114 protein-coding genes and 1 pseudogene (2 of these 115 cut by a window edge) are annotated in these 113632 nt (G+C 57.9%); 54 read left to right on the forward strand and 61 right to left on the reverse strand.

Annotation, left to right across the window (positions count from 1 at the left end):
- The 8 genes from ACZ0A4_RS14810 to ppnP form a co-directional block, all read left to right on the forward strand.
- Window positions 1-119, forward strand: the 3' portion of a protein-coding gene (locus ACZ0A4_RS14810) for an acyclic terpene utilization AtuA family protein (protein WP_463575359.1). Its footprint begins 1666 nt before the window's first position; only the last 119 of its 1785 coding nucleotides appear in the window; the start codon falls outside the window, past its left edge; its stop codon occupies window positions 117-119.
- 12 nt (window positions 120-131) lie between these two features.
- The gene (locus tag ACZ0A4_RS14815) at window positions 132-1001 is read left to right on the forward strand and encodes an SDR family oxidoreductase (RefSeq protein WP_463575360.1); all 870 of its coding nucleotides are present in this window, start codon (window positions 132-134) and stop codon (window positions 999-1001) included.
- A gap of 3 nt (window positions 1002-1004) precedes the next feature.
- The gene (atuC, locus tag ACZ0A4_RS14820; protein WP_463575362.1) at window positions 1005-2621 is read left to right on the forward strand and encodes a geranyl-CoA carboxylase subunit beta; all 1617 of its coding nucleotides are present in this window, start codon (window positions 1005-1007) and stop codon (window positions 2619-2621) included.
- A 30-nt stretch (window positions 2622-2651) separates the two neighbouring features.
- Window positions 2652-3809, forward strand: a complete 1158-nt coding sequence (gene atuD / locus ACZ0A4_RS14825) for a citronellyl-CoA dehydrogenase (RefSeq protein ID WP_064120215.1) — start codon at window positions 2652-2654, stop codon at window positions 3807-3809.
- Complete coding sequence (locus tag ACZ0A4_RS14830) at window positions 3806-4603, forward strand: enoyl-CoA hydratase/isomerase family protein (protein ID WP_463575364.1); 798 nt, start codon at window positions 3806-3808, stop codon at window positions 4601-4603. The genes atuD and ACZ0A4_RS14830 overlap by 4 nt, the downstream gene beginning before the upstream one ends.
- Before the next feature lie 109 nt (window positions 4604-4712).
- On the forward strand, window positions 4713-6674 hold the full coding sequence (locus tag ACZ0A4_RS14835; protein ID WP_463575365.1) for an acetyl/propionyl/methylcrotonyl-CoA carboxylase subunit alpha: 1962 nt from the start codon (window positions 4713-4715) through the stop codon (window positions 6672-6674).
- Between the two features lie 70 nt (window positions 6675-6744).
- On the forward strand, window positions 6745-7287 hold the full coding sequence (locus tag ACZ0A4_RS14840) for a 3'-5' exonuclease (RefSeq protein WP_463575366.1): 543 nt from the start codon (window positions 6745-6747) through the stop codon (window positions 7285-7287).
- Window positions 7288-7392: 105 nt separating this feature from the next.
- The gene (gene ppnP, locus ACZ0A4_RS14845) at window positions 7393-7677 is read left to right on the forward strand and encodes a pyrimidine/purine nucleoside phosphorylase (RefSeq protein WP_007940055.1); all 285 of its coding nucleotides are present in this window, start codon (window positions 7393-7395) and stop codon (window positions 7675-7677) included.
- 70 nt (window positions 7678-7747) lie between these two features.
- Here the strand turns inward: ppnP and ACZ0A4_RS14850 are convergent, their stop codons facing one another.
- Both ACZ0A4_RS14850 and ACZ0A4_RS14855 read right to left on the reverse strand, forming a co-directional pair.
- Entirely contained in the window at window positions 7748-8554 is an 807-nt protein-coding gene (locus ACZ0A4_RS14850) for an MOSC domain-containing protein (protein WP_463575368.1), read from the reverse strand.
- A gap of 167 nt (window positions 8555-8721) precedes the next feature.
- Window positions 8722-9657 carry a chemotaxis protein CheV gene (locus ACZ0A4_RS14855; RefSeq protein WP_038364198.1) on the reverse strand — a complete coding sequence of 312 codons (936 nt, stop codon included), beginning with the start codon at window positions 9655-9657 and terminating at the stop codon, window positions 8722-8724.
- A 454-nt stretch (window positions 9658-10111) separates the two neighbouring features.
- Here ACZ0A4_RS14855 and ACZ0A4_RS14860 point away from each other — a divergent pair, with 454 nt between their 5' ends.
- From ACZ0A4_RS14860 to ACZ0A4_RS14870, 3 genes are all read left to right on the forward strand, one after another.
- Window positions 10112-10570, forward strand: a complete 459-nt coding sequence (locus tag ACZ0A4_RS14860) for a hypothetical protein (protein ID WP_463575369.1) — start codon at window positions 10112-10114, stop codon at window positions 10568-10570.
- Between the two features lie 485 nt (window positions 10571-11055).
- Window positions 11056-11949, forward strand: coding sequence for a sensor histidine kinase (locus tag ACZ0A4_RS14865; protein ID WP_463577557.1), 894 nt, complete (start codon window positions 11056-11058; stop codon window positions 11947-11949).
- Window positions 11946-12605 (forward strand): response regulator, encoded by a 660-nt coding sequence (locus tag ACZ0A4_RS14870; RefSeq protein WP_007949957.1) that lies wholly within the window; start codon window positions 11946-11948, stop codon window positions 12603-12605. Before ACZ0A4_RS14865 ends, ACZ0A4_RS14870 begins: the two co-directional genes overlap by 4 nt.
- On the opposite strand, the gene yegS is transcribed toward ACZ0A4_RS14870, so the two are convergent.
- Window positions 12589-13506 carry a lipid kinase YegS gene (yegS, locus tag ACZ0A4_RS14875; protein WP_463575370.1) on the reverse strand — a complete coding sequence of 306 codons (918 nt, stop codon included), beginning with the start codon at window positions 13504-13506 and terminating at the stop codon, window positions 12589-12591. The two genes, ACZ0A4_RS14870 and yegS, sit on opposite strands and share 17 nt — an antisense overlap.
- A 312-nt stretch (window positions 13507-13818) precedes the next feature.
- On the opposite strand from yegS, the gene ACZ0A4_RS14880 reads away from it, so the two are divergent.
- On the forward strand, window positions 13819-14127 hold the full coding sequence (locus ACZ0A4_RS14880; protein ID WP_463575371.1) for a hypothetical protein: 309 nt from the start codon (window positions 13819-13821) through the stop codon (window positions 14125-14127).
- A gap of 55 nt (window positions 14128-14182) precedes the next feature.
- Here the strand turns inward: ACZ0A4_RS14880 and ACZ0A4_RS14885 are convergent, their stop codons facing one another.
- A complete protein-coding gene (locus tag ACZ0A4_RS14885; RefSeq protein ID WP_463575372.1) occupies window positions 14183-15409 on the reverse strand; it encodes a molybdopterin molybdotransferase MoeA in 1227 nt (408 codons plus the stop codon).
- Complete coding sequence (gene moaB / locus ACZ0A4_RS14890) at window positions 15393-15932, reverse strand: molybdenum cofactor biosynthesis protein B (protein ID WP_141127385.1); 540 nt, start codon at window positions 15930-15932, stop codon at window positions 15393-15395. The genes ACZ0A4_RS14885 and moaB overlap by 17 nt, the downstream gene beginning before the upstream one ends.
- An 81-nt stretch (window positions 15933-16013) precedes the next feature.
- Here moaB and mobA point away from each other — a divergent pair, with 81 nt between their 5' ends.
- Together mobA and ACZ0A4_RS14900 are read left to right on the forward strand one after the other, a co-directional pair.
- Window positions 16014-16616 (forward strand): molybdenum cofactor guanylyltransferase MobA, encoded by a 603-nt coding sequence (gene mobA, locus ACZ0A4_RS14895; RefSeq protein WP_463575373.1) that lies wholly within the window; start codon window positions 16014-16016, stop codon window positions 16614-16616.
- A gap of 78 nt (window positions 16617-16694) precedes the next feature.
- Window positions 16695-16916 carry a YgdI/YgdR family lipoprotein gene (locus ACZ0A4_RS14900; RefSeq protein WP_007908660.1) on the forward strand — a complete coding sequence of 74 codons (222 nt, stop codon included), beginning with the start codon at window positions 16695-16697 and terminating at the stop codon, window positions 16914-16916.
- 79 nt (window positions 16917-16995) lie between these two features.
- Here the strand turns inward: ACZ0A4_RS14900 and ACZ0A4_RS14905 are convergent, their stop codons facing one another.
- From ACZ0A4_RS14905 to ACZ0A4_RS14915, 3 genes are all read right to left on the reverse strand, one after another.
- Entirely contained in the window at window positions 16996-17886 is an 891-nt protein-coding gene (locus tag ACZ0A4_RS14905) for a pseudouridine synthase (protein ID WP_463575375.1), read from the reverse strand.
- A gap of 70 nt (window positions 17887-17956) precedes the next feature.
- Window positions 17957-18274 (reverse strand): transcriptional regulator, encoded by a 318-nt coding sequence (locus ACZ0A4_RS14910; protein ID WP_007908658.1) that lies wholly within the window; start codon window positions 18272-18274, stop codon window positions 17957-17959.
- A gap of 112 nt (window positions 18275-18386) precedes the next feature.
- Entirely contained in the window at window positions 18387-18623 is a 237-nt protein-coding gene (locus ACZ0A4_RS14915) for a glutaredoxin family protein (RefSeq protein ID WP_007955734.1), read from the reverse strand.
- A gap of 207 nt (window positions 18624-18830) precedes the next feature.
- Here ACZ0A4_RS14915 and ACZ0A4_RS14920 point away from each other — a divergent pair, with 207 nt between their 5' ends.
- On the forward strand, window positions 18831-20543 hold the full coding sequence (locus tag ACZ0A4_RS14920; RefSeq protein WP_463575377.1) for a cation:proton antiporter: 1713 nt from the start codon (window positions 18831-18833) through the stop codon (window positions 20541-20543).
- Here ACZ0A4_RS14920 and ACZ0A4_RS14925 read toward each other — a convergent pair.
- Window positions 20540-21748, reverse strand: coding sequence for an ammonium transporter (locus tag ACZ0A4_RS14925; RefSeq protein ID WP_463575378.1), 1209 nt, complete (start codon window positions 21746-21748; stop codon window positions 20540-20542). The two genes, ACZ0A4_RS14920 and ACZ0A4_RS14925, sit on opposite strands and share 4 nt — an antisense overlap.
- A gap of 305 nt (window positions 21749-22053) precedes the next feature.
- Here ACZ0A4_RS14925 and ACZ0A4_RS14930 point away from each other — a divergent pair, with 305 nt between their 5' ends.
- The 8 genes from ACZ0A4_RS14930 to ACZ0A4_RS14965 all read left to right on the forward strand — a co-directional run bounded on the left by ACZ0A4_RS14930 (window position 22054) and on the right by ACZ0A4_RS14965 (window position 33422).
- On the forward strand, window positions 22054-22368 hold the full coding sequence (locus tag ACZ0A4_RS14930; protein ID WP_025113166.1) for an ElaB/YgaM/YqjD family protein: 315 nt from the start codon (window positions 22054-22056) through the stop codon (window positions 22366-22368).
- Window positions 22369-22370: 2 nt separating this feature from the next.
- Window positions 22371-22757, forward strand: a complete 387-nt coding sequence (locus ACZ0A4_RS14935; protein WP_007908652.1) for a phage holin family protein — start codon at window positions 22371-22373, stop codon at window positions 22755-22757.
- On the forward strand, window positions 22754-23092 hold the full coding sequence (locus ACZ0A4_RS14940; protein WP_141127379.1) for a hypothetical protein: 339 nt from the start codon (window positions 22754-22756) through the stop codon (window positions 23090-23092). The genes ACZ0A4_RS14935 and ACZ0A4_RS14940 overlap by 4 nt, the downstream gene beginning before the upstream one ends.
- 123 nt (window positions 23093-23215) lie before the next feature.
- Window positions 23216-24379, forward strand: a complete 1164-nt coding sequence (locus ACZ0A4_RS14945; protein ID WP_463575379.1) for an EAL domain-containing protein — start codon at window positions 23216-23218, stop codon at window positions 24377-24379.
- A gap of 75 nt (window positions 24380-24454) precedes the next feature.
- Window positions 24455-25783, forward strand: coding sequence for a deoxyguanosinetriphosphate triphosphohydrolase (locus tag ACZ0A4_RS14950; protein ID WP_141127377.1), 1329 nt, complete (start codon window positions 24455-24457; stop codon window positions 25781-25783).
- A gap of 366 nt (window positions 25784-26149) precedes the next feature.
- The gene (locus ACZ0A4_RS14955) at window positions 26150-26776 is read left to right on the forward strand and encodes a response regulator (protein ID WP_463575380.1); all 627 of its coding nucleotides are present in this window, start codon (window positions 26150-26152) and stop codon (window positions 26774-26776) included.
- An 8-nt stretch (window positions 26777-26784) separates the two neighbouring features.
- Complete coding sequence (locus ACZ0A4_RS14960) at window positions 26785-30429, forward strand: transporter substrate-binding domain-containing protein (protein WP_463575381.1); 3645 nt, start codon at window positions 26785-26787, stop codon at window positions 30427-30429.
- 47 nt (window positions 30430-30476) lie between these two features.
- Window positions 30477-33422 carry an HD domain-containing phosphohydrolase gene (locus tag ACZ0A4_RS14965; RefSeq protein ID WP_463575382.1) on the forward strand — a complete coding sequence of 982 codons (2946 nt, stop codon included), beginning with the start codon at window positions 30477-30479 and terminating at the stop codon, window positions 33420-33422.
- Here the strand turns inward: ACZ0A4_RS14965 and ACZ0A4_RS14970 are convergent, their stop codons facing one another.
- The gene (locus ACZ0A4_RS14970; RefSeq protein ID WP_141127374.1) at window positions 33423-33905 is read right to left on the reverse strand and encodes a GAF domain-containing protein; all 483 of its coding nucleotides are present in this window, start codon (window positions 33903-33905) and stop codon (window positions 33423-33425) included. It lies immediately after the preceding gene.
- Window positions 33902-34792, reverse strand: coding sequence for an ATP-binding protein (locus tag ACZ0A4_RS14975; protein WP_007908631.1), 891 nt, complete (start codon window positions 34790-34792; stop codon window positions 33902-33904). Before ACZ0A4_RS14975 ends, ACZ0A4_RS14970 begins: the two co-directional genes overlap by 4 nt.
- A gap of 167 nt (window positions 34793-34959) precedes the next feature.
- On the opposite strand from ACZ0A4_RS14975, the gene ACZ0A4_RS14980 reads away from it, so the two are divergent.
- Entirely contained in the window at window positions 34960-37281 is a 2322-nt protein-coding gene (locus ACZ0A4_RS14980; protein WP_463575384.1) for a hybrid sensor histidine kinase/response regulator, read from the forward strand.
- Here ACZ0A4_RS14980 and ACZ0A4_RS14985 read toward each other — a convergent pair.
- The 3 genes from ACZ0A4_RS14985 to msrB all read right to left on the reverse strand — a co-directional run bounded on the left by ACZ0A4_RS14985 (window position 37265) and on the right by msrB (window position 38713).
- The gene (locus ACZ0A4_RS14985; protein ID WP_463575385.1) at window positions 37265-37726 is read right to left on the reverse strand and encodes a MarR family winged helix-turn-helix transcriptional regulator; all 462 of its coding nucleotides are present in this window, start codon (window positions 37724-37726) and stop codon (window positions 37265-37267) included. The genes ACZ0A4_RS14980 and ACZ0A4_RS14985 overlap by 17 nt on opposite strands.
- Window positions 37723-38208, reverse strand: a complete 486-nt coding sequence (locus ACZ0A4_RS14990) for a glutathione peroxidase (RefSeq protein WP_463575386.1) — start codon at window positions 38206-38208, stop codon at window positions 37723-37725. The genes ACZ0A4_RS14985 and ACZ0A4_RS14990 overlap by 4 nt, the downstream gene beginning before the upstream one ends.
- A gap of 109 nt (window positions 38209-38317) precedes the next feature.
- Window positions 38318-38713 carry a peptide-methionine (R)-S-oxide reductase MsrB gene (gene msrB / locus ACZ0A4_RS14995; protein WP_463575387.1) on the reverse strand — a complete coding sequence of 132 codons (396 nt, stop codon included), beginning with the start codon at window positions 38711-38713 and terminating at the stop codon, window positions 38318-38320.
- 224 nt (window positions 38714-38937) lie between these two features.
- On the opposite strand from msrB, the gene ACZ0A4_RS15000 reads away from it, so the two are divergent.
- Both ACZ0A4_RS15000 and htpX read left to right on the forward strand, forming a co-directional pair.
- A complete protein-coding gene (locus ACZ0A4_RS15000; protein WP_007908620.1) occupies window positions 38938-40149 on the forward strand; it encodes a pyridoxal phosphate-dependent aminotransferase in 1212 nt (403 codons plus the stop codon).
- Window positions 40150-40452: 303 nt separating this feature from the next.
- The gene (gene htpX, locus ACZ0A4_RS15005) at window positions 40453-41340 is read left to right on the forward strand and encodes a protease HtpX (protein ID WP_007908619.1); all 888 of its coding nucleotides are present in this window, start codon (window positions 40453-40455) and stop codon (window positions 41338-41340) included.
- A gap of 201 nt (window positions 41341-41541) precedes the next feature.
- On the opposite strand, the gene ACZ0A4_RS15010 is transcribed toward htpX, so the two are convergent.
- On the reverse strand, window positions 41542-42189 hold the full coding sequence (locus tag ACZ0A4_RS15010; protein ID WP_463575388.1) for a thiopurine S-methyltransferase: 648 nt from the start codon (window positions 42187-42189) through the stop codon (window positions 41542-41544).
- 103 nt (window positions 42190-42292) lie between these two features.
- Here ACZ0A4_RS15010 and ACZ0A4_RS15015 point away from each other — a divergent pair, with 103 nt between their 5' ends.
- Complete coding sequence (locus ACZ0A4_RS15015; protein WP_463575389.1) at window positions 42293-43060, forward strand: DODA-type extradiol aromatic ring-opening family dioxygenase; 768 nt, start codon at window positions 42293-42295, stop codon at window positions 43058-43060.
- A 106-nt stretch (window positions 43061-43166) separates the two neighbouring features.
- Here the strand turns inward: ACZ0A4_RS15015 and ACZ0A4_RS15020 are convergent, their stop codons facing one another.
- On the reverse strand, window positions 43167-44840 hold the full coding sequence (locus ACZ0A4_RS15020; RefSeq protein WP_122597121.1) for a DEAD/DEAH box helicase: 1674 nt from the start codon (window positions 44838-44840) through the stop codon (window positions 43167-43169).
- A gap of 423 nt (window positions 44841-45263) precedes the next feature.
- Between ACZ0A4_RS15020 and ACZ0A4_RS15025 the strand changes: the two genes are divergently transcribed.
- Complete coding sequence (locus tag ACZ0A4_RS15025) at window positions 45264-46055, forward strand: crotonase/enoyl-CoA hydratase family protein (RefSeq protein WP_463575390.1); 792 nt, start codon at window positions 45264-45266, stop codon at window positions 46053-46055.
- A gap of 130 nt (window positions 46056-46185) precedes the next feature.
- Here ACZ0A4_RS15025 and ACZ0A4_RS15030 read toward each other — a convergent pair whose 3' ends face one another.
- Complete coding sequence (locus ACZ0A4_RS15030; RefSeq protein WP_463575391.1) at window positions 46186-46941, reverse strand: spermidine synthase; 756 nt, start codon at window positions 46939-46941, stop codon at window positions 46186-46188.
- A 151-nt stretch (window positions 46942-47092) separates the two neighbouring features.
- On the opposite strand from ACZ0A4_RS15030, the pseudogene ACZ0A4_RS15035 reads away from it, so the two are divergent.
- A pseudogene (locus tag ACZ0A4_RS15035) lies at window positions 47093-48440 on the forward strand (class II 3-deoxy-7-phosphoheptulonate synthase).
- Window positions 48441-48572: 132 nt separating this feature from the next.
- On the opposite strand, the gene ACZ0A4_RS15040 reads toward ACZ0A4_RS15035, so the two are convergent.
- Together ACZ0A4_RS15040 and ACZ0A4_RS15045 are read right to left on the reverse strand one after the other, a co-directional pair.
- On the reverse strand, window positions 48573-49799 hold the full coding sequence (locus ACZ0A4_RS15040) for a winged helix-turn-helix domain-containing protein (RefSeq protein WP_463575392.1): 1227 nt from the start codon (window positions 49797-49799) through the stop codon (window positions 48573-48575).
- 80 nt (window positions 49800-49879) lie between these two features.
- Entirely contained in the window at window positions 49880-50101 is a 222-nt protein-coding gene (locus ACZ0A4_RS15045; RefSeq protein ID WP_007908607.1) for a DUF1127 domain-containing protein, read from the reverse strand.
- A 96-nt stretch (window positions 50102-50197) separates the two neighbouring features.
- Between ACZ0A4_RS15045 and ACZ0A4_RS15050 the strand changes: the two genes are divergently transcribed.
- A complete protein-coding gene (locus tag ACZ0A4_RS15050) occupies window positions 50198-51052 on the forward strand; it encodes a LysR substrate-binding domain-containing protein (RefSeq protein ID WP_007908606.1) in 855 nt (284 codons plus the stop codon).
- On the opposite strand, the gene ACZ0A4_RS15055 is transcribed toward ACZ0A4_RS15050, so the two are convergent.
- Window positions 51042-51791, reverse strand: a complete 750-nt coding sequence (locus tag ACZ0A4_RS15055) for a sulfite exporter TauE/SafE family protein (RefSeq protein ID WP_463575393.1) — start codon at window positions 51789-51791, stop codon at window positions 51042-51044. The genes ACZ0A4_RS15050 and ACZ0A4_RS15055 overlap by 11 nt on opposite strands.
- 110 nt (window positions 51792-51901) lie before the next feature.
- On the opposite strand from ACZ0A4_RS15055, the gene ACZ0A4_RS15060 reads away from it, so the two are divergent.
- The 3 genes from ACZ0A4_RS15060 (at window position 51902) to ACZ0A4_RS15070 (ending at window position 54133) form a co-directional block, all read left to right on the forward strand.
- Window positions 51902-52858, forward strand: coding sequence for a LysR family transcriptional regulator (locus ACZ0A4_RS15060; RefSeq protein ID WP_463575394.1), 957 nt, complete (start codon window positions 51902-51904; stop codon window positions 52856-52858).
- A 73-nt stretch (window positions 52859-52931) separates the two neighbouring features.
- Complete coding sequence (locus ACZ0A4_RS15065; RefSeq protein WP_463575395.1) at window positions 52932-53387, forward strand: MarR family winged helix-turn-helix transcriptional regulator; 456 nt, start codon at window positions 52932-52934, stop codon at window positions 53385-53387.
- Between the two features lie 326 nt (window positions 53388-53713).
- Window positions 53714-54133: an organic hydroperoxide resistance protein gene (locus ACZ0A4_RS15070; protein WP_052964019.1), complete on the forward strand. Its 420-nt coding sequence runs from the start codon at window positions 53714-53716 to the stop codon at window positions 54131-54133.
- 190 nt (window positions 54134-54323) lie between these two features.
- Here the strand turns inward: ACZ0A4_RS15070 and ACZ0A4_RS15075 are convergent, their stop codons facing one another.
- A complete protein-coding gene (locus ACZ0A4_RS15075) occupies window positions 54324-54893 on the reverse strand; it encodes an elongation factor P (RefSeq protein ID WP_007908599.1) in 570 nt (189 codons plus the stop codon).
- 48 nt (window positions 54894-54941) lie between these two features.
- Window positions 54942-56084, reverse strand: coding sequence for an elongation factor P maturation arginine rhamnosyltransferase EarP (gene earP, locus ACZ0A4_RS15080; protein ID WP_463575396.1), 1143 nt, complete (start codon window positions 56082-56084; stop codon window positions 54942-54944).
- Between the two features lie 124 nt (window positions 56085-56208).
- Between earP and ACZ0A4_RS15085 the strand changes: the two genes are divergently transcribed.
- Together ACZ0A4_RS15085 and ACZ0A4_RS15090 are read left to right on the forward strand one after the other, a co-directional pair.
- Window positions 56209-56616: a hypothetical protein gene (locus tag ACZ0A4_RS15085; RefSeq protein WP_463575397.1), complete on the forward strand. Its 408-nt coding sequence runs from the start codon at window positions 56209-56211 to the stop codon at window positions 56614-56616.
- A gap of 2 nt (window positions 56617-56618) precedes the next feature.
- Entirely contained in the window at window positions 56619-57101 is a 483-nt protein-coding gene (locus ACZ0A4_RS15090) for a GreA/GreB family elongation factor (protein WP_463575398.1), read from the forward strand.
- A 9-nt stretch (window positions 57102-57110) separates the two neighbouring features.
- On the opposite strand, the gene cysB is transcribed toward ACZ0A4_RS15090, so the two are convergent.
- From cysB to ACZ0A4_RS15115, 5 genes are all read right to left on the reverse strand, one after another.
- Window positions 57111-58085 carry an HTH-type transcriptional regulator CysB gene (cysB, locus tag ACZ0A4_RS15095; RefSeq protein ID WP_008079948.1) on the reverse strand — a complete coding sequence of 325 codons (975 nt, stop codon included), beginning with the start codon at window positions 58083-58085 and terminating at the stop codon, window positions 57111-57113.
- Between the two features lie 113 nt (window positions 58086-58198).
- Window positions 58199-58702 carry a universal stress protein gene (locus tag ACZ0A4_RS15100; RefSeq protein WP_016985500.1) on the reverse strand — a complete coding sequence of 168 codons (504 nt, stop codon included), beginning with the start codon at window positions 58700-58702 and terminating at the stop codon, window positions 58199-58201.
- A 97-nt stretch (window positions 58703-58799) separates the two neighbouring features.
- Complete coding sequence (locus ACZ0A4_RS15105) at window positions 58800-59705, reverse strand: 5'-nucleotidase (protein WP_064120257.1); 906 nt, start codon at window positions 59703-59705, stop codon at window positions 58800-58802.
- Between the two features lie 22 nt (window positions 59706-59727).
- A complete protein-coding gene (locus tag ACZ0A4_RS15110) occupies window positions 59728-60684 on the reverse strand; it encodes a putative 2-dehydropantoate 2-reductase (RefSeq protein ID WP_463575399.1) in 957 nt (318 codons plus the stop codon).
- Window positions 60681-61067 (reverse strand): thioredoxin family protein, encoded by a 387-nt coding sequence (locus ACZ0A4_RS15115; RefSeq protein WP_463575400.1) that lies wholly within the window; start codon window positions 61065-61067, stop codon window positions 60681-60683. The genes ACZ0A4_RS15110 and ACZ0A4_RS15115 overlap by 4 nt, the downstream gene beginning before the upstream one ends.
- Here ACZ0A4_RS15115 and ACZ0A4_RS15120 point away from each other — a divergent pair.
- Together ACZ0A4_RS15120 and ACZ0A4_RS15125 are read left to right on the forward strand one after the other, a co-directional pair.
- The gene (locus ACZ0A4_RS15120) at window positions 61066-61509 is read left to right on the forward strand and encodes a PilZ domain-containing protein (RefSeq protein ID WP_141127103.1); all 444 of its coding nucleotides are present in this window, start codon (window positions 61066-61068) and stop codon (window positions 61507-61509) included. The two genes, ACZ0A4_RS15115 and ACZ0A4_RS15120, sit on opposite strands and share 2 nt — an antisense overlap.
- Before the next feature lie 143 nt (window positions 61510-61652).
- Entirely contained in the window at window positions 61653-62729 is a 1077-nt protein-coding gene (locus ACZ0A4_RS15125) for a 3-deoxy-7-phosphoheptulonate synthase (protein ID WP_007908583.1), read from the forward strand.
- Between the two features lie 60 nt (window positions 62730-62789).
- Here ACZ0A4_RS15125 and ACZ0A4_RS15130 read toward each other — a convergent pair whose 3' ends face one another.
- The gene (locus tag ACZ0A4_RS15130; protein ID WP_003226804.1) at window positions 62790-63071 is read right to left on the reverse strand and encodes a GNAT family N-acetyltransferase; all 282 of its coding nucleotides are present in this window, start codon (window positions 63069-63071) and stop codon (window positions 62790-62792) included.
- Window positions 63072-63710: 639 nt separating this feature from the next.
- On the opposite strand from ACZ0A4_RS15130, the gene oprI reads away from it, so the two are divergent.
- Entirely contained in the window at window positions 63711-63962 is a 252-nt protein-coding gene (gene oprI / locus ACZ0A4_RS15135) for an outer membrane lipoprotei OprI (protein ID WP_003199355.1), read from the forward strand.
- 126 nt (window positions 63963-64088) lie between these two features.
- Here oprI and ACZ0A4_RS15140 read toward each other — a convergent pair whose 3' ends face one another.
- From ACZ0A4_RS15140 to ACZ0A4_RS15150, 3 genes are all read right to left on the reverse strand, one after another.
- The gene (locus tag ACZ0A4_RS15140) at window positions 64089-65060 is read right to left on the reverse strand and encodes a L,D-transpeptidase family protein (protein ID WP_463575401.1); all 972 of its coding nucleotides are present in this window, start codon (window positions 65058-65060) and stop codon (window positions 64089-64091) included.
- A 136-nt stretch (window positions 65061-65196) separates the two neighbouring features.
- On the reverse strand, window positions 65197-65490 hold the full coding sequence (locus ACZ0A4_RS15145) for a hypothetical protein (protein WP_007908575.1): 294 nt from the start codon (window positions 65488-65490) through the stop codon (window positions 65197-65199).
- A 57-nt stretch (window positions 65491-65547) separates the two neighbouring features.
- Complete coding sequence (locus ACZ0A4_RS15150) at window positions 65548-66153, reverse strand: arylesterase (protein ID WP_034155253.1); 606 nt, start codon at window positions 66151-66153, stop codon at window positions 65548-65550.
- Window positions 66154-66163: 10 nt separating this feature from the next.
- Between ACZ0A4_RS15150 and ACZ0A4_RS15155 the strand changes: the two genes are divergently transcribed.
- The 3 genes from ACZ0A4_RS15155 to greB are packed head-to-tail and all read left to right on the forward strand — an operon-like array spanning window position 66164 to window position 69883.
- Complete coding sequence (locus tag ACZ0A4_RS15155; RefSeq protein ID WP_007908572.1) at window positions 66164-66847, forward strand: ABC transporter ATP-binding protein; 684 nt, start codon at window positions 66164-66166, stop codon at window positions 66845-66847.
- Entirely contained in the window at window positions 66847-69351 is a 2505-nt protein-coding gene (locus tag ACZ0A4_RS15160; protein ID WP_463575402.1) for an ABC transporter permease, read from the forward strand. Before ACZ0A4_RS15155 ends, ACZ0A4_RS15160 begins: the two co-directional genes overlap by 1 nt.
- A gap of 34 nt (window positions 69352-69385) precedes the next feature.
- A complete protein-coding gene (gene greB / locus ACZ0A4_RS15165; RefSeq protein ID WP_016985509.1) occupies window positions 69386-69883 on the forward strand; it encodes a transcription elongation factor GreB in 498 nt (165 codons plus the stop codon).
- A gap of 6 nt (window positions 69884-69889) precedes the next feature.
- Here greB and ACZ0A4_RS15170 read toward each other — a convergent pair whose 3' ends face one another.
- From ACZ0A4_RS15170 to ACZ0A4_RS15180, 3 genes are all read right to left on the reverse strand, one after another.
- On the reverse strand, window positions 69890-70198 hold the full coding sequence (locus tag ACZ0A4_RS15170) for a hypothetical protein (RefSeq protein WP_077573983.1): 309 nt from the start codon (window positions 70196-70198) through the stop codon (window positions 69890-69892).
- 249 nt (window positions 70199-70447) lie between these two features.
- A complete protein-coding gene (locus ACZ0A4_RS15175) occupies window positions 70448-70882 on the reverse strand; it encodes a DoxX family protein (RefSeq protein ID WP_397481580.1) in 435 nt (144 codons plus the stop codon).
- Between the two features lie 112 nt (window positions 70883-70994).
- Window positions 70995-72416, reverse strand: coding sequence for an MltF family protein (locus tag ACZ0A4_RS15180; protein ID WP_463575403.1), 1422 nt, complete (start codon window positions 72414-72416; stop codon window positions 70995-70997).
- A 236-nt stretch (window positions 72417-72652) separates the two neighbouring features.
- Here ACZ0A4_RS15180 and ACZ0A4_RS15185 point away from each other — a divergent pair, with 236 nt between their 5' ends.
- From ACZ0A4_RS15185 to ACZ0A4_RS15195, 3 genes are all read left to right on the forward strand, one after another.
- A complete protein-coding gene (locus ACZ0A4_RS15185) occupies window positions 72653-73459 on the forward strand; it encodes a TatD family hydrolase (protein ID WP_463575404.1) in 807 nt (268 codons plus the stop codon).
- A gap of 124 nt (window positions 73460-73583) precedes the next feature.
- Complete coding sequence (locus tag ACZ0A4_RS15190; RefSeq protein WP_463575405.1) at window positions 73584-75065, forward strand: methyl-accepting chemotaxis protein; 1482 nt, start codon at window positions 73584-73586, stop codon at window positions 75063-75065.
- A gap of 213 nt (window positions 75066-75278) precedes the next feature.
- Window positions 75279-75644, forward strand: coding sequence for a DUF962 domain-containing protein (locus ACZ0A4_RS15195; RefSeq protein ID WP_007908547.1), 366 nt, complete (start codon window positions 75279-75281; stop codon window positions 75642-75644).
- Between the two features lies 1 nt (window position 75645).
- Here ACZ0A4_RS15195 and ACZ0A4_RS15200 read toward each other — a convergent pair whose 3' ends face one another.
- The 3 genes from ACZ0A4_RS15200 to ACZ0A4_RS15210 form a co-directional block, all read right to left on the reverse strand.
- Window positions 75646-76440, reverse strand: coding sequence for an acyl-CoA thioesterase (locus tag ACZ0A4_RS15200; RefSeq protein ID WP_463575406.1), 795 nt, complete (start codon window positions 76438-76440; stop codon window positions 75646-75648).
- A gap of 237 nt (window positions 76441-76677) precedes the next feature.
- Window positions 76678-77442 (reverse strand): CHAD domain-containing protein, encoded by a 765-nt coding sequence (locus ACZ0A4_RS15205; RefSeq protein ID WP_463575407.1) that lies wholly within the window; start codon window positions 77440-77442, stop codon window positions 76678-76680.
- Between the two features lie 79 nt (window positions 77443-77521).
- A complete protein-coding gene (locus ACZ0A4_RS15210; protein WP_007908543.1) occupies window positions 77522-77800 on the reverse strand; it encodes a hypothetical protein in 279 nt (92 codons plus the stop codon).
- 216 nt (window positions 77801-78016) lie between these two features.
- Here ACZ0A4_RS15210 and ACZ0A4_RS15215 point away from each other — a divergent pair, with 216 nt between their 5' ends.
- On the forward strand, window positions 78017-79054 hold the full coding sequence (locus ACZ0A4_RS15215; protein WP_463575408.1) for a patatin-like phospholipase family protein: 1038 nt from the start codon (window positions 78017-78019) through the stop codon (window positions 79052-79054).
- A 123-nt stretch (window positions 79055-79177) separates the two neighbouring features.
- Here ACZ0A4_RS15215 and ACZ0A4_RS15220 read toward each other — a convergent pair whose 3' ends face one another.
- From ACZ0A4_RS15220 to kdpF, 6 genes are all read right to left on the reverse strand, one after another.
- Entirely contained in the window at window positions 79178-79876 is a 699-nt protein-coding gene (locus ACZ0A4_RS15220; RefSeq protein ID WP_463575409.1) for a response regulator, read from the reverse strand.
- A 48-nt stretch (window positions 79877-79924) separates the two neighbouring features.
- Window positions 79925-82576, reverse strand: a complete 2652-nt coding sequence (locus ACZ0A4_RS15225) for a DUF4118 domain-containing protein (RefSeq protein WP_463575410.1) — start codon at window positions 82574-82576, stop codon at window positions 79925-79927.
- Window positions 82577-82706: 130 nt separating this feature from the next.
- Window positions 82707-83252, reverse strand: coding sequence for a potassium-transporting ATPase subunit KdpC (gene kdpC / locus ACZ0A4_RS15230; RefSeq protein ID WP_463575411.1), 546 nt, complete (start codon window positions 83250-83252; stop codon window positions 82707-82709).
- A 344-nt stretch (window positions 83253-83596) separates the two neighbouring features.
- Window positions 83597-85654, reverse strand: a complete 2058-nt coding sequence (gene kdpB, locus ACZ0A4_RS15235; RefSeq protein WP_463575412.1) for a potassium-transporting ATPase subunit KdpB — start codon at window positions 85652-85654, stop codon at window positions 83597-83599.
- Between the two features lie 10 nt (window positions 85655-85664).
- Window positions 85665-87359, reverse strand: coding sequence for a potassium-transporting ATPase subunit KdpA (kdpA, locus tag ACZ0A4_RS15240; RefSeq protein WP_463575413.1), 1695 nt, complete (start codon window positions 87357-87359; stop codon window positions 85665-85667).
- Window positions 87360-87367: 8 nt separating this feature from the next.
- A complete protein-coding gene (kdpF, locus tag ACZ0A4_RS15245) occupies window positions 87368-87457 on the reverse strand; it encodes a K(+)-transporting ATPase subunit F (RefSeq protein WP_007899818.1) in 90 nt (29 codons plus the stop codon).
- Window positions 87458-87856: 399 nt separating this feature from the next.
- On the opposite strand from kdpF, the gene eat reads away from it, so the two are divergent.
- The 3 genes from eat (at window position 87857) to ACZ0A4_RS15260 (ending at window position 90211) form a co-directional block, all read left to right on the forward strand.
- Window positions 87857-89221 carry an ethanolamine permease gene (gene eat, locus ACZ0A4_RS15250; protein WP_007908507.1) on the forward strand — a complete coding sequence of 455 codons (1365 nt, stop codon included), beginning with the start codon at window positions 87857-87859 and terminating at the stop codon, window positions 89219-89221.
- Between the two features lie 130 nt (window positions 89222-89351).
- Window positions 89352-89519, forward strand: coding sequence for a DUF2897 family protein (locus tag ACZ0A4_RS15255; RefSeq protein ID WP_007908505.1), 168 nt, complete (start codon window positions 89352-89354; stop codon window positions 89517-89519).
- 137 nt (window positions 89520-89656) lie between these two features.
- The gene (locus ACZ0A4_RS15260; protein WP_463575414.1) at window positions 89657-90211 is read left to right on the forward strand and encodes a TetR/AcrR family transcriptional regulator; all 555 of its coding nucleotides are present in this window, start codon (window positions 89657-89659) and stop codon (window positions 90209-90211) included.
- On the opposite strand, the gene fabF is transcribed toward ACZ0A4_RS15260, so the two are convergent.
- The 5 genes from fabF to ACZ0A4_RS15285 all read right to left on the reverse strand — a co-directional run bounded on the left by fabF (window position 90208) and on the right by ACZ0A4_RS15285 (window position 96083).
- Entirely contained in the window at window positions 90208-91482 is a 1275-nt protein-coding gene (fabF, locus tag ACZ0A4_RS15265; RefSeq protein ID WP_463575415.1) for a beta-ketoacyl-ACP synthase II, read from the reverse strand. The genes ACZ0A4_RS15260 and fabF overlap by 4 nt on opposite strands.
- Window positions 91483-91504: 22 nt before the next feature.
- Window positions 91505-92308, reverse strand: a complete 804-nt coding sequence (locus tag ACZ0A4_RS15270; RefSeq protein WP_463575416.1) for an SDR family NAD(P)-dependent oxidoreductase — start codon at window positions 92306-92308, stop codon at window positions 91505-91507.
- Between the two features lie 217 nt (window positions 92309-92525).
- The gene (locus tag ACZ0A4_RS15275; protein ID WP_463575417.1) at window positions 92526-92861 is read right to left on the reverse strand and encodes a ComEA family DNA-binding protein; all 336 of its coding nucleotides are present in this window, start codon (window positions 92859-92861) and stop codon (window positions 92526-92528) included.
- 110 nt (window positions 92862-92971) lie between these two features.
- The gene (locus tag ACZ0A4_RS15280; RefSeq protein ID WP_463575419.1) at window positions 92972-94966 is read right to left on the reverse strand and encodes a polysaccharide biosynthesis protein; all 1995 of its coding nucleotides are present in this window, start codon (window positions 94964-94966) and stop codon (window positions 92972-92974) included.
- 88 nt (window positions 94967-95054) lie between these two features.
- The gene (locus ACZ0A4_RS15285; protein WP_463577559.1) at window positions 95055-96083 is read right to left on the reverse strand and encodes an MraY family glycosyltransferase; all 1029 of its coding nucleotides are present in this window, start codon (window positions 96081-96083) and stop codon (window positions 95055-95057) included.
- Between the two features lie 704 nt (window positions 96084-96787).
- Here ACZ0A4_RS15285 and ACZ0A4_RS15290 point away from each other — a divergent pair.
- Genes ACZ0A4_RS15290 through ACZ0A4_RS15315 form a run of 6 tightly spaced genes read left to right on the forward strand, consistent with a single transcriptional unit; the run spans window position 96788 to window position 101997 of the window.
- Window positions 96788-97567, forward strand: a complete 780-nt coding sequence (locus tag ACZ0A4_RS15290; RefSeq protein WP_463575420.1) for an ABC transporter permease — start codon at window positions 96788-96790, stop codon at window positions 97565-97567.
- A 5-nt stretch (window positions 97568-97572) separates the two neighbouring features.
- Complete coding sequence (locus ACZ0A4_RS15295; RefSeq protein WP_463575421.1) at window positions 97573-98316, forward strand: ABC transporter ATP-binding protein; 744 nt, start codon at window positions 97573-97575, stop codon at window positions 98314-98316.
- 4 nt (window positions 98317-98320) lie between these two features.
- A complete protein-coding gene (locus ACZ0A4_RS15300; protein WP_463575423.1) occupies window positions 98321-99457 on the forward strand; it encodes a DegT/DnrJ/EryC1/StrS family aminotransferase in 1137 nt (378 codons plus the stop codon).
- Between the two features lie 2 nt (window positions 99458-99459).
- Entirely contained in the window at window positions 99460-100281 is an 822-nt protein-coding gene (locus tag ACZ0A4_RS15305) for an NAD-dependent epimerase/dehydratase family protein (protein WP_463575424.1), read from the forward strand.
- Window positions 100282-100288: 7 nt separating this feature from the next.
- Window positions 100289-101269 (forward strand): ATP-grasp domain-containing protein, encoded by a 981-nt coding sequence (locus tag ACZ0A4_RS15310; protein ID WP_463575426.1) that lies wholly within the window; start codon window positions 100289-100291, stop codon window positions 101267-101269.
- A gap of 41 nt (window positions 101270-101310) precedes the next feature.
- Complete coding sequence (locus ACZ0A4_RS15315) at window positions 101311-101997, forward strand: metallophosphoesterase family protein (protein WP_463575427.1); 687 nt, start codon at window positions 101311-101313, stop codon at window positions 101995-101997.
- A 198-nt stretch (window positions 101998-102195) separates the two neighbouring features.
- Here the strand turns inward: ACZ0A4_RS15315 and ACZ0A4_RS15320 are convergent, their stop codons facing one another.
- The 13 genes from ACZ0A4_RS15320 to rpsA all read right to left on the reverse strand — a co-directional run.
- On the reverse strand, window positions 102196-103047 hold the full coding sequence (locus tag ACZ0A4_RS15320) for a class I SAM-dependent methyltransferase (RefSeq protein ID WP_463575428.1): 852 nt from the start codon (window positions 103045-103047) through the stop codon (window positions 102196-102198).
- 122 nt (window positions 103048-103169) lie between these two features.
- Complete coding sequence (locus ACZ0A4_RS15325) at window positions 103170-104090, reverse strand: glycosyltransferase family 2 protein (protein WP_463575429.1); 921 nt, start codon at window positions 104088-104090, stop codon at window positions 103170-103172.
- A gap of 59 nt (window positions 104091-104149) precedes the next feature.
- Window positions 104150-105430: a glycosyltransferase gene (locus ACZ0A4_RS15330; RefSeq protein WP_463575430.1), complete on the reverse strand. Its 1281-nt coding sequence runs from the start codon at window positions 105428-105430 to the stop codon at window positions 104150-104152.
- A gap of 71 nt (window positions 105431-105501) precedes the next feature.
- Complete coding sequence (locus ACZ0A4_RS15335; protein ID WP_463575431.1) at window positions 105502-106755, reverse strand: glycosyltransferase family protein; 1254 nt, start codon at window positions 106753-106755, stop codon at window positions 105502-105504.
- A 142-nt stretch (window positions 106756-106897) separates the two neighbouring features.
- Window positions 106898-107869, reverse strand: a complete 972-nt coding sequence (locus ACZ0A4_RS15340) for a UDP-glucose 4-epimerase family protein (RefSeq protein ID WP_463577561.1) — start codon at window positions 107867-107869, stop codon at window positions 106898-106900.
- Between the two features lie 5 nt (window positions 107870-107874).
- Window positions 107875-108795: a glycosyltransferase gene (locus tag ACZ0A4_RS15345; protein ID WP_463575432.1), complete on the reverse strand. Its 921-nt coding sequence runs from the start codon at window positions 108793-108795 to the stop codon at window positions 107875-107877.
- Window positions 108796-108849: 54 nt separating this feature from the next.
- A complete protein-coding gene (gene rfbA / locus ACZ0A4_RS15350; protein ID WP_463575434.1) occupies window positions 108850-109740 on the reverse strand; it encodes a glucose-1-phosphate thymidylyltransferase RfbA in 891 nt (296 codons plus the stop codon).
- Complete coding sequence (rfbD, locus tag ACZ0A4_RS15355; RefSeq protein WP_463575436.1) at window positions 109737-110630, reverse strand: dTDP-4-dehydrorhamnose reductase; 894 nt, start codon at window positions 110628-110630, stop codon at window positions 109737-109739. The genes rfbA and rfbD overlap by 4 nt, the downstream gene beginning before the upstream one ends.
- Window positions 110627-111703 (reverse strand): dTDP-glucose 4,6-dehydratase, encoded by a 1077-nt coding sequence (rfbB, locus tag ACZ0A4_RS15360; RefSeq protein WP_463575438.1) that lies wholly within the window; start codon window positions 111701-111703, stop codon window positions 110627-110629. The genes rfbD and rfbB overlap by 4 nt, the downstream gene beginning before the upstream one ends.
- 224 nt (window positions 111704-111927) lie before the next feature.
- The gene (locus ACZ0A4_RS15365) at window positions 111928-112167 is read right to left on the reverse strand and encodes a lipopolysaccharide assembly protein LapA domain-containing protein (protein ID WP_463575439.1); all 240 of its coding nucleotides are present in this window, start codon (window positions 112165-112167) and stop codon (window positions 111928-111930) included.
- 27 nt (window positions 112168-112194) lie between these two features.
- Window positions 112195-112491: an integration host factor subunit beta gene (gene ihfB / locus ACZ0A4_RS15370; protein WP_003189779.1), complete on the reverse strand. Its 297-nt coding sequence runs from the start codon at window positions 112489-112491 to the stop codon at window positions 112195-112197.
- 152 nt (window positions 112492-112643) lie between these two features.
- On the reverse strand, window positions 112644-112922 hold the full coding sequence (locus ACZ0A4_RS15375; protein WP_141127064.1) for a hypothetical protein: 279 nt from the start codon (window positions 112920-112922) through the stop codon (window positions 112644-112646).
- 205 nt (window positions 112923-113127) lie between these two features.
- Window positions 113128-113632, reverse strand: the 3' end of a protein-coding gene (gene rpsA / locus ACZ0A4_RS15380) for a 30S ribosomal protein S1 (RefSeq protein WP_463575440.1). The gene runs 1184 nt beyond the window's last position; 505 of the gene's 1689 nt are visible here — the last part of the coding sequence; its start codon lies beyond the right edge, outside the window; its stop codon occupies window positions 113128-113130.

A 113632-nucleotide genomic window follows, 5' to 3' on the forward strand; every position in this document is an offset into this window, starting at 1 on the left:
CTCTCGGCGGTGGTGGCGTGGCCAGTCTGCGCATCGATCCGCAAGGCAAAGCCTTCGCCCAGCAACTGTTGGAAATCCAGATCCCGGTGCCGCAGAGCATCGCCGAACAGCTCGACTAGAGGATTGTTTGCATGGCTTACGCGTCGATTTTCCACGCCGATCTGTTCAACGGCCAGACCATCATTGTCACCGGCGGCGGCAGCGGCATCGGTCGCTGCACCGCGCATGAACTGGCAGCGCTCGGCGCCAACGTGGTGCTGGTCGGGCGCAAACCGGAAAAGCTGGAAAAGGTCGCCGCGGAAATTGCCGAGGACGGTGGCCGCGCACACTGGAAGGCCTGCGATATCCGTGATGAAGAAGCGGTGAAACAACTGGTCAAGGTGCTGATCGCCGAGCACGGGCCGATTCATGGTCTGGTCAACAATGCCGGCGGCCAGTACCCGTCGCCATTGGCTTCGATCAATCAGAAAGGTTTCGAAACCGTACTGCGCACCAATCTGGTCGGCGGATTTCTGATGGCGCGGGAAGTGTTCAATCAGTCGATGAGCAAACACGGCGGCAACATCGTCAACATGCTCGCCGACATGTGGGGCGGCATGCCCGGCATGGGCCACTCGGGCGCGGCGCGATCGGGTATGGACAACTTCACCAAAACTGCTGCGTTCGAATGGGGTTATGCCGGCGTGCGAGTCAACGCGGTGGCGCCGGGCTGGATTGCCTCCAGCGGCATGGACACCTACGAAGGCGCGTTCAAAGCGGTGATTCCGACCCTGCGTGAACATGTGCCGCTCAAGCGCATCGGCACCGAGTCGGAAGTCAGCGCCGCGATCGTGTTTCTGCTCAGCCCGGCGGCGGCATTCATCAGCGGCAGCACCTTGAAAATCGATGGTGCGGCCAGCCTCGGCAGCCGTGCATGGCCACTGCACAAGGCCACTCACAGCGAGTCGTTCAACGGTTTTCACCGGGCGTACCTTCCCGATGTCCTCAAGGACAAGGAATAAGCCATGCCGCAGATCCAGTCCCAACTCGACCCGCACAGCGAAGCGTTTGCCCGCAACCGTGCAGCGATGCTCACGGCCATCGAGCAAGTCCAGCAGCTCGAACAGAACCTGCTGAACAAAGCCGCTGACGCCAAGCCAAAATTCGACAAGCGTGGGCAATTGCTGCCGCGCGAACGCCTGAACCTGTTGCTCGATCCCGGTGCACCGTTTCTCGAACTGGCCAGCCTCGCCGGCTACAAGTTGCATGACGACAAGGACGGTAGCTCGGCCGGTGGTGGACTGATTGCCGGTATCGGCTATGTCTGCGGCATCCGCGCGATGGTCGTGGCGAACAACAGCGCAATCAAGGGCGGCACCATTTCGCCCAGCGGTCTGAAAAAATCCCTGCGCCTGCAACAGATTGCTCAGGAAAACAAACTGCCGGTGATCACCCTCGCCGAAAGCGGCGGCGCCAATCTCAATTACGCCGCCGAGATTTTCGTCGAAGGCGCACGCAGTTTTGCCAACCAGGCGCGGATGTCAGCCATGGGTTTGCCGCAGATCACCGTGGTGCACGGCTCGGCCACGGCGGGCGGCGCTTATCAGCCGGGGCTGTCGGATTATGTGGTGGTGGTGCGCGGCAAAGCCAAGCTGTTTCTCGCCGGTCCCCCGCTGCTGAAAGCGGCCACCGGTGAAGTCGCCACCGACGAAGAACTGGGCGGTGCCGAGATGCACGCGCAGGTCGCCGGGACGGCTGAATACCTCGCGGAAAACGATGCCGACGGCGTGCGCCAAGTGCGTGAAATCCTCCATATGCTGCCGTGGAACGAGCAACTGCCGTGGTTGCCGGAGCCGCAGTACAAAGAGCCGCTCTACCCGATCGACGAGTTGCTCGGGCTGATCCCCGACGATCCGAAAAAGCCTTATGACGTGCGAGAAATCATCGCGCGCATTGCCGATGAATCCTGTTTCGTCGAATTCAAAGGCGAGTTCGATCAGCAGACCATTTGCGGCCAATTGAAGATTCAGGGCCGCGCCTGCGGGTTCATCGGCAACAACGGCCCGATCACCCCGAACGGCGCAAGCAAAGCGGCGCAGTTCCTCCAGTTGTGCGATCAGAGCCAGACCCCGCTGCTATTTTTCCACAACACCACCGGTTTTATGGTCGGCACCGAATCGGAACAGCAAGGCGTGATCAAACACGGCTCGAAACTGATTCAAGCGGTGGCCAATGCGCGGGTGCCGAAACTGACCATTGTGGTCGGCGGTTCGTACGGCGCCGGCAACTATGCGATGTGCGGCCGCGGTCTCGATCCGCGCTTCATCTTCGCCTGGCCGAACAGCCGCACGGCGGTGATGGGCGGTGCGCAGGCCGGCAAGGTCTTGCGCATCGTTACCGAAGCCAAACAGCTCAAGGACGGCATGACGCCAGACCCGAAAATGCTCGACATGCTCGAACAGGTCACCGCGCAGAAACTCGACAGCCAGTCCACCGCGCTTTATGGCAGCGCCAACCTGTGGGACGACGGGCTGATCGATCCGCGCGACACGCGCACCCTGCTCGGCTATTTGCTGGACATCTGCCACGAAGCCGACATTCGCACGCTGCAACCCAACAGCTTCGGCGTCAGCCGGTTCTGACCGCCACGGACCCTACGGAGAACAATAACAATGATCTTCACCCCGGAACACGAAGCCCTGCGCCGTACCGTCCGCCAATTCGTCGAGCACGAAATCAATCCGCACGTCGATGAATGGGAAAAGGCCGGACGCTTCCCGATCCACGAGATTTTCCGCAAGGCTGGCGACCTCGGTTTGCTGGGCATTTCCAAACCGGAAAAATTCGGCGGCATGGGCCTCGATTACAGCTATTCGATTGTCGCCGCCGAAGAATTCGGCACCATTCATTGCGGCGGCATTCCGATGTCGATCGGCGTGCAAACCGACATGTGTACGCCCGCGCTCGCCCGCTTCGGCTCCGATGAACTGCGCGAAGAGTTCCTGAGACCGGCGATCAGCGGTGAGCAGGTCGGTTGCATCGGCGTTTCCGAAGTCGGCGCCGGATCTGATGTGGCCGGCCTGAAAACCACCGCGCGCAAGGACGGCGACGACTACGTGATCAACGGCAGCAAGATGTGGATCACCAACTCGCCGAGTGCCGACTTCATCTGCCTGCTGGCTAACACCTCGGACGACAAACCGCACATCAACAAGTCGCTGATCATGGTGCCGATGAACACGCCGGGGATCAGCCTCAGCTCGCACCTGGACAAGCTCGGCATGCGCAGTTCGGAAACCGCGCAAGTGTTTTTCGACAACGTGCGCGTGCCCCAGCGCAATCGCATCGGCCACGAAGGCGCCGGGTTCATGATGCAGATGCTGCAGTTTCAGGAGGAACGCCTGTTCGGCGCAGCGAACATGATCAAAGGCCTGGAGTACTGCGTCGACAGCACTATCGAGTACTGCAAGGAGCGCAAGACCTTCGGCAATGCGCTGATCGACAATCAGGTGATCCACTTTCGCCTCGCCGAGTTGCAGACTGAAATCGAATGCCTGCGCGCATTGGTTTACCAGGCCACCGAGCAATACGTGAAAGGTCAGGATGTGACACGCCTGGCGTCGATGGCCAAGCTCAAGGCCGGGCGCCTCGGCCGCGAAGTCAGCGACAGCTGCCTGCAATATTGGGGCGGCATGGGCTTCATGTGGGACAACCCGGTAGCCCGTGCCTATCGAGATGTGCGGCTGGTCTCGATTGGCGGTGGCGCCGACGAAATCATGCTGGGGATTATCTGCAAACTGATGGGCATTCTGCCGGGGAAAAAGAAATGAGCAGCCTGCCGGAATGCCAGACGCTGTTGCTGGAACGGCATGGCGGCGTGCTGCACATCACCCTCAATCGGCCGGACAGCCGTAATGCGATGAGTCTGCAAATGGTCAGCGAGTTGCGCGCGGTGCTGACGGCCGTGCGCGAAGACCGCACTGTGCGGGCTCTGGTGCTCAGCGGTGCCAACGGGCATTTCTGTGCCGGCGGCGATATCAAGGATATGGCCAGCGCGCGCGCTCAGGGCGCTGATGCTTACCGTGATATGAATCGCGCCTTCGGGGCTCTGCTGGAAGAAGCGCAGCACGCACCGCAAGTGCTGATCACGGTGCTGCAAGGCGCGGTGCTCGGCGGTGGTTTCGGACTGGCGTGTGTCAGTGATATCGCCATTACCGATCATCAGGCGCAATTCGGCCTGCCGGAAACCAGCCTCGGCTTGCTGCCGGCGCAGATCGCGCCGTTTGTGGTGCAACGCATCGGTCTGACCGAAACCCGCCGATTGGCGCTGACGGCTGCGCGTTTCGATGGGCATCAGGCGCGGCGTCTGGGGTTGGTGCATTTTGTCGAGCAGGATGCACAAGCGCTGGCCGAGCGGCTCGACGAGGTGTTGCAGCATGTGCTGTGTTGCGCGCCGGAGGCGAATGCCATGACCAAGAAATTGCTGCTGGCGAGTGCCGGGCAGCCTTCGAGTGAATTGCTGGATGAGGCGGCGCAGTGGTTTAGCGATGCCGCGGCGGGAGAAGAAGGGATCGAGGGCACCATGGCTTTTGTGCAAAAACGTACACCGCGGTGGGCCAGCTAAAAGCTTCGCGAGCAAGCTCGTTCCCACATTTGGAATGCGTTCCCCTGTAGGAATGAGCCTGCTCGCGACGAGGCCTCCACATCCACCGCCAAACCTCAGGAAACCCACCATGCCCGCCATCCACAAAATCCTGATCGCCAACCGCGGTGAAATCGCCTGCCGCATTCAGCGCACCGCCCAGGCCATGGGCTATCGCACCGTCGCCGTTTACAGCGACGCCGACGCCAACGCGCTGCACGTACAAATCGCCGATCAAGCCGTACACATCGGCCCCGCCCCCGTGCAGCAGTCCTACCTGAACATCCCCGCCATCCTCGACGCCGCGCACCGCAGCGGCGCCAATGCCATTCACCCCGGCTACGGCTTTCTCTCGGAGAACGCCGAATTTGCCCGCGCCTGCAAACAGGCCGAACTGATCTTCATCGGACCGAGCGTCGAAGCCATCGAGTTGATGGGCAGCAAACGCCAGTCAAAAATCGCCATGCTTGAGGCCGGTGTGCCTTGCATCGCCGGTTACCAAGGCGCCGAACAGGACGATGCAACCTTGCTGCGTGAAGCCGAACGCATCGGCTATCCACTGATGATCAAGGCCAGTGCCGGCGGGGGTGGACGCGGTATGCGTCTGCTGCACAACGCCGCTGACTTGCCGGCGCAACTGCGCACCGCGCGCTCCGAAGCATTGAATGGCTTCGGCAGTGACGAACTGATCCTCGAACAGGCGCTGATCGAGCCACGGCATGTCGAGGTGCAGTTGTTCGGCGATCAACACGGTAACTTGATCTACCTCGGCGAACGCGACTGTTCGATCCAGCGTCGCCACCAGAAAGTCATCGAAGAAGCGCCTTGCCCGGTGATGACTGCCGAGTTGCGTCAGGCCATGGGTGAAGCAGCATTGAAGGCTGGGCGCGCAGTCAACTACGTCGGCGCAGGCACCGTGGAATTTCTGCTCGATGCGCATGGGCAGTTCTACTTTCTTGAAATGAACACGCGCCTGCAAGTCGAGCACCCGGTGACTGAACTGATTACAGGGCTGGATCTGGTCGCGTGGCAATTGCTGGTCGCCGAGGGGCAGCCATTGCCACTGACTCAGGATCAGGTCCAACTCAACGGGCACGCAATGGAGGTGCGCCTCTACGCCGAAGATCCAGCACAGGATTTCTTGCCGCAAACAGGCTGTGTCGAGGCGTGGGCACCAGCGCTACAGCACGGTGCGCGAATCGATCATGGCTTGCTTGAAGGGCATTCGGTCAGCCCGTTCTACGACCCGATGCTCGGCAAACTGATCGCCCACGGCGCCACCCGCCAAGAGGCCCGGCGCAAACTGTTGCGCGCGGTGCAAGACACGGTGCTGCTCGGGGTGCAAAGCAATCAGCGCCTGCTCGCCAGCCTGTTGCGACACCCGCAGTTCATCAGCGGTGAATTCAGTACCGCCTTCATTGCGCAGCATTTCAGCGATCACCCCTGCCTGCACCGTTACGTTCCCGATGCCGAGCAACTGGCGATTGCAACGGTGCTGTTCTATCAAACCAGCGCCCTCTCCCACCGCGCTCCGCTGACTGGCTGGCGCAACAACGCCAGTGTGCCGCTGCACTATCGCCTCGGCCTCGACGATCAAAACTGGACGGTGCAACTGCTCCCGCAGGCGCAAGGCGCGTTCACGGTGCAGGTGGCCGAACGCACGCTTGAATTGAAACTTATCGCCTACGATACACAGTCGGTGACACTGGAAGCCGACGGTCTACGCCAGCGCCATGCCTATCGCCTGGATGCCGCACAACTCTGGCTGTTTACCCACCCCGGCAGTCTGCGTCTGGAGGATCGAACTCACGCCGTGATCGACAGTCAGACCAGCGTCAGCTCCGGCACCCTGAAAGCGCCGATGGACGGTGCCATCGTCGACGTACTGGTCAGCGAAGGCAGCCCGGTCAGCAAGGGGCAGTTGCTGGTAGTGCTGGAGGCAATGAAAATGGAGCATCCGCTGAAGGCCGGCATCGACGGCGTGCTCAAGCGGGTGCAGGTCAAGGTTGGCGATCAGGTAAAAAATCGTCAGGTTCTGTTGCAGGTCGAGTAGTCGCCCACACACGCATGCGGGTTTTGACTACGCTCTGAGTTATCAGAACGCGGAAATCAGGAACCCTGCGATGCCTCACTGGCTGGTCATAGATCTGGAAGCCACCACCGATGAGGGTGGCTGGCCAGTCACCGAAATGGAAATTATCGAGATCGGCGCCACACTGGTCGATCGCGCCGGACGCGAGCAGGATCATTTCCAGCGCTTCGTCAAACCGACACGGCGGCCGTTGCTTACGCCATTTTGTCGTGAACTGACGCACATCACCCAGGCCAGTATCGACACGGCGCAGCCGTTGACCGAAGTCTGGCCGGCGTTCGAACGCTGGCTCGCGCAGCATCAGTCGCGCCTCGAAGGCTGGGCCAGCTGGGGCGATTACGACCGCAAGCAGTTGTTGCAGGAATGGCAGCGTCTGCAAATCGACAGTGGATTGAGCAAGGTGCCGCACATGAACCTCAAACAACGCTTCGCCAAGGCTCGGCGCCTCGAACGGCCGCTGGGCCTCAACGGCGCACTGCAACTGGCTGGCATGCAGTTCAGCGGTCAACAGCATCGGGCGCTGGAGGACGCGCGCAACACCGCGCGATTGTTACCCTTGGTGTTGCCACTCTAGGGTCAATTCGAGAACTCACTGGACAGACGCCGGGCAGGTGACGGCGTTGAAAGCCTTGTGCATACTGGCCGCCTCCATTTTTTAGCCCTTTTCGAGGAATCGCCCATGTTTAAAGTCAACGAGTACTTCGACGGCACCGTCAAGTCGATCGCCTTTGGCACCGCTGAAGGTCCGGCGACCATCGGCGTCATGGCCCCGGGCGAATACGAATTCGGCACCAGCCAGCGTGAAATCATGCACGTTGTATCTGGCGCACTGACGGTCAAACTGCCAGACAGCAGCGACTGGGAAACCTTCGCCGCCGGCAGTCAGTTCAACGTTCCGGCCAACAGCAAGTTCCAGTTGAAGGTGGCGGTGGACACCGCTTACCTGTGCGAATACCGCGGTTAAACCCACGGTTGCACTGCGATAAAAAAATGCCCGTGTCCAAGGACACGGGCATTTTAGTTTCATGCGTGGGTTACTCGAGGATTTCCACCGACATGCCGACTTCGAGTCGACCATTACTGTCATTCACCAGATTCTGCCCAAACATCGCGCCATCGGCTTCAGCGCGATATTTCTGCAAGGTGGCCAGCGGCTCGCGATCGGCACTGCGCTCCCCGGTTTGCGGGTCAATCGTGGTGAGAATGCAGCGCGAACATGGCTTGACCACGCGGAACTCGACATCGCCAATGCGAATGCGCTTCCAACTGTCTTCGGCATAGGCCTCACTGCCTTCGATCACGAGGTTTGGCCGAAAACGCAGCATTTCCAAGGATCGTCCCACTTTTTGCGAAAGATCCTGCAGGGATGCCTCGCCAATCAGCAACAAAGGGAATCCATCGGCGAACGCGACCTGGTCATCCTCGTTGCCATAGCCGGCTTGCGTAGTGCGGGCGCGATCCAGAGGCACCTGCACCAGGCGGGTCGGTTTGCCGATGAAATCGCTGACCCAGCGCGCAGCCTCATCACCGGCATCCGGCACGCGCAAGGTATCGCGCCAGATCGTCACGCCGCGCAGTTCGGCGTCATTATCCGGCAAGGCGATGTCGATGGAAGACTGTTGCGGAGCACTCAGGGTCAGACCGCCCTGCGCATTCCACAGGGCCGACAACTGACTCATCTTCGCTTCGGCGCGCTGAGTCAGGAAGCGGCCGCTGGCCTCGTCCACGAGCATCCAGCGTCGGTCGCCATCGAGCCCCAGCTTGTCGAGGTCGACGCGCTGCAGCACATCGACTTTGCCGGATTTCAACGGGTAACGATAAAGCGCGCTCAGACGCAGCATGGCCAGCTCCCTGGAGAATAAAAACGCCACCCTATACGAGCTTGATCAGGAATCAAAGAGCAATAACTGTAGGAGTGAGCCTGCTCGCGATAGCGGTGTGTCTGGTAATGATTGGGGGCTGACACACCGCTATCGCGAGCAGGCTCACTCCTGCAATGGGTGTGTAATCAGGCCGGAACTTCGTCGAGCATCAGACGCTGGCGCACCACGTCGACCAGCTTGTCCGGCTGGAATTTGGAGAGGAAGTTGTCGCAGCCAACCTTCTTCACCATCGAGTCGTTGAAACTGCCGGACAGCGAGGTATGCAGCACCACGTACAAGCCACGCAGACGCGGGTCGTTGCGAATTTCGGTGGTCAGGCGATAGCCGTCCATTTCCGGCATCTCCGCATCGGTGAAAATCATCAGCAGCTTGTCGGTCATGTTCACGCCGGTATCAGCCCAGCCCTTGAGCATGTTCAGCGCCTTCAGGCCATCGCTGGCAATGTGCATTTTCACGCCGAGCTGGCCGAGGGTATCGCGCAATTGCGAAAGAGCCACGTTAGAGTCGTCCACCAGCAGCACTTCACGGCCACGGGCGCGCTCCAGCACCGGATCGTCGAGTTTGTCGCGCGAAACCTTGGCGTTGTACGGGACGATTTCGGCGAGGACTTTCTCGACGTCGATGATTTCCACCAGTTGATCGTCGACCTTGCTGATCGCGGTCAGATAGTGCTGACGCCCCGCGCTGGTCGGCGGCGGCAGAATGGCTTCCCAGTTCATGTTGACGATGCGGTCCACACCGCCGACGAGGAAAGCCTGTACCGAGCGGTTGTACTCGGTGACGATGATGGTGCTGTTCGGCCCCGGCACCAATGGACGCATGCCGATCGCCTGCGACAGATCGATCACCGGCAAGGTCTGACCACGCAGATTGACCACCCCACAGACAAACGGATGACGCTGCGGCATCAAAGTCAGTTTCGGCAGTTGCAGCACTTCCTGGACCTTGAACACGTTGATCGCGAACAACTGGCGCCCGGCCAGTCGAAACATGAGAATTTCCAGGCGATTCTCACCCACCAGTTGCGTGCGTTGGTCTACCGTGTCGAGAATGCCGGCCATCAATGACTCCTGGGCTTGTTCTGATGAATTCACTATGTGAGGTTATCGGCGGCAAATGGCGGTTCTTGATTGCCAAGCCAGACCCCGTCAAAAATGCCATGATCGGGCATTGATGTCACATTAACATCATGCTTTACTGGCGCAGTGATTTTCATCTGCTACATTCTCTGCGGCGCGACCTCGGTTTGCACGGTAGGTTCCCGTGTCTAAGGGATTCCCCTAGTAACAATCAGGCCCAACCTGATATTCGCAATATCCAATAGCCATTAATGTGACGCCATTCTCATTGCATGAACGGAGTCAGGCTATTGTGTGCGATCGCAGTTCAGTGGAAACAAGCCCTCTGGAACCCCTCAGTCTGTGCACCTGCACGTCTGGGCGCGATCTCCCGACGATTCATGATCGTCGCCACACACGGCATTCCCTCATCAGACATGACGTGGTGGAGATAAGCATGCCAATGGACCGCAAAGAGTGGGTACAACGCTTCCCCGAATTCCTTGTCGAGGCCGAACAACTCCTGGCCAAGTCCGAAGAATGCCTGAGCCATCTGCAACTGATCAGCAATGACAAGGACGCTATCGAGTGCATGCTCAATACCCTCCTGAAACTCGCACGCAGGGCTGAAGCCCTGGCGCTGGAGGCGATTTCCGAGTTCTCGCTGCACATTTACAGCCTGCTCAACCTCAATCAGGATCACGTCGACCTTCATGAACAGGCCCTGCTAGCATTGCAGGATTGCTTCACGTTGATGGCTTGGCAGCTTGAACTGGTGGATCAGCAGACCGGGCAACTGAGTCTGGATGAAAGCGAACAGACCTCCCTGATCGAAGCCTTCGCCTTCCAGGTCGGCCAAAGCCGGCTACAGCCGCCACTGGCGGGCAAACGTTTGCCCCAATTGGGACAAGCCTGATCAGCATCCTGTATTCGCACTGGCGTTTGAAACGAATACGTTGCATGTCGTAATTGAATAGTTCATACCTGCCAGCGACAAATCGAAATAAATAATCAGCGACGCCAGACACTCATGTTTCTGCCGGCCTCAGGGTTTGCCTGTGTGTTAAGAAGCACAACTTCAGGCAACACCTACATCTATCGAACTCAATAAATCGACTTTTCCATTATGGAACTTGCGTCCAAAACCACGTAATTCCTGACTCATTGGACATATATAGCAAGCGCGACCAACGGTATCTTAAGTGGTATTATGCCGCCCATTAGTTGCTTTCAAATTAATGGCACAGTGATTTCAGCGACAGCTATCCACTGATAGTTGGCGGTCAACACATTCACTGAACCGGGTTGAAATCAATAACATACTTGACAGCATTTTCAGACAGAGATCCGCCAGCCTCAGGCCGGTCTGCCCGCAGCGAACATCCATTGGCTCCATCCGTTATGTACGCCAGCCTCAAGTCAATCACTACATGGCCACCCTCCCGGGAAAATGCCCGCCGGTTCACACTCATACTGTGTGTCGCCGCGACGCTCGGCAGCCTGCTGACCTACGGTCTTGCGACACCACTTAGCCTCGGACTGCTAATGCTCGACATCGCCGCTACCGCGTGTGTCTGGGTGCAATATCGGCTGTCACGCAAATCGATCAAGTTTCAGCCGCAGGAACTCGCCGACCGCTTGCTGGAAGTCCAGGAAAACGAGCGTCATCGCCTCAGCCGCGAACTGCACGATGATATCGGCCAGTTATTGACGGCCGCCAAACTGCAGAGCGAGTGGCTCAAGCGACGCCTGCCGGATGACTTGCAGGAGCAATGCACGGTGCTGTGCGCCACCCTGGAAGAAACTCTCGACAAGGTGCGCGACGTTTCGGCCATTCTCAATCCACGGCAGTTGACCAGCCTGGGGCTTGAAGCCAGCCTGCGTGCACATCTACTCAAGACATTGACCAACACCAGCGTGCACTGGAGCCTCGATTGCCAGCAACGCCTTAATGGCATCCCGGAAGAAATGGCAGTCGCCGCCTTCCGTATTACCCAAGAGGCTGTTACCAATATCCTGCGTCACGCCCAGGCAAAAAATCTGGTGATACGCGTGCAACGTCTGCCCAAAGGGCTGACGCTGCTGATCAGCGATGACGGCCTGGGATTCGCCCCGGCCGCCGATCCCGGTCGTGAAGGACAACGAGGCATGGCCGGGATGGCCGAACGAATCGAGCAACTGGGTGGCACCCTGAACGTCATCAGCGAGCCGGGCAAAGGCACTCAAATCGAAGCACTCTTCCCCTGGGCGCCTCGCGCACTCGAGCGGGCCAGTACGAATAAGGTTATGCGTTGACTTGCAACTTACTTCTGGTGGATGACCACTCGCTGATCAGGGCCGGCGTGCGCGCTCTGGTGCTGGATATTCCCGGTTACGCGGTGATTGGCGAAGCCAATGACGGTTCGCAGTTGCTCGAAATGGTCGAGCAACTGAGTCCGGATATCGTGTTGCTGGATATCTCCATGAAAGAAACCGGTGGCCTGGAAGCCCTGCAACGACTCAAGCGAGTGCGTCCGCAGAGCAAGGTACTGATCCTCTCGATGCACACCGATCCGGCGCTGATCATGCAGGCGCTCGAGTCCGGCGCCCACGGCTACCTGCTCAAGGACACCACGGCCACTGAACTCGAACATGCACTGGAAGCCTTGCGCAACAACGAGCGCTACCTGAGTCCGGCCATCGCACACACCGTGATCAATCAGGCCCTGACCCGTAATCAGAAGCAGCAGCCGGAGGCCGCCGACTCGCATAATCTGACCGCCCGCCAGCTGGAAATCCTGCGTTTGATCGTGCGGGGCAAATCCACCCGGGAAATCGCCAATGGCTTGGGGCTGAGCATCAAGACGGTCGAGACCCACCGCTCACAGATCATGAAGCGCCTGCAAATCTACGACGTAGCGGGCCTGGTACTGTTCGCCGTGCGCGAACAGATCATCAGTCTGGACGATTGACCGACCGGACACCGCCCAGCAGTGGAGAATGCTCCGGCAGGTGCACACGCAACGCCGCCGGACGCGCTTCAAATCGCATGTTGTCGCCCTCCAGCGGTTCGCCATCAAGGTTGATGCAAAGCCCTTCGGCCACCTTGATTTCGACCCATGGCAAACGGGTTCGAACAAACATGTTATCGATCCCGAAACCATCACTGAGCAGTGTCTTCAACGTGCCCACCAGCTCCTGTGGCGCCGGCAGGATGCTGATATCAAGCAACCCGTCATCGGCCAGCGCCTCCGGGCACAGCACGTGTCCACCGCCGGCCTGTCGGCCATTGCCGATACCCAGTGCCAACAGCTCGCCACGCCAGTGAAAATCCGGCCCCTGAAGTTCGCCATAAGCGGCGTGCAGCTCGCTGAATCGTGACAGGCCGGTGAACAGATAGGCTGCGCCGCCGAGTACTTTTTTCAAATCCTCGGACGTATTGGCCGTGACCTGACTGCCGAAACCACCGGTGGCCATATTGAGAAAAATCTGCCCGCCCACTTCGCCCAGATCGATGTCGCGCGGGGGCACATCGAGCAGCTCAAGGGCTTCGGCAGGCTCCAGCGGCACGCCGGCGGCGCGGGAAAAATCGTTGGCAGTGCCCAAAGGCAAGAGGACGAGGCTGGCTTTGCCAGGATGCGCGGCGAGCGCTTCGGCGATATCGCGCAAGGTGCCATCGCCGCCCCCGGCAATGATTTTCGTGTAGCCGTCGACCAAGGCTTGTTCTACCCAGCGCTGCGCGTCCCCTGCCTCCCAGGTCAGACGCACGGCCAGCTCCCAGCCTTGCTTGCGCTTGTCCTCGACGGCGGTGCGTACCGCCTCGTTGAGTGCCTGCTTGCCATGCAGAATCAACAGCGCCCGGCGTTCACTCATCACATCACTCCCTAATCGAATCGGTTCGAGACATCTTGACCACTGCCGCTCGTAAAAAAGCCGTCAGACCCGTAATTAATTCGTCTTCTGGCCTCGACGTCCTACACAGCGGTATTTTTTCTTACAAAACATGCGGAATCGGCTTAATTGACCCGGCTTCGACATTGGGTCACCGTGTGCCGGCGGTAGCAATCTTCAATCCAACACACAAGGATGTGCATGTAATGAGTGGATACACCCCTAGGGCTCTTGCCAGTTCGAGAGCTGAAAAAGTTTGCAAGCGAACAGTTGAAACAACCGGTGGATGCTTCCATGCCCAGTCATGAAGCCAGAATGCCATTGAGCCCGGTTGGCCCCCTCGTCGAAAGTCGCTCGAATCAAAAGTCCGAATTCAAAAACAGCGCCAGAACCACTGGAGAAGTTGATATGGAACCTCGTGTTACCGAGCTGGAAACCCATCTCAAGTACCTTCGGCGGGACATGGACGAAGTTTGTGGTGATGTCAGAACAATCAAACACCGGCTTGCCTACTCGGCGGGTGCGACAGCGGTTGTGCTGGGCCTGCTGGGTTGGGTGGCCAATAGCCGATTCGACCAGCTTGTGACACTGATCAGCAATTAAATGAATGAGTCACTGCAGGCGCCGACAGCCGACGCCTGCATTTGCGAGACAGCGGTCAGTCCAGCAGATCACTCAGCGGAATGAAGACCACTTCGTCGCCGGCGCTCAGTGTGCTGCCCTCCAGCACTTCGACCAACCCATCCGCCCATGCGGCGCTACGCAGAACGCCTGAGCTCTGGTTGCGGTAAACAGTGGCACGCCCTTGATCCAGACGGCCTCTAAGGTATTCACGCCGATTGCCTGCCACCGGCCAGTCAAAACCCGCTGGCACGGTGAACTTCAGCGGCTCGACGTCCTGCACGCCCTGACGGCGCAACAGATATGGCCGAGTGAGTAGTGCAAAGGTCACCAGCGTCGATGCCGGATTTCCTGGCAAGCCAATGACCGGCACATTGCGGAAATGGCCAAACGTCAGCGGTTTTCCAGGTTTGATCGCCAGCTTCCAAAGGGCAAGCTCGCCCTCCTCTCGCAAGGCGACACCCAGAAAATCCGCCTCACCTACCGACACGCCACCGGTGGAAAGAATCAGATCGACGTCTTGCAACTCACCCAGACGGGCACGGGTTGTGGCCAGATTATCCGGAAGAATGCCGGCATCGATCACCTCGCAGCCCATACGTTGCAGCCAACTGCACAGCAACACGCGATTGCTGTTGTATATCTGACCAGGTTCCAATGCCTGGCCCGGCTCGACCAATTCATCGCCAGTGGAAATCACCGCAACGCGAACCTTGCGCACGACCTTCAGCCCGGCGCAACCCAACGATGCGGCCAGCCCCTGCTCTATCGGACCCAAGCGGGTTCCGACGGGCAGGATCAGTTCACCGACTGTGGTTTCCTGACCTTGCGGGCGAATGTTTTGCCCTGCCTTCATCGGTTCAAGGAAACGCACCCTTTCATCGGTTTGAACCTCAGCGTTTTCCTGCATTTCCACGCAATCAGCGCCCGCAGGCACCGGCGCCCCGGTGAAAATCCGCGCACAGGTGCCCGGCGTCAGTGGTTCGGGGGATTGCCCGGCAAACACCTTCTGACTCACCGGCATCGGCTGACCACTCCAATCCGTCAGGTTCAGCGCGTAGCCATCCATGGCACTGTTCGGCCAGGGCGGCAGATCCAGCGTCGAAATCAGATCTTCGCTCAGCACCCGCCCCTGAACCTGAGACAGCGGCAAATATTCATGCTCGACAATGGGCGAGGCTTCGGCCATGTCGAGCAGGCGCGCCAACGCCACCTCGACCGGCATCAATGCCCCGCTCTTGCCCGGCTTACCCACGGGATTCACAAGGTGCCGCCTGCTTCAAATGTGTGACGAAATTGCACGGGCGGTGACGAGCGTCCAATTGCTCGCCCAGGATGCCATCCCAACCGGTGCGCACGGCATTGGTTGAACCCGGCAAGCAGCACACCAGCGTACCGTTGGCCAGACCTGCCAGCGCACGCGACTGCACCGTCGAGGTGCCGATGTCGGCTACCGAGATCTGCCGGAACAACTCACCAAACCCGTCGACCTGCTTGTCGAGCAGGCATGCAACCGCTTCGGGCGTGCTGTCACGGCCAGTGAATCCGGTGCCGCCAGTGATCAGCACTACCTGCACGACATCGTCGGCAATCCAGTTGGCGACTTGCGCGCGTATTTTGTAGAGGTCATCTTTGAGCAAAACCCGCTGCGCCAAAAAATGGCCCGCCGCGGTCAAGCGGTCGACGAAGACCTGACCTGAGGTATCGGTTTCCAGAGTTCGGGTGTCACTGACTGTCAGCACCGCAATATTGAGCGGCACGAAAGGTACATCAGCCTTGGCTTTCATAGGCTCGTCCAGTTGTAGGAGAAACAGCCCGGTGTTATATCACAGCGCCTCATTTTTTCGCCGCCCCTCTGGAGAGCTGCCATGCCCCTGAATACGCAATTGCCACCCTGCTCCATTCTGCTCCTGGCAGGCGGACGCGGCCAACGCATGGGCGGTCAGGACAAAGGATTGGTCGAGTGGCTGGGTGAGCCGTTGATTGCACATTTGCAACGCAAGGTTCGTGCAATGACTGACGACCTGATCATTTCCTGCAACCGCAATCGCGAGCGTTACGCACCATTCGCCGATCAGTTGGTGGTCGATGACCAGGGCGATTTCCCAGGGCCATTGGCCGGCATTCGCGCCGGCCTGAAAGCGGCGCGCCACACACACCTGTTGGTCTTGCCCTGCGATGTTCCGCGAATAGACGCAGCGCTGCTCCACAGCATGCGTGAGACCGCCAATCAGAATCCTGAAAAACCTTTAATGTTGCGCCATGACGAGCATTGGGAACCGTTGCTGTGCGTGATTCCGGTAGCCCTTCGACCGGCCTTCGAAGAGGCCTGGAATGCTGGTGAACGCAGCCCCGGCCGGGTCATGCGCGAGCTCGGTGCCAGTGCCCTGCAATGCCCGGACAACGACCCGCGGCTGGCCAACCTGAACACCCCCGAACTGTTAAATTCGCACAACACTGTGTCAGACTGACACCACTCAAGGAACTCTCACGCCTTGTATACGTCTCAAGCTCAGTAACCAAAAGAATTCCCATTCGGAGACACACCCATGACTCAACGGACCCTCGCCACTTTCATGCTCGCACTGGGCCTGGCTACCCTCGCCGGTTGCTCGTCGCCTACAGTGATCACCTTGAATGACGGTCGCGAAATCCAGGCCGTCGACACCCCGAAATACGATGACGATTCGGGCTTCTACGAGTTCAAACAGCTGGACGGCAAAGAAACCCGCATCAACAAGGATCAGGTTCGTACCGTTAAAGAGCTGTAAGCTCTGGGTCGACACCGGATACAGAAAAGCCCGCAATAATTGCGGGCTTTTTCATGGGCGCTCGAAAAGTGACTTTACGTCACCATTGCAGCGAAATCCGGCTCTCGAATTCGCGCTCTTCACCGGTCACCGGGTCGATAAACCGCAGACCTTGCGCCAGCAGCTTCAGCGGATTGGCGTAGTCATCCTCGACGTCTTTCAACACATCCGGATAAAACGGATCGTTGCAGATGCTCGCCCCCAGCGCAGTCATGTGGACACGCAGCTGATGTTTCTTGCCAGTCACTGGAAACAAGCCATAACGCCACAGTTCACCATGCTTTTCCCGAACCTCCACCGCCGTTTCGGTATTGCTGGCACCGGCGCCTTCCTGCATACGGAAAAACGGTTCGCCATCCACCAGGCGGCTTTTATGCACCAGCGGAAATTTCAGATCTGGCAGCGCCGGGGCGATGGCTTCATAGCGCTTGTCGATCTGCCGGGTCGGGAACAGCGACTGATAGGCCGAACGGGTTTGCGGATTGGCCGAGAAAATCACCAGTCCCGCCGTATGCCGGTCGATGCGGTGCAAGGGCACCAGATGGGGATTGTCCAGGCGACGAATCAGCCTGCGCAACAAGGTTTGCTCAACGTATTCGCCAGCGGGCGTGACCGGAAGAAAATGCGGTTTGTCAGCCACTACCAAATGTTCGTCGGCATAGAGAATCGACTCGACCACCGGGATCGGCTTTTCGTCCGGCACCTCGCGAAAATAATGGATTCGCAAGCCTTCCTTGTAAGGCAGGTCCACCGAGATCGGCTGACCATGACCATCCAGCACTCGGCCCCGAGCGATCCGGTCCAGCCATTGCTCGCGGTCAATGGCGCGGAAATGCTCGCACAGACAATCGAGTACGGTCAGCCAGGCACCCGGAGGCAGATAAAGCGTGCTCGCCTGATTCTGCGCAGCAGAGAATGTAGATATGGACATACGGAAATCGAACCCTCAATACAGGGCGGCATTATCCAGCACTGACGGAAACGAACCTAGCGCAGAATGCTCAGGCCGGGATCGACTTGAGCGCTGCGGCGTCTGTGAACTCCTTGAGCCAGCGCAGCACATCGACGGCCTCCCAGCGGCCCGGGTCATACAAGGCGTAGAGCAATCCTTGATAACCGACCACATCCAGTTGTTTGTGGTAACCGGCACGCTGAAACAAGGCCTCGATTTCGGCAAAACAAGTGTTGAAATGCAGCTTGTTGAAGGGCGTCTTGCCTTCCGTGACCAGCCCGTCCAGGCGCAATTCGAGAACGGCCTCGCGCACCACGTCAACCGACATCCGGTTCACGCTGTTTTTCAACTGTTCGACATTGACCACGGTTCATCCCTCTGACGCATTTACTGTATGAACATACAGTAACCGAACAATCCGTAAAATGCCAAGGAATGGATGGCAGCGGCGACCGGCGGGATGAATGAGAAAATACGGATTAACGCAGAAATGCCACGACTTGATCAGCGCTGAAGGGCCAACCCAGCTCAGCCCCGGTGTCGACACGACGCAACACCGGAATCCGCAGGCTATAAGCCTCAAACCAGGATTCGTCGTCAGCGATATCGACCAGTTCAACCAGCAGGCCATGCTCGACGAAGGGCATCAGCTCGGCCTCAGCGACTTCGCATAAATGACACCCGAGGGTGCCGAACAGCTGACATTCAGGAAGCATGAGCGCTCAACCAGAAAATGAGTGGGCCTATTCTAGGCCGCACCGCAAAACCCGTCGAGCCAACGCCGCCCAAAGGCTCCAGTCCTCCGACAAAGGTTCACAGGCAAAACCCTGACGCAAATCAGTCCACAGAAAAACCATTTGCGCGATCCTCCGGTCTTTTTGCCTCTACGCTTGAAAAGCCTGAATCTGACATCGGAGTGTCCAGTGTTTGCCAATCTGTTGATCATCCTCGCCTCGTCCCTCGTGGTGATTGCCCTGTTTCGTCGGCTGCGGTTACCGCCGGTTCTGGGTTATCTGTGCGTCGGGCTGCTGGTCGGGCCGAGTGCCTTCGACTGGGTCAACGAAAGCGAACACCTGCCTGACGTAGCCGAACTGGGCGTGGTGTTTCTGTTGTTTTCACTGGGCCTGGAGTTCTCTCTGTCGAAGATGATCGCCTTGCGCCAGGTAGTGTTCCGTCTCGGTAGTCAGCAGGTGCTGATCAGTACCGCGCTGCTCGGTTTGTTGCTGATGCTGCTGGGCATGCCGATGACACCGGCGCTATTGCTCGGCGCCGGGCTTTCGCTGTCATCGACGGCAATTGTGACCAAAGAGCTGGGCAGCCTCGGCGAGGTGTTCAGCAGTCACGGGCAGAATGCCGTCGGCGTTTTGCTGTTTCAGGACGTTGTCGCTGTATTGCTACTGACGTTAGTGCCTGTGTTCGCCGGCAGCAGCGAGCAAGCCTGGTACTGGGCGCTGCCACTGACGCTGGCAAAAACCGTGGTGCTGTTTGTCGGTCTGCTGCTGGCCAGTCGCTGGTTGCTGCCGAGGCTGTTCCATGAAGTGGCCGCGTCACGCTCGGCAGAGTTGTTCGTGTTGCTGGCGCTAGTGATTGTGTTGTTGACCGCGTGGCTGACTCACCTGCTGGGCCTGTCCCCTGCCCTCGGTGCATTTCTGGCCGGCATGTTGCTCGGTGAAAGCCACTATCGGCATCAGATCGAGGCCGACATCCGACCGTTTCGCGACATCCTGCTCGGGGTGTTTTTCGTCAGCATCGGCATGCTCATCGACCTGCAACTGTTCGTCAGTCACAGCCTGCTGATCCTCGGGCTCACCGTCGGTTTGATGGTGATCAAGGGTATCGTCGTCGCCTTGCTGGTGAAGTGGCGCGGCAGCGACAGCGAAACAGCGTGGCGCAGCGGTCTGGCACTGGCTCAGGGCGGCGAGTTCTGCTTTGCACTGATGGCGCAGATGCAGCAACACAGCATGATGCCCGAAGCGTTGGGCGATCTTCTGCTCGCCGCGACGTTCTGTTCGATGCTGCTGACGCCACTGTTGCTGCGCGCGGCGCCCCGCATCGCTGCCGCCCTGCATCGCAAGCCCAACCAGGAAGCACAGATCGAGGAAATCAGCGCACTCAACGCCGACCTTAACCGGCACGTGGTGATTTGTGGCTACGGCCGTGTCGGTCAATCCATCGGGCGTTTCCTGCGCAATGCGAAACAGCCTTATATCGCCCTGGACAGTGATCCGGTTCGGGTTCAGGAGGCCGCCAGCGGAGAAAGCGACGTGCATTACGGCGACTCCTCGCGCGGCGACCTGCTGACCGCCGTGGGCCTGCTGCGCGCCAGGCTGCTGGTGGTAGCCGTGGATCAGAGCGACATTGCCCTGCGCATCCTCAAGGAAGCGCGTCGACTCAACGCCCACGTGCCAATACTGGTACGCACCCGCGACGACAGCCAATGGGCCGAATTGAAAGCCGCCGGCGCCACCGAAGTGGTGCCGGAGCTGTTGGAGTCGAGCCTGATGCTCGCCTCTCACGCCTTGATCATGCTCGGTCTGCCGGCGCATCAGGTGCAGGAGCAAGTCGATCAGGTGCGCATCGACCGCTATCGCCTGCTTCACGGTTTTTATCCCGGCAGTGATGATGCAGAAACTTAGTCCTGGCTCACCGCGCCGATCTTGTGCAACGACAGGTCGGCGCCGTAATACTCTTGTTCCTGACTCAGGCGCAGCCCGTGCAGCGCCTTGATCACGCCGTAAACAGCGAAACCACCGATCAGCGCCACCGCGACGCCCAGCGCGGTGCCGATCAACTGGCTGATCAAACTGACGCCGCCAATACCGCCGAGCGCAGTCTGGCCGAAAATCCCGCAGGCAATCCCGCCCCACACTCCGCACAAGCCGTGCAGTGGCCAAACACCCAATACGTCATCGATGCGCCATTTCACCTGCGCGGCGGTAAAGCACCAGACAAACAGCGCACCAGCAATCGCGCCAGTCACCAGTGCCCCGACCGGATGCATCAGGTCGGACCCGGCACAGATCGCCACCAGACCGGCCAATGGGCCGTTGTGCAGGAAGCCCGGGTCATTGCGCCCGACGAGCAGCGCCGCCATCGTGCCGCCGACCATCGCCATCAGCGAATTGACCGCCACCAGACCGCTGACGCCTTGCAGTGTTTGCGCACTCATCACGTTGAAGCCGAACCAGCCGACAATCAGAATCCACGAGCCCAGCGCCAGAAAGGGAATGCTCGACGGTGCGAACGCGACCAGACGACCGTCGCGATAACGACCATTGCGCGGCCCCAGCAACAGCACCGCCGCCAGCGCCAGCCAGCCGCCCATGGCATGCACCACCACGGAACCGGCGAAATCATGGAAAGCGGCACCAAACTGCGCCGTCAGCCACGCTTGCAGGCCGTAGTTGCCGTTCCAGATCATGCCTTCGAAAAACGGATAGATGAACGCGACGATCAACGCTGTCGCGCACAACTGCGGCACAAAACGCGCGCGCTCGGCGATGCCACCGGAAATGATCGCCGGGATCGCGGCAGCAAAGGTCAGCAGGAAGAAAAACTTCACCAGTCCATAACCGTGATCGGCGCTCAGCACCGCCGCCGGCTGCATGAAGGTCACGCCATAAGAGATCCAATAGCCTATAAAGAAATAGGCCAGGGTCGAGACGGCGAAATCGCTGAGAATCTTCGACAGCGCATTGACCTGGCTTTTCTGACGGACTGTGCCGACCTCCAGAAAGGCGAAACCGGCGTGCATCGCCAGCACCATCACCGCACCGATCAGAATGAACAAGGTATTGGAGCTGTGAACCAGGGTGTCCACAGCGCTTTGCAGATTTTCCATAAGCAGGCAGACCTAGAAGCGAAAAAGGCACCAAAGCGGTTCATGCGCACATTTCATGCACCAAGTTGCGACCGCGCAGTCACGATTCCGAGGGTCCGGCGAACTGCTTTGGCGCACTAGGTCGATGTCCTGACACGAACCGGGCTTGTTTGGGATAAGGTTTCTTGACGCGAGCGCCCGGCAACAGCGCACAACCGCCGGGCGACGCACCACGACACAGCAAAAGTTGTACCAGTCATTTGTACTGAACCTTCGCGCAAGGCTCATACTCGAACGCTTCAGACGTCACTTACGGAGATCCACCCATGGCCAGCATCAAGGCAAAGACTGCTCAAGAAATCCTCATGAACGACTTCCAGACTTTGGTCGCCGACACCGAACGGTTGCTCGAGCACACCGCCACCCTGGCCGGCGATCAGGCTGATGAGCTGCGCGAGCAGATCCACGACAGCCTGCTGCGCGCCCGCGAAACCCTCAAACTGACCGAAGACACCCTTCGCGATCGCGGTCAGGCGGCTGTCACCGCCACTGAAGATTATGTGTCGGCCAACCCTTGGCAGTCCGTCGGCATTGCTGCCGGTGTTGGCTTCCTGATCGGCCTGCTGGCCACTCGGCGCTGATTATGTCGATCGGTGAATCCGGCCCGACTGCGGGCACTGCCTCTTCCACGCGACGCCTGGGCGCCGCCGTTCTCGGACTGCTGCACAGCCATGTCGAATTGTTCGGCATCGAATTGCAGGAGCAGAAATCACGCACCGTCAGCCTGTTGCTGTTCGCCGGTCTGGCCTTGGTCTTTGCCCTGTTGTTGCTGGTGGGTTTATCGACCTTGGTGATGATCGTGTTCTGGGACACCTACCGTCTCGCCGCGATCATCGGCCTATGCGTCTTCTATACCTTGGCCTCGATCTTCTGCGCGCTGCGCCTCAAGGCGGCGATCTTCGATGAGTCCTCGCCTTTCCACGGCACGCTCGAAGAGCTGGCCAACGACCGGGAGCGCCTGCTGCCATGAGCCTGCCTGAACTGCCACACAACAGCTCGCGTCGGGAAATGCGCAAGGCCTTGATCCGCCTGCGCATGGAAATGCATCGCCAGGAAATTCGTCATGAAGCCGGGCAAGTGCTGCAACCGCTGCAACGCGTGCGCGGCATGACGCAAAACCTGCAAGGTGGCTTCGGCATCAAACACGCGCCATTGTGGGGCGTGGCTGCCGTTACGCTATTGGGCTTTATCACTGGCAAAGGCACGAAAAGTGGCGGCGTCGGTGGGTTAAGCCGTTTGATCCGGCTCGGCACCAGCCTCGGGCCGCTGATCAAACTGGTCATGCAGAGCTCGGCAAAACGCTAACCAGATACATCTGGCTACATTCTTGCAATACCGGCGGGATGAACCTCTTTATCCGGAGGTTCAATCCCGTGCGCCTACCCGGTAGGCGGGGTTCACCAGAACAAGAACCACTAAGGAGGCCCCGTGATCGACGGGCAACCGCTCGCCTGCTTTCAGCCTTTCATCGATACCGCCACGGGACGCATTGCCGGCGTTGAAGCGCTGGGTCGACTGCGCCAGGCTGACGGTCAATTGAATTCGGTCGGGCCATTGTTTGCCGATCCACGAACGCCCGCCATTGCCCTGCGCCGCCTCGACCGGCAAATCCGCGACAACGCCTTGAGCCGCTTGCATGAAGCGCCGGCAGACTGGTTTCTCAGCCTCAACATGTCGCCGCGGTGGATCAGTCGTCTGCGCTCCGATCAAGCCCTGCCCAGCCTCAAGCAATTGGCGCGCTACGACATCGATCCGCAACGAATCGTCTTCGAGATCACCGAACTGGGTGGCAATGGTCAACGCCTGGCCGAAGTTGTCGCGCGCTATCGCGAGGCGGGAGCGAGAATCGCCATCGACGACTTTGGCGCCGGCTACTCGCAACTGGATCGGGTGCTGGCGCTGCAACCGGACATTCTCAAACTCGATATGCGCCTGTTCCAGGCCGCAGCACTGGGCGGTCCGAGCGGCGACGTGGTCAAGGCACTCGCGCAGATGGCCGAGAAGACCGGTTGCTGGATCATTGCTGAAGGCGTCGAGACCGAAGCGCAGTTGAATTTCGCCCTGGAATGCGGATCGCGCTATGTGCAGGGTTTCCTGTTCGCGCGGGCGCAGGAGGCGTTTTTTCCCACTGACGCGTTCGTGCAACGCTTCGCCGAGCTGCGCCAGCGCTATGTCCGGCAGAAGCTCGCCGAGCGTGGGCGGCTGATGCAAATGCGCCAGCAACTCGCTGAACTGATGTCGATCCTGCAAGCCTGGGCTCAGACGCATGCGCCGTTGAGCGCATTGCCACAACTGGACGCCTTCCCCTGGCTGCTGCGGTTTTATCAATGCGATCGCCACGGCACCCAGCTGACGCCCAACCTCGAATGGCGGCAGCATGGCTGGGTCGCCGACAATCGCTATCTGGGGCACAACTGGTCGTGGCGCCCGTATTTCTATCATTTGCTCGCCGAAGGTTGGGAAGAGCGGCGTTTGACGCTCTCCAATACCTACCGCGATGCCACCAGCAATCAGTATTGCCTGACGGCCGGGCAGTTTTTTGACAACGGTGAGCGTTTGCTGTTGATCGACATCGACGCGGCAGGGTTGTAGTTACGCTTGCAGGGGCGTGCGCGAACCGGGAAGCTAGGGGCCAACGCCCCAGTCACCTGACGGAGAGAATCAGCCTTGGATTGGCAAACCCTGCTCAACCGCGAACGCCTCGGCAAGCCGCTGCACAGCCCGCAAGAACTTGGCCGCAGCCCTTTCCACAAAGACCATGACCGCATCATTTTCTCCGGTGCCTTCCGCCGCCTCGGACGCAAGACCCAGGTGCACCCGGTCACCAGCAACGATCACATTCACACACGCCTGACCCATTCGCTGGAAGTCAGTTGCGTCGGCCGTTCACTGGGCATGCGGGTGGGCGAAACCCTGCGCAGTGCCTTGCCTGAATGGTGTGACCCGGCCGACCTCGGCATGGTCGTGCAGTCGGCGTGTCTGGCCCACGACATTGGTAATCCGCCGTTCGGCCATTCCGGTGAAGATGCCATTCGTCACTGGTTCCAGCAGGCGGCCGGACGTGGTTGGCTCGACGGCATGAGTGAAGCCGAACGCGGCGACTTCCTCAACTTTGAAGGTAACGCCCAGGGCTTTCGCGTCCTGACTCAGCTGGAGTACCACCAGTTCGACGGCGGTACGCGGCTGACCTATGCCACGCTCGGCACCTACCTGAAGTACCCGTGGACTGCGCGTCACGCCGATTCTCTGGGCTACAAGAAACATAAATTCGGTTGTTATCAGAGCGAGCTGCCGCTGCTCGAACAGATCGCGCACAAACTGGGCCTGCCGCAAATCGAAGACCAGCGCTGGGCGCGTCACCCGCTGGTGTACCTGATGGAGGCCGCCGACGACATCTGCTACGCGCTGATCGATCTCGAAGACGGCCTCGAAATGGAGCTACTGGAATACGCCGAAGTCGAATCCCTGCTGCTCGGGCTGGTGGGTGATGATCTGCCGGAAACCTATCGTCAGCTCGGCCCGCAGGATTCACGCCGACGCAAACTGGCGATCCTGCGCGGCAAGGCCATCGAGCATTTGACCAACGCCGCCGCGCGGGCCTTTGTCGAGCAACAGGACGCACTGCTAGCGGGCACGCTGCACGGCGATCTGGTCGAGCACATGCATGGCCCGGCCAAGCGTTGCGTCCTGAACGCCAAGGACATCGCCCGCAAGAAGATCTTCCAGGATAAACGCAAAACCCTGCATGAAATCGGCGCCTATACGACGCTGGAGATCTTGCTCAATTCGTTCTGCGGTGCCGCGCTGGAACAACACAACGGTCGTACGCCGTCGTTCAAAAGCCGACGCATTCTCGATTTGCTGGGCAGTAACGCACCGGATCCTCAGGGTTCGTTGCACACGTCGTTTCTGCGCATGATCGACTTCATCGCCGGCATGACCGACAGTTACGCCAGCGATATGGCGCTGGAAATGACCGGCCGCTCCAGCCACTGACCCTCTCGCCTGCGGGTGGCCATAACAATGGCCGCCCTCTGCATACACCCTGTCATCGTCGACCCGCGGAAGATTAACGAACCGCTGATATCGCTGGAAACGCGCGCCTCCCCAAAGGACATTCAGCAACTTTTAAACATCTACAAAAACCCATTTACAGCCAGTACTTGCAAATCAATCAAGGCAAACTATAAGTCCATTCAATTCCTGCACTTCCTTACGTCAATCCTAGTTTGACCGTAGTCCGATTCCTCATTAATTGTAGGAATAATCCGATAGCGTGACTGGAGCCATGTCACTTCATGCGAGTGCTCATTCATCTGAGCTAAGGTGCGCGCTTTATTCGTGCTTGCATGGGATTTGATTATGAACTCCGTTTTTATTGTCGACGATCACCCGGTCATCCGTCTCGCCGTTCGAATGTTGCTGGAGCATGAAGGTTACAAGGTCGTCGGTGAAACCGATAACGGGGTCGATGCCATGCAAATGGTGCGCGAATGCATGCCCGATCTGGTGATTCTCGATGTGAGCATCCCCAAGCTGGACGGCCTGGAAGTGCTGGCCCGCTTCAATGCCATGGGATCCCCGCTGAAAATCCTGATTCTGACGGCACAGTGTCCGACACTGTTCGGCATTCGCTGCATGCAATCCGGCGCATCGGGTTATGTCTGCAAACAGGAAGACTTGAGCGAACTGGTCAGCGCCATCAAAGCGGTACTTTCCGGTTACAACTATTTCCCCAGTCAAGCATTGAATCCGGTGCGCACTGACGACATCCGTTTTGCCGAACTGGAACTGTTCAAATCCGTCAATGATCGCGAATTAATGGTTCTGCAATTGTTCGCTCAAGGTCGCACTAACAAGGAAATCGCCAAGGGCATGTTTCTCAGTAATAAAACCGTCAGCACTTATAAAAAACGTCTGATGCAGAAACTCAAGGCCAAATCCCTTGTAGAACTTATCGAGATGGCCAAACGAAACGCACTCGTGTGAGAGCCCGCATGCCCAGCCGTTTAAAGGACTATCTAATTGCGTTGAGCGCAGGTCTTTACCTGAGCACCAGCGTGTACGCCATGCCTGGCACATCACCGGACTATGCCTTGCTCAGCCGATCGGTGAACGAACCGGTGCCGGTCACGCTCGAACAGTCCCAACGGCAATGGCTGCTTGCACGTAGCGAACTGGTTCTGGGCACCTCGGCGCCCGACTACCCGCCTTTTGACATGACAGTCAGTGGCAAGGACTACGAAGGCCTCACGGCCGACTACGCCGGGCTCCTCGGCCAGGCCACCGGTTTGCCGATCAGGGTGCAGCGCTTTGCCTCTCGGGATGCTGCCATTCGTGCATTGATCGACGGCCAGGTCGATCTGCTCGGTACCGCGAACGGCTTCGAAGCGAGCAATGCCAACCTCGCGTTATCGAGCCCCTACGCAGTTGACCAACCTGTGCTGGTCACCCGCGAAGACGAAACCCGCTCTCTCACCGAAGGCCTGGCCGGCTTGCGGCTGAGCATGGTCTATCACTATTTGCCGCTGCCCGAAGTCAAGGCGCTGTACCCCAAAGCGCTCATTACCTGCTACCCCTCCTACCAGAATGCAATCAATGCCGTAGCGTTCGATCAGGCCGATGTGTTCCTCGGCGACACCCTTTCAACTCACTACATGATCAACAAGGGCTACCTGAACAACGTGCGCATGGCCAACTTCGGCAAACAGGAAGCCCAGGGATTCAGCTTCGCCGTACGCCGCAACAACCCACAACTGCTGGCGATCATCGACAGCGTGATCAAGGCCGTGCCGACCAGTGAGCGTGACAACATCGCCAAACGCTGGAGCGCCGGCAGCGATCTGCTGCTCACCGATCAGAAACTGCAGCTGACCCAGCGCGAAGAAGCCTGGCTCAAACAGCATCCGGTGGTCAGTGTGGTCGTGAATGAAGCATTCGCGCCCCTGACATTTTTTGACAACGACGGTAATTTTCGAGGCATCAGCGCCGACTTGCTCGAGCTGATTCGCCTGCGTACCGGCCTGCGTTTCGAGATCCGCCGCAGCCGAAACGACGCGGAAATGATCCAGCAGATAGACCGTCATCAAGCCGACCTGATCGCCGCCCTGCTACCGTCGGCGGAACGTGAAAAAACGCTCAATTTCAGTCGTCCTTACCTGGAAAACTCATACGTTCTGCTGACCCGCAAGAGCGCCGATGGCCCGACCAATCTGGGCCAGCTCAAAGGCAAACAACTGGCGATAGCCCAAGGCAATCCGATGGTCGAATACCTGCGCCGAGAATACCCGCGCATCCAGTTGATCGAAACGGCGGACACCTTCAGCGCAGTGTCGCTGCTCGCCGAAGGCCATGTCGACGGCGCGGTGAACTCACTGGTGATTGCCAACTACTTCATTTCTTCGCGGATCTTTAATCAGGCGCTGCAGATCACCACCACCATCGGCACCGGCCAGGCGGCATTTTCACTGGCGACCGCGCGGGACAACACGGAACTGACGTCGATCATCAACAAGGCGTTATTGAGCATCGCCCCCGATGAGCTGGGCGTGATCAATGGTCGCTGGCGCGGTTATTCCACGTCATCGCAGAACATCTGGCACAACTACCAGCGCCTGTTCTACCAAGTGATCATCGGTGCTTGTCTGCTATTGCTGCTGCTATTGGCCTGGAACGCCTACATGCGTCACCAGATCAAACAACGCCAGGCCGCCGAGCGCGCGCTGAACGACCAGTTCGAATTCATGCGTTCACTGGTCGACGGCACACCGCATCCGATCTACGTTCGCGACCGCCAGGGTCTCTTGCAAAGTTGCAATGAAAGCTATCTCGAAGCCTTCAATGCCAAGCGTGAAGACGTCATCGGCAAAAGCGTCATTGAGGGCACCCTGAGCAACGCTTTCGAGGCTCAGGCTTTTCAGGCCGATTACCAGCGAGTCGTCGCAGAAGGCACACCGATGGTCGTCGACCGGCCTTTGCACATCGGCAACCGACGCCTGACGATCTACCACTGGATACTGCCGTACCGCGACTCCAGCGGTGACGTAAAAGGCATCATTGGCGGCTGGATCGACATCAGTGAACGCCGTCAGCTGTTCGAGGAACTGCGCACGGCCAAAGAACAGGCCGATGAAGCCAATCGGGCGAAAAGCACGTTTCTGGCGACCATGAGTCACGAGATTCGCACGCCGATGAATGCCGTGATCGGCATGCTCGAACTGACGCTCAAACGCATGGATCAACAGCATCCGGATCGTTCATCGATCGACACGGCCTATCATTCGGCCAAAGACCTGCTGGGTCTGATCGGCGATATTCTCGACATTGCGCGGATCGAATCCGGGCGCCTGAGTCTTTGCCCGGAACGGGTCAATCTGGTCGACACCGTGACGTCAGTGGCGAGGATCTTCGACGGTCTCGCACGACAGAAGAATCTCTCCCTGCAAGTCATCTTCAATCCGCCGGATCTGGCCGTCGATGTGTATCTGGACCCTCTGCGTTTCAAACAGGTGCTGTCGAATCTGGTCAGCAACGCGATCAAATTCACCGAACAAGGCCATGTGCGCATTACCCTCGATCTGATGAATACCGAGGTGCCGGCGCGCGCCCTGCTACAACTGACTGTGCAAGACAGCGGTGTCGGCATCAGTGCGGAGGATCAACAACGCTTGTTCGAACCGTTTGCCCAGACCGAAAACAGCAGTCAGCAAGGCAGAAGCGGTGCCGGGCTGGGGCTGGTGATCAGTCGCAATCTGTGCGAAATGATGGGCGGACAACTGCAACTGAGCAGCCAGCCGGGCATCGGCACCCAGGTCTGCCTCTCGCTGGCGCTGGAAACACTGCCGATACAGGTGAATACCGCCAAAAGTGAACCTGCGATCAAAACATCCAGCTCGCCCCTGCTTGTGCTGGTGGTAGACGACCACCCGGCCAATCGCCTGTTGATGTGTCAGCAACTGGAGTTTCTCGGCCATCACTTCAGCATTGCCGAGAACGGCCGCAGCGGTCTGGAACTGTGGAAGGCTGGCCATTTCGATCTGGTGATCGTCGACTGCAACATGCCGTTGATGAATGGTTATGAACTGACTCGCGCCATTCGTCAGCATGAACTGCAGACACGCGGCACGCCGTGCACCGTGCTGGGCTTCACAGCCAATGCGCAACCCGAGGAAATCCAGCGCTGCAAACAGGCCGGCATGAACGACTGTCTGTTCAAGCCCCTGAGCCTGAGCCTGCTCAGCCAGTGGGTCGATGGCATCACGCCGGCATCAATTCCTCCGGCATTCAATCTGCAAAACATGAATATGCTCACCGGTGGCAACCCGGCGCAGGCTCGCCGACTGCTGGCCGAGTTACTCAACAGCAGCCGTCTCGACCGCCAGGAATTGCTCGCGCTGTCGGCCGAACATGATCGCGGCGCGCTGGCAGTGGTCGCCCACAAGATCAAGGGTGCCGCGCGCATTGCTCAGGCCACGCGCGTGATCGAATGTTGCGATGCCCTTGAGCAGGCCTGCGCCGAAGCGCTGACGAGCGCTGAGATCGCCCGCCATTGTGAGGCGAGCAACCGGGCGATGCTCGAACTGGAGCAGGCCCTTCAGCAACAATTGACGTTGTCGGATCGAGGCACAATGAGCGTGCCTTAACTATGCTTGGCGCTGAGCAGTGAGTTAACCATCATGGAGAGCCAGAAATGCCCAGCCCACTGCGCCCGGAGCAACGCCGGTTTCCGCTGCATGTGCACATCAGCGTCATGTTCACCTTCCTGCTGCTGCTCACCGGGGTCGTGCTGGGATTGTTCAATTACCGCCAGACCACGCAGATCATCCTTTCGAGCAGCGAGAAGCTGTTCGAGCGGATCGAACAGGACGTGCGGCTGGACATGTCTGCCACCTATCAGCCGATCCGCCACCTGCTGAGTTTGCTGGCGGATGACCCTGCCACTCAGGCTGTGCGCCTTGAACAACGCTTGCCCTTGCTCCGACCGTTCAGCCAGTCGCTCAGCGACAATCCCAATCTGGCGTCGCTATATCTGGGTTATGCCAATGGCGATTTCTTCATGGTGCGCCCACTACGCAGTGCTGCGCTGAAAACGCTGCTCAAGGCCCCTGAGACGGCGACGTATCAGGTCTGGAGTATCGAACATGACCCGCAGGGCGCGGTGCACTCGCAATCGCTGTTTTTCGATCAGGCACTGACGCCGATCAGCCGTCAGGACAACCCCGATGACCGCTACGATCCGCGTAGCCGCGCGTGGTTCAACGATGCTCGCCAGCAAAACCAACAAATCACCACCGAACCCTACGTGTTTTTCTCCACGCGCAATGTCGGCACGACGCTGGCCCGCCGCAGCGGCGAGAACGCAGTGATCGGCGCTGACTTGACGCTGGTCGCCCTGTCGGCTGCGCTGAGCAAACATGTTGTCACACCCGCCACCGAGATTGCCCTGTTCGATGCCGACGGCAACGCCGTGGCCTATCCCGACAGCGAGCGCCTGATCGTCGACAGTAGCAGTGCGCATCTGGCCAAAGCGGCGGATCTGAGTCCAGGCTTGCATGCGCTGTTGTCCGGAGCAGCCAAGGGCAATCGCCTGGAAGCCGATGGTCGTCAGTGGATCGTCGCCCGCAGCAGCATTCAGGAGGGCGGCCCGAAAGGTTTGCAGTTGGCGCTGCTGGTGCCGGAAGACGAGTTATTGATCGATGCCTACCGTTTACGCTGGCAAGGCGCGCTGATCACCCTCGCGACCCTGCTGTTGTGCCTGCCGCTGGGCTGGGTGATTTCGCGGATACTGGTCAAGCCCCTGCATGCGCTGGTCAAGGAAGCGGACGCGATCCGCAGTTTCGATTTCAATTTTCCGCTGGCCCGACGCTCGCCAGTGCTTGAAGTCGACCAGTTGAGTGTGTCGATGGCGCGTATGAAGGACACCCTGTCGAGCTTCTTCCGGATCACCGACACCCTCGGCGCCGAAACCCGCTTCGCCCCGCTGCTGCAGCGGGTGCTGTTCGAAACAGTGCAGATCGCCCAGGCGCAGGCAGGGCTGATCTATCTGCGTGAAAGCGACAGCAGTCGCATGGAGCCTTACGGGCTGGTGATCGATGGCATTTCCCAGGCCTTGGAAGCGTTCGATATTCAGGGCCACGACCTGCAACAGAACAAAGGGCCGGCGTGGTTCGAACAATTGGTCAGCGCCAACAACGTGGTCAGCAACTTCGGCGTCGATCAGGCCGGGGATCTGCAGAAGGTTCTGCTGGCGATGCAATCGCCACGCATCCATCTCATCGGTATCCGCCTGCACAATCGCCACGACGAAACCATCGGTCTGCTGATTCTGCTGGTGAACGACAGCGGCGCCGCAGCCGACCTGGAAAAACTTCGCCCCGACCGTATCGCTTTCCTCCAGGCTGTGTCCGGCGCTGCGGCGGTGAGCATCGAGAGTCAGCGCCTGCAAGCCCGCCAGAAACAACTGCTAGACGCTTTCATTCAATTACTCGCCGGCGCCATCGACGCCAAAAGCCCCTACACCGGCGGGCATTGTCAGCGTGTGCCAGAGCTGACGCTGATGCTTGCCCAGGCTGCGGCAGCCAGTCAGGCGCCCGCCTTCCGCGCCTACCAGCCGAACGAGGATGAATGGGAAGCCTTGCACATTGCCGCGTGGCTACACGATTGCGGCAAGGTCACGACGCCGGAATACGTGGTCGACAAGGCCACCAAACTGGAAACCATCAACGACCGTATTCATGAAATCCGCACCCGTTTCGAAGTGCTCAAGCGTGATGCCTGGATCAGTTACTGGCAGGCACGGGCCTTGGGCGGCGACGAGGGTGCACTGGCCGAGCTGCGCGATGCTACGCTGACGGCGCTGGACGATGATTTTGCGTTTGTCGCCCGCTGCAATCTGGGCAGTGAAGCGATGGCCGAAGCAGATCTGCAACGCCTCGATGATCTGGCCCGGCGCACCTGGCTGCGCACCCTTGATGATCGACTGGGTGTGTCATGGGAAGAAAATCGGCGTCAGTCGCGCACGCCGGCACCGGGTTTACCGGTCAGTGAAAAGCTTCTGGCAGACAAGCCTGAGCATTTGCTCGAACGCGACCCGAACGAATTGATTCCCGAAGACAATCCGTGGGGCTTCAAACTGGATGTGCCGCACTACAAATACAATCGCGGCGAGCTGTACAACCTGGGTATCAGTCGTGGCACCCTGACCCGCGAAGAGCGTTATGTGATCAATCATCACATGGTGCAGACGATCATGATGCTCAGCCACCTTCCCTTCCCCGGCCACCTCGACAGCATTGCCGAAATCGCCGGCGGTCATCATGAAAAAATGGATGGCACGGGTTACCCGAAACGCCTGAAGCGTGAAGACATGAGCCTGCCGGCACGGATGATGGCGATTGCCGATATCTTTGAGGCGCTGACTGCAGCCGACCGCCCGTACAAGAAAGCCAAGACCTTGAATGAAGCGTTGGCCATCATGGCGACCATGTCCCGCGAGGCGCACATCGATGCACAACTGTTTGGCTTGTTCATCAATGAGGGCGTGTACATGCAGTACGCCGTGCGCTTTCTCGATCCAGAGCAGATCGACAGCGTGGATCCGGCCAGCCTGTTGCACAAGGCTGGCCTCACCGCGTGATCAGCAGTCGGTCAGACGCAGGAAAATCGCTGCCAGTTGCTCGATACCGGCCTGATCCTGCGCACCGAAACGCGACAGTTTCGGGCTGTCGAGGTCGAGTACACCGATCAGACGACCCTCCTTGACCAGCGGCACGACCAGCTCACTGTTCGAAGCGCTGTCGCAGGCGATATGTCCCGGGAACGCGTGCACGTCTTCAACGCGCTGGGTTTGCCGAGTCGCTGCCGCCGCGCCACACACGCCACGGCCGAACGGAATGCGCACGCAGGCGATCTGCCCCTGGAACGGACCGAGCACCAGTTCTTCATTGCGATTGAGGTAAAAACCCGCCCAGTTCAAGTCATCGAGCTGGTTGAACAGAAACGCCGAAAACTGCGCGGCGTTGGCGATGAAATCACGCTCGTCCGCCAGCAGCGATTCCAGCTGTGCGGCCAACATGCCATAGCCCTCGAGGCCCTGGCCGCTTTGTTGCAAATCAATCATGCCTTGTGCTCCAACAATTTCAGTCCCACCCAGTAACGGGCGAATTGGTACGCGCAACGTCCGTTGCGATTACCGCGGCCGGTGGCCCAACGCACGGCAAGGATGTCCAGTTCTTCGTCGCGCTGCCAGCTCAGGCCGGCCTTGGCTGCCAACTGGCCGATCCAGTGCTCGACGACGTTGAGGAAGTGCTCTTGGGTAAACGGGTAGAACGACAGCCACAGACCGAAACGGTCCGACAGCGCGATCTTGTCTTCAACGGCTTCGCTGGGATGCAGTTCGCCGTCGACGCGTTTCCAGTTTTCGTTGTCGCTTTCTTTCTCCGGCACCAGGTGGCGACGGTTGGAAGTGGCGTACAGCAAGACGTTGTCCGGGGCCTGCTCAAGCGAGCCGTCGAGCACGCTTTTGAGCACGCGATAATCGCCCTCACCGGATTCGAACGACAAGTCATCGCAAAACAGCACGAAACGTTGCGGCAGTTTGCCGATCTGCTCGACCACCCGCGGCAGATCCGCCAGATGATCGCGCTCGATCTCGATCAGGCGCAGGCCTGCGGCGGCGTGTTCCGCCAGCAAGGCCCGCACCAGCGACGACTTGCCGGTACCGCGCGAGCCCCAGAGCAATGCATGGTTGGCTGGCATGCCATCGAGAAATTGCTGGGTGTTACGCCCCAGTTGTTCGAGCTGACGGTCGACACCGATCAGGTCGGACAGGCGCATGTCGAGGCTGACTTCCAGCGGCAACAGATAGCCGCTGCGCCCGTCGCGCTGCCAGCGCGCCGCCAGACAAGTGCCCCAGTCGATCACCGGCCGTGGTGCCGGCAACAACGGTTCGATCCGCGCCAGAACCGACTCGGCGCGTTCAAGAAAAGCATTCAATCGGGAATCCACGTCTTCTCCTCGGGCACGTTCACAGTGATGATGGCGATTGCTGCGACGACACACAGATAAAATTCACCCTACCAAGCCTTGTTACAAGGCGATTCGGGAACCTCGGTATCCATACATGATCGACTATGCTTGAGCAGCGAAGGGAAACGGAAGTGGTTCAACACCCCATGGATATCAAATTCACCCACCGGCTGTCTTACAAGCAAGCCAGGCTTACTGTGCTGGTCGGGTTCATTCTGGGCACGCTGCTCAGCCTGCTGCAAATCGGCATCGATTATGCCAGTGAAGACGCCTCCATCAACCGTGAAATCCTGTCTTTGCTGGAAATCAGCCATAACCCGGCCTCACGGATCGCCTACAACATCGACGCCGAACTGGCGCAGGAACTGACCCTGGGCCTGTTGCGCTCACCGGCGATCATTTCGGCGCAACTGATCGACAACAACAGTACGGTGCTGGCCAGCGTCAAACGCCCGGAACTGCAAAGCGGCTATCGGGTGATCAGCGACTTCCTGTTTGGCGCCAAGCGCCAGTTCGAGGATCGTCTGTATCTGGATCATCTGCCCAACGAATCGCTGGGGGTCTTGAGCCTTGAGGTCGACACCTATGCCTTCGGCAGCCGTTTTCTGCGCCGGGCCGAGGTCACCCTGCTCAATGGGTTCGCGCGCAGCCTGATTCTCACCGGCATCCTGTTGGCACTGTTCTACGTGATGCTGACCAAACCGCTGGTGCGGGTGATCCGCGAACTCAGTGGGCGCGACCCGCGCAGTGCCGAGCCGACTACGCTGGAATGTCCGTCCGGCCACGGCAACGATGAAATCGGCGTGCTGGTCAAAGTCGCCAATCAGCAATTCGAGAACATTGCCACCGAGATTCAACAACGGCGCAACGCCGAAAACCGCCTGACCGACTACCTCGGGCAACTGGAAAACATCGTCTCGGCGCGCACCGCCGAACTCAAGGCAATCAACGCGCGGCTCAGCCAGTCCAATCAGGAACTCGAAGTCGCCCGCAGCACCGCGCTGGAAATGGCCGAGGCCCGCTCGGCGTTCCTCGCCAACATGAGCCATGAGATCCGCACGCCGCTCAACGGCCTGCTGGGGATGATCGCACTGTCACTCGACGGCCCGTTGAACGCCGAACAACAGCAACAGCTGTCGATCGCCCACGATTCGGGCAAGGTGCTGGTCGAGTTGCTCAACGATATCCTCGACCTGTCGAAATTCGATGCCGGGCAACTGGAGCTAGAGCACATCCCGTTCGATCTCGGCTCCTTGATCGAAGACACCGCCAACCTGCTGTCGCAGAATGCCGCGCCGAGCGTCGAGCTGACCTGCCTGATCGATCCGCACTTCCCGGCACTGGTGCTGGGCGATCCGACCCGCGTCCGGCAGATCGTCAGCAATCTGCTGTCCAACGCGCTGAAATTCACCCGCTTCGGCCGGGTGGATGTGCGCTTGTCGACCTACAAGGATGGCGTGCGCATCGAGGTCTGCGACACCGGCATCGGTATCGCCCAGGACGCACAGCTGAAAATCTTCCAGCCGTTCACTCAAGCGGGCGCCGGCATCACTCGCCAGTACGGCGGCACCGGGCTGGGACTGGCGCTGACGTACAACCTTTGCGAAGCGATGCAGGGGCGCCTGACCATCAGTTCGGAGACCGGTTTTGGCAGTCAGTTCTGTGCCGAGCTACCTCTGCCCTGCCATACCCGCGCGCTGGCACCTGCGCCGCTGCACGGGAAAATCCTCGCCATCACCGCCGCCAGCAGTGGCTTGGCGGAGCTGCTTCAAAGCCTGCTGCCGGTGTGGGGACTTACATACGAGCAGCGCACCATCGATGACTCACTGCTGGGCCTGACGCCGGACGTGGTGATCACCGATTGTCCGGAGTGTCTGTTCGGCTTGCGCCCGACGCTCGCTGCGCCGATTTTGCTGGTGACCGCCTACGGCAGCTTCCTGCCGAGCGAAGAAGCCGCCGCACTCGCGCCTTTGCAACAACAGGCGCGACCGCTGGCGCGTAACGCGCTCTACCAGAACCTGCGGCGTACGCTGCAACCGGACGTGGTCGCCATCAATGATGCGCAACTTGAAACATCGCCCTCGGTGCGGCGCGGACGGGTGTTGCTGGTCGAGGACAACCCGGTCAATCAACTGGTGGCCAAAGGCATGCTCGGCAAACTGGGCTGCGAGGTCATCGTCGCCGCCCATGGTGCCGAAGCGCTGGATCAACTGGAGTATCACGAATTCGATCTGGTGCTGATGGACTGCAACATGCCCGTCATGGACGGCTACGAAGCCAGCCGGCAGATCCGCCAGAGCGGGCGCTGGCCGCACCTGCCCATCGTCGCCCTGACGGCCAACGCCATGTCCGAGGAACGTGAGCGCTGTCGCGCCGCCGGCATGAGCGACTATCTGGCCAAGCCGTTCCGCCGTGAAGAACTGGCGGCACTGCTCGATCAATGGATCCCGACTACGACAGCGCTTTGATCTGCCCCAGCAAGTGATCGAGACCGTCGCGCAGGTCATTGAGGCGGTCCAGATCTACCCCGCTGTCGCACAGCAGCCGGGCCTTGAGCGGCCCGACCTGCTCACGCAAGGCTTGCCCGGCCGGCGTCAGGCTCAGGTGAACTTCGCGCTCGTCGCGCGTCGAACGCTGACGCTGCACCCAATGCAATTGCTCCAGACGCTTGAGCAACGGCGTCAACGTGCCTGAGTCCAGCGCCAGGCGCTCGCCCAACGCCTTGACGGTCGGTTGCTCCGGCGCGCTGTCCTGCCATTCCCACAACACCAGCATCGCCAGATATTGCGGGTACGTCAGGCCAAGCTGATCGAGCATCGGCTTGTAGGCGCGAATCACCGCCCGGGAGGCGGCGTACAACTTGAAGCACAGCTGACTGTCGAGCTTCAACGAATCGACCGGCAGGCTGTTCATTTGAGCAGGGCTTCGATCTCGCGGCTCAGGTCCTGCGGCTTGGTGGCCGGGGCGAAGCGCTTGACCAACTGGCCGTCCTTGCCGATGAGGAACTTGGTGAAGTTCCACTTGATGCCTTGCGAACCGAGTACGCCCGGGGCGCGTTTCTTCAACTGCACGAACAAAGGATGCGCGCCGGCGCCGTTGACTTCGATTTTCTTGAACAGCGGGAAACTGACACCGAAGTTCAGTTCGCAGAATTCGCTGATCGCGCCTTCGTTACCCGGTTCCTGCTTGCCGAACTGATTGCACGGAAAGCCCAGCACGACCAAGCCTTGATCCCTGTAGGTCTGCCACAGTTCTTCGAGGCCTTTGTACTGTGGGGTAAAACCGCATTTGCTCGCGGTGTTGACCACCAAAACCGCTTTACCAGCGAAATCGGCGAGGGTCTTTTGCTCACCCTTAATGGTGGTGCACGGAATGTGCAGCAGGTTGTCGCTCATGGCATGGGGCTCCGAAGACAGTCGGGAAAGACCAAACATAGCGAGCAATTAAATTGTGTGCAATTTAATTATCGAATAACAAGGCGACCCGAAGGTCGCCTTCGATCAGTTATGCCCGCGGTTCGAGGTTCAGGCATACCGAATTGATGCAATAACGCAGCCCGGTCGGCGGCGGACCGTCGGGGAACACATGGCCCAAGTGCGCATCGCAGCGCGCGCACTTCACTTCAGTACGGATCATGCCGTGCGTGGTATCACGTATTTCGGTCATCGCGCTTTCGCCGATCGGCGCGTAGAAGCTCGGCCAGCCGCAGCCGGAATCGAATTTGGTCGTGGAGTCGAACAGCGGCTCATTGCAGCAGACACAGTGATAAACGCCGTCGGTTTTGGTTGCGTTGTATTTGCCGGAGAACGGTCGCTCGGTGGCACTGAGGCGGCAAACCTCGTACTGCTGCGGATCGAGCATGGCTTTCCATTCTTCCAGGGTTTTTTCCAACTTTTCCATCATCACACCTCAGCGGCTTAAAAAGCCCGATCTGTACCTTTTCCACGGATCGGGCGGCACGTATGATTGCGCCTCGTCACGCACCAGTCTGGCAGCCAGACCGGGCGCATTCAAACGGATTATGGGAGCCACGGCTCAAGACGTCCGCCTGTGTGAAAACACAGGAATCCCAGCACGGTTGTCCATTCGCCGCCTGGATCGTTCATTTTCGGGATCACATCGCCATGCAGTTCAGCAAATCGAACAAGCTCGCCAACGTCTGCTACGACATTCGCGGCCCGGTGCTCAAGCACGCCAAACGACTGGAAGAGGAAGGCCAGCGCATCCTCAAGCTGAACATTGGCAACCCGGCGCCGTTTGGTTTCGAGGCGCCGGACGAGATCCTTCAGGATGTGATCCGCAACCTGCCGACCGCGCAAGGCTACAGCGACTCCAAAGGCCTGTTCAGCGCGCGCAAAGCGGTGATGCAGTACTACCAGCAAAAGAATGTCGAAGGTGTCGGCATCGAAGACATCTACCTGGGCAACGGCGTTTCCGAGCTGATCGTGATGTCGCTGCAGGCGCTGCTCAATAACGGCGACGAAGTACTGGTGCCAGCCCCGGACTATCCGCTGTGGACCGCCGCCGTCAGCCTCGCTGGCGGTAACGCCGTGCATTACCTGTGCGACGAAGGCGCCGACTGGTTCCCGGATCTGGCCGACATCAAGGCCAAGATCACCCCGAATACCAAAGCCATGGTGATCATCAACCCGAACAACCCGACCGGCGCGGTGTATTCGAAGGAAGTGTTGCTGGGCATGCTGGAAATCGCCCGTGCGCACAACCTGGTGGTGTTCTCCGACGAGATCTACGACAAGATTCTGTATGACGATGCCGTGCACATCTGCACCGCGTCGCTGGCTCCGGACTTGCTGTGCCTGACCTTCAACGGTCTGTCGAAGTCCTACCGTGTGGCGGGTTTCCGCTCTGGCTGGATCGCCATCTCCGGGCCGAAGCACAACGCCCAGAGCTACATCGAAGGCATCGACATGCTGGCCAACATGCGCCTGTGCGCCAACGTGCCGAGCCAGCACGCGATCCAGACCGCACTCGGCGGCTACCAGAGCATCAACGATCTGGTGCTGCCGCAAGGTCGCCTGCTGGAGCAGCGTAACCGCACCTGGGAATTGCTCAACGATATTCCGGGCGTGAGCTGCGTCAAGCCGATGGGCGCGCTGTATGCGTTCCCGAAAATCGATCCGAAAGTCTGCCCGATCCACAACGACGAAAAATTCGTTCTCGACCTGCTGCTCTCCGAGAAGCTGCTGGTGGTGCAAGGCACGGCGTTCAACTGGCCGTGGCCGGATCACTTCCGCGTCGTCACCCTGCCGCGCGTCGACGATCTGGAAATGGCCATCGGCCGTATCGGCAACTTCCTCAAGTCCTACCGCCAGTAACTGGCCAGCAGTGCGCAACGGCCAAACGTTGCGCACTGTCTGATTCAGCAACACTTCTGCGTTCCGCGTCTGCACACGCCTTCTACACTTGCGATTCATACCGCTTACCAGCGCCCAAGGTAATGGCGACGGGTCGCGGCTGGCCGTCATCCCTATCGTTATCTGTCGTGGGAAATGTGCCGAGCACCGAAGAATCCGCTGTAGGACACAGTTTGAAATAGTCACTCAGTTGAATAGCCCGGTGCGGCACCTTATATACCCCGCAGTACGCTACATCTTTAGCTTGAGGAGATTTCTACAACCATGATGCGCATCCTGCTGTTTTTGGCCACTAACCTGGCGGTCGTGCTGATAGCCAGCATCACCCTGAGCCTGTTCGGCTTCAACGGGTTCATGGCGGCCAACGGGGTTGATCTCGACCTTAGTCAGCTGCTGGTTTTCTGTGCGGTCTTTGGTTTCGCCGGCTCGCTGTTTTCGCTGTTCATCTCCAAGTGGATGGCGAAGATGAGCACCGGTACCCAGATCATCAGCCAGCCACGTACCCGGCATGAGCAATGGCTGCTGCAAACCGTCGAGCAATTGTCCCGCGAAGCCGGAATCAAGATGCCCGAAGTCGGTATTTTCCCGGCCTATGAAGCGAACGCGTTCGCCACCGGCTGGAATAAGAACGACGCGCTGGTCGCGGTCAGCCAGGGCTTGCTCGAGCGTTTCTCGCCCGATGAAGTGAAAGCCGTACTGGCCCACGAAATCGGTCACGTGGCCAACGGCGACATGGTCACGCTGGCGCTGATTCAAGGCGTGGTGAACACCTTCGTGATGTTCTTTGCGCGGATCATCGGTAACTTCGTCGACAAAGTGATCTTCAAGAACGAAGAAGGCCAGGGCATCGCCTACTACGTGGCAACAATCTTTGCCGAACTGGTACTGGGCATTCTCGCCAGTGCAATCGTCATGTGGTTCTCGCGCAAGCGCGAATTCCGTGCCGACGAAGCCGGCGCACGTCTGGCCGGCACCAGCGCAATGATCGGCGCACTGCAACGCCTGCGCGCCGAACAGGGCCTGCCGGTGCACATGCCAGACACCCTGAACGCCTTTGGCATCAACGGTGGCATCAAACAGGGCTTCGCCCGCATGTTCATGAGCCACCCGCCGCTGGAAGAGCGTATCGACGCGCTGCGTCGTCGCGGTTGATCCAACTGGCGTAACAATGAAAAAGGCCCGCAGTGATGCGGGCCTTTTTTATACCTGTGGATTATGCGGCGACAGCGCCGGCCCCTTCGCGAGCAAGCTCGCTCCCACAGGGTTATGCAGTGCTTAGGCGATCTGTAACACAGCGCAAATCACTGTGGGAGCGAGCTTGCTCGCGAAGAGGCCAGTAAAGGCGTCAACAAACTATCGGGGAGAAACCCGATAGACCCGCTCCTCCAGCCGCGTCACGCCAGCCTGAAGGAACTTCCCGCTCTCCCCCAGCACATCCTGCTCCTCCAGTACCTGCACCTGCCAGACATCCCCGAGCAAGCGCTGCACTTCATCATCCCCCACGGCAAACGGTGGCCCGGGCATCTGCGCCTGATCGTAATCCAGCGTGATCAGCACCCCCTCCACACCCTGCGCCAGGATCTGCTGAAGATGCGCCGCGTAACGCTCACGCATCGGCGCCGGCAAGGCGATCAGCGCGGCGCGGTCATACAAAGCGGTGCAATCAGCCACATCGCTCGCCGTCAGCGCGAAGAAGTCACCACACCACAGTTCGATAGCGTCACTGCTATAGACCTTGAACGCGCCCTTCTGGCTGATCTGCGGCAGTACCTGATGCTCGCTGAAAAAGTCTTCAATCGCCTTTTCCGACAGCTCGACCCCAAGCACCTGATGACCACGCCCAGCCAGCCACGCCAGATCCAGACTTTTCCCACACAAAGGCACGAGCACTCGCGCCGTTGCCGCTACCGCCCAGTGCCGCTGCAGATACGGATTCACTTCCGCCAGGTGAAAACCGATCTGCCCTGACTCCCACTTCTTGCGCCAAAACTCAGGTTGCATGTATCACTCCCAATAATTCGATCAAAAAGCGTTAAAACTTATATTAGATTTAGATCAATGATCTGAATGAAGATGAGGCCATCTTAACGCTCAGGAACCCATCATGTTTCCCAGCCTGTTTATTTCCCATGGTTCGCCCATGCTGGCGCTGGAACCAGGCGCCAGTGGCCCGGCGCTGGCGCGTCTGGCCGCCGAATTACCGAAGCCCAAAGCCATCGTGATTGTTTCTGCGCATTGGGAAAGCCACGAATTGCTGGTCAGCAGTAATACGCAACCGGAAACCTGGCACGACTTCGGCGGCTTTCCGCGTGCGTTGTTTGAAGTGCAGTACCCGGCGCCGGGCAATCCGCAACTGGCTGCCCAAGTGGCTGATTTGCTGACTGCCAATAACCTGCCTGCCCGCCTCGATCCGCAACGTCCTTTCGATCATGGGGTTTGGGTGCCGTTGTCGCTGATGTACCCCCAGGCGGATATTCCAGTGGTGCAGGTATCGCTGCCGAGTCGCGCTGGCCCGGCGCTGCAAACCCGGGTCGGCCGCGCGCTGGCGAGTCTGCGTGATCAAGGCATTTTGCTGATCGGCTCTGGCAGCATCACCCACAACCTGCGTGAACTCGACTGGCACGCCGGCCCGGAAAGTGTCGAGCCGTGGGCGCGGGATTTCCGTGACTGGGTGATCGAGAAGTTGGCGGCCGACGATGAGGCGGCGCTGCATGATTATCGCCAGCAGGCGCCGAATGCGGTGCGCAGTCATCCGAGTGATGAGCATTTGTTGCCGCTGTATTTCGCGCGGGGTGCGGGCGGTGAGTTCAGCGTGGCGCACAAAGGATTCACGATGGGTGCGCTGGGCATGGATATTTATCGTTTCGGTTGATGCCTTCGCGTGCAGGCTCGCTCCCACAAAGGCAAAAAAGCAGGCAAAAAAAATCCCCGAACCAGTCGGGGATTTTTTATGTGCGATCAATCAGCCCAGAGGCGGATCAATCTTCGCGGTAGCGACGCAGTTTCAACTGCTTGCCAGCAACGCGAGTGTCCTTCAGTTTGGTCAGGAGTTTGTCCAGACCATCTTCCGGCAGCTCGACGAGGCTGAAGCTGTCACGCACCTGGATGCGACCGATCGCTTCACGGGCCAGACCGCCTTCGTTGAGGATGGCGCCCAGCAGGTTTTTCGCAGCGATACCGTCACGCGCACCCAGCGCGGTACGGCAACGAGCACGGCCTTCGCCCAGCGGCATTGGCGCGCGACGCTCGCGGTCACCACGATCAGGACGATCACCGGTGCGCTCAGGACGGTCGCCACGCGGTGCGTTGTTCGGCACCAGTGGACGTTCCTTCTCGATCGCCGCCAGGTTCAGCGCTTGACCGTTGGTGGCTTTGCGCAGCAGCGCAGCAGCCAGAGCACGCGGAGTGCAGCCGATGTCTGCAGTCAGACGATCCAGCAGTTCACCGTGAGTCGATTCGGCATCAGCGACCAGCGGCGACAGGCTGTTGGTCAGTTTCTTGATGCGCGCATCGAGAACAGCTTGAGCGTCCGGCAGGCGTACTTCGGCAACTTTCTGACCGGTTACACGCTCGATCACTTGCAGCATGCGGCGCTCACGTGGAGTCACCAGCAGCAGTGCACGACCTTCGCGACCGGCACGGCCAGTACGGCCGATACGGTGAACGTAGGATTCCGGATCGTACGGCATGTCAACGTTGAACACGTGAGTGATGCGCGGAACGTCCAGACCACGGGCAGCAACGTCGGTCGCGACAACGATGTCCAGACGGCCATCTTTCAGCGAGTCGATCACGCGCTCACGCTGGTTCTGGGCGATGTCACCGTTCAGCGCTGCAGCTTTATAGCCTTTGGCGTCGAGAGCGCTGGCCAGATCCAGGGTCGCTTGCTTGGTGCGCACGAACATGATCAGCGCGTCGAAATCTTCCACTTCCAGCAAGCTGAGAACGGCCGAAGTCTTCTGGTCAGCGTGAACCAACAGGTGAGCCTGTTCGATCGCGGTAACGGTCTGGGTCTTGGTCTGGATCTTCACGTGTTGCGGATCGCGCAGATGGCGTTCGGCAATGGCGCGGATCGACTGCGGCAGGGTAGCCGAGAACAAAACGGTCTGACGGGTCGATGGCAGCGCCTTGAAGATGACTTCCAGGTCATCCATGAAGCCCAGTTTCAACATTTCGTCAGCTTCGTCGAGAACCAGGTGGTTCACGGTCGACAGCACTTTTTCGTCACGACGCAGGTGGTCGCACAGACGGCCCGGAGTGGCGACAACGATCTGTGCACCATTACGGATTGCTTTCAATTGTGGGCCCATCGGCGCGCCGCCGTAAACGGCCACAACGGTAACGCCCGGCATTTGCTTGGCGTAGGTTTCAAAAGCGGTTGCTACTTGCAGCGCCAACTCACGAGTTGGCGCCAGGATCAGGGCTTGCGGTTCGCGCTTGGCAGGATCGATGCGGTGCAGGATAGGCAATGCGAACGCGGCGGTTTTACCGGTACCGGTTTGCGCCTGGCCAATCATGTCCTGGCCGGCCATGATGATCGGGATCGATTGCTGCTGAATCGCCGAAGGCTCTTCGTAGCCGGTCGCTGCGACGGCTGCAAGAATATTCGGGTTAAGATTAAAAGCGGCGAATCCGCCGGTTTCCTGGGTCATGGGTCTGCCTCTAAGTGCATCCGCAAAGACCCATGCTCCAAAGCTGCGCATGCCGTGTTGAGACTCAAGAGTCGCCCTGGCAGCTTTGTCGGCGGGGATTTGCGAAAACGAATGAATGAAAAAAAGAATCGTCCGGGAAGAGCCCGCAATGCGGACGTGCAGCCGAAGCTGACTTCGGGAAATTGCGCTACCTAAACGCGGCCCGGTTAAAGGCCGGCGCGCACTATACCGGATTTTGCCAAAAAAGGGAGCTTTTTTTATTGCCAAAATACCTGTGTCACCGCTGTGTAACGGGGTTTTGCGGATAATCGCGCCAAGGTCTATTTTTCAAAGGCCCGGCCCTGCGGGCGATGACGCTTAAACGATTCATCGACATGCGGCATTCCGTCGCTGCACCCGCCCTTCCTGCCCGAGGATCCAGCCATGAATCAGCCCTGCCCCGGCGGCGTCAGCCGTGAACGCCGTGGTCACGTCCACCTGATCGGCCTTGATCGAGCGGCCAAGCGCAATGCTTTCGACCTCAACCTGCTGAATGACCTGAGCCTGGCCTATGGCGAGTTCGAGGCGGACAGTGAAGCGCGGGTGGCGATAGTGTTCGGCCACGGCGAACACTTTACCGCCGGTCTGGATCTGGTCAATGCCAGCTCCGCCCTCGCCCAAGGCTGGCAGGTTCCGACCGGCGGCTGCGACCCGTGGGGTGTTTTCGTCGGACCACGGGTGAGCAAACCGGTGATTGTCGCCGCGCAAGGTTATTGCCTGACCATTGGCATCGAGTTGATGCTGGCCGCCGACATTAACCTGTGCGCGAGCAATACCCGCTTTGCACAAATGGAAGTGCAGCGTGGGATTTTTCCTTTTGGTGGCGCGACTTTACGTTTTCATCAAGTCGCCGGATGGGGCAATGCGATGCGCTGGTTGCTGACCGGGGATGAGTTTGATGCGCACGATGCCTTGCATCTGGGGTTGGTGCAGGAAGTCATGGCCAGTGAAGACCTGTTGCCGAGGGCGATTGAGTTGGCTGAGCGGATTGCCCGGCAGGCGCCATTGGGCGTGCAGGCGACGTTGATGTCGGCGCGGCAGGCGCGGTATGAGGGTGAAACGGCGGCGGCGCAAGGTTTGCCGGCGCTGGTGAAGAAGTTGTTGGCGAGTGAGGATGCCAAGGAAGGGGTGCGCTCGCTGGTGGAGCGGCGACCCGGCATCTTCAAAGGAATATGAATCTGTGGGGGTCTTGAGGCCCCTTCGCGAGCAAGCTCGCTCCCACAGTGACCACGTCGTTCACGGATTTTGTGACCGACGCTGACCCTGTGGGAGCGAGCTTGCTCGCGAAGGGGCCATCACTGACAACTCATGTAGCCGGGCGAATCGCATTGATCAACGACTGCAACGAATACCCCAACCGCGGCGCCAAGGCTTCAGCCCGCGCGGTCAGCGCCTGCGTGTCCAGCACCTGATCGAGATCCGCCGGCACAATCAGAATCACGTTGCCCTCCTTCACCGGCAGCTCCCAGTAATGGCGGTGATAGAGCCCGCGCAACAACGCCGCGCCCAACGGCTTGCCATCATCGGTGGCCCACTGATTGATCACCAGCCAGCCGCCCGGATTCAGACGCTTCTGGCAGTCGCCGAGGAAACTCCAGGCCAGATGGCCGACACCCGGGCCGACATCGGTATACAGGTCGACGAAAATCAGATCCGCCGGTTCAGCGCTCGGCAGCAACTCCAGCGCATCGCCGACGCGAATATACAGCCGTGGGTCATCGTCCAGCCCAAGGTATTCGATGGCCAGACGCGGCACATCCGGACGCAGTTCAATGGCTTCGACATCGTCCAGCGGGAGGAACTTGAGACAGGCTTGCGTCAGCGTGCCGGCACCCAGCCCGAGAAACAGCGCACTCTCCGGCTGCTCATGGCACAACGCACCGATCAGCATCGCCCGGGTGTAATCGTATTCGAGCCAGCTCGGATCAGCCGTGAACACGCAGCTCTGCTCAATCGCATCGCCGAACTCGAGAAAGCGGTAATCAGCCACTTCCAGCACGCGAATCACGCCGAACTCATCCTGTACTTCGGCGAGCAGATGCTCGACGCGCTCCTCAGTCATTTCGTCTCCTGATGGTCACCGGGCGCGGTGACGCGATGGCACCGCTTTGGCGCCGTGGCAAAGCGGCGATTGTCAGCGATGGGGCGGGAGCAGGTCACGCACTAATTACTGCTACCATGAGCCTTCCGTGCATAGAATCTTAGAGAACGTGATGAGCCAACCGTGGAGCCCTGACAGCTGGCGCGCCTTGCCGATCCAGCAACAACCGCAATACCCCGACGCCGCGCACCTGCGTCAGGTCGAGCAAACCCTTGCCAGTTACCCGCCACTGGTGTTTGCCGGCGAAGCGCGGGAGCTGCGCCGTCAGTTTGCCGAGGTCACTCAGGGCCGGGCATTCCTGTTGCAGGGCGGCGATTGCGCCGAAAGCTTTGCCGAGTTCTCGGCAGCGAAGATTCGCGACACGTTCAAAGTGTTGCTGCAAATGGCGATCGTCATGACCTTCGCCGCCGGTTGCCCGGTGGTCAAGGTCGGGCGCATGGCCGGTCAGTTCGCCAAACCGCGCTCAGCCAATGACGAGACCATCGACGGCGTGACACTGCCCGCCTATCGCGGCGACATCGTCAACGGCATCGGCTTCGACGAAAAGAGCCGCGTGCCGGATCCGGAACGTCTGCTGCAGTCCTATCAGCAGTCCACCGCAACACTGAACCTGCTGCGGGCATTCGCTCAGGGCGGCTTTGCCGATCTGCATCAGGTGCACAAGTGGAACCTCGATTTCATCGCCAATTCGGCGCTGGCGGAGAAGTACAGCCACTTGGCCGACCGCATCGATGAAACCCTGGCCTTCATGCGCGCCTGTGGCATGGACAGCTCGCCGCAACTGCGCGAAACCAGTTTCTTCACCGCCCACGAAGCGTTGCTGTTGAACTACGAAGAAGCCTTCGTGCGTCGCGACAGCCTGACTAACGATTACTACGATTGCTCGGCGCACATGCTGTGGATCGGCGACCGTACCCGTCAACTCGACGGCGCGCATGTCGAATTCCTGCGCGGGGTGAACAACCCGATCGGCGTCAAGGTCGGCCCGAGCATGAACCCGGACGACCTGATCCGCCTGATCGACGTGCTCAACCCGGACAACGATCCGGGCCGTCTGAACCTGATTGCGCGGATGGGCGCGAACAACGTCGGTGATCATCTGCCAGCATTGATCCGGGCAGTGCAGCGTGAGGGCAAGCAAGTGCTGTGGAAGCTCCGACCCGATGCACGGCAACACCATCAAAGCCAGCAGCGGCTACAAGACCCGCGACTTTGCGCAGATCCTCGGTGAAGTTAAACAGTTCTTCCAGGTGCACGAAGCCGAAGGCAGCTACGCCGGCGGCATTCATATCGAGATGACCGGGCAGAATGTCACCGAGTGCATCGGTGGCGCACGACCGATTACTGAAGACGGGTTGTCGGATCGCTATCACACTCACTGTGATCCACGGATGAATGCCGATCAGTCGCTGGAGTTGGCGTTTTTGATTGCCGAAACGCTGAAGCAGGTTCGCCGCTAAGATTCGACATCTTTATCGCTTTAACTGGCCTCATCGCTGGCAAGCCAGGCTCCCACAGTGATCGCGTCGATCACAAAATATGTGTACGACGCGGACACTGTGGGAGTCTGGCTTGCCAGCGATGGCGTAAGGTCAGTCGCACCCAATCTGTGCCAATGCCACCCGCAACCGCGCCGCACTCTCGCGCTGACAATTCAACTGCACCCGCGCAAGCCCCAGCCAATCTGCCGTCCGCCGCAAATTCACGGCCAGCGCCGACATCCCTTCCTCATCCAGCCCCGGCTCTTCCTCGTGCACCGCATGCACCGCCAACTGCCCCGCCGCCCGCTCGGCGCGCAAATCGACCCGCGCAGCAATCCGCTCGTTGTGCAAGAACGGCAGCACGTAATAGCCGTAAACCCGCTTGTCCTGCGGCGTATAAATCTCCAGTCGATAGCGAAAGTCGAACAAGCGCTCAGTCCGGCTGCGTTCCCAGATCAACGAATCAAACGGCGATAACAACGCACTGGCCAACACCTTGCGTGGGAATTTCGGCTCCGGCAAGCAATAGGCGATCTGCCGCCAACCGGCGACTTCGCACATCTGCAGTTGCTCGGCCTCGACCAACTCCGCCAGACGCGGACGCGCATCCGCCGGATTCAGACGAAAGTAATCACGCAGGTCTTTTTCAGTACCGACGCCCAAGGCCTGCGTCGCGTGCAGCAACAGACCACGCTGTGCCTCGGCCTCATCAGGCAATGCCTGTTGCAGAATTGAAGTCGGAATCACCCGCTCCGGCAAGTCATACAAACGCTCAAAACCACGCCGCCCCGCCACCGTCACTTCACCGGCCGCAAACAACCACTCCAGCGCATGCTTTTCCGCGCTCCAGTCCCACCACGGTCCGGCCTTGTCTTCGCGAGTCGACAGGCTGCCGGCACCCAACGCGCCCTGCTCTTCGACCGAACTCAACACCCGGCGAACCACGTCCTGCTGCTCGCGACCGAATTTCGCCAGTTGCTGATAGATATCCTCGCCGCGCCTGGCTCGCTGCATGCGCCACGCCATCAACGGATACATCGACAGCGGCAGCAACGACGCTTCATGTCCCCAGTATTCAAAAAGCGTACGACGTCGCCCCGAACTCCAGGCAGCCTGGTCGAGCAAGTCGGAAGAATAGGAACCGAGACGGGAAAACAGCGGCAGGTAGTGCGAGCGCACCACGGCGTTGACGGAGTCGATCTGCAGCACGCCCAGCCGTTCGATCAGCCGGTTGACGTGCGCAGCCTTGACGGTCGGCGGCTGGCGCCCGTTGAAGCCTTGGGCCGCCAGCGCCAGACGTCGTGCCTGTTTGAGGGAAAAGGATACTGTTGCGGGCATGAGCATCTCCTTGTCTGCTCGCAACCTACCTCACCGGAAGTTGGTTTGTGTAGCGCTCTGCTCATCATTTATGCAGGGGGTCATTTATGCATCGGGTCATCCCAGAACGGCCGCACGGCTTCGTGTTCAACGTCGGCACGACTGACACCGATGTCCTTCAACGCTTCGTCACTCAGGCTGGCAAGCAACTCGCGTTCACGGTGCAGTTCGTACCAGCGGCTAAACTTGTGCAGCAGGTCGGAAACGATATGGCCGTGGCCGGAAAATTTTGATTCGTCTACGTACTCTCTTTGACCTTTCATCGTGTTGCCTCCTTTGTGGATGGCTCAAGTCTCGCGCCGGCGCTAAGATCAATCCAACGAATGTTTCTGATGGCATGCATCACGGAGATTCATCAATTGTCGGCCTACCCCAGTATCGATACCGATGTTCTGCGCACCTTTGTCGCCATTGCTGATCAGGGTGGGTTCACCCGCGCCGGCGAAATGGTCAACCGCACGCAATCAGCGGTGAGCATGCAGATGAAGCGCCTGGAAGAAGACGTGTTGCAGCGTCAATTGTTCGAGCGCGATGGGCGCCAAGTGCGCCTGACCGCTGAAGGCCAGGTGCTGCTCGGTTACGCGCGGCGCATCCTCAAGTTGCACAGTGAAGTGTTCAACACCCTGCGCGAGCCGCACATGGTCGGCACGGTGCGCATTGGCACCCCGGATGATTACGTGATGCGTTTTCTGCCGGGGATTCTGTCGCGGTTTGCGCAGTTCTATCCGTTGATCCAGATCGAAGTGCACTGCGAGTCGACCAAACAACTGTTGCAACGCACTGATCTGGACCTGTCGATCGTTACCCGCGAACCGGGCAACGAGATCGGCCAGTTGCTGCGCAAGGAGCGTTTCGTCTGGGCCGAAGCGCAGAACTTCAGTGCCCACGAGCAAACGCCGCTGCCCTTGGCGATGTTCAACAGTGATTGTTTCTGCCGCTTGTGGGCCTGTAACGCGCTGGACGCGATGGGCCGCGAATACCGCATCGCCTACAACAGTACCAGCCTGTCGGCGCTGATGGCGGTGGTGAGCGCGGGTCTGGCGATCACCGCGCAACTGGAAAGCCTGATCACCCCGGACATGCGCATCCTTGGCGCCGCCGAAGATCTGCCGCTGTTACCCGAAGCCAGCATCATGCTGATCCGCAACCTGAACAATCCGTCGCCGATCACCGAGTGTCTGGCCGAGCACATCGTCGAAGGCTTCAAACTTTAAACGCGAGCATCACCGCACACAGCACCAGAAAACCGCAGAACAGCCCGCGCAGGATTTTTTCCGGCATGGCGTGGGCGACTTTCACGCCCCAACTGATGCTCGCCAGACCACCGATCGCCAGCGGCAGGCCGATCATCCAGTCCACTTCCTGGTGCACCGCATAAGTCACCAGGGTCACGCCGGTGCTTGGCAAGGCCAGCGCCAGCGACAAGCCTTGAGCAACCACTTGCGTGGTGCCGAACAGGCTGGTCAGCACCGGCGTTGCCACCACCGCGCCGCCGACACCGAATAAACCGCCCATGGTCCCGGACGCCGCGCCAAGCACGCCAAGCCACGGCCAGGAATAGCGCATCTCTGAAGTCGCAGCGGGTTGCTTGCCGAACATCTTCAACAGGTTGTAGATCGAGAGCACCACCAGAAATCCGACAAAGCCGATGCGCATGGTTTGCGCATCAATGCCCACCGCCCAGATCGAACCGATCCACGCAAAGCAGAAGCCCATCACCGCCAAGGGCAACGCGTGCCGCAGTTCGATGCGATTGCGCTGGTGATAACGCCACAGCGCCAGCATCACGTTCGGTACCACCATGACCAGCGCCGTGCCTTGGGCGATTTGCTGATCGAGACCAAACCACACGCCGAGCAACGGAATGGCGATCAAGCCGCCGCCGATGCCGAAGATGCCGCCGAGTGTGCCAAGCGCAGCGCCAAACAGCAGGTACAACAAAAACTCCATCACAGCTAAATTCCTCTTACGTCAGGCGATTCATCCTACGCAGTCATGGCTGGCGTGGAAACGCACAGCAACGCACAATGGCTATGCCGATCCCGCACAAGCGTTGAGCCGATATGAATCCCAATCAATTGACCGATCAACTCGGGCTGTTTCTTGATGTGCTGGAGAGCGGCAGTTTTTCTGCCGCTTCGCGCCTTCATCCACTGACACCCTCGGCCGTCGCTCGACGGATCGACAGCCTGGAAAGCGCCGTTGGCAGCCAGTTATTTGTTCGCAGCACCCATGCCGTACGAGCGACACCCGCCGGCCTGGCGTTTGCCGAACGTGCTCGGCGGATCGTTGCCGAATTGCAACTGGCCCGAGCCGAAGCCGTATCGCTGAGCAGTGCGCCAGAAGGCCTGATCCGCATCGATGCACCCGCAGCGTTTGGACGACGGCATCTGGCGCCGGTGATTGCTGACTTTCTCGTCCTCTACCCGGGGCTCGATGTGCAACTGCATCTGATCGACAGTTTCGTCGACATGGGCGGCTCGAACCTGGGCAAAGTCGATCTGGTGCTGCGCGCCGGGCAGATGGCAGATACCCGGCTGGTGGCCACGCCCTTAGCGAGTATGGTGCGCATTGCCTGCGCCAGCGCCGACTATCTCCAGCGTCGAGGCATACCAAACACGCCCGCGCAGTTGCATGAACATGATGGTCTGGATTGGGAAGGCCTTGCCCCGCCCTTCGCTTGGCGTTTCGAACAGGACGGGCAGATGCAATTGCACCGCCCGGCGCGCATCCGCATGAGCGCCAACAATGCCGAAGCGCTGGTGTGTGGCGCCCTCGCCGGGTTGGGCATCGCGCATCTGCCGACGTGGCTGGCCAGCGAATACCTGCTGCGCGGCGAATTGCTGCCGTTGTTCTGCGAAAACGGCCTGCCGACCCCGGAGTCCACCGGTATCTACGCGCTGCGCATGGAGCAACAAACCAACTCGCGCAGCCGCCTGCTTCTGGAATATCTCAAGACCCGCTTCAGTCCTGTGCCGCCCTGGGATCTGGCATTGCAGCGAGATCTGGGACGGCACTAGCGGCGGAAAATTATCTGGCGCATTAAAGATTCGAGCGCTAGATTCATGACCATTACCGAACAAGGCTTTTGACATGACTTCCGAACGTGACACCTGCGACGACCTGCTGCTGGACAACCAGGCCTGCTTCGCTCTGCATTCCACTTCGCTGATGATGACCAAGGTCTACAAGCCGCTGCTGCAAGCCTTGAATCTGACCTACCCGCAGTACCTGGCGATGATGGTGCTGTGGGAGAAGGATGGTTTGACTGTCGGAGAAATCAGCACGCGCCTGTTGACCGATCCCGGCTCGCTGACACCGCTGCTCAAACGACTGGAAGGCGAAGGCTTGCTCAGCCGCACACGCAGTCGTGAGGATGAGCGGGTGGTGATTGTCGAGCTGACCGAGCAAGGCCGGGCGTTGAAAGAAAAAGCCCAGACCGTTCCACAATGCATCCTTGGCGCCAGCGGCTTCACCTTGGAACGCCTGCAAAAGCTGCAATCAGAGTTGCAGGCGCTACGCAGCCATCTGCAAGAAAGCCTGATCTAAACCCGATGCTGTCCCTTGTGGGAGCGAGCCTGCTCGCGAATCCGGTCTGTCAGCCACTTGTTTGGTGAATGAGAGATTCCATTCGCGAGCAGACTCGCTCCCACGTTGATTTCATCGCCAGCACAATATTTTTCAACAACTGATCTGCTGCACAAACCGCTCTAAATCAAGCCTTATAGGCCATCTCCCATCCCCACCCCTCGTCAAAGCGTACATTTCTCAAAAATTTATCTTGCGCACTAAATATTCGCGCGATACATTTATCTCGCACTTACTTATCGCGCAAACAATTAGCGCACACAACCACACTCAATGAGGCTCACACCATGCAAACTCTCTACACCGCAATCGCAACCTCCACTGGCGGCCGTGATGGTCGTGCGATCTCCAGCGACAACATCCTCGACGTCAAACTCGCCACCCCGAAAGAACTCGGCGGTGCCGGCGGCGCTGCGACCAACCCTGAGCAACTGTTCGCTGCCGGCTACTCGGCCTGCTTCATCGGCGCTCTGAAATTCGTCGCCAGCCAGACCAAACGCAAAATCCCTGACGATGCCTCGATCACCGCCCACGTCGGTATCGGCCAGATTCCTGGCGGCTTCGGTCTGGACATCGACCTGCACATCAGCCTGCCGGGCCTGGAACAAGCCGACGCACAATCACTGGTTGAAGCAGCGCACCAGGTCTGCCCGTACTCCAACGCCACCCGTGGCAATGTTGATGTACGCCTGCACGTCACTGTTTGAAGCCAGACACAAATCCCCTGTGGGAGCGCGCCTGATCGCGAAAGCGTCCAGTCAGACAACGCTTCATTGGATGACACGGCGCATTCGCGAGCAGGCTCGCTCCCACAGGGGTCGGTGTTGAATGTGAAATCACAGGCACAAAAAAGCCCGACTCAATGGTCGGGCTTTTTCTTTCCGCAAAAAGCAATGCTTATTTGGCACGGCCTTTGTAGGAACCGCCTTCGCGGGTGTCGATTTCGATCTTGTCACCGATTTCGATGAAGTCAGCAACTTGCAGCTCAGTACCGTTGGCCAGCTTGGCTGGCTTCATGACTTTGCCGGAAGTGTCGCCGCGAGCCGAACCTTCGGTGTAGTCAACTACGCGCACGATGGTGGTCGGCAGCTCTACGGAAACCAGACGCTCTTCGAAGAAGATCGCTTCGCAAACATCGGTCATGCCTTCTTCAACGAAAGGCAGAACAGCTTCGATGTCTTCAGCGTTCAGCTCGTACATGGTGTAGTCAGTGGTGTCCATGAACGTGTAGGTGTCGCCGCTGATGAAGGACAGGGTCGCTTCCTTGCGGTCGAGGATTACGTCGTCCAGTTTGTCGTCAGCGCTGTAAACGATCTCGGTCTTGTAACCGGTCAGCAGGTTTTTCAGCTTGGTCTTCATGATCGCGCTGTTACGGCCCGACTTGGTGAATTCAGCTTTCTGAACCAGCCAAGGATCGTTCTCGAGACGGATCACGGTACCGGGTTTCAGTTCTTTACCAGTTTTCATTGCGAATATCCGAATTTGGATGGGATTTACAAAAATCTAGGCCGCGTATCATATCCAATTTAGGTAAAACTGTACCAGCGCTGCGGCAAGATCGGCCTGCAAGCCTTGTTCCAGACACCACGCTTCGGCATTTTCCTGCAGTTCTGGCCAATGATTACGCGCTGCGAGCCAGTGTTCGCCGATAGGCTGACCGGCACTCCAGGCGCGCCAGAGACCGTTCATCGCCTCGGCAGCAGCCGGCGAGAGCCTTTTCGTATACAGCGCAAGAAAGGCGTCGAGCTTGTCCAGATGGATGTCTTCGTCCTGCTGGTAGATGTGCCAGAGCATCGGCCGCCCCGCCCATTGCGCGCGGACAAACGAATCTTCACCGCGCACCGCATTGAAATCGCAGCACCAGAGCAAGTGATCATATTGATCCTGTCGGACGAACGGCAGCACTTGCACGGTGAGCGACTGACGCAGATGAATCGCACCGACCGCCAGGGCTTCCACCTCCAGCCAGCGCGCCACATCGCCAAGAATCCGCCCTTCTGGCACCAGCAGATGAGTCGGTGCAGCGTCCGCCGCCAAAACGTCCAGCCAACTGGCCAGCCCGGCATTCTCGTAGGCAAATAGCGATATCATCTGGGCGTCAGGTGCAGGATCGATCCCGAGACCTTGCAGGAACTGGCGCTGAGCCTCGGTATCCTGCTGAAATTGCTGACGCTGCTCGAGCAGTCCTCGCTCACGCAACAGCCCGCCAGTACCCGGTTGAAATCCCGGAAAGAAGAAGAACTTCTGCACCGTTTTGTATTTGACCGACGGCAACCCGTGACAGCCGATTACCCAGTCTTCAGCGCTGAGATAGTCGAGGTTCATCCACAGCGGCGGCTGTTCGCGCACGGCCATCGCCTCCATATAGTCAGTAGGCAACTGACAGGCAAACGCGGCGATTACCACATCGGCGGCGTCGCTGTGCGACCACTCGGCCGGCCAGTGGCGCACTTCGACACCCTGCTGGGATTGCTCTGCCGCGTTGATATCGATCTCGGGGCAAATGCGTTCGAATGCGCGCAGATCATCGACCCACAGGCGCACCGCCAGACCGTGCTCGGCCGCCAGTTGTCGGGCCAGACGCCAGGTCACACCGATATCACCAAAGTTGTCGACGACGGTGCAGAAAATATCCCAGCGGGTTTTCAATTCCGGCATTCAAGACTCCCGTTGGCAAAAGCAGCGATTGTCCGCATAAATGACCTCGCGCAGAAGAGCCGACGGCGATTAATCTTCGTGCGACAATCGCCACTTGCCCGCAATCATCCGCCAGGAGGCAGCCATGCCCTACCGTCCCAACCCGCGCCGTCCTTTGCCTGTTCAGCTTAGTGCGCTGCATTTGACCGGCAGCATTGCCTTGGGCATGTGGCTGGGCTTCCTCGCCATTGCGCTGACCTGCTGGCTGCTGGCGCATTTTGTATTCAAAGAACAATTGCTACCGGTGGCTCAGGCGGTACAGCAACTGGCCACTCCGCCCGCCGTGCAGGTGCAGCCGGACATTCCGCCGCAGAGCCCCCTGTTCGACCAGTACGAAGAAAACCTGCGCAAGAACGAACAGCAGGCTCGACTCGATCAAGCGCGCAGCAGCTCGCGAAATCAGTCGAACCCGAAATGCCAGTTCTGGTTGCAACAGGATCAGACGGCTCCAAGCGAAAAATCCCGCACCAACGTTTTGCAATTCTGCGATTGATCATGAACAAGCACGCCGTCCACCAACTGATTCTCGACAAATTGCGCATCGACCTCGACATCGCCGAGCGCGCCGCACAAACCGCTTACGAAACCGCGACTCACGAAGAGAACATCGCCGAAAACAAGTACGACACGCTGGGCCTGGAAGCGTCGTATCTGGCGGCGGGCCAGGCGAAAAGGGTCGAAGAAATCCGTCAGTCACTGGCGCTGTGCCAGAACCTGACGCTGCGTGCCTACGATGAAAATCGCGGCATCGAAGTCGGCGCCCTGCTCGGCCTGGAAGACGAAAAGGGACGTGAGCAATGGCTGTTTCTGGCGCCGGATGCGGCAGGCCTGAAAGTCGATGTGGTCGGTCAGCCGATAACCGTCATCACCCCGCGCTCGCCGTTGGGCAAAAGTCTGCTGGGCAAGTGTGAAGGCGATGAGGTGGAGATTCTGGTGGCGGGCACCCGGCAACAGTTTGCTGTCACCGAGGTGCTTTGAGGCAGTTGATCAGTGAACCGGCAGTTCGACGCCGTCGAACAGTTCTTCCAGTTCCTGCTTGTTATGGCACTGAATGGCTTTGGCCATGACTTCACGGGTCAGGTGCGGGGCGAACTTCTCGATGAAGTCGCACATGAAACCACGCAGGAAGGTGCCGCGACGGAAACCTATCTTGGTGATGCTCGATTCGAACAGTTCGCTGGCATCCAGCACCACCAGATCGCTGTCGAGTTTGGTGTCGACCGCCATTTTCGCCACGATGCCCACGCCCAGACCCAGACGCACGTAGGTTTTGATCACGTCGGCGTCGGCCGCGGTAAACACCACTTTCGGTGTCAGACCACGATGGCTGAAAGCTTCGTCGAGTTTCGAACGCCCGGTAAAACCAAATACGTAAGTCACGATCGGGTATTCGGCCAGTGCTTCCAGTGTGAGCTTCGGCAGTTTGGTCAACGGGTGACCCTGCGGCACGACCACGCAACGGTTCCAGCGATAGCACGGCATCATCACCAGATCGCCGAACAGTTCCAGCGCTTCGGTGGCAATGGCAAAATCGACGGTGCCGTCAGCAGCCATTTCGGCAATTTGCATCGGCGAACCCTGGTGCATGTGCAGCGCCACGTCGGGGTATTGCTTGATGAAATTACTGATCACCGGTGGCAGCGCGTAACGTGCCTGGGTGTGCGTGGTGGCGATCGACAGGGTGCCTTTCTTCTCGTTGGAAAATTCCTGGGCGATCTGCTTGATGCTTTCTACCTTGCGCAGAATCTCACCGGCAGTCGTGATGATGCGCTCGCCGGCCGGGGTCACTCGGGTCAGGTGCTTGCCGCTGCGGGCAAACACTTCGACGCCAAGTTCATCTTCCAGCAGACGGATTTGCTTACTGATGCCCGGTTGCGAGGTGTAAAGGCTTTGGGCTGTAGCGGAAACGTTGAGGTCGTGGTGCGCCACTTCCCAGATGTAGCGCAATTGTTGAAGCTTCATATGAATCCCTCAAAGCAGGTAGACGCCACGGGCATCAGCGACGGTATATAACTATATTAATGGTTTGAATAATAAATCTAGAACTTTTTTATCAAAGGGCCATTATTCCTGCTTCAGCGATCCTCCCGCCGCCGACGCTCCACCAACGGCACCAGATAAACCGGCACCTTGGCCAATTGCAGGACCCGCGCCGCCGTGCGCCCCAACGGCGTTTCTGCGCCCACCCCGTGGCTGTGACTGCCGACGATCAGCAAATCGACAGAGAGTTTCTGCACCTGGTCGAGAATCACCTGCGACGGATCGCCCTGCAGCACGCGCACCGCGCGAATGCGCTGCAGATCCTGCTCGCCTTCATCTCCCAGTTCTTCGCGAAAACTGTCCAGCACCCGCTGCTCGATATTGGCGATGACAGTTTTCAGACCCTGGCTGTGAAATTCGTTCAATGCCTGCTCGTCGAGATAACTCTGCAACACCGATTCGGCAAACAGCCCCATCGGCTCCACCGCGTGCACCACGTACAGATCGGCGTTGAACGTTCGCGCCAATGCCAGGGCATGCTGCATCACTAACGGTGCGTACAGACCGAGGTCAGTGGCATACAGCATCGAACGAATCATATGACCTCCTCGCGTGCCAACATGGCGGAGATTTGATTCAGCTTAGCAGTGCCTAGGCGACTACGACGGGTGACGCAACGTCTTGAACCAAAGGGCTTTAGACCGACGGTTCGTTGCTGATGCCGTGCGGCACGTGGCCAGTGGCGACTACTTCACGAGCGAGTTCGCAGTGGCCGGCCTGATCATCGAAAAACACATCAGCAGCGAACGCTTCGAGAAACGCCGATTTGGTCAGGCCGCCGAGGAACAGGGATTCGTCGAGGCGAATGTCCCACTCACGCAAGGTGCGGATCACCCGTTCATGGGCCGGCGCCGAACGCGCGGTGACCAGCGCCGTGCGGATCGGGCAATCGTCATCGGGAAACTCGCGCTGCAACAGATTGAGTGCCGCCAGAAAGCCCTTGAACGGCCCTCCGCGCAAAGGCTCGCGCGCCGCCTCGCGCTCCTTGGCCTGGAACGCTTCCAGCCCGCCGGACTGATAAACGCGCTCAGACTCGTCGGAAAAGATCACTGCATCGCCGTCGAAGGCGATGCGCAATTCGTCGCTGGCTGCGCGACTGGCGCCACCGGACAGAATCGTTGCGGCGGCGAATCCGGCGTCCAGCGCCGCACGCACATCTTCGGCATGAGTGGAAAGAAACAGGTCACAACCAAAGGCTTTCAAATAAGGATACGGACTGCGCCCACCGACAAACGCCGCGCGGGAAATAGCCAGACCGTAATGATGAATCGAGTTGAACACGCGCAGGCCGGTGTCGGCGCTGTTGCGCGAGACCAGAATCACCTCGACCCGTGCTCGGCCGAGGCGACTATTGAGTGCCAGGAGTTTTTCCACCAGCGGGAAGGCGTCGCCGGGCGCCAGGATCTCGTCTTCGTGTTCGATCTGATATTGCCGATAGGCTTCGACGCCGCTCGACAGATAGACCTTGTGGCTCTCGCTCAGGTCGAACAAGGCGCGCGACGAAATCGCCAGCACCAGTTTGTCATCGATGTTCTTGGCCATGCCTTCCCCCAGAGCGACCGGCTTAAACGTTGCGCCGGTCGATAAAACTTAAATTGCGATACAACGCTTCGATTCGCGGCAACTCACAACCCGCGGCTTTCGCTGCCGCCAACGGCCGAGCGTAGATCGCTTCCAGCTCCAGCGGTCGTTTGTGTAAAAAGTCGTGGTACATGCTCGGCCAGTAGTCGGGCATTTTCTCGGTCATCATGAACAGATACTCGGCGTACCCCGGCGGCACGTCGTGGCCGCAAGCCTTGGCGCCCTGCACTACTTCGGCCATCAACGCCTGGATCAACGCGCGGCTGTCGGCATCGGCCATCAGCGGCGTGGTGCTGGCGCCGAGCAAGACCGAGAGTCCGTTGTAGGGAATATTCCAGATCAGTTTCTGCCAGCGTGCCTGCTGCAGATCGGGCATTGCCTGGGAATCGATTCCGGCGGTGCGGAACAGATTGGAGCCCTCTTCGACTATTGCCATACGCGCAACGTCATCGATGGCAGGACCGCTGTGATAGCCAACATTGACTGCGCCCAAGGCTTGGTGGGTGACTCGTCCAGGCCCTTCGCGATGCACGCAGATCAGGCACAAACCGCCGAGCAGGTGCAGGGAATCAGGGAGCAATTCACGCAAGTTGTCTTCGACGTCGAGACCGTTTTGCAGGACCAGCACTTTCGCATCCGCTTTGGCCGCTTGAATGATAGAAGGCGCGAGGCCGGCGTTGCTGGTGGTTTTCGCCCCCACCAAGAGCCAGTCGCATTTGGGCATGTCTTCGGCCGACGAATAGGCCCGCGCCGGATGCAACGTCAACGGGCCATGCACTGCGCTGTTGATTTGCAAACCGCGCTCAGCCACCGCCGAAAACTCGCTGCGCAACAGAAAGTGCACATCGAAACCGGCACGCGCCAACATCACACCGTAGAACCCCCCAATTGCCCCGGTACCGATAATCCCTACGACCGGTTTATTCACTGCCCCCATCATGGCAACTCCTCTGCAATTCGACCCAGTGCCTGCGCCAGCGCCGCGTTCAGCGCATCGGCCGTCAGGCGCGTGTGCAATGCCCCAAAGAACTCACCGTCGCGCACCACAAACAGCGCCGGCAAATGAAAGACCTGATAGCGCTCCACCAACCCGCCGTTGTCGCCGGCATCGATCCAGCACAGGCGATCAATCCCCAGCGCCATATCCGGCAACACCTCGCGGGCATAACGGCAACTGGCGCAGCCGACACTGGTGAAAAGCACCAGCGAAACGCCGCTCATCGCCAACAGCCGTTGGTCGGCGTCGAAATCGGTCAGTTCGGATTCGACCACTATACTGGGGGAAACAATGTCAAATGGCCGACACAGGGAGTCTGTGCTCATGGGACGTTTCATTCCTCATCCGGACGAGGTGCCGGTCGAATTAACCTTGCTCAAGCCTGAGTGTATTTCCAGGCAACAGCTGCACACTATCAGCCTCGGCGGCATTGCTTGCAATTACCACCGTGCCTGGCGCCATGGCACGGCGCTGCAAGTGCGCATGCCGACACTCAACGCCGGCATCTGCTATCCGGGCTATGTGGCGTGGTGCCTGCGCCGCAAAAAAGGCTATCTGGTGGGCATCGCCTTTACCGATGAGCAGACGCTGTTCAGCGCGCGAATGGGTGAGCAGGTGTGTCAGATCGAGCGCTTTTGCCGCATGAACGAAAGCCACGATGACCTGCAGGATATTCAGGCGCTGGCCCTGCAATGGGTCGAGCAACACGCCGACGAGTTCTCCCACGACAGCGTTCGCAAGGCTTTCGCCCAGCCAGTGCTGGACTGACCGTCTTCTCTAAACCGTTACATGCCCATTGTCGAGCAGGCGCTTTACGCGCTAAGGTTCCGCTCCCCGACGCGCTTAAATCTGCTGTGCTCCGCCGCGCGGGGATCGCTGGCGGCCGGCACCCGTGACCTGACGAGTAAACGATGGCTGATTTACCGATCAACGACCTAAACGTCGCCTCTAACGAGACCCTGATCACTCCCGATCAGCTCAAGCGTGATATCCCTCTGAGCGATGCTGCCCTGCGCACCGTCACCAAGGGCCGCGAAGTCATTCGCAACATTCTTGATGGCACCGACCACCGTCTGTTCGTAGTGATCGGCCCATGCTCGATCCACGACATCAAGGCTGCCCACGAATACGCCGATCGCCTCAAGGTGCTGGCGGCGGAAGTTTCCGACACCCTGTATCTGGTCATGCGCGTGTATTTCGAAAAGCCACGGACCACCGTTGGCTGGAAAGGCCTGATCAACGATCCGTACCTGGACGACTCGTTCAAGATTCAGGACGGTCTGCACATCGGCCGTCAGTTGCTGCTGGATCTGGCCGAAAAAGGCCTGCCAACCGCCACCGAAGCCCTCGACCCGATCTCCCCGCAGTACCTGCAGGACCTGATCAGCTGGTCGGCCATCGGCGCGCGTACCACTGAATCGCAGACTCACCGGGAAATGGCTTCCGGCCTGTCCTCGGCCGTCGGCTTCAAGAACGGCACTGACGGCGGTCTGACTGTGGCGATCAATGCCCTTCAGTCGGTGTCCAGCCCGCACCGTTTCCTCGGTATCAACCAGGAAGGTGGCGTGTCGATCGTCACCACCAAAGGCAACGCCTACGGTCACGTAGTGCTGCGCGGTGGCAACGGCAAGCCGAACTACGATTCGGTCAGCGTTGCCCTGTGCGAACAGGCGCTGAACAAAGCGAAGATCAAGCCGAACATCATGGTCGATTGCAGCCACGCCAACTCCAACAAGGACCCGGCCCTGCAACCGCTGGTGATGGAGAACGTCGCCAACCAGATCCTCGAAGGCAACCAGTCGATCATCGGCCTGATGGTCGAGAGTCATCTGAACTGGGGTTGCCAGGCCATTCCGAAAGACCTCGCCGACCTGCAATACGGCGTGTCGATCACCGATGCCTGCATCGACTGGTCTGCCACCGAGAACACCCTGCGCAGCATGCACGCCAAGCTCAAGGATGTTCTGCCAAAACGCCAGCGCAGCTGATACGCGTTTTTCAGGCATAAAAAAACGCCGGGCAATGCCCGGCGTTTTTGTGTGTGTGATTCAGATTTTGGCCGCGCGGCGCTGATGACGTTCCATGTAGCGCTCGACGTAGGAGCACGACGGGATCACCGTGTAGCCCATTTCTTCGGCGTACTGCAAAGCGCTTTCTGTCAGCGCTGCCGCTATGCCTCGACCGCGCAAGGCGTTGGGCACAAACGTGCGATAGATATCCAGGGTCTGTTTCCCCAGATCCATATAAGTCAGGTAGGCACGATGACCGTCCACATTGGTCTCGAACTGATGACCAGCCTGGTCATGGTGGATGGACAACGCCTCGCTCATCACTACTCCTCGCGGGTCTTGAATTCTGACCCCTACCTTACCGATGTTTTTCCGGCGAAGGAACATCTACGCCACCCTGTGCCTGATGGACACCGAGAAGAGCCACACCGATCTCGCGCAACCTGGCACCTGATAAATAGTAGGCACCATTGGCAAAAATGCTCAAGGTACGCTCGTCATCAAGCGGGTTGACGGGGGTTGCTCCGATGGACGCAGAGGTGACTGAGGAGAAGATCTTCCCGGGCCACTCACCTGAACATTGCCGGATGTTGAGACTTAAGACGTGCAGCCTTTTTTAAAGTCACCTCAACATGGACAAAGATAAGCGAAGCAGCGCGCAAAATCGGAACAAAAGTGTGGACGAATTCATCTAGACAGACTTTAGCCAAGACTGCAAAAACAACACGTGGCAACGGGAACTTTTTCTCATTAACTCGCTCAGCTCGGGGCTTGCAGCTGGGTATTTTTTAAACAGCGCAGTTAAAAGTTGCTCGAAAAAGAATCAACGCCTACAATTTTTTTTGCTTCTTGCCTTACGTCAGTTTACTTACTACAAGTAATGGGTAGTATGTACGCCGGCTATTTCCTCAATCGTGAGGAGACAGCCACTTAATTTGAAAGTCCTTGAAGGGGAACACGATGAACAACGTTCTGAAATTCTCTGCTCTGGCTCTGGCCGCAGTTCTGGCTACCGGTTGCAGCAGCGCATCGAAAGAAACCGAAGCACGTCTGACCGCTACTGAAGACGCAGCTGCTCGCTCCCAGGCTCGTGCAGACGAAGCTTACCGTAAAGCTGATGAAGCTCTGGCTGCTGCTCAAAAAGCACAACAGACTGCTGACGAAGCTAACGAGCGTGCTCTGCGCATGCTGGACAAAGCTAGCCGCAAGTAATAATCCCTCGGGATTGTTATCAAGCCGATCCGATGTCTGGGTCGGCTTTTTTGTGCCTGAAGATTTTGTCCGGGCAATAAAAAACCCGCCGACGCATCACGCATCGACGGGCTCTTGACCACTGGCTTATTGCTGCAGATCGATCGGTGCACTCGAAACGATCGGCGCCGAAGTACTTGGCGTGCCGATTTCCGTTGGCAGGCCATCTTCAGCCGCGACCACATCACGCACCACATCCCAGTTCACGCGCAGGTTGCTGGTGACGTCTTCACGCTTGAGCATCGCGTTGATCACTGCGGTGTGCTTGTCGACCACCGACGGGTTGCCCTTGTCGTCGATCGGCGTGTGCGCTTCCAGATATACCTTGCCGCCACTGCTGCCGAACTTGTAGGCATCGTTGAGGATGCGTACCGACGTACCGACCGGGACCATGCCGGCCATTTCCAGTACGTTGTTGTTGAACATGCGGAAGCAGCCGTGACTGGTGCGCATGCCGATACCGAATTTCTTGTTCGAACCGTGGATCAGGTAACCCGGGGTGCCCAGGGTGAACTTGAACGGACCCAGCGGATTGTCCGGGCCGGCCGGTACCACGTTCGGCAGCGGGTCGCCATCAGCGGCGTGTTCAGCCTTGATCGACGCGGGAGGCGTCCAGGTCGGGTTTGGTGTCTTGGCGGTGATCGAGGTGTGCGCGATCGGCGAACCCCAGCCCTCACGACCGATACCCAGCGGGAACGTGTACACCACGTTGCGACCTTTCGGGAAATAGTAGAGGCGGTATTCGGCAAGGTTGATGACGATGCCTTCACGCGGGCCCGGCGGCAGAATGAAACGGGTCGGCAAAACGATTTCCGTGCCGGCGCCCGGCAACCAGGCATCGACGCCCGGGTTGGCAGCGACCATCTCCGAGTAGCCCAGATCGTACTGGGTGCCCAGATCGGCGAAAGTGTCTTCGTACTTGGCTTTGATCACCTGCACCTGACCGATGATGTCTTCACCGGGTGGTGGCAGGGGAAACTCCAATGCAGCAACGGGACCGGCCACACACAGGGCGGCAAGTGACAGGCAGCGGGTGACGGCAGGAAAGCGCGGCAACATCCGGAAAATCCTTCGCATGATCAACAAGGGTATAAGAGCGCGATTGTACACCGCACCTTGGGAATTCGGGGAGACAGCCCGATAGGCTGGCGAAACTCTTCATGTAGGAGCTGCCGCAGGCTGCGATCTTTTGATCTTAAAGCTCGAAACGCAGCTCCGGCCAGATAGGCGAGGTGCCGCGCTTCTGCGACTCCAGAATCGCCCGGCACAACGAACACAGGCGCTGATCCTGAAACACCCGGCGATCCACACTCGACCAGCGTGGCTGCGCCGGCAGTAGACTGCCACAGAGGGTGCGATCGGCCGAGCCACCGAGTTCGAGTTGCCGCGTCACCAGATGCACCCGCACTTCCTGGCAGGCGAACAGATCCAGCTGCTCGTCAGGCTCGATCAGTTGGTAGGCAAACAGAGACCAGGCAGAACGCGACATCGGGGGCTCCAAATAAGGGGGCGCCACATTAGCCGAAAGCCTGCCCTTAGAAAAGCCTCATAACAGCGGTTTTAGCGTCGGCCAGACATTTTCCAGCAACTTGCCCTGAGCCCCGACCGCCGGGTGCAGACCATCGGCCTGCATCAAGTCTGGATGACCGCCCACGCCGTCGAGGAAAAACGGTACCAGCGGGATCTTTTTATCATCGGCGAGTTTGCCGTAGACCTCGGCAAAGGCATCGGTGTAGCGCTTGCCGTAATTGGGCGGCAGTTGCATGCCCAGCAACAAGACCTTGGCACCGCTCTGGCGCGAACTGTCGATCATCGAGGCAAGATTTTGTTGCAATTGAGTTGGCGGCATTCCGCGCAAGCCATCGTTACCGCCCAGCTCGAGGATCACCAGTTCCGGCTTATGCTCTGCAAGCAGCGCGGGCAGCCGCGCCTGGCCTCCGGCACTGGTGTCGCCGCTGATGGAGGCATTGACCACTTTGTCGTCGAAACCCTCCTGTTTGAGCCGTTGTTCGAGCAACGACACCCACCCCAAGCGGGTATCCAGTCCGAAACCGGCGCTGATACTATCGCCAACGATCAGGACAGTACCCGCCGCTGCGTTCTGGGCCATGCACATCAAGGCCAGGCCAGCACTCAAAAACCACACACGCATCGGATTCTCCATGGGCGCAAGCATTCTCACCGCGAAGAACCTCAGCAAAGTGGTTCCCAGCGCGGAAGGTGAACTGACTATCCTGCACGAACTCAGCCTGGAACTGAACAAGGGCGACAGCCTGGCCATCGTCGGCGCATCCGGTTCGGGCAAATCCACCCTCCTCGGCCTGCTCGCCGGTCTCGACCTGCCGAGCAGTGGCGAAGTCATTCTGGCCGGCCAGGGCCTGAGCAATCTCGATGAAGACCAGCGCGCACGCATTCGTGCCGAGCATGTCGGTTTCGTCTTCCAGTCCTTTCAGTTGCTCGACAGCCTCAACGCGCTGGAAAACGTCATGCTGCCGCTGGAACTCGATGGCCGCAAAGATGCCCGTGAACGCGCAACTGAACTGCTGCAACGGGTCGGCCTCGGCCAGCGCCTGACGCATTCACCGCGCCAACTCTCTGGTGGCGAACAACAACGCGTGGCAATCGCCCGTGCCTTTGCTGCCGAGCCTGACGTGCTGTTTGCCGACGAACCCACCGGCAACCTCGACAGCCACACCGGCGAGCGCATCAGCGATTTGCTCTTCGAATTGAACAAGGAACGCGGCACCACTCTGGTGCTGGTGACCCACGACGAACGCCTGGCCCATCGCTGCCGGCGCCTGATCCGACTTGAAGCCGGGCTGTTGGTCGCCCCTCTGGAGCCTTGATGGCACGTTTGCCGCTGTTGCGCCTGTTCAGTCTCGCCATGCGCCAACTCATGCGCGATGCCCGCGCAGGGGAATTGCGCGTGTTGTTCTTCGCGCTGGTGGTGGCGGTGGCGGCGAGTACCGCCATCGGTTATTTCGGCGCCCGCCTCAACGGCGCCATGATGCTGCGCGCGACCGAATTTCTCGGTGCCGATCTGGTGCTGGAAGGCAGTTCGCCGGCTCGCGAGGAGCAGATCCGAAGCGGCACCGAGCTGCGCCTGAATCATGCGCAAGTGGTGGAGTTCTCCAGCGTCATCGCCACCGACAACGGCATTCAGCTGTCGAGCATCAAAGCCGTCGACCGCGCCTATCCGTTGCGCGGCGAACTGAAAAGTGCACCAGCGCCTTTCGCCACCGAAGAAACCGGCGGTGAACCGCAACCCGGCGAAGCCTGGGTCGAGGCACGCCTGCTGACGGCGCTTGATCTGAAGATCGGCGACAGCATCGATGTCGGCATGAAGACCTTGAAACTGTCCCGCGTGCTGACGTATGAACCGGATCGCGCCGGCAACTTCTATAGCCTCACGCCCCGGGTGATGATCAACCTCGATGACCTTGCCGCCACCGGTGTCGTGCAACCCGGCAGCCGCGTGAGTTACCGCGAACTGTGGCGCGGTGAACCGCAGGCGCTGGAAACCTATCGGCAACTGATCAAACCCGGGCTCGCTGCGAATCAGCGGATTCAGGATGCCCGCGACGGCAACCGGCAGATTGGCGGTGCACTCGGTAAGGCCGAACGTTATCTGAACATGGCCAGTCTGGTCGCGGTGTTGTTGGCCGGTGTCGCGGTGGCGTTGTCGGCCAACCGTTTTGCCAGTCGCCGCTTCGATGCCAGCGCCTTGCTACGCTGCCTCGGTCTATCGCGCCGGGAAACCATGGTGCTGTTCAGTTTGCAGTTGACCGTGCTCGGCTTGTTCGCAGCGCTCAGCGGAGCGCTGCTCGGCTGGCTGGCACAACTGGGTTTGTTCGCGCTGCTGCATGATTTGTTGCCAAGCGATGTGCCACCGGGCGGTCTGTTTCCAGCCATCGCCGGGATCGGCACCGGGCTCGTGGCGCTGGCCGGTTTCGCCTTGCCGCCACTCGCTGCGCTGGGCCGTGTGCCACCGCTGCGGGTCCTGCGCCGGGACATGCTGCCGATCCCGTCGAGCACATGGGTGGTTTACGGCGCCGCCCTGGGTGCGCTCGGCCTGATCATGTGGCGCCTGAGTCTGGATCTGCTGCTGACATTCGCCCTGCTCGGCGGTGGCGTGGTCGCCGCGCTGGTGCTGGGCGGCCTGCTGCTGTTGCTGTTGCAGAGCCTGCGGCGGATGCTCGCCCGTGCTTCGCTGCCATGGCGCTTGGGTCTGGGTCAGTTGCTGCGTCATCCGTTGGCAGCGGCCGGTCAGTCGCTGGCATTCGGCCTGATTCTGTTGTCGATGGCCTTGATCGCCCTGCTGCGTGGCGAACTGCTCGACACTTGGCAAAACCAGTTGCCGAAAAATGCGCCAAACTACTTTGCGCTGAACATTCTGCCGGCAGACAAACAGGCCTTCACCGATCATTTGATCAAGGTGTCCGCGCAAGCTGCACCACTTTATCCCGTGGTGCCGGGGCGATTGATCAGCATCAACGGTGAAGCCGTACAACAAATCGTCAGCAAGGATTCGGCGGGCGACCGTGCCGTGCAACGCGACCTGAGCCTGACCTGGGCCGCTGATTTACCGGCGGGCAACCAGCTCACTTCGGGTGAATGGTGGAAAGATCAGCCAACCGACGATGTTCCCGGGGTATCGGTGGAAGGCAAAGTCGCCGAAAGCCTCAAGCTTAAACTCGGCGATCACATGGTGTTCAGCGTCGGCGGGGTCAACCGCGAAGCGAAGGTCACCAGCCTGCGCGAAATCAACTGGGACAATTTCCAGCCGAACTTCTTCATGATCTTCCAGCCCGGCACGTTGAAGGATCTGCCAGCGACTTACCTGACCAGCTTCTATCTGGCGCCCGGTCATGATCAGCAGATCGTTGAACTGTCGCGCACCTTCCCGGCGGTGACCATTCTTCAGGTCGAAGCGCTGCTGGAACAACTGCGCAGCATCCTCGCCCAAGTCACTTTGGCCGTAGAGTATGTGTTGTTGTTTGTCTTGGCGGCGGGAATGGCCGTGCTGTTTTCCGGATTGCAGGCAACGCTGGATGAACGCATTCGCCAAGGTGCGCTATTGCGTGCCTTGGGGGCCGAGCGCAAGTTGCTGGTCAAGGCACGACGCATCGAGTTCGGCCTGCTGGGTGCGGTCAGCGGTTTGCTTGCAGCCATCGGCTCGGAAGTGGTGAGTCTGGTGTTGTATCGCTACGCGTTCGATCTGCCGTGGCACCCACATCCCTGGCTGTTGGTACTGCCGTTGATTGGCGCGGCGCTGATTGGTGGTGCGGGCGTGTTCGGCACGCGCCGGGCACTCAACGCAAGTCCACTGACAGTGTTGCGTGAGGGTTGATAGACTCAAGCGGTCCTAATCACAAGAAGTTGCCATGAGCCGTTATCGCCCTCCACGCCCCGCCGGCACCGCGCTGATCACCCCCGAAGGTGAAGCGCGGATGCGCGCCGAATTCCATGAGTTGTGGCATGTGCGCCGCCCGCAGGTGACGCAATCGGTCAGCGAAGCGGCAGCTCAGGGTGATCGCTCGGAAAACGCCGAATACACCTACGGCAAGAAAATGCTGCGCGAGATCGACAGTCGCGTGCGCTTTCTCACCAAACGCCTGGAAGCGTTGAAAGTCGTCAGTGAAAAACCCAGTGATCCGAACAAGGTCTACTTCGGCGCGTGGGTGACCATCGAAGACGAAGACGGCAAGCAATCGCGCTACCGCATCGTCGGTCCGGATGAGCTGGATCTGAAACTGGGTTTGATCAGCATCGACTCACCACTGGCCCGCGCCTTGATCGGCAAAGCGCTGGACGCTGAGGTGCGGGTGCAGACGCCAACCGGTGAGCAGTTCGTTTACATCGTCGCTATCGACTATCCGTAAAGCGTATCAGCGACGAGTGATCAGGCCCTGCCGCGCAACGCGGACCAGTTGTTTGATCATCTCCGGCGCATCTTCGGCAGTCGGGGCCTGAATCACTGCCAGATCAAAACTGTCAGTGGCAAACCGCGCCAGCGACTCGCCGTCTTCCACGAACTGGATCAGGAACGCTGCAGGACCGCCGCTGCGACGTGGCCAGCCATCGAGATAACGCAACAGCGTCGGCTGATGTTTGCCGCCAAGAAGGATTTTCGGGTTGCGCTGGGTGATATGAGCCGTGATCGGCGCGGGACGTGCTGGAGGGCGTAGTGCATTCATCGTGTCGTGTCTCTGCCTCAAAAGTCTGCATGGCAGGTGAGAGGCAACACCGAACCAGCGCTTTAGCGGTATTTCGAAGCCCTGTTCCGGCTTCTGACGGCAACTGTTGAAGTCACCTGGCGCCCCGCAAGTAGCTGTTTAAATCGGCGCATGGGCAACATCCTAGAGAACGTGACCGATCAGTGTCAAGAATCAGCCGCAACAAAAAAAGGCCCGCACAATGCGGGCCTTTTCCTTGAGCCAGAGCGTTTAACCGGCGATGGCGCGGTCCACCGAGAGCTTGCCGGCGCCTTCGACCAGGACGGCGAGGCTGCCACCGAGCAGGGCCAGAGCGAACTCGTAACCGTTGTTGGCCATAAACAGACCGTTGCTGATGTGTACAGTGAAGATCGCCACCAGCGACAGGAAGGTCAGACCCAATGCTGCCGGGCGTACCAGCAGGCCGATAATCAAAGCCAGGCCAGCGAAGAACTCAGTACCGCCCGCCAGCGTCGCCATCAGGTAGCCCGGGTGCAGACCGATGCTGTCCATGTACTGCGCGGTGCCTGCCAGACCATACCCACCGAACAGACCGAAGAGTTTTTGCGAGCCGTGAGCGGCGAAGATCACGCCGACAGCAATGCGCAGAATGGTCAGACCGTAACCGGCGCGGGTGAACAGTACTTTATTGATCAGAGAGCTCATGGGGCATTCCTTGTTTTTGCGAGAAGTTGTGTGTGTTGGTTGGCCGCTATATTAATCAGTAAATTTCATGTTAAAAGCGCAAATATTCCGCCATAACAATCAGTTTATTAGATCATTTCCGTGAGACGACTTTTTGCGCCCCGGGCTCCAACGACTCCCGCTCCCGGTCGAACGCCAAGTAATACTTGTTCACGCTATTAACATAGCTGACCGGCCCCATTCCTACCTGCTCCATGGCGATGCGCTCGACCTGGAAGAACCACTGATTGGGGTTCAGCCCGCGCCGCCGGGCTTCAGCGCGCATGCCCTGCACGCGCTCGGGGCCGATGTTGTAGGCCGCCAGCGTGAAGGCCATGCGCTCGCGCTCATTGAGCTTGGGGCTGTTGAAGAACTTGCGGCGGATCATCGCCAGGTACTTGGCGCCGGCCTGCACATTCGCATCGAGATTCTGAATGTTGCTCACACCGACTCGCTGTGCGGCGGACGGCGTGATCTGCATCAGCCCGGTCGGGCCACTGCCGCTGCGCGCGTTGGGTTGCAACGCTGACTCCTTGAAGGCCAGCGCGGCGAGGTTCAACCAGTCCATGTTCTGCGCCTGGGCATGCTTCTGCAGGGTCGGGCGCAGTTTTTCCAGACGCTGGCGGTCAGCCTTGGCCAATGGATAATGGACTTGGTAGAGACGGCGATAGATGCGCAGAAACGCGGCATCTTCATTCGACGGTTTCTTGTAGCCGCCGAGAAAGCGGTCAATGCTTGCGCGCAGCATCGAAGCATCGCGGCGCACGAACCAGTATTCCTCGCCCGGCTCGCTGATCATCAATTGCCGGTCAAAGCGCAGCTTCGGCAGGATCTTGCCCCAGCGCTCGGCGATAGGTTGCTCGACGATGGTCAGGTGGAAAATGCCGCCCTGAACCATCTCCAGCACATCTTCTACCGCCAGCGTCGGATCGACCCATTCAATCTTGATCGGCGCCAGTTTGTGCAACGCCAGTTTCTGATTGAGCTGACTGACCGCCTCCCCCGCCGCACTTCCGGTCGGCAACGCCAGGGTTTTGCCGGAGAGCTGCTCGACTTTGCTGTAGCGCCGTTCACCCTTGATCCCGACCAACACCAGCGGCACGTTGCTGGCGATCGGTTCGCTGCTGGCCACAGCAAAGCCCGGTTGCAGCTCAAGCAACTCGCCCGGTGCAACCAGATCACCCTCGCCACGCTGCAACGCGCCGAGCAGTTGATCCTTGGCTTTGGGAATGATCTTGAGGGTGATTTCCTGGCCGTCGCGAGCATGCCCATTGAGGTATTGCTCGAAGGCGCGCAGGCGATGGTATTCGACGCCGATGGCCTGGCCCTGCACTTCGCCGGAGCTGTTGCGGCTCTGATTGACCAGCACGCGCAACACGCGGCTGCTGCGAATCTCGGACAAGTCCCGCACCTTGGCCGCCGGCACGGCTTGCAGTGGCCCGGGCAGGCGCGCGACCGCCGTCATCGGCAGCAGCAACGATCCACACAACAGCAGCAAAACCGAGGGACGAACCATCCACTCTCCGGAAAGAATACGGGGCAACTTCATCTCTAAAAGATCGAAATTACCGACGAAAACAGAGCGCTTGGAGCGCTGGCAAAGTGCGAGAGACTGGCACAGTAATGGCACTTCTGCCAAACCGGGCTGCGTCGCGGCATCAAAAGACAGCTATAACTCGTTGTAGTTCTTGGTTTTTCTTATAAATCTACAGCTCTGGTATGCTTTCCGGCCTTCGGCCCGAGGTAGCAACCATGCAACTCATCGATATCGGCGTCAACCTGACCAACCCCAGTTTCGCCGACAAACACCAGGCCGTGCTTGATCGCGCCTATGCGGCCGGAGTCTGCCAATTGGTGCTGACTGGCACTAGCGTCGAGGGCAGTGAGCAAGCCTTGGAGCTGTGCCAGCAGCTCGATGAAAGCAGCCAACAGTTGTTCGCCACCGCCGGTATTCACCCGCATTCGGCCAGTGACTGGAACGCTGACAGCGCTCGTCGTTTACGCAATCTGTTGCAAGAAAAAAATGTAGTCGCCGTGGGTGAATGCGGGCTGGATTTCAACCGTGATTTCTCGCCGCGCCCACAGCAGGAAAAAGTCCTCGAAGAACACCTGGCCATGGCCGTCGAGCTGCAACTGCCAGTGTTTCTGCACGAGCGCGATGCCAGCCAGCGCCTGCTGGAAATCCTCAAAGGCTTCCGCGATCAATTGCCCGCCGCTGTGGTGCACTGCTTCACCGGGGAGCAGAAGGCGTTGTTCAGCTACCTCGATCTGGACTTGCACATCGGCATCACCGGCTGGTTCTGCGATGAGCGCCGTGGCGCGCATTTGCATCCACTGGTCAAAGAGATCAAGCGCGGACGCTTGATGCTGGAAAGTGACGCGCCGTATCTGCTGCCGCGCACATTGCGACCGAAACCGAAGAACGGCCGCAATGAACCGGCGTATCTGACTGAAGTGCTGCGCGAAGTGGCGTTGCATCGTGGCGAAACCGAGGAGGATCTGGCGGCGCACACCACCGCGTGCGCCCGCGCGTTCTACAACCTCCCCGTCCTTCCCTGACACACCAGAATTCCTCTGTGGGAGTCAGTGCAGTCTGTTGACTCACATCAAAATGTCTATATCTGCATAGCGGCACAATGCTGGCACCTTGCCAAAACTGTTTCCGCTATCAGAGAAGACCTCCATGGGTGCCTGGCTTAGCAATATCTCGCTGAAATACAAATTCTGGGCGGTCAATGCGGTCGCCTTCGTCACCACCCTGCTGCTGGTACTGTACGCCGTGCAGCTTGAACAACAGGCGCGCAGTCTCGCGTCTCAGACCTCGGCGCAAGCCCAGGCGCAATTGCTCAAGGCCTGGCCGGTCGGGCAGGCATTGCCGAAAACCGATCAGGTGCTGACCTTCAAGCGCGGCGAAGCACCGCGCCTGAATGATCAACCCTTGCTGGAAATCACCGACAGCAACGGCTGGAACGAAATCAACCACCTGCCGCTGTTCGGTGACAATCCGTTGATGGGCGCCGAAGTGTTCAGCCGCACCGATGGCCAGCAAGTCGCAGTGATTGCCTTTGGCCCGAGCCTGACTCAGGTGTTCAGCGAACGTTTTGCCAACTATGCGGTGGCGGTGTTCATTCTGATGTTCGCCATGCTGTGTGCCTCGCAACTGCTGATCCGCTTCTTGCTTAGCCAGCTCAACACGCTGAAAGACGTGATGCTCCACGTCGAGAAAAGCGGCGATCTTTCCGCACGCGTGCCGCTGGCCGGCCAAGACGAAGTCGGGCAGATGGCGAACGCGTTCAACGCGATGCAGGCCGGTTATCAGCGCGTCGTCACCACGGTGGCCAACACCGCACGGCAACTGGATGTCGGTGCGGCGCGGCTGGCGTCGAGCATGAACGAAGTGCGCCACGGCATGCTCGGCCAGCAGAGCGAAACCGATCAGGCGGCCACCGCGATCAACGAAATGACCGCCACGGTCTACCACATCGCCCAGCACGCCGGCGCCACCCGCGACTTGTCGCAGACCGCCGACGGCCTCGCCGGCAGCGGTCAGCAAGTGGTTGCCCGGGTGCAGCATTCGATTGCCGGATTATCCAGCGGTGTGCAGCAGACCGCCGAGATGATTCAGCGGCTGGCCGAGGACAGTCAGAAGATCAACGGCGTGGTCAGCGTGATTCACAGCATCGCTGAGCAGACCAACCTGCTGGCACTGAATGCCGCCATCGAAGCGGCCCGCGCCGGTGAAATGGGTCGAGGGTTTGCCGTGGTTGCCGATGAAGTACGTAATCTGGCCAAACGCGTGCAGACCTCGACCGACGAGATCACCACAATGGTTTCGGCCTTGCAGGCCGGCACTCGCGACGCGGTGGATTTCATGCAGGAGAGTTCGTACAAGGCCGACGACTGCGTGCAGCAGGCGCAAGAGGCTGGCGCGGCGCTGGCGGAGATCACCGGAGCAGTGGCGCAGATGCGTGAAAGCAATACGCAGATTGCCGTGGCGGCGGAGCAGCAGAGTCAGGTCGCCGAAGAGATGAACCGGGCGGTGGTGAGTATTCGCGATGTGACCGAAAACACCGTGCAGCAAACAGTGGATTCGGCGACGACCAGTAATGAACTGGCGACGTTGGCCGGGGAGTTGAGCAAGGCAATAGGTCAGTTGAAGCTCTGAAGGCCCTTTCGCGAGCAAGCTCGCTCCCACAAGGGAATTTGTATGCGCACCGATCCAATGTGGGAGCGAGCCTGCTCGCGAAGGCGTCATCCCATCCAGCATCGAATCCTGAGATGACGCCTATCACTTCAATAGCCAACCTTGATTCGCCGCCCTCGCCGCCCGGGCCTATTCTTCAACCATGAGTTCAACATGGATCGAGGAGTAGAAAACATGGGCAAACGTCACCCCAACCTTCCCGCGTGGCAATGGCGCGCGTACCCGGGCAATCACCAGCACCCGACCAATCTGGTGTTGCACCTGATCGCCGTGCCGTTGTTCATCGTCGCGTTTCTGCTGATCGTCTCAGGGGTGTTCAGCCTGAGTCTGGCCAGCGTTGCCATCGGCGTGATCGGTATCGTTGCGGCGCTGGGTTTGCAGCGCCATGGCCACAGCCTGGAGGCGCAAGCCTCCGAGCCGTTCAGTGATCGTAAAGATGCGGTGTCGCGCTTACTGGTCGAGCAGTTCCTGACCTTTCCGCGGTTTTTTCTCAGTGGCGGCTGGTGGCGCGCCTGGCGTGAGCGCCATCGCCGGCATTGAGTCAGGCGAAGATCGTGACCGTCTGGCGACTCATCGCAATCAGCTTACCTTCAGCGCTCCACAACTTGGCGGCGACATGGCCGTAGCCGTCGGCGGCGTACTCGATATCGGCCAGGTATTGGCACCAGTCCACCGTACTCAAGTCGCGTAACGGCTGTACGAATTCGATAGTCCAGGTCAACGTGCTGCCCGGTGCCGGCTTCTTCAGATACGGCAACAGCGCGGGCGGCCATGCATCCACCAGGGCCAACAGATGCGCCTCCTTGACCGGCTCTTCTTTGACATCCCCACGTAACCGTACCCAGCCGCCCATCAAACGCGATTGATTGCCGGTGAACGGCATGCCGCCTACGCTCCAGCGCATCGCCAGATGGCGCATGAATTCCGGGGTCACGCCTTTGATGTAGGGCAACTCCTGGCATTCGTCCCAGTGTTTCATTACCGGCGCCGGATAGGCTTCTACGGCGACCTCCGAGGGCCGCGAGGCACCAAAACTGCCCTGAACGATCGTCACCACCTGGCCATTCTGCATCGCCCGGCCCATGACCTGACTGACGGCTTTGCCTTCGCGCAGCACCTCCACTTCGAAGCTCACCGGGACTTCAGGCTCGACCGGGCCGACGAAGGTAATTGCCAGCGAACGCACCGGACGATCCGCCGGGACTTTCGCACGCATGGCTTCGTATTGCAGCGCGGCAACCAGACCACCAAAACTGGCACGGCCCTGACCCCATTCGGCAGGAATCGTCAGTTCCGGTTGGCGGCGGACCGCATCGAGCAGATCGCTAAAGCGCATGGCAACCTCAGAAAGCGAGAAAGGAATGCAGGGATCTTAACCAGACCTGCACAGCGCTGCAGCGTCTATTCCGGTCAAATGGGCTGACAGAAAGGCCTTACACCACTTCTTGGCACACACAACACCCTGTGGGAGCGAGCTTGCTCGCGAAGGCGGTGTGTCAGGTAAAAATGTACCGCCTGACAGAACGCATTCGCGAGCAAGCTCGCTCCCACATGGGGTGTGGTGAATTCAGGATTATTTGAAGCAGGAGCTACTAAGTTTTTCGAGCACGCGATCGGCTTTGATTTCAGCGGTAATCATGGTCGCCTGCCAAGTCGCGACACAGGGCTGCAGATCCGCCTCCAGCCCGGCTTTCGCCAGCCACTGCCAGCAATCGTGCCAGTCGCCCAACGCACCTTGGGCTGATTTCAATCGCGCCAGCGCCGCTTCGGGCAAGCGGTCCAGTTCGGGATAGGCTTCGATGCCATAACGCACGCGCTTGATCAGCAGGCGCAGGCGATGGCGGTCGTGGGCCGGATCGTGCAGCGCCTCATCAAGTTTCTGCCATTGCTTGCCCAAGCGTTTTTCGATTCGTTTGGCCAAACCCTTGAGCAAGCCCTGGCGCTGGGAGGCGCGCAGGAAACGCGGGAAAGCGTCGAGAATCATCAGCAGCGAAGCCACTTCGGCACTCGCCGCCAGCGCCGGATAGGCTTCGGCCATTTGCGCCATGCGTCGTTGCGCGGCTTCAGGCTGATCATGCTTGAGCAGGTACGCAGCAAGCACCTCGCGATCACGCCACGGTGTGGTCAATTGGCCGACCGCCGAGGCGGCATCTTCCAGTTGCTCGACACCGGGCAAACCGCGCAATGGACGCAACAGGCTGCGCAAGCGCCGCACCGTGGTGCGCAGATCGTGCAGTGCTTCGGGGTCGGTACGTGCCGTCAATCGCGCCTGACAGGCCAGCAGCCGCACCTCCAGACTCAGGACATGAGCCACCAAACGGTCAACCAACGCAGACATCACTTGCTCCTGATTCAAATGGCTCTGAAGAACAGGCTGCCGCCCAGTGACCGGAGCCTCCTTGCTTCACGTCAGCAGCTTAGCGGCCGGCGCGGGATTCGCGAATGTAGAAACGCGCCTTCTCGGCTTTCTTGCTGCAACCTTCGAAACCCTCGAATTGTTGCTGGGTCTTGGCGGCGGTCAGCAGCGACAACGCTTTGGAGTAGCTGACGGTGCCGGCAAAGCCTTCGGCCTTGGCCAGATCCAGCTCATGCCAGGCAGCGTCGAGCTGGCTGCCGCAGCTGTCGCGGTAAGCGGTTTTACCGGCGCAACCGGCCAATGCCAGAGCCATCAACGGCACACAGATCCAGGCTTTCATCACTCACACCTCAAAATAGGTCAACAGTCGTGCAGGTAAGACGGCCTGGCTGCGAAAAAGTGCCTCGCCGGCGGGTGAAACCGCGCAACTGAGAAGGATAGCGCTGAAGGGTCATGCAGTATCGAAAAAACGACGTCACCGGCGCACTCAACGACCTCGGCGATTGAGCCAGCCCGACGATGGGTGCATTGTGCAACCTTGTCGGGAGGAAGTTTGATGAAAAAGCGTGTCGCACTGGTGCTGGGCTCCGGTGGCGCCCGGGGTTATGCCCATATCGGAGTCATTGAAGAGATCGAACGACGCGGTTACGACATCGCCTGCATTGCCGGGTGTTCGATGGGCGCGGTGGTTGGCGGGATCTACGCCGCCGACAAGCTCGACGTCTACAAGAACTGGATCGAAAGTCTGGACTATCTGGATGTGTTGCGGCTGGTGGACGTGAGTTTCCGACTCGGCGCGATTCGCGGCGAAAAAGTCTTCGGGCAGATCCGCAAGATCGTCGGCGAGATCAACATCGAAGACTTGCGCATCCCCTACACCGCCGTCGCCGCTGACCTCACCAATCAGCAGGAAATCTGGTTTCAGGAAGGCTGCCTGCATCAGGCGATGCGCGCCTCGGCGGCGATTCCGAGTCTGTTCACGCCAGTGATGCAAGGCAATCGCATGCTGGTCGACGGCGGCATTCTCAACCCGTTGCCGATCGTGCCAGTGGTGTCGAGCCACTGTGATCTGATCATTGCGGTCAATCTCAACTCGACCAACCAGCGTCATTACAAATTGCCGGTGATCCAGCGCCCGGCCGCGTTCCGCTCGCGCTTCGACAGCCTGATCAGTTCGCTGGGGTCGAAGATGCCGTTCCGCCGAACACAGGCCGAGCAACTGTTGCGGCTCGAGCAGGAAGCGCTGCGCGCCGAAGCGGCGGACATCAATCCCTGGCTGGACGGCGCCGAGCCGGAAAGCCAACAACCGGCGGCCGCGCCCGAGCGTGAAGGCGCACCGAAATCGGCGACCGGTTCGTTCATCATCGATAACGTCGGGCCGGCCTCGCTGCTGGATTTGATCAACCAGAGTTTCGAGGTGATGCAGACCTCGCTGGCGCAGTACAAGATTGCCGGGTATCCGCCGGATATCCTGATCAACGTGCCAAAGCGGGTGTGCCGGTTTTTCGAGTTTTACAAGGCGCCGGAGTTGATCGCGCTGGGGCGGGAGATTGCGCGGGATACGCTGGATCGGTATGACAGTGAGCAGGGATGACTGGCTAAAATTCTTCATTGAATTTGAGGGCCTCTTCGCGAGCAAGCTCGCTCCCACAATTGGAATGCACTCCCCTGTGGGAGCGAGCTTGCTCGCGAAAGCGCCAGATCGGCCAATACAAAACTACAGGCCGTTCTCGCTCAGCAGACGATACCCAACCCCCGCCTCTGTCACGATAAACCGCGGCCGCGTCGGATCATCCGCCAGTTTCTGCCGCAAATGCCCCACCACAATCCGCAAATAATGGCTGTCCTCGGTGTGTGTCGGTCCCCAGATATCCTTGAGCAATTGCTGCTGGGTAATCACTCGCCCCGGATGCCGCGCCAGTTGCGCCAGCACCGCGTACTCCTTGCGAGTCAGCGCCACCTCGACGCCGTCGAGCAGCACCCGCCGATAGGCCAGATCGACCGTCAACGGGCCAAAGCTCAGCGCCGCCTGTTGCGCTTCCCCTGCCGGCGCCTGACGCAACAACGCACGCACCCGCGCGAGAAACTCCTGAATGCCGAACGGCTTGGTCACGTAGTCATTGGCGCCGCCATCCAGCGCCTGGACTTTCTGCCCTTCGCTGGCACGCACCGACAACACCAATACCGGGGCCGTGGCCCATTCGCGAAACTCGCGCAGCACTTGGTGGCCGTCCATATCCGGCAAGCCGAGGTCGAGCACCAGCAAGTCCGGCTTGTTCAGCGCGGCCTGCGCCAACCCTTCCGCACCGGTGCCGGCCTCGAGCACTTTGTAGCCTTGGGAAGCGAGGCTGATGCGCAGGAACTTGCGGATCTGCGGCTCGTCGTCGATGACCAAAATGGTCGCGGTCTGGCTCATGAATTCACATCAACACAAAAGAGTGGCAAGAGAGTAGCGCAGTCAGACTCAGCCTTCATCGTCCATCCCCGGTTGCGTCTGCAACGGCAAGTGCAAGGTGATGCAGGTGCCGCGTCCGTCGATGCCGTCGGCGACGCTGATGCGACCGCCGTGCGCACCGACCATGCCCTGACAGATCGCCAGGCCGAGGCCGGTGCCCTGGCCGCCGCGATCACCGCGGGCAGCGGTGTAGAACATGTCGAAAATCTTCGCCCGTTCATCCTCGGGAATCCCTGGTCCTTCGTCGCTGACCGAGAAGAAAATCTCCTCGTCATTCGCTCCTGCTCTGAGTTGCAAGCGACCGTGAACGGGTGAAAAACGCGCTGCGTTTTCCATCACGTTGACCAGCGCCTGCTCGATCAGCGCGGCATGCACGAACAACAGCGGTAACTCCGCCGGCACATCGGTACTGACCTGCAACGGCGCGAGCACCGCGCGCAGGCGGTTGAGCGAACTGCCGATGATGTCGGCCGGCGACACCCAGTCCCGTGCCAGCTTCAGCGCGCCGTGGCCGAGGCGCGTCATGTCGAGCAGATTCTGGATGTAGCGGTCGAGGCGTTCGGCTTCATCGCGAGTGCCTTCGAGCAGTTCACGGCGATCCTCCAGCGGGATCGCTTCGCCGAGGGCCAACAGGCTGTCGATGCTGCCGCGCATGGCGGTCAGCGGCGTGCGCAAGTCGTGGGACACAGAGGCCAGCAACGCACTGCGCAGTTGTTCGGTTTCACCGTGCAGGCGCGCGGCTTCCAGATCGTCCGCCAATTGCGCACGAGCCAGCGCTTGGGCGAGCGGCTGGCTCAACGCGGTCAGCAGACGTCGGCGCTGGCCGCTCAAGGTCTGGCCTTCCTTGGCACACACGCCGAGCAGCGCCAGCGGCCCATCCTCGACCGACAACGGCCACCACCACCAACGCCCGAATGGCAACGTGCCGGTGCCCATGCCCGCCGGTTGATCGTGTTGCCAGGCCCAATCGGCGGCGGCGCGTTCGGCTTCGGTGAATTGCAACGGCCCGCCGGTCTCGACTTTCCAGCCGCCCTGGCTGTCGCGGTTGAGCAGGCACAGTTGCAGATCGCTCCAGCCGTTGAGGTGTTGCGCGGCGGCACTGACCACGGCTTGGCGATCGGTAGCGGCGGTGAGTTTGCGCGACAGGTCGAGCAGTTCGCTGGTCTCTTCCTGGGTATCGCGCAAAGCCTGCAATTGCCGACGCTGACGCGCCGCGAGGTTGCCGGTGAGCGCCGCCATCAGCAGGAAAAACAGCAGGGTCAGCACGTCTTCTTCGCGCTGAATGCTGAAAGAGAAATTCGGCGGAATGAACAGAAAGTCATAGGTCAGAAACGACAACGCGGCACAGGCCAGCGCCGGGCCGAGACTGCTGCGCACCGCGACCAGCAACACGGCCGCGAGGAACACCAGCGAGATGTTCGGCAGTGGTAACACACTCGACACCGCCCACGCCAGAGCACTGGCCAACACGGTGGCGACCAGCGCCAGCGCATAGTCGAACCACACCAGTGTCAGCGCGTTGCGCGGGCGCGGTTGATGCTGTTGCTGATCGCTGTCGAGGACGTTGATTTCCAGTCCGTGGGCCTGGCGCAGCAAACGCGCTGCGAGACCGCCACCGAACAGACGACGGCGCAGACGTGGCCGGGACTGCCCGACCAGGACCAGACTCGCGCGGCGCTCGGCGGCATGCTGGATCAGGGTTCTGGCGACCTCACCGGCGCGCAGTAAAACCACCTCGCCGCCCAGGCGTTCGGCCAATTGCTGAGCGCTTTGCAGGCGCAACCGCGATTGTTCGTCGCGTACGGTGCCGTTGTCGACGTGCACCAGACTCCACGGCAAATGGCGGCGCTGGGCAACGCGACTGGCATGGCGCACAAGGCGTTCGGCCTGTTGGTCGCCATCGACGCCGACCAGCAATCGCCCACGCACTGCCGGGGCGGCCTGACCGAGTTGGCGATAGCCTTGGGCGAGATCATTGTCGACTTGAGCGGCGGCGGTTTGCATCGCCAGTTCGCGCAAAGCGGTGAGGTTGGTCTGGGTGAAAAACGCATCGATCGCCGCGCGCGCCTGCTCCGGTACGTAAACCTTGCCTTCACGCAGACGCTCGAGCAATTCGCGCGGCGGCAGGTCGATCAGCAGCAGTTCGTAGGCTTCTTGCAGCACCCAGTCCGGCAGGGTTTCGCGCACTTGCACACCGGTGATGCCGCGCACCTGATCGTTGAGGCTTTCCAGGTGCTGGACGTTGACCGTGGTGAACACGTCGATGCCGGCGGCGAGCAGTTCCTGAATGTCTTGCCAGCGTTTGGCGTGGCGGCTGCCGGGCGCATTGCTGTGGGCCAGTTCATCGACCAGCACAAGCTTCGGTCTTGCCGCGAGAATGCCGTCGAGGTCCATTTCTTCGAGCATCACGCCACGGTATTCCGAGCGCACCAGCGGTTGCTGCGGCAAGCCGCCGAGCAGCGCTTCGGTTTCGGCGCGACCGTGGGTTTCGACCACCCCGGCGAGGACTTTCACGCCCTGACGAAGTTGCGTGTGGGCGGCCTGGAGCATGGCGTAGGTTTTGCCGACACCGGGGGCGGCGCCAAGGAAAACCTTCAGGCGGCCACGGCCGTCTCGGGGCAGGTCTGCTAACAGCGCGTCGGCGCGGCCGGAGTCGCTCATGCTTGATGCTCTCTCTTCCTGATGTGTATGCGGTGTTCTTTCGGTGCTCTTCGCGAGCAGGCTCGCTCCCACATTTGGAACGCGTATCCCTGTGGGAGCGAGCCTGCTCGCGAATGGCCACGCCACCGATCTACAGTTTTTCCAGTGCCATGTTCAGCGCCAGCACATTCACCACCGGCGGCCCTACCAGCGGCTGTTCGATGTGCGCATCGAGCAGTTGCTGCACCCTCGATACCGGCAGATTTCGCGCCGCCGCAACACGCGCCAGTTGATAGGCAATCGCCGCCGGTGGCAAGTGTGGATCGAGGCCGCTGCCAGAGGTGGTCAGCAAGGCCAGTGGCACCGGGCCCTGACCGGGCACCTGCAATTTATTGGCATCATCGATCACCCGCGTGGCGAGTGCCGGATTGCTCGGTGCCAGGTTGCTTGCGCTGCTGGAAACCGTTGCAAACGCACCGGCGGAGGGACGTGGATGGAACCAGGCATCGCCGACAAAATCCTGGGCGATCAGTGACGAGCCACGGACTTTACCGTCGGCGTCGTGCACCAGGCTGCCGTTGGCTTGAGCAGGGAACGCGACTTGCGCGACACCGGTTACCACCAGTGGATAGGCGACGCCAGTGACCAGGGTCATCAGCACCAGCAGGCTGAGGGCGGGACGTATCATTGTGGACATTTCAAAATCCTCGAATTCGTTGGGCAAACTTTGGTGGGGTGTCAGGGAGATCTTTTCCCCCTCACCCCAGCCCTCTCCCCCAAGGGGGCGAGGGGGAAAGGGAGCCGATTTGTGTGCTTTTCAAAACCTGAGTTCGGCTCGGTATTTCAGGTCGATGTACTCCCGTAAACACCTCGGTCAGTCCCCTCTCCCTTAAGTTCGCGAAGGGAAAGGGAGCCGATCTCTGTGCTTTTCAAAACCTGAGTTCGGCTCGATATTTCAGGTCGGTGCAACTCTCGTAACCACCTCGGTCAGTCCCCTCTCCCTCCGGGAGAGGGTTAGGGTGAGGGGCTGCGATATCAGCCTCACACCAGATGCATCGCCGTGAGCAGCATGTCGATCGCCTTGATCCCCACAAACGGCACCAGAATCCCGCCCAATCCATAGATCAACAGATTGCGTCGCAACAACGCCGCCGCACTCGCCGCCTGCACGCGCACACCACGCAGCGCCAGCGGAATCAGCACGACGATGATCAAGGCGTTGAAGACAATGGCCGAGAGAATCGCACTCTGCGGACTGGTCAACTGCATGATGTTGAGCACGCCCAGTTGCGGATAAATCGAGGCGAACAGTGCCGGCAGAATTGCGAAGTATTTGGCGACGTCGTTGGCGATGGAAAAGGTCGTCAGCGCGCCGCGAGTCACCAGCAATTCCTTGCCGATCTGCACCACGTCGAGCAGCTTGGTCGGGTCGCTGTCGAGGTCGACCATGTTTGCCGCTTCGCGTGCTGCTTGTGTGCCGTCGTTCATCGCCATGCCGACGTCAGCCTGGGCCAGCGCCGGCGCGTCGTTGGCGCCGTCGCCGCACATCGCGACCAGACGACCGTCGTTTTGCTCGTGACGAATACGTGCGAGTTTTTTCTCCGGCGTGGCCTCCGCGAGGACGTCATCGACGCCCGCTTCAGCAGCAATCGCGGCAGCGGTCAGCGGGTTGTCGCCAGTGACCATCACAGTGCGAATACCGAGTTTGCGCAGTTCGGCAAAACGCTCGCGGATGCCTGGTTTGACCACGTCTTTGAGATGGATCGCACCAAGCAATTTACCGTCGGCGCAGACCAGCAATGGCGTACCGCCGCTCTGCGCGATCTTGTCGATTTCCCGCGACAGCGCCGGAGCCAGGTCCGAGCGTTTCTGGCCAAGGAAACTCAACAGCGAATCCACTGCACCTTTACGGTAGACACGGCCCTGATAGTCGACACCGGACAAACGGGTTTCAGCGCTGAACGGCACGGCGGTCAAGGTTTCCGGCGCCGGCTCAGGTTGTGGATGCAGACCGCGCAAGTACTCAACGATGGATTTACCTTCAGCGGTTTCGTCGGCCAAAGAAGCGAACAGCGCACCTTCGGCCAGCTCGCGACCAGTCACACCCGGCGCGGCATACACCGCACTGCAGCGACGGTTGCCGAAGGTGATGGTGCCGGTCTTGTCGAGCAACAGCACATGCACATCACCCGCCGCTTCCACTGCGCGACCAGACTTGGCGATCACATTCAGACGCACCAGACGATCCATCCCGGCGATACCGATCGCCGACAGCAAACCGCCAATGGTGGTCGGAATCAGCGTAACCAACAGCGCTACCAGAAACACCAGCGGCAAACTGCCGTTGGCGAAATGGGCGAACGGTTGCAGGGTCACCACCACCAGCAGAAAGATCAACGTCAGGCCGATCAGCAGAATATCCAGCGCCACTTCGTTCGGGGTCTTCTGGCGTTTGGCGCCTTCGACCAGCGCAATCATGCGATCGAGAGTGGACTCACCGGGATTGGCGGTGATCTGCACCAGCAGCCAGTCGGACACCAGTCGTGTATTGCCGGTAACGGCCGAACGGTCGCCACCGGACTCACGAATCACCGGCGCCGATTCACCAGTGATCGCCGCTTCGTTGACCGCCGCGATGCCTTCGATGACTTCACCGTCACCAGGGATCATTTCCCCTGCTTCGACGCGCACCACATCACCCTTGCGCAGGCTCGCTGCCGGCACCACTTGAAAGCTGCCGTTGGCCAGTTTGCGTCGTGCGCTGAGGCCTTCACTGCCGGCCTTGAGGCTGTCGGCGCGCGCCTTGCCGCGACCTTCGGCCAAGGCTTCGGCGAAGTTGGCGAACAGCACGGTGAACCACAGCCACAACGCAATTTGCGCGGCGACTAAGGTCGGCACGTCGGCGTCGGGAATGAAGCACAGCACGGTGGTGAAAATCGCCTTCAGCTCAACCACCAACATCACCGGCGACCGTTTCAGTTGCCGTGGGTCGAGCTTGACGAAAGCTTGCACCAGCGCCGGCCGCCACAGCGCCGAGATCGCGGTTTTCGCTTGTTCCGGTGCTTTGACGGCAGCGGGTTTGATTGCGGGCATATTCATCATTCAGTCCTCAGAAGCCCATGCTCAGGTGTTCGGCAATCGGGCCGAGCGCCAGAGTCGGCAGAAAGGTCAGGCCGCCCACCAGCAAAATGGTCACGGTCAACAGGGTCACGAACAGCGGGCCGTGGGTGGGGAAGCTGTTCTGGCCGATCGGTGCGGTTTTCTTCATCGCCAGACTGCCGGCCAAGGCCAGAACCGGAAGGATGTAACCGAAGCGACCGATCAACATGCCCAGGCCGAGCATCAGGTTATGGAACGGCGTGTTCGCGCTCAGTCCACCGAACGCCGAGCCGTTGTTGGCGCTCGCCGAGGTGTAGGCATAAAGCAACTGGCTGAAACCGTGCGGGCCGGGGTTGCTGATGGTCGCCGCAGCACTGGGAACCGCTGCGGCAATCGCACCGAGGACCAGCACGCCAACCGGCATCACCAGCAAAGTCACCACCAGCAATTGCACCTCACGCGCCTGGAGTTTCTTGCCGAGGTATTCCGGCGTACGGCCAATCATCAGACCGGCGAGGAACACCGCGATCAGCACGTTGAGCAACATGCCGTAGAGCCCGGCACCGACGCCGCCGAAGATCACTTCGCCGACCATCATGTTGACCAGCGCCACCATGCCGCTGAGCGGGTTGAGGCTGTCGTGCATGCCGTTGACCGAACCGTTCGAGGCGGCCGTGGTGGTCACCGACCACAGCACGGTAGCGGTGGTGCCGAAGCGCGCTTCTTTACCTTCCAGCGGCGCGGTCTGTTCGACGGCAGCGTTGTTCAGCGTCGGGTTCGGTTGGTATTCAGCCCACAGCGACGTCGCGCCGCCGATCAGGAACAGCGCCAGCATGCAGGCGATGATCGCACGGCTCTGACGCAGGTCCTTGACGTAATGGCCAAAGGTGAACACCAGCGCCACCGGGATCAGAATGATCGAAGCGACTTCGAACAGGTTGCTCCACGCGGTCGGGTTCTCGAACGGGTGCGCCGAGTTGACGCCGAAGAAACCGCCACCGTTGGTGCCCAGTTGCTTGATCGCAATCTGACTGGCCGCCGGGCCGAGCGGGATCACTTGATCGACGCCCTGCATCGTCACGGTATTCACATATTGTGCGAAGGTTTGCGGCACGCCCTGCCAGACCAGATACAGCGCCAGCAACAGGCACAGCGGCAACAGGCCGTAGAGGGTGGCGCGGGTCATGTCGACCCAGAAGTTGCCGAGGGTTTTCGTCGATTTGCGGCCGATGCCACGGCACAGCGCAACCAGCACGGCGAGGCCGGTGGCGGCGCTGACAAAGTTCTGCACGGTGAGGCCGACCATCTGGCTCAGGTAGCTGAGAGTCGCTTCACCGCTGTAGGACTGCCAGTTGGTGTTGGTCATGAAACTGACCGCGGTGTTGAACGCCTGGGTCCATTCCTGCCCCGGCAGGTTCTGCGGGTTCAGTGGCAAGTGATCCTGAAACAACAGAATCGCGAACAACAGCAGGAAACCGGCGAGGTTGAAAGCCAGCAGCGCGAGCGTATATTTCTGCCAGCTCTGTTCAGCCTGCGGGTCGACCCCGGCGATGCGATAGCAACCGCGCTCGACCGGGCCGAGAACCGGCGTCAGCCAAGTGCGCTGACCTTCCATCACTTTGTAGTAGAAGCGCCCGAGGAACGGCGCCGGTAGCAAGACCAACGCAAAAAACCCGAGGATCAGCCAATAGTCATAACTGTGCATAGCCGCTCCTAGTTCCGATCCGCGCGCAACAGCGCAACCAACAGATAAATGAACAGCCCCACTGCCAACAGCAGTGACACCCCGTCCAGAACGCTCATGGAAGATCTCCGTGTTACGGCGTATTGCCGCGTGTGGAGGCATTGTCGGAAAGGAGGCTGTAAAGGAACGAGAGCGAGGGGTCTGGCTAGGCATAAAGAAAGCGTAAAGAGTGGGTTTATGCTGGCGTTACAGCTGAGCTTTGTGTTGTTTGGGCTGGCGCTTTCGCGAGCAAGCTCGCTCCCACAGGGGAATGCATTGCAAATGGTGGGAGCGAGCCTGCTCGCGAAGACGGCATAACCGTCAACATCGCACCCAACTGGCGCACAAAAAACAGCTATCCCACCGCGAACATCCCCGATACGACAGCTTTCAACTCATTACGACTTGTTTCACAGCAATGGCACGGCCACTGCAAACGCCCTCCCCCGAGCTTTCCAAACCGTTCAGGGAGCAAGCGCATGAACACACAACTCAAACCCACACTGGGCACGTTGCATCTGTGGGGCATCGCCGTAGGGCTGGTGATTTCCGGGGAGTATTTCGGCTGGAGTTACGGCTGGGGCGTGGCCGGGACGCTGGGGTTCCTGGTGACCTCGTTCATGGTCGCGACCATGTACACCTGCTTCATATTCAGCTTCACCGAACTCACCACCGCGATTCCCCATGCGGGTGGGCCGTTTGCCTACAGCCGTCGTGCCTTTGGTGAAAAAGGCGGATTGATTGCAGGCCTGGCGACGTTGATCGAATTCGTCTTCGCCCCACCGGCCATTGCCCTGGCCATTGGCGCTTACCTCAATGTGCAGTTTCCGGCACTCGATCCGAAACACGCAGCGGTCGGCGCCTATATTGTCTTTATGGGCTTGAACATTCTCGGAGTGAAACTGGCCGCGACCTTTGAGTTGATCGTCTGCGTATTGGCGGTAGCCGAGTTGCTGGTATTCATGGGTGTGGTCGCGCCGGCGTTCAGCTTCAGCAACTTCGCCCTGAATGGCTGGGCGGGGTCGGATGTGTTTGGTGCACCAGCGATTGCCGGAATGTTCGCGGCCATTCCGTTTGCGATCTGGTTCTTCCTCGCCATTGAAGGCGCGGCGATGGCCGCCGAAGAAGCCAAGGATCCGAAGCGCACGATTCCCAAGGCCTACATCAGCGGCATCCTGACCCTGGTGTTGCTGGCAATGGGCGTGATGTTCTTTGCCGGCGGTGTCGGCGACTGGCGCACTCTGGCCAATATCAACGACCCGCTGCCGCAAGCGATGAAAACCGTGGTTGGCGACAACTCCGGCTGGCTGCACATGCTGGTGTGGATCGGCCTGTTCGGTCTGGTTGCGAGTTTCCATGGGATCATCCTCGGCTACTCGCGTCAGTTCTTCGCTCTGGCCCGCGCCGGTTACCTGCCGGCTTCGCTGGCAAAATTGTCGCGCTTCCAGACGCCGCACCGGGCGATCATTGTCGGCGGCATCATCGGCATTGCCGCGATTTACAGCGACGGGCTGATCAACCTCGGCGGCATGACGCTCACCGCTGCGATGATCACCATGGCCGTTTTCGGCGCCATCGTGATGTACATCATGAGCATGCTCAGCCTGTTCAAACTGCGTAAATCGGAGCCGAATCTGGAACGCACTTTCCGCGCGCCGTGCTACCCGTTGATTCCACTGATTGCATTGGTGCTGGCGGTGGTGTGTCTGGTGGCGATGGCGTGGTTCAACGCGCTGATCGGGTTGATCTTCCTCGGTTTCATGGCAGTCGGTTTCGGCTACTTCCTGCTCACCGGGCAACTGCGCGCCAACGCACCGGCCGATGCGATGCTGACGGGCAATTGAGGGGATTTCGGGTGAACCGGGTGCAAGCGGCCTAGAATGGAACCACTGCGAAGTCACTTCGCTCAAACGTGGTATGCAGCGTCGCACGGCGAAATCCTCGCCCGTCGACCTGCCCTTAAGGAGAGCCGTTATGCCCTGGTATGCCTGGTTGATTCTGGTGGTTGCAATCGGCTCGATCGTCGGCGGATTAATGATGTTGCGCGACACCGCCAACAAGGTCGATCTGACCGATGAAGAACGCCGACGCGTTGCTCAACGCAATGCCGAAGCGGATGCCAAAGACGCACAAGACCGTTGAACACAACCCCGCCTGATCGGCGGGGTTTGTGCTTTTTATAGCCACTGGACCTATCTGCACGCTTTTAAGAAGTAGAAGTACAGTCACCATTTAATTTTCCTTGGTTAAGATGGGGACATTGTTGCGGAGAGTTCCAGATGCGTTACTCGCAGGACCATAAAGCCCAGACCCATCAGCGCATTATCAAGGAGGCTTCGGCACGCTTTCGCAAGGACGGAATCGGCGCTACAGGTCTGCAACCCTTGATGAAAGCGCTGGGTTTGACCCATGGCGGTTTCTACTCACATTTCAAATCCAAGGACGAGTTGGTCGAGAAGGCCTTGCAAGAGGCCGGCAACCAGGTCGACGGGTTATGTGCCGAGATTTTTGCCCAGGACAACCCGCTCGATGTCTTCATCGAGACGTACCTGTCGGAATGGCATCAAACGTCGCCGCATGAAGGCTGCCCATTGCTGACCATTTCTTCCGAACTGGGCCTGCGCGGCCAACCGAGCCCCACCAGTGACGTGGTCCTCAATGCTCGGCTGGAGCAGATCGAAAACAGCCTCGAAGGCGAAAACAGCGCTGACCGCGCTATCGTCATCATGTCGACACTGGTCGGCGCGCTGCTGCTGTCGCGCAGCGTCGCGGATGCCGGGTTTGCGCAACGCATCCTCGATGTCACCCGCGATCACCTCAAGAACCGGGATTAAGCCTGCCAGCGCTTGAACAACACACTGGCATTGACCCCGCCAAACCCGAAACCATTGGACAGTGCATATTCGATCGACATTGGCCGCGCCTGGCCATGGACGATGTCTACACCTGCGCTTGCCGGATCAGGATTGTCGAAGTTCAGCGTCGGCGGAACGACCTGATCACGAATGGCCAACAGTGTGAAAATGGCTTCAAGCCCGCCGGCAGCGCCGAGCAAATGCCCAGTAGCAGATTTGGTCGAGGTCACGGCGATTTTATTCTGCGTACCGAACAACGCTTTGATCGCCGCCAGTTCGCCGAGATCGCCCACCGGGGTCGACGTCGCATGCGCATTGAGATGCTGTACCTGATCCGGCTCGATACCTGCCTGCGCCAGTGCCAGCGTCATCGCCCGCCGCGCACCACTGCCATCTTCAGGCCCGGCCGTCAGGTGATAGGCGTCAGCGCTGGTGCCATAACCGACCAGTTCCGCCAACGGCTTCGCACCCCGGGCCAGGGCATGTTCCAGAGATTCGATCACCAGCAGCCCCGCGCCCTCGCCCATCACGAAACCATCGCGACCGCTGTCGAACGGCCGTGACGCGCGTTGCGGGGTGTCGTTGTAGCCACTGGACAGTGCTCGCGCCGCCGCGAAACCGGCCAGGCTGACTCGATCGATTGCCGCTTCTGCCCCGCCGCACACGGCAATATCCGCTTCACCGGCGCGGATTAATCGCGCCGCATCGCCAATCGCTTGAACACCCGCAGCGCACGCCGTCACGGGTGCGCCCAAAGGCCCCTTGAGGCTGTGTTGAATGGACACGTGCCCTGCCGCGAGATTGACCAGAAAAGAGGGAATGGTGAACGGTGACAGACGCCGAGGGCCACGACTGTCGGTGGTGCGTACGGCGTCGGCAATCGCACCGAAACCACCGACACCTGAGCCGATGATCGTTGCTGTACGTTCCTGGCTTTTGCTTTCCGACGGATGCCAGTCAGCCTGCTCCAGCGCCTGTCGGGCAGCCTCCATGGCAAACAGAATGAAGCGGTCCATCTTCTTCTGCTCCTTCGGCGGCGTGGCGCGATCCGGATCGAAACCGGCTTCGGCGTCCTCTTCCAGCGTCGGCACCGTGCCACCGACTCGCGTGGGCAAATCAGCAACCACCGTCTCAGGCAAGTTACGCAGGCCGGAGCGCCCGGCCAGCAAACGCTGCCAGACGACTTCGAGATCGCTACCCAAGGGTGAAACCAGGCCCATGCCCGTGACGACTATTCGACGCGAATCCATACCGTAGTGACCTCTGATCAATTCAATTGCCGGACTTGTAGCGCTGGGCTGCGGAACTGCGGGAAAGATTCGGCGCCATCACATGGCGAGCCGCAACAAAGGCGTGCCATTCGCCTGCGTCAGGCAGCGAAGGAATGGTGATCAACTCGCCCTGCTCCAGACCGGCCAGCGCCGCATCGACCATCTCGCCAGCCTCCATGACCATTTCTGCCGGAATGCCACTGGCATCGATACCGGAGCGCTCCCAGATTTCAGTGCGGGTTACACCGGGCAGCACGGCCTGGATCTGCACGCCGGTGCCTTCGAGCTCAGTGTTCAGCGACTGGGTCAGGCTCAGTACATAAGCTTTGCTGGCGCTGTAGGTAGCGTTGAAGCGTTCCGGAAACAGCGCCACCACCGAGGCGATATTGATGATCGTGCCACGACCGGCCTTGGCGAAACTGGCGGCGGCCGCCGATGCCAGGCGCGTGACGGCGGTGATGTTCAGCTGGATCAACCGCTCCAACTGGTCCATATCGGCGTTGGCCAGCAATCCGTCCGCCGCCACACCGGCGTTATTGACCAGCAAGCTGATGCTGGAATCGCTGCGCAGGCGTTGTTCGAGTTTGAGCACGTCATCCTTCTGCGTCAGATCGGCCTTGAGCACTTCAACCTGAACGCCATGGGCATCACGCAACTGGCCCGCAGCGCTTTCCAGACGATCCTTGTCACGGGCAACCAGCAGCAGGTCAAAGCCACGCGCCGCCAGGCGCTGAGCGTAAACCGCACCGATACCGGACGATGCGCCGGTAACGAGAGCAGTACCTTGGGAGTGTGCGGAATTCATGAGAGTGCTCCTGGAATGCTTGATGAAGGAAGTCGCCGATGAGACGTGTCGGCTCGACGTCCTGGCGAATTATTATAGGCATAATCTAAAGGCAATATGATAGCCGTAATTTTAAATCGTCCGACGGGTGCCCTCTCCACTGCTACCCGCAGCCAAGCACTGCGCCAAATGAAAAAGGCCGGTCTAAGACCGGCCCCCTTGGCGTTGAACAGTAAGCTTAGTTGACTTCCAGCTTGTCGCGATTGCGATCCAGAATCGCCTTGCCGATACCCTTCACTTCCAGCAACTCATCTACCGATGAAAACGGCCCGTTTGTTTCACGATAGGCAACAATCGCTTTCGCCTTGGCCTCACCCACTCCAGCCAGTTCCTTTTGCAGCGTCGCCGCGTCGGCATCATTGAGATCGACTTTCGCAATATGGGACGGTGCCGCTGTATCCATCACCAAAGGCGCCTTTGGCGACTCCGCTGGCGCAACAGGCGCGGCAATAGCGGCGATCGAGGCGCTGGTGAGGAAAGCAAAGATCAGAGAATAGAAGTAACCGGTACGCATTAGTGACGCTCCATCATCGTTTGAGAAAGCAGCTTTTCCGAAGCTGCTCTTCAAACGTAGGTCATGGTGGAGCGATGTCAAAAATACGTGCGTTACAGGATGTGAAACAATCAGGGTTCGAGACGGCGCTGCTGGTAGATCCAGTCGACGATCTCGCCGTCGGGGGTGTAGCCACTGACGGTTTCCCGCAGGAGCAAGCGGACGCGGGAATAGTCATCGTTATCCACAGCTACGAGCAGCTCGGTCAATTTGGCTTTGAGTGCCTCCCACGGCAGATGATCTTCATTGGCAGTCATGATCATCGGATGTGACGTCGCGGCGACATTGTCACCGATCAACAGCTCTTCGTAGAGCTTTTCACCAGGTCGCAAACCGGTGAACTCGATAGACAGGTCGCCATGCGGATTACGCTCGGATCGAACGCTCAAACCTGACAGATGGATCATTTTCTCTGCCAGTTCAACGATTTTTACCGGCTCGCCCATATCCAGCACAAACACATCGCCGCCTTGCCCCATGGAACCGGCCTGAATGACCAGTTGCGCGGATTCAGGGATAGTCATGAAGTAGCGGGTAATTTTGGGATGAGTAACCGTCAGCGGCCCACCCGATTTGATCTGGCTATGAAACAGCGGAATAACGGAACCGGAGGATCCCAGGACGTTGCCGAACCGCACCATGGTAAAGCGGGTTTTATTGACACGGGACACATTGGCCTTATCACCGAACAACACCGGAGCCACCTCACGGCTCAAGGCCTGAAGTATCAGTTCGGCTAAACGCTTGGTGCTACCCATGACATTGGTCGGGCGCACAGCTTTGTCGGTCGAGATCAATACAAAGTTGGAAACACCGGACTGCAAGGCGGCCTGCGCCGTGTTGAGCGTACCAATAACATTGTTAAGAACGCCTTCGGCGATGTTGTGTTCGACCATCGGTACGTGTTTGTAGGCGGCTGCGTGATAAACCGTATCAACCTTCCAGGTTTTCATCACATCGAGCAACTTTTCCGGCTGACGAATCGACCCGAGGATCGGCAGCAACCGTACGGGAACGGACTCTCTGCAACCACGCTGCTCCAACTCCGTCAGAATGCTGTAAAGATTGAATTCGCTATGCTCGAACAGCAGGAGAGTCGTTGGCCCCAACGCAAAGATCTGACGGCAGAGTTCGGAGCCGATCGATCCTCCTGCGCCGGTCACCATTACCGTCTTGCCCTTGATGCAGCGCTCAAGCAAGTCCGGTTGGGCCGGCACCGAATCACGACCAAGCAAATCCGCGATATCGACTTCCTGGATATCCTCCACTTTGACTCTGCCACTCGCCAGATCGGTGAAATTGGGCACACTGCGCACATGAAGAGGAAAACCCTCAAGCAGATTGAGAATCTCTCTTCGGCGCGCTCGGGTTGATGAAGGAAGCGCGAGAAGAATTTCCTGAGCCCCTGTGACATCGATCATTTGCTGGATATGTTTCGGCTTATAGACTTGCAGGCCAGAAATTGACCTGTCGCTGATGCTGGAGTCATCGTCTATGAACGCGACAGGTCGCATGACACGGCCCATTCGCAACGCGGCGACGAGCTGATTACCCGCGACACCTGCGCCGTAGATCGCGACTTTGGTGAGGCCATCATCGCGACTGGTAAAGGGCACGTGCTGCGCGGCAGTAAACCAGTCGCCCATGAAATACTGGCGCATGCACAAGCGCAGCCCACCGATGATCACCAGGCTCAGCCACCAATAGTTGAAAATGATCGAGCGCGGGACAACGGCTTCGTGATTGCTGTACCAGAACACCACGAGCGCCAGGATCAAGGCGGAAAGACTCACGGCCTTTATGATCGCGATAAGTGCATCGTTACCGAAATAACGCATCACCGCGCGATACATACCGAAGCGTATGAAAAGAGGCACCGCAATCACGGGCGCGCAGGCGAAAAGCCAGAAATGAATCCGCAAAGGATTGTACATATCGTCAATCCCGAGGCGAACCATGAACGCCAGCCACAACGCCATCCAGACCAGAAAAATGTCCGTAGCGACCTGAATGAGACGCTTCTGCCGTCTCGGCAATCCCAACAAGAACGCTCGTATCTTATCCATAATCCTCAACCGAATAGCCCTGTCCCTGACAACGATGCATTGGCATTTTACGGGAATTCGTAGACTGTGCAGTCAAATGTATTATGAGCTACGCATTCTGAACAGGATGCTCCAACTGACCGGCGCGGTATTTGATGGCAATCAACAAAAGTGGCGCGTACGCGATTGTCAAAACTGCTGCACCATCGAAATCAAAATACACGATCGAAAAAGCCAAAGGCAGTAACCAGAGCACATTGATCAACAAGACCCCAAGAGTCACTGGCAAGTGTTTGCCATAGAGGCGAGAGGCGTACTGATAAGCATGACTTCGATGAGCCTCATAAACTTTGTCTCCGCGTACCAACCGACGCAACAACGTGAACGTCGCATCGACAATAAAGACACCTAGCATGATGTTCCACACCCAGAACCACTTGGAATCAACACTGGCCGCTACCAGCGTGATACCACCTAAAATGATTCCCAGAAAACCGCTCCCCGCATCGCCCATGAAAATTCTGGCTGGCGGAAAATTCCAGAAAAGAAAACCTGCGACCGCCAAGGCCAACAATAGCGGCGCCCAAATCAAACCGGATTGATCATCAAGCGCGTAAAGCAGGCAAACGCCTGCACACGCACTGATCGCCTCGACACTGGCAAGACCATCGATACCGTCCATGAAATTGTAGAGGTTGAGCATCCACACTAAATAGATGGGGGCAATGATTGCTCCGCTCCAGCCCAAGTGAACACTCAGCCCGAACAGGTTGATCGAATCCAGGCTGTTGAGCCAAAACACCATCCAGATGGCGGCACAGAAATGCCCGACAAGCCGCCAGCGCGCGGCAATATGACCATGGTCATCCATAAATCCGATAACAGCTACTACCAGGCCCGCCAAAGCCATCGCGCAAAAGGTGGAAAGACCGATCAGCGATTGTGTATACAGAATGCACAGTCCCAAAAGAAAGACGATCACAATCGCAACCCCGCCGCCCCTCGGCGTGGCGACCGAATGAGAACTCCGAGCATTTGGAATATCCATCAGGCTTCGTGCCAGCGCGTATTGACGCAGAAGTGCAGTGAGCACGAACGATGTGACTCCCACGCCAACGAACAACCACCAGAAACTCATACTCGTCTGCGCTCCGAAAAATGTCACCAGTTGAAACAACACTGCACTCAGCCGGTTCGTCCGGAGAATGCGAGGGTCCGGCATCTGTCTGATCAAGCTATTTTTATGGATACCGTCAAAAAACGCGCAGGGTTGATAGATGCGTGCCATCACCCCATGACCTTCCGTGAAAGGTCAGCCTCTTTAACTACAACGGACAAGGATAATGCGCCCCAGGTAGAACCTCCACACCTTTACGCCAGGGCATCAGACATGATCACTACAAGGGTTATGCGCAGGCATGGCACTCTGAGGCCATACCCTACCCATTGCATGCATCATGCTGAACGGGAGCGATCTCTCGTACGGTGCGGCTTTCACCACTTATCGCTCCGCGTGGAAATGCGTGGCTGGCTTCATTCGACCGATGCATGCTGGTATGCTGTCGCGGCGTCCAGGCAGGCTATTTCGGAATTCCGAGAGAAAGGGAGGTGCGAGCATGCGTCAAGCTGAAAAGGCTATCAGCGAAGCAATTAAATCAAACTGCATCATGCCCCAATCTTCCGGAGCATGAGTATCTATGCGGACATGGATCTATTTTTTGATACCAAGGCAACACTCAAGATAACGGTATCAATGAAACACTTGGCAGGCCGTCCATATGCACGGACGACCTCTTTTTTGAGTAATTTGCAATCTGGCCTTTTGCCTCGGAATCAAACATAGTGTTCAGCATTTTTTTTAAAGAGCTATTCCAGTACAAATTAGTCCTTAAGCAGTTGATTTGGCAGCAATTGACAATACGTTACAGAAGGACCGCACTCGGCTTTTTCTGGACGCTATTGAACCCGTTACTGACTATGGTCGTGACCTCTGTCGTCTTCTCGATGATCATGAGATGGCCACTTAAGACTTTTGCAGTCTTCCTGTTTTCGGGACTTGTACCGTTCACGCTGTTTTCAAACTGCCTGGGACAAGGCATGCAGGCATTGCTGAACAACGAATCATTAATCAAGAAAATCCACATACCGAAACAAATATTTGTCATTTCCACATCGGTGAGCCTGTTGGTCGACGCGGTCTTCAGCACGATCTGCCTGTTCATCATTGCCCTTGCCATCGGCGCCCCATTTACCGCTTCGCTCTTCATACTGCCGCTGAATTTCCTGCTGCTATTTGCATTTGCAGTCGGTCTGGGACTGGCGTTGAGCATCGCGACGGTTTCGTTCCGTGATCTGCCCAATATCGTAGGGGTAGTGCTCCAAGCCCTTTACTACCTGACGCCGATCATCTATCCGCTCTCTTTCGTACCAGAGGCTTACAGATGGATCTTCGCGCTCAACCCGCTGACCCTATTCATTGAAATTTTCCGACTGCCTATCTACGAAGGCTCCTTGGCCGGGCCCGATGTTTATGCAAAAGTTGCGGCACTGGCAATTCTCAGCATGATTTTTGGTGTGTATACATTCAAAAAACATGATCGATACATAGTATTCAAGTTGTGATCGATATGAACTCAAGTATTTCGATAAAAGACCTAAATCTAAACTTCCGTCTGTACCATGACAAAGGACAGTCGCTGAAGGAATTTTTTGCGGGTCTGCTGAAGCAACGCAAGAAAAGCAAATACACTGAATTTCGTGCACTTAAAAACCTCAATCTCGAGATCGTTCATGGCGACCGCATCGGGATTGTGGGCCACAACGGAGCAGGAAAGAGCACGCTACTGAAAGCGATCTGCGGCATCTATTGCGCAACAGAGGGATCTGTAACGGTCAATGGCAGAATTGCCCCTCTACTGGAAATTGGAGCAGGCTTCAACCTTGAGTTGAGCGGTCGTGAAAACATCTACCTCAACGGCGCAATTCTTGGTTACAGCAAGTCCATGCTTAAAAAGATCGAACCCGAGATCATTGAGTTCACGGGTTTGGCCGAGTTCATTGACACCCCTGTGAAATACTATTCCACGGGGATGTACATGCGCCTGGCTTTTGCCATCGCTACCGCCGTTCATCCAGACATTCTTATTCTTGATGAACTCTTTGCCGGCGGTGATGCAGAATTCATCGATAAGGCACTGGCACGCATGCATGATTTCATTGATAGCTCTAGCATCATGGTATTCGTATCCCATCAGCCCGATCTGCTGCGCAGGCTGTGCAATAGAGTTATCTGGATCGATCACGGCAGCATCGTCGCGGATGGCGAGCCAGATGTCGTTATTAACAAATATTTGAATAATCACGCGGGGTGATACTGTGGCAACGCAACTTTTTGTTCCAAATTTCCGAGTCGACGAATGCCTTGAAGGCATCCGCGAATGCCTGGAAAAAGGCTGGACCGGTCTGGGCTTCAAGACTGTCGAATTTGAAGAGTCCTGGAAAGCATACACAGGCTTGCCGCATGCGCACTTCCTGAGCTCCAACACTGTTGGTCTGCATCTGGCATTCCACATGATGAAGACGAAGTATGGCTGGGGCGACGATGCCGAAGTCATCACTACGCCGCTGACCTTCGTGTCGACCAACCACGCGATTGCCCAAGCGGAACTCACCCCGGTTTTCGCTGATGTCGACGAATACCTCTGCCTTGACCCGGTCGATGTAGAGCGCAAGATCACCGACAAGACCAAGGCGATCATCTTCGTCGGTCTTGGCGGCAATGTGGGCCAGTACGAAAAAGTGCTCAAGCTCTGCAAGGATCGCGACATCAAGGTCGTTCTGGACGCAGCTCACATGGCGGGCACCCGCGTTGATGGCAAGCACGTTGGCCACGACGCAGACGTTACCGTATTCAGCTTCCAGGCTGTAAAAAACCTGGCGACAGCTGACTCCGGGATGATCTGCTTCCGCGACAAAGAAGACGACGAACGTGCACGCAAGCTCGCATGGCTCGGGATCAACAAGGACACATTTGCACGTACCGCCAGCCAGGGTGCCTACAAATGGAAGTATGACGTGGAAGAGTTGGGCTTCAAATATCACGGCAACTCCATCATGGCCGCCATTGGTCTGGTCTCGCTGAAGTACCTCGACCGCGATAACGCCTATCGCCGCCAGCTGGCCGACTGGTATCTGGAAAGCCTGAACGGCGATGCACTGATCGAGCCGGTCCTGGTTTCGCCAGGCTGCGAATCGTCTCGCCACCTGTTTCAGGTTCGTGTTGCAAAACGCGATGAAGTACTGATGGCTCTGAATGAGCACGAGATCTACCCAGGCGTGCACTATCGCGACAACACCGAATATCACCTGTACAGCTCGGGTGCCGGCAAATGCCCTGCCGCACACCAAGCCAGCAATGAGTTGATCTCTCTGCCAATGCACATGGGCGTCACCAAGAACGATGTAGAGTTCATCGTAGAGACGCTGAAGAAAGTAGTCAGAACGGGTCTCTGACCATGAATCTCCGATGCAAATATTCAGCCGGTTACCGCATCGCGGTAACCGGATCTACCGGATATGTCGGAAGCAAATTGCTGGAGTCTTTCGAGACTCCAGACTTTGTTGAGACTGACTTTGCTAAACTACCCGCCGGCTCATTGATTGTTCATCTTGCGGCAAACATGAACAACACCAGCAGCGCCCTTTCTGAAAACACTCTGATCGACACGTTCGTGCTTGAACAGGTCAACGAAAAACATCGTGGCTTGATCTACGCCTCCACCAACAACGTGTACCCCTACGCGCTGAATTGCCGCACTAATGACACGCTACGCTGCAACGATTATTACTCCGCATCCAAGGTGTTCGGCGAAAAACTGTTCGAGGATCTGATCAGGGCTCCTTTTGTCTCGGTGAGAATCGCCGATATCTTTGGCATAGGCCAGAAACACGGAAACTTCTTCAAGGCGATCGAGCAAGGTATTCGTCAGAAAACCAGCATCACTCAATATGGGGCAGGTCTTAAAAGACGGACGTACATCCATATCGCCGACCTGGCCCGGCTTCTCAAATGGGTCGCGACAGACGGCTTTGATCTGGCGTCGACAACGCGCATGCTAAACACTGGCTACGCTGACTCTGCCAGCATTGCTGAAATCGTGGCATTAGCCGCCGGGTTGACCGGATTGGAAGTCATCAACAAACCCATAGAACACGATCTATCGGCTTTTGATGTGCGAACCATGCGACCGACAATTCTGCCAGGCTATGCCCCTCAGTGGAACTCTTTCAAAAGCGCTTTCACTGCTTATGTCGAAGAAATTAATTTACAGGTTTAACTAAGAAATGAATATTCTGATTACCGGTGCGGGCTCCGTGATGGGACAGAGCATCTATAAGGCATTGGCGTTTTACGACTTTGGTGAGCCCCTGAACATTCACTTCGCCAACAGCGAAGAGCTAGGTGCCGGGCGCTTTTTTTCTCTACCTTCAGCACCTGTAGTGAAAACGCCGATATTTCCCTTGGCGGCTGCCCCCGAGTATCACAGTCACCTGCGAAACTATGTAAAAGAGAATGACATCCAAATCGTATTCTCCGGCACTCAGCATGAACTGACAGCTGTCGCGCTGTATCGTGATGAAACATTGCGCGCAGCCACCCTTTCCTCAAATATCACAGACATCTGCATGGACAAGGTTTCGACGTCTGCAGTGCTGGAGCGCCACGGTATTCGAGTCCCGAAGACCAGTTCGCTCAGTGAATATCTGAATTCCAGCGATATCTCGGGCCCCATCGTAATCAAACCAAACCACAGTTCATCTTCTCGCAGCATCTATAAAGTTTCGGGCCTTGCTGAAGCCACGAAGCTGATCGCGGAAGAAAACATCAAGGTCGAGTCTTTTCTCGTCCAGGAACTACTGACGGGCAACGAATACACGTGCGGTTGCTACGTCGATCGCTATACGAAAGACATTAACCACATCATTTTCAAGAGAACACTTACTCCGGACGGTGCCACCTCCTATGGTGAAATCGTTGTGGACGAAAGCATCTCCTCGTATCTTCTCGATATCGGCAATGCACTCATTGAAGAAGGCTTGGACTTCGGTCACTTCAATGTCCAGTTGATTCAAACCGATACAGGCCCGGTACTGTTTGAAATCAATGGTCGACTGAGCTCCACTGAAGCCTCCAAGGCTTACTACGGCTACAACTCATGTGCCGCGTTCGTGTACAACGTCGTCAAGCAACAACCCTTTGATGGCTGGAACATTGCCCAGTCCGGCCGATTCCTGCGTTACTACGAAGAGCTCTACTTTAAATAATGAGCGGCCTCGAATTGCTGTTACCTTACCGTGGAGAACCCGTGTACATCATTGCCGATGTACACGCCAACCTCCCCGCTCTGCAGGTGGTATTGGACTCTATACCGACTACAGCGGATATCGTGTGTGCTGGCGATCTATTGGGCTATTACACGGAGCCGAACGAAGTCTGCCAACTACTCCGGGAGCGCCAGGTACATTGCATAAAAGGCAACCATGACAAGTATGTTCTCGGTGAACTCAGCTATTCCGATAGCCGTGAATCCAAGTACCGAATTCAGGATACAAGAGAGTCGCTGACCCGGCAGAATCTGGAATGGCTCTCTTCACTCCCGGACACTATAGAACTACGGTTTACCGGTGACGAAAACGGCACGCCCGTTGGTGCTGCCCTGTACATAGCACATGGCAGCCCGCACAACGCCGAGGAGTACATTTACAAAGATACGCATATAGGTTTCGTCTGGCCCGATGCGACCGACTACCTGGTACTTGGACACACCCATCATCCTATGCGACGCCCTGCTGAAAAAGGCATCATTGTAAATCCTGGCTCTGTAGGCCAGGCCAGGGACAGAATACCCGGGGCCTGCTATGCGTCAATTGATCCGCACTCAGGAACCGTAGAATTCTTCCGTGCTGCCTATGATATTGATGCATACAAGAACAAGCTTCGAGAGGTCGGAATTCAAGAGGCTATGATCGAAATACTATCGAGGACCGCTTAACCACTCGAGAACAGCATCTCAATGGCGTTCGGCCGAGCAGGAGACTTACCCTTCCCGGCCCCCAATCAAACATTTATTTCTACTGGGTCTGCTTCTAGACAACAAACAAACGCTGATCAGCAATCAAAATTCCCGACAACCGACGTAAAAAGCGCTAGAACTGTCGGAAGATGCAAAATTGCAGAGAAAGTTGCCTTGTCACTCTAAACCATCAATTTTGCGTCGAAGGTCCTGGATAATGACATCAAGCTCATATACCAGGAAATTAACTGGTGTCAAAACCCCATCAACGCTGAAAATGCCTTCATCTGCTTTAGCAGCAGTCACAGCACGCCTTGCAGCATAGAGAACACTCTCACCGACTTCCCTTGCCTCAAGATACGCAACTTGATTCCTGATGTGCTCAAGTTGCTGCTCAACGAATACAAAAGGATCATCACTCGTTCCGACCGGTCCGGTTTCAGGTCGGACTGGACATGGTTTTACGGCTTCAAGGGAATAGGCGATCTGGTCGACGACATTCATTTTTGAAGAGCGTGCCAGAAACTTTTCCGAATCAGTGGCATCCGCATATTCAGGAAAATAAAAATAAGACATAGCTAACGTCTTGAATTCAATTCCGATCTCACTATTTGCAGAATATCTCAACCCCCAGTGAGGACAACTAGGCGATACGTATTCCTGCTTGGGCAGTGCATCTGTTTCTGTATCCGAAGAGAAGAACCGAAAGGTATGCTCATTAAAACAGATATTGTTATTGTGAAACGGATTCGCCAGGTTGGCCGTCGTCGTAAAATAAGGAACAACTATCTTTAGTTGGCCCGACGGTTTCAAAACCCTATAGCACTCTTGCATGACATGGAGAAAGCCTTCAATCGTCAGATGCTCAAGAGTATGAGAAGAGAATATCAAATCGACACTGCTGTCTTCGAATGGCAAATTTTCTTTATTGAGATCAAGCGTAATATCCGCATCGCTCATCGCAGAAAAATCAATCCCGATTGCCCCAGTGATCTTTTTCCTTCCACAGCCAATATCAAGAACTATCATAAATAAAAACCCACTAATATTTGATATGGCTTCCAGCGATGTAAACGTAAATCCGATGCAAGCCCTTTACCGTGAAGTTACCGGATCATCAAACTTCCGAGTTCACCGGCGACTGATTAAACTCATTTCATCTTTCCAGTGACGCCGGCCATTCCATCCCGGAAACCGCGAAGCATCATCTTAACGCACGCCAGTCGATCCGATGAAAAAATGCCAAAAAAAATCAGCGCGCGCAGGCATCGCGCCGTGTCGGCCATCCTCCAGCGCATCGGCACATAAGGTCTTCGCTGAAGGAGGACGCTATTGCGGAACATATAGTAATAACGAAAGGATGAATGATAGGGAACGGTCCGCCAGCGAAGAAACCAGAATCTGGTTCTGCGGTCCCCCAGCGAATGCAGCATGATCGCGTCGCTTACACCAAAAAGCCTGAACCCCAGGGACTTCGCCCTCAAACACCATTCGGTATCAACATGATCGATAAAAAGGCTCGCATCGACGCCGCCGACTTTGTTGATTGTCGAGAGAGGGATCAGCGACCCGGAGGAAATAAGAAAATCGGCTTCGACCACGCGAATACCGGGGGCGCAATCTATGCGAGAAAAGCCGAAATATCCGATACGAACAAAACTGGACAATTTACCGCCATCGAAGTCTCGATAACTCGGCGCAACGGCTGCTAATGGAATGCCAGATGACTCCAGCTCTGTTGCCGCTGAAAGCAACTTCATAACCATGTTTTTTTCGGGGCAGCTGTCCTGATCAAACAGAACGACATAAGCAGCTCCTGCAGTCTTGGCAAATTCAATACCCACATTTTGGGCATGGCCGATGCCAAAATTCTCACCAAGACTGATGACAGCGGGCTTATTGGAAGTGCCAAATGTACTGGCGAAAAAATCCATGGAGTCTGACGACCCATTGTCCACGATAACTACACTGTCTACCTGCTGACTTAAAGACTCGACCAGATTCCTTAAATTCTCCAAATCTGGATAAAAGGTGATGATCACTGCACACACAGACGGGACTTGATTTTCCATATAAAACTCGATTACTCATGTCCACTTATATAGGTACGAAATATCAAATCACGTTACCTTCAAACCCTATTGCCTCTGATTCGCCGCAAACGCCGCCAAACCGCGGAAAACACCGAAAGAGCGCCACCTGTTTTATAAAGACGACGTAATCGAAAAAGAAAACCCGATGAATCATTAGCACTCTTGTAATGAGACCGGACCAGCGATCTATCAGGCGCCACTACCATCGTCTCAAGTTTTTCACGCAAAGAATCTGCCACTGATTCCCAGCGAAAACCTTGCGAATACTTGCTAACAGCTTCCTGATAATTTTTGAGTGCGTCGACATCATTCATCATGACCGTTATAGCTTGGGTCCATTCTTCGAGATCTTCAAAACCTACGGATATGCCGATCCCCTCATCCGTCAGGGAGTCACCAAACACATCACCCCGGGTCGCGATAATCGGCAAGTCGCACCACATATAATCAAGCATGCGAGTTCGAAACGAGAAGCGTGTTTCAGGATTGTCAAAGTGCGAGCTTATACCGACATCTGCGTCTAACAGAAAGTTATGTCGATCGTCGTAATCCACCCAGCCAAAATTGAAGTGAACCCACTTGTCGATCAGACCGAGTTCGGTAGCCAAATCAACCGCTTGAGCACACATGTCGTGCTGAGTGATACTCGCATTGGGATGTTTTACGCCGATGAACACTAAATGCACTCGCGCGCCTTCCGACACCAGGCGATGAACCGCTCTGATAGGCGTCAATGGATCAAACCACTGATACAACCCGCCTCCCCACACCAGGACAAAATCCTTTGAGGGTATATCAAAGGCCAAGCGTAATGCTTTCCTGGTAGGCTCCGGTCGTTGCGAAGAAAGCCCAAAGGGCAGCAGTGATACCAGCTCTGACACATCTGCATGACTTGCTTGGGGCCATCGATAAGCATTGATTCGGCCAGCCAGTGTTAATGCCCCCAGCCAAAACTCTCTCTGTTTTTCACTGGCGCAGATAAAGTGATCCCCATACACAAGCTGCTCGTGCAGAACATCACATAAAAAGTTGCTGGTCATTCCTCTTACATCAAGCGTTACGCCAGCGGATGCCTGATGATATTCGAGCGGAATTGGGCAATAAAGATCAACGACCAGACAACCTTTAGCTTCCTTTAAAAAAGGGTGAGCCCTTAAAGAGTCACCTTGAACAATTATAAAATCGGCCTGCTCAGCAGCGGACTTAAAACCCGGATCGGAAAATGTTTTTATTTTAAACAACACGTCAGACAGTTGCTCGACCTTCGGCGCGTAGAGCTCAACATCAAAACTTCTTGAAAGAACTTTTGCAACTTCCACGCACCGGATTGCCGGCCCAGCCATTTTCAACCCAACGACATCATTGCAAATTATAAAAACATTTTTTCTGATCACATTACGCCCGCTTTAAGAAGGTAGAACCCGGCAGCGATCAACACAAAGAAGGCCGACACTTTGATTATCTTTCTAACAGGAATTCTACTCAGCAGCGTCTTAAACTTACCTCTCAATACAAACCCATATATAGAGGCCGCCGTTGCGCCTTCCATTTTCTTCGCCACTCGCGACATGCCAGAGAGATGATAGTGCTTAACATAGTTGAAGCGAACTCTGGAAGATATCGAACGTGCGGGTAGATCAGAGATAGTGTCCAGTGCCGCTCTCCAGGTAGGCATAATCGAATCATGTGAGTGAGTCAATTCGACATACTTGGAAGATTCCTGCTTTATCGTTTCCCGCAACGAAGGAGTGTCGACGAGTCGCTTGATGGCCTCTACCCAATCTTCTACGTTGTTATCGACCAAAAGACCCGAGCGCTCGGGAACGACGCACTCAACATAGGGTGTCGTATTACTATAAATTCCCGATATACCGCAACCGCCATACTCTCGAAATTTGTTATTGGTTTTCGAGGAGTTAAACTGACTCTCCATCAAGGGCGCCAACCCCACGCTCCAGTTTCTTGCCATTTTAAGCTCAAGAAACTTCGAATAGTCAGAAGAACCCGGAAACCATTGCACATTATTCAAACTGCGCAATTCATCGGACACTCCGCCAATGAATTCAAAACGAATTTCCGGCCGCTCTTTACCCAGCTGTTCGACCACTTCCTGAAGCAGTTCAAATTCTGCCTCCTTATAGCCCCCGGCATAACCGACCACAGCGTCTCTGGCGGGCTTGACCGCAAGATCCTTCGCTATTTTGCGAATCAGTGAAGTGTCAAAAGGAACGGGCAGCAACTCGCATTTCACATCGGGAAATCTTCGAGTGATAAATTCGGCGAACGTCTCATTGTGCGTAATAACAAAACTGGCATTTTCAACAAAAGCATCAAGCGACAGAACAACCTCCGCCGACTTATAGTAACGCGCCAACTCTCCTGTGCCGGTAATTTTCCAGAAGTTATCATCAAGATAATAAGCATAAGGGATGCCGTGTTTGCGCAAGTACACGGGCAACCAAGCAAACCTGGGGTCACACGAGCGGCAAAATATATTGACACCACTAACCAGAGACGACCAGCCGACGCTACTTAGCATTCGGGTGTCGCATTGATCATCAGTCACGTCATTCAGCAGGCGCGCCATAATCCTTGTTGTTGAAATATCACCTTCAATCCAGAAATTTATCTTGCTGAATGACATAAATAATCCATAGTAATAAAAATAGTCTGACCTGTTGATTAAAGGCATTTCGCTGCACAATGGCGCGAACCACCGTCATAAAAACAAGCCATCCAGCTGTTTTACATCCATAAACAACAATTCCGTCGCACCTGCCAAGGCGTCAGTCATGATGCATTACCAACATTTCCCGGAAGTGAGCGGCGGTCTGACGTATGGCGTGATCCAGAGTTATTGGTGGAACCCAACCCAATAACTCATAGTTCTTCGAGATGTCAACCTGCAGTGATCCACACACACGACTCGCCAACGCTTGCTTGCCGAATAACCTCGCCACCCACACTATCATCCACTGAGGCATAGCAATTAGCCTCGATGGCTTTTGCAAAGCGCTGGCCAGACGTTTCAACAACTGAGGGGTGGACAGGTCCTGGCCATCACTGACCAGAAATGTCTGGTTAGCCGCCGCTGGATGCTCTATACAGATGATGATGAAATCCACCAGGTTTCCAATCGCGACAAGACTGCGCTGGTTGTGAATGGCACCCAAAGGCAGCGGAACTCCTTTGTCGAGCCATCGCAGCATACTTAAAAAATTGGCCCTGACTCCCGGCCCATAGACCAACGGAGGTCGAATGATCACAACCTCCATTGCGGACTCAAGAGCCAGTTGCTTCAGCGCCTGCTCTGCCTCGAGCTTAGAAACACCATAGGGGTCCTGAGGCGCGGGTGTATCATCCGCCTTGAAGGGTTTTCCCGGCAGTGTGCCTTCCCCATTGACCTTGATTGAACTCAAAAAAATGAAGCGCCGCACTCCAGCTTCAGCCGCGCGCCTGGCCAGTTCTAGCGTTCCTGCCACATTAACTCTACGAAACTCAGTCAAGGCATCCGCAGCGGAGTCATTCATCACATGCACTCGCGCTGCCGTATGAATAACCACGTCGACGCCGTTTAGATCAGGCAAACCATCCGGGTTATCCAGGTCGAAAGACATAACAGGACATAATCCCTGCAAATGTGTGACGCGACGCGCAGCGGCGATGGGAGCGTATTTTTTATCGAGCAACAGGCGCATGATCAAGCGCAGCCCTATGAATCCGCTTGCTCCGGACACAAGAACCCTGGGCTTTGGCAGAAAACTCAAGACTTGCTCCCCAACAATGCGTTAACCCAACAAATAAAAAAGAAGAAAACCTTGTCTCTTATCCGGCGTCTGCATTGCCAGGCATTAAATGAGAGCTTCAGAAGTTGAGTACCATGTAACGATCGACGAATGATCCTCGACGCTGTCTTATCAGGTGCTACCAACGCAGCAATGAGCCCAACCTGACTGAACCACCATCCGTCATGAATGGTTTTATAGCGGGAAATCAAAGGGCGCAGCCCCGTGTTGGCGCCTACTTGATTACGCTCGTGCTGACGATAATCCATTGATGCCACCGGATCGATATACCAGCGGTAACCATTACTGCGCGCATATGCGTAGCAATACCAGTCGTGCAAACTGACGTCTTGCAGCCGCTGCCAGTTTTCAAGCATTGAGGTTTTCAACGAGCTGGCCAGAGCATTACTCATGACGTAGGTACAACCCGGGCCGGCAGCCTCGAAGAAATAATCCAGCTCGACCTGTGGTTGCGCCTTGTCCAGAAGGATACTTCTGCCGTCGGGCCAGAATGCAGTGACATTACTGGAATAAGCATCAACTTTTTGTTCTGCGATGCATTGGGTGGCACGCAGCAGTTTGCTGGAATGCCAGATATCATCCTGATCCGCGAAGGCAATAAACTCAAAGTGGCTGAAATCAACATCGCGGATAAGCCTGAAGAAGTTCCGCGAAGCACCACCAAAGCGCCCTGAATCGGATAGAACCACTACGTTTGGATGCGTGGCAGCGTATGCATGACACAAGGCTTCGGTACCATCAGAAGATTGGTCAACGCTGATAAATACGGTGACATCAATTGCTGATTGATCAAGGATTGAGGAAAGCTGCTCCTCGATCCACGGTACTCCATTGTAGGCAGCCAGTAAAACTGCAACCTTCGGATGTTCTACTGGCATGCCATTCCTGCTTATACGGATTGAAAGCTTTATATGGAAAGCGCACTTTCCAATTCAGAAAGAGCTCGAATCCAATAGTTTTTTCAAGTATTGCCCGTAACCGGTTTTTTTCAGGGCTTCTGCCTGCTGGCCCAGCTGTTGCGCAGTAATCCAGCCATTGTTGTATGCAATTTCTTCCAGACAAGCCACCTTCAGACCTTGTCGGTGTTCAATGGTATGGACGAAATGGCTCGCCTCCAACAGTGAGTCGTGAGTGCCGGTATCGAGCCAAGCAAACCCTCGACCGAGCATTTCGACATTAAGTGTCTTTTGCTCGAGATAGGCGCGATTGACGTCAGTAATCTCCAGCTCACCTCGCTCAGAGGGCTTGATACCCTTGGCGATATCTACAACCTGGTTGTCATAGAAATAAAGACCCGTGACGGCGTAGCTGGACTTCGGTTTCAAGGGCTTCTCTTCAATGCTGAGCGCGCGGCCAGAAGCATCGAATTCGACAACGCCGAAACGTTCTGGATCAGAAACGTGATAACCGAATACCGTTGCGCCTTTCTCTTGAATGCTCGCGGAACGCAAGTTGTCGGAGAAGTGCTGGCCGTAGAAAATATTGTCGCCGAGGATCAAACAGCATGGGTCCTTGCCAATGAATTCCTCACCGATAATGAATGCCTGAGCCAGACCGTCAGGACTTGGTTGCTCTGCATAGGTCAGCTGAATACCGTAGCGACTGCCATCCCCCAATAGCTTGCGGAAATTTGGCAGGTCTTCCGGGGTGGAAATGATCAGGATCTCTCGCATACCTGCAAGCATGAGCACGGACAACGGATAAAAAATCATCGGTTTGTCGTATATCGGTAACATTTGCTTGGAAACACCCAGGGTCAATGGGTGCAAGCGGGTTCCCGAACCGCCGGCCAGAATAATTCCCTTTCGATTTGTCTTGATCATTTATTAAAAACTTCCATCAGCATTCTGTTTACGCCGCTTTGCCACTCTGGCAATCGAAGGGCAAAATTATTTCGCAATTTCTGGGTGTTCATACGTGAATTCAAGGGACGGCGCGCAGGCGTCGGGTAGGCAATCGACTCTATCGGATTAAGTTCGGTCACCTTCAATTGCTCACCATTCTTTCGAGCAAACTCTATGACATGTAAAGCATAGCCGTGCCAGCAAACTTCACCATCGGCAACAAGATGATACATTCCACCCAGCTGTGCATCCTGCCTCACTTTCAAAATAGCGTGGGCAGTTACGTCAGCGATCAGATCGGCACCGGTCGGCGCACCAAACTGATCGAAAATCACATTCAAGGTTTCCCGTTCTTTGGCTAGACGTAACATGGTTTTTGCGAAATTATTACCCCAAGTGGAGTAAACCCAGCTGGTTCGAAAGATCAAGTGCGAACAGCCAGAAGCGATAATTGCTTCTTCACCGGCGCGCTTACTAATCCCGTACTGGTTAAGGGGCGCCACAGGATCTTGCTCTTGCCAGGGAGATGCCCCCTCACCGCTGAAGACGTAATCAGTTGAATAGTGAACGAGCAAAGCATTCAAGGCCATGGCTTCCTCTGCCATAACTCCGACTGCCTGAGTATTGATCAGGCCTGCAAGTTCGCTCTCCGTCTCAGCTTTATCGACTGAGTTATACGCGGCGGCATTGACGATCACATCAGGCTTCAAATGACGGATCGTTGCGCGCAAGCCTTCCAGGTCAGATAAATCACCACGCAGGCCGTTGACTGAATGACGATCCAGCGCAATCAATTCACCCAAAGGCCCCAGTGACCGCTGCAACTCCCAGCCAACCTGGCCATTTTTTCCAAAAAGAAGGATTTTCATGCTTTATCTGAGCGATCACTATAGTTCTGGTCGATCCACTGCTGATAGCTGCCGCTCTTCACGTGCTCTACCCACTGAGTATTGCTCAAATACCACTCAACGGTCTTGCGGATACCGGTCTCAAAGGTTTCTTCCGGAGTCCAACCCAACTCTCGCTGAATCTTGCTCGCATCAATCGCATAACGCTGATCGTGACCCGGACGATCCTGCACATAAGTAATCAGATTGGCGTGAGGGCGATAAGCGGATTCTGGGCGTAGTTCGTCCAGTAATGCGCAAAGGGTATGCACAACTTCGATATTTTGTTTCTCGTTGTGGCCACCGATGTTGTACGTCTCGCCGATAACACCTTCGGTTACGACCTTGTACAACGCACGGGCGTGATCTTCAACATACAGCCAGTCACGAACCTGATTGCCTTTGCCATAAACTGGCAGCGCCTTGCCTTCCAGTGCATTGAGGATGATCAGCGGGATCAGCTTCTCAGGGAAGTGGCACGGGCCGTAGTTGTTCGAGCAGTTGGTAACCAGCGTTGGCAGGCCATAGGTGCGGGCCCAAGCGCGAACCAGGTGATCAGAGCTCGCTTTGCTCGCCGAGTATGGTGAACTTGGCTGATAAGGCGTGGTTTCGGTGAAGAGATCTTCCGGACCTTCAAGATCGCCATACACTTCATCAGTGGAAATGTGATGGAAACGGAAGCTGGTTTTACGCGCATCATCCAGCGCCGCCCAATAGTGGCGCGCAGCTTCCAGCAAGGTGTAAGTCCCGATGATATTGGTCTGGATGAATTCGGACGGGCCCGAAATTGAACGGTCAACATGGGACTCTGCGGCTAGGTGCATGATCGCATCAGGCTGGTGCTCTCGCAGAACACGGTCGACTTGATCACGGTCACAGATATCAACGCGCTCGAATACGTAACGCGAATCCTGACTGACTTCAGCCAAAGACTCCAGGTTGCCGGCGTAAGTCAGCTTATCGACGTTAATGACAGAGTCGGTGGTGTTGGAGATGATGTGACGGATGACTGCCGAGCCGATAAACCCGGCGCCGCCGGTAACTAGAATTTTCACGCTAAACCATACCCTTGAGCTGCGGACAGCGCCATCAAAGAGCGCGGCCTAATCCATGAATGCAGAAACCACCAGACATGATGGTTTCCGTCAGAGTCAGTCTAATCGACATGCAGTATAGGCATCGTCGAACAAGGGTTGCATTTTACAGCTTAACGAACGTTTTACTAATGGATATAAACAGGTAGAGGCGCAATTCGACAGATGCCCCGCACTTGTTGCTTTCAAACCATTCGCTTGCGTATCGCTTTGGACGAGCGCCCGAAAAACCAGCCAAGCGCCGGCCCAATCAGCATGCCGAGGAGCAATGCCAAAACCACAACAAGCGAAACCGGCAACTGCGGACCAGACAAACCGAGAAACAATAAAGATACTGACTGCTGATTCTCAAGAACAAACGCCAGAATCACCAAAATCAGTAAAAGAATAAAAACGCCGAGAAATATGCGTTTGAGGTTACGCATGAGCAACCCCTTGAGAGATAGCGACTGTCAAACCCCCTCCTCCTCTTCCTCATTTACCCGATCACGCAATTCTTTACCCGGCTTGAAATGCGGAACGAATTTCCCGTCAAGACTGACCGACTGACCTGTCTTAGGGTTACGACCAACGCGCGGCGCACGGTAGTGCAGGGAGAAGCTGCCAAACCCACGGATCTCGATGCGATCACCGGTGGCCAGGCATTGGGACATTTGCTCAAGCATGGTCTTGATGGCCAGCTCCACATCCTTGGATGAGAGCAGCCCTTGATGGGTGACAATTCGTTCGATCAACTCCGACTTCGTCATATTTTTCCCTTCTTTTTCAAGCAGCTAGATCAGCGCTTGAAAGGTTTTAGCACGCCCGGAAGATTTTGAACAGCCCAGGGATTGACATATCTTCATAGGCGCCGAAACGCCCACTTTCAGGGCATGAAAGCAACAAACTGAGCAATGCAGGCTTATCGACAGATCACCAGCATGGTTCGCGTCACGTAGCCCGCCGGGTTGAAGCCAAAAGGAAACTCATCTTCATCCTTGGCATCGTCCGATCGGGTGATCACTTTGTAGCCCGCGCCCTTGCACTCCTTTGCCGCGCGCTTCTGGCATTTCTCCCAGCCAGAGCCCAACCCAGAGCAGTCGACTTCTATACCACTGACACCACGCACGGCATGGGTCTTGGCACTGGTCGTACAGCCAGCCAGAACAAGTACAGCCACGAGGATAATAAACTTGTTCATCCACTTCCTTATGCCAGGCAACTGCCCGACGACTACACGCTTAAGACCAAGCTTAGACGTGAATAGACGATTGATCCGATTAAAGAAACAGACCGCCCAGAAGCGGGATTGGTTTCACTGAAACCTTCATGCATGACTCGAAACACTAAATCGCAGGCACAAAAAAGGGCGACCGAAGTCGCCCTTTTTATTGCCCAATCAGAACTTAGTTCTGTTTGGCCGCCATTGCCTGGCGCAGCAGGCCAGCCATGGTGGTGTCAGCTGCTTCACCTTCCGGAGCCGATTTCAGGCTCTGGATAGCTTCTTTCTCTTCAGCATCATCTTTCGACTTGATGGAGAGTTGGATCACGCGGCTCTTGCGATCAACGCTGATGATCTTGGCTTCTACTTCCTGGCCTTCTTTCAGAACGTTGCGCGCGTCTTCAACGCGGTCACGGCTGATTTCGGAGGCTTTCAGAGTCGCTTCGATATCGTCGGCCAGAACGATGATGGCGCCTTTGGCGTCAACTTCTTTCACGGTGCCAGTAACGATTGCGCCTTTGTCGTTAACCGAGACGTACTCGGAGAACGGATCGCTTTCCAGTTGCTTGATACCCAGGGAGATACGCTCGCGCTCTGGGTCAACCGACAGGATAACGGTGTCCAGCTCGTCGCCCTTCTTGAAACGACGTACGGCTTCTTCGCCCACTTCGTTCCAGGAGATGTCGGAC

Source organism: Pseudomonas sp. AC172 (assembly GCF_979258595.1).

Coding starts and splice junctions, on each gene's coding strand:
- ACZ0A4_RS14815 (WP_463575360.1), top strand. CDS start 132: ATGGCTTACGCGTCGATTTTCCACGCCGATCTGTTCAACGGCCAGACC.
- atuC (WP_463575362.1), top strand. CDS start 1,005: ATGCCGCAGATCCAGTCCCAACTCGACCCGCACAGCGAAGCGTTTGCC.
- atuD (WP_064120215.1), top strand. CDS start 2,652: ATGATCTTCACCCCGGAACACGAAGCCCTGCGCCGTACCGTCCGCCAA.
- ACZ0A4_RS14830 (WP_463575364.1), top strand. CDS start 3,806: ATGAGCAGCCTGCCGGAATGCCAGACGCTGTTGCTGGAACGGCATGGC.
- ACZ0A4_RS14835 (WP_463575365.1), top strand. CDS start 4,713: ATGCCCGCCATCCACAAAATCCTGATCGCCAACCGCGGTGAAATCGCC.
- ACZ0A4_RS14840 (WP_463575366.1), top strand. CDS start 6,745: ATGCCTCACTGGCTGGTCATAGATCTGGAAGCCACCACCGATGAGGGT.
- ppnP (WP_007940055.1), top strand. CDS start 7,393: ATGTTTAAAGTCAACGAGTACTTCGACGGCACCGTCAAGTCGATCGCC.
- ACZ0A4_RS14850 (WP_463575368.1), bottom strand. CDS start 8,554: ATGCTGCGTCTGAGCGCGCTTTATCGTTACCCGTTGAAATCCGGCAAA.
- ACZ0A4_RS14855 (WP_038364198.1), bottom strand. CDS start 9,657: ATGGCCGGCATTCTCGACACGGTAGACCAACGCACGCAACTGGTGGGT.
- ACZ0A4_RS14860 (WP_463575369.1), top strand. CDS start 10,112: ATGCCAATGGACCGCAAAGAGTGGGTACAACGCTTCCCCGAATTCCTT.
- ACZ0A4_RS14865 (WP_463577557.1), top strand. CDS start 11,056: ATGTACGCCAGCCTCAAGTCAATCACTACATGGCCACCCTCCCGGGAA.
- yegS (WP_463575370.1), bottom strand. CDS start 13,506: ATGAGTGAACGCCGGGCGCTGTTGATTCTGCATGGCAAGCAGGCACTC.
- ACZ0A4_RS14880 (WP_463575371.1), top strand. CDS start 13,819: ATGCCCAGTCATGAAGCCAGAATGCCATTGAGCCCGGTTGGCCCCCTC.
- moaB (WP_141127385.1), bottom strand. CDS start 15,932: ATGAAAGCCAAGGCTGATGTACCTTTCGTGCCGCTCAATATTGCGGTG.
- mobA (WP_463575373.1), top strand. CDS start 16,014: ATGCCCCTGAATACGCAATTGCCACCCTGCTCCATTCTGCTCCTGGCA.
- ACZ0A4_RS14900 (WP_007908660.1), top strand. CDS start 16,695: ATGACTCAACGGACCCTCGCCACTTTCATGCTCGCACTGGGCCTGGCT.
- ACZ0A4_RS14905 (WP_463575375.1), bottom strand. CDS start 17,886: ATGTCCATATCTACATTCTCTGCTGCGCAGAATCAGGCGAGCACGCTT.
- ACZ0A4_RS14915 (WP_007955734.1), bottom strand. CDS start 18,623: ATGCTTCCTGAATGTCAGCTGTTCGGCACCCTCGGGTGTCATTTATGC.
- ACZ0A4_RS14925 (WP_463575378.1), bottom strand. CDS start 21,748: ATGGAAAATCTGCAAAGCGCTGTGGACACCCTGGTTCACAGCTCCAAT.
- ACZ0A4_RS14930 (WP_025113166.1), top strand. CDS start 22,054: ATGGCCAGCATCAAGGCAAAGACTGCTCAAGAAATCCTCATGAACGAC.
- ACZ0A4_RS14935 (WP_007908652.1), top strand. CDS start 22,371: ATGTCGATCGGTGAATCCGGCCCGACTGCGGGCACTGCCTCTTCCACG.
- ACZ0A4_RS14940 (WP_141127379.1), top strand. CDS start 22,754: ATGAGCCTGCCTGAACTGCCACACAACAGCTCGCGTCGGGAAATGCGC.
- ACZ0A4_RS14955 (WP_463575380.1), top strand. CDS start 26,150: ATGAACTCCGTTTTTATTGTCGACGATCACCCGGTCATCCGTCTCGCC.
- ACZ0A4_RS14960 (WP_463575381.1), top strand. CDS start 26,785: ATGCCCAGCCGTTTAAAGGACTATCTAATTGCGTTGAGCGCAGGTCTT.
- ACZ0A4_RS14965 (WP_463575382.1), top strand. CDS start 30,477: ATGCCCAGCCCACTGCGCCCGGAGCAACGCCGGTTTCCGCTGCATGTG.
- ACZ0A4_RS14970 (WP_141127374.1), bottom strand. CDS start 33,905: ATGATTGATTTGCAACAAAGCGGCCAGGGCCTCGAGGGCTATGGCATG.
- ACZ0A4_RS14980 (WP_463575384.1), top strand. CDS start 34,960: ATGGATATCAAATTCACCCACCGGCTGTCTTACAAGCAAGCCAGGCTT.
- ACZ0A4_RS14985 (WP_463575385.1), bottom strand. CDS start 37,726: ATGAACAGCCTGCCGGTCGATTCGTTGAAGCTCGACAGTCAGCTGTGC.
- ACZ0A4_RS14990 (WP_463575386.1), bottom strand. CDS start 38,208: ATGAGCGACAACCTGCTGCACATTCCGTGCACCACCATTAAGGGTGAG.
- msrB (WP_463575387.1), bottom strand. CDS start 38,713: ATGGAAAAGTTGGAAAAAACCCTGGAAGAATGGAAAGCCATGCTCGAT.
- ACZ0A4_RS15000 (WP_007908620.1), top strand. CDS start 38,938: ATGCAGTTCAGCAAATCGAACAAGCTCGCCAACGTCTGCTACGACATT.
- htpX (WP_007908619.1), top strand. CDS start 40,453: ATGATGCGCATCCTGCTGTTTTTGGCCACTAACCTGGCGGTCGTGCTG.
- ACZ0A4_RS15010 (WP_463575388.1), bottom strand. CDS start 42,189: ATGCAACCTGAGTTTTGGCGCAAGAAGTGGGAGTCAGGGCAGATCGGT.
- ACZ0A4_RS15015 (WP_463575389.1), top strand. CDS start 42,293: ATGTTTCCCAGCCTGTTTATTTCCCATGGTTCGCCCATGCTGGCGCTG.
- ACZ0A4_RS15020 (WP_122597121.1), bottom strand. CDS start 44,840: ATGACCCAGGAAACCGGCGGATTCGCCGCTTTTAATCTTAACCCGAAT.
- ACZ0A4_RS15025 (WP_463575390.1), top strand. CDS start 45,264: ATGAATCAGCCCTGCCCCGGCGGCGTCAGCCGTGAACGCCGTGGTCAC.
- ACZ0A4_RS15030 (WP_463575391.1), bottom strand. CDS start 46,941: ATGACTGAGGAGCGCGTCGAGCATCTGCTCGCCGAAGTACAGGATGAG.
- ACZ0A4_RS15040 (WP_463575392.1), bottom strand. CDS start 49,799: ATGCCCGCAACAGTATCCTTTTCCCTCAAACAGGCACGACGTCTGGCG.
- ACZ0A4_RS15045 (WP_007908607.1), bottom strand. CDS start 50,101: ATGAAAGGTCAAAGAGAGTACGTAGACGAATCAAAATTTTCCGGCCAC.
- ACZ0A4_RS15060 (WP_463575394.1), top strand. CDS start 51,902: ATGAATCCCAATCAATTGACCGATCAACTCGGGCTGTTTCTTGATGTG.
- ACZ0A4_RS15065 (WP_463575395.1), top strand. CDS start 52,932: ATGACTTCCGAACGTGACACCTGCGACGACCTGCTGCTGGACAACCAG.
- ACZ0A4_RS15070 (WP_052964019.1), top strand. CDS start 53,714: ATGCAAACTCTCTACACCGCAATCGCAACCTCCACTGGCGGCCGTGAT.
- ACZ0A4_RS15075 (WP_007908599.1), bottom strand. CDS start 54,893: ATGAAAACTGGTAAAGAACTGAAACCCGGTACCGTGATCCGTCTCGAG.
- earP (WP_463575396.1), bottom strand. CDS start 56,084: ATGCCGGAATTGAAAACCCGCTGGGATATTTTCTGCACCGTCGTCGAC.
- ACZ0A4_RS15085 (WP_463575397.1), top strand. CDS start 56,209: ATGCCCTACCGTCCCAACCCGCGCCGTCCTTTGCCTGTTCAGCTTAGT.
- ACZ0A4_RS15090 (WP_463575398.1), top strand. CDS start 56,619: ATGAACAAGCACGCCGTCCACCAACTGATTCTCGACAAATTGCGCATC.
- cysB (WP_008079948.1), bottom strand. CDS start 58,085: ATGAAGCTTCAACAATTGCGCTACATCTGGGAAGTGGCGCACCACGAC.
- ACZ0A4_RS15100 (WP_016985500.1), bottom strand. CDS start 58,702: ATGATTCGTTCGATGCTGTATGCCACTGACCTCGGTCTGTACGCACCG.
- ACZ0A4_RS15105 (WP_064120257.1), bottom strand. CDS start 59,705: ATGGCCAAGAACATCGATGACAAACTGGTGCTGGCGATTTCGTCGCGC.
- ACZ0A4_RS15110 (WP_463575399.1), bottom strand. CDS start 60,684: ATGATGGGGGCAGTGAATAAACCGGTCGTAGGGATTATCGGTACCGGG.
- ACZ0A4_RS15120 (WP_141127103.1), top strand. CDS start 61,066: ATGGGACGTTTCATTCCTCATCCGGACGAGGTGCCGGTCGAATTAACC.
- ACZ0A4_RS15115 (WP_463575400.1), bottom strand. CDS start 61,067: ATGAGCACAGACTCCCTGTGTCGGCCATTTGACATTGTTTCCCCCAGT.
- ACZ0A4_RS15125 (WP_007908583.1), top strand. CDS start 61,653: ATGGCTGATTTACCGATCAACGACCTAAACGTCGCCTCTAACGAGACC.
- ACZ0A4_RS15130 (WP_003226804.1), bottom strand. CDS start 63,071: ATGAGCGAGGCGTTGTCCATCCACCATGACCAGGCTGGTCATCAGTTC.
- oprI (WP_003199355.1), top strand. CDS start 63,711: ATGAACAACGTTCTGAAATTCTCTGCTCTGGCTCTGGCCGCAGTTCTG.
- ACZ0A4_RS15140 (WP_463575401.1), bottom strand. CDS start 65,060: ATGTTGCCGCGCTTTCCTGCCGTCACCCGCTGCCTGTCACTTGCCGCC.
- ACZ0A4_RS15145 (WP_007908575.1), bottom strand. CDS start 65,490: ATGTCGCGTTCTGCCTGGTCTCTGTTTGCCTACCAACTGATCGAGCCT.
- ACZ0A4_RS15150 (WP_034155253.1), bottom strand. CDS start 66,153: ATGCGTGTGTGGTTTTTGAGTGCTGGCCTGGCCTTGATGTGCATGGCC.
- ACZ0A4_RS15155 (WP_007908572.1), top strand. CDS start 66,164: ATGGGCGCAAGCATTCTCACCGCGAAGAACCTCAGCAAAGTGGTTCCC.
- ACZ0A4_RS15160 (WP_463575402.1), top strand. CDS start 66,847: ATGGCACGTTTGCCGCTGTTGCGCCTGTTCAGTCTCGCCATGCGCCAA.
- greB (WP_016985509.1), top strand. CDS start 69,386: ATGAGCCGTTATCGCCCTCCACGCCCCGCCGGCACCGCGCTGATCACC.
- ACZ0A4_RS15170 (WP_077573983.1), bottom strand. CDS start 70,198: ATGAATGCACTACGCCCTCCAGCACGTCCCGCGCCGATCACGGCTCAT.
- ACZ0A4_RS15175 (WP_397481580.1), bottom strand. CDS start 70,882: ATGAGCTCTCTGATCAATAAAGTACTGTTCACCCGCGCCGGTTACGGT.
- ACZ0A4_RS15180 (WP_463575403.1), bottom strand. CDS start 72,416: ATGGTTCGTCCCTCGGTTTTGCTGCTGTTGTGTGGATCGTTGCTGCTG.
- ACZ0A4_RS15185 (WP_463575404.1), top strand. CDS start 72,653: ATGCAACTCATCGATATCGGCGTCAACCTGACCAACCCCAGTTTCGCC.
- ACZ0A4_RS15190 (WP_463575405.1), top strand. CDS start 73,584: ATGGGTGCCTGGCTTAGCAATATCTCGCTGAAATACAAATTCTGGGCG.
- ACZ0A4_RS15195 (WP_007908547.1), top strand. CDS start 75,279: ATGGGCAAACGTCACCCCAACCTTCCCGCGTGGCAATGGCGCGCGTAC.
- ACZ0A4_RS15200 (WP_463575406.1), bottom strand. CDS start 76,440: ATGCGCTTTAGCGATCTGCTCGATGCGGTCCGCCGCCAACCGGAACTG.
- ACZ0A4_RS15205 (WP_463575407.1), bottom strand. CDS start 77,442: ATGTCTGCGTTGGTTGACCGTTTGGTGGCTCATGTCCTGAGTCTGGAG.
- ACZ0A4_RS15210 (WP_007908543.1), bottom strand. CDS start 77,800: ATGAAAGCCTGGATCTGTGTGCCGTTGATGGCTCTGGCATTGGCCGGT.
- ACZ0A4_RS15215 (WP_463575408.1), top strand. CDS start 78,017: ATGAAAAAGCGTGTCGCACTGGTGCTGGGCTCCGGTGGCGCCCGGGGT.
- ACZ0A4_RS15220 (WP_463575409.1), bottom strand. CDS start 79,876: ATGAGCCAGACCGCGACCATTTTGGTCATCGACGACGAGCCGCAGATC.
- ACZ0A4_RS15225 (WP_463575410.1), bottom strand. CDS start 82,576: ATGAGCGACTCCGGCCGCGCCGACGCGCTGTTAGCAGACCTGCCCCGA.
- kdpC (WP_463575411.1), bottom strand. CDS start 83,252: ATGTCCACAATGATACGTCCCGCCCTCAGCCTGCTGGTGCTGATGACC.
- kdpB (WP_463575412.1), bottom strand. CDS start 85,654: ATGAATATGCCCGCAATCAAACCCGCTGCCGTCAAAGCACCGGAACAA.
- kdpA (WP_463575413.1), bottom strand. CDS start 87,359: ATGCACAGTTATGACTATTGGCTGATCCTCGGGTTTTTTGCGTTGGTC.
- kdpF (WP_007899818.1), bottom strand. CDS start 87,457: ATGAGCGTTCTGGACGGGGTGTCACTGCTGTTGGCAGTGGGGCTGTTC.
- eat (WP_007908507.1), top strand. CDS start 87,857: ATGAACACACAACTCAAACCCACACTGGGCACGTTGCATCTGTGGGGC.
- ACZ0A4_RS15255 (WP_007908505.1), top strand. CDS start 89,352: ATGCCCTGGTATGCCTGGTTGATTCTGGTGGTTGCAATCGGCTCGATC.
- ACZ0A4_RS15260 (WP_463575414.1), top strand. CDS start 89,657: ATGCGTTACTCGCAGGACCATAAAGCCCAGACCCATCAGCGCATTATC.
- fabF (WP_463575415.1), bottom strand. CDS start 91,482: ATGGATTCGCGTCGAATAGTCGTCACGGGCATGGGCCTGGTTTCACCC.
- ACZ0A4_RS15270 (WP_463575416.1), bottom strand. CDS start 92,308: ATGAATTCCGCACACTCCCAAGGTACTGCTCTCGTTACCGGCGCATCG.
- ACZ0A4_RS15275 (WP_463575417.1), bottom strand. CDS start 92,861: ATGCGTACCGGTTACTTCTATTCTCTGATCTTTGCTTTCCTCACCAGC.
- ACZ0A4_RS15280 (WP_463575419.1), bottom strand. CDS start 94,966: ATGGATAAGATACGAGCGTTCTTGTTGGGATTGCCGAGACGGCAGAAG.
- ACZ0A4_RS15285 (WP_463577559.1), bottom strand. CDS start 96,083: ATGAGTTTCTGGTGGTTGTTCGTTGGCGTGGGAGTCACATCGTTCGTG.
- ACZ0A4_RS15295 (WP_463575421.1), top strand. CDS start 97,573: ATGAACTCAAGTATTTCGATAAAAGACCTAAATCTAAACTTCCGTCTG.
- ACZ0A4_RS15305 (WP_463575424.1), top strand. CDS start 99,460: ATGAATCTCCGATGCAAATATTCAGCCGGTTACCGCATCGCGGTAACC.
- ACZ0A4_RS15310 (WP_463575426.1), top strand. CDS start 100,289: ATGAATATTCTGATTACCGGTGCGGGCTCCGTGATGGGACAGAGCATC.
- ACZ0A4_RS15320 (WP_463575428.1), bottom strand. CDS start 103,047: ATGATAGTTCTTGATATTGGCTGTGGAAGGAAAAAGATCACTGGGGCA.
- ACZ0A4_RS15325 (WP_463575429.1), bottom strand. CDS start 104,090: ATGGAAAATCAAGTCCCGTCTGTGTGTGCAGTGATCATCACCTTTTAT.
- ACZ0A4_RS15335 (WP_463575431.1), bottom strand. CDS start 106,755: ATGTCATTCAGCAAGATAAATTTCTGGATTGAAGGTGATATTTCAACA.
- ACZ0A4_RS15345 (WP_463575432.1), bottom strand. CDS start 108,795: ATGCCAGTAGAACATCCGAAGGTTGCAGTTTTACTGGCTGCCTACAAT.
- rfbA (WP_463575434.1), bottom strand. CDS start 109,740: ATGATCAAGACAAATCGAAAGGGAATTATTCTGGCCGGCGGTTCGGGA.
- rfbD (WP_463575436.1), bottom strand. CDS start 110,630: ATGAAAATCCTTCTTTTTGGAAAAAATGGCCAGGTTGGCTGGGAGTTG.
- ACZ0A4_RS15365 (WP_463575439.1), bottom strand. CDS start 112,167: ATGCGTAACCTCAAACGCATATTTCTCGGCGTTTTTATTCTTTTACTG.
- ihfB (WP_003189779.1), bottom strand. CDS start 112,491: ATGACGAAGTCGGAGTTGATCGAACGAATTGTCACCCATCAAGGGCTG.
- ACZ0A4_RS15375 (WP_141127064.1), bottom strand. CDS start 112,922: ATGAACAAGTTTATTATCCTCGTGGCTGTACTTGTTCTGGCTGGCTGT.